Genomic DNA, 113,681 nt, shown 5'->3' with positions numbered 1-113,681 from the left:
TTTTCCACTAAATGGTCAATTGAAATGGTATTCAGCCCAATCCATGGAATAGATCAAGCATCAGACCTTGCAGAACTTTTTTCAAGGCCCCTTCACCGCCACGATCTTTTAAATACCAAACAACTCACAAGCACTTAATCATTCTTATGGAACTAACACTTTGGACATATGAAGGCCCACCTCATATAGGTGCAATGAGAATTGCCTCTTCAATGAAAGGAGTTCATTATGTTTTGCATGCACCTCAAGGGGACACATACGCAGACCTTCTTTTCACAATGATTGAAAGGCGTGGCCAAAGGCCGCCGGTGACTTACACAACTTTTCAAGCAAGAGATCTTGGTGGCGATACTGCCGAATTAGTAAAAGGTCATATTAGAGAAGCTGTTGATAGATTCAAGCCAGAGGCCCTTCTAGTAGGTGAAAGTTGTACTGCAGAATTAATTCAAGACCAACCAGGGTCTCTTGCCAAAGGGATGGGATATGAAATACCTATAATTAGCCTTGAGCTACCTGCTTATAGCAAAAAGGAAAATTGGGGAGCAGCTGAAACTTTCTACCAATTAGTTCGTGGTTTACTCAAGGATTCTCCTAAGAGTGAATCAGAACATAATCCAAGTAAATGGAAAACCGAAGGAAGAAGACCAAGAGTTAATTTATTAGGTCCTTCTTTACTAGGCTTTAGATGTCGTGATGACGTTTTAGAAGTCCAAAAAATACTTGCCCATCATGGAATTGATATCAATGTGGTTGCACCGCTTGGTGCTGCTCCTGCTGATATAATTAGAATCAATGAAGCAGACGCTAACATCTGCTTATATCCTGAGATAGCTGAATCTACATGCATTTGGCTGGAAAGAAATTTTGGTCATCCATACACAAAAACAATACCTATTGGGGTTGGTGCAACAAATGATTTTCTAAACGAAATTCATCAACTCTTGGGGATGGAGCTTCCCAAACAAGAAGAAGAAGATGGAAGTCAATCAAGACTTACATGGTACTCAAAGTCTGTTGATTCTAATTACCTAACAGGAAAAAGAGTTTTTATTTTTGGTGATGGCACTCATGTTCTTGCCGCTTCAAGGATTGCTCACAAAGAGCTTGGATTCGAAGTGGTTGGCCTTGGAACATATAGTCGTGAAATGGCTAGGAAAGTTCGAGATGCTGCGAAAGAGCTTGGCCTAGAGGCACTAATAACAAATGATTATTTAGCCGTAGAAGAGGCAATTAAAGAATCTGCACCAGAACTAGTGCTTGGCACACAAATGGAAAGGCATAGCGCAAAACGTCTAGGAATCCCTTGCGCTGTCATAAGTACACCTATGCATGTTCAAGATGTGCCTGCACGATATAGCCCTCAAATGGGCTGGGAAGGGGCAAATGTAATTTTTGACGACTGGGTTCACCCTCTAATGATGGGTCTGGAGGAACATCTGATTGGAATGTTTAGGCATGATTTTGAATTTACTGATGGACACCAAAGTCATCTAGGACATCTTGGAGGCCACTCAACAGAAAAAGAAACAAAAGCACCTTCCTTTTATCAAGAAAAAGTTCAATCCTCTCGACCAGAACATTTTCCCCACTGGACCCCTGAAGGCGAATCAGAACTTGCAAAGATTCCCTTCTTTGTGAGAGGGAAAGTTAGGAAGAATACAGAGAAATACGCCAATCAAATAGGCTGCAAAGAAATTGATGGAGAAACCTTATTAGATGCCAAGGCTCATTTTAATGCGTAAATTATCGCTAGATATGGAATGCAATGGCTGAGTATTTAGACTTATCTTTATTATTCTCTTTAAAGTATTAGGCTTCTTAAACTTTAAAGATTCAGAGACATGTATCGAATTACTCAAACATTTACCAACGGCTCATCTTCCTGCTTGAATATAGATATATAACTCTTTTCGGAAGAGAAAATTAATGACTACAACTCTAGCCAGCCGTCCAGATGGCGAAGGAAGCGTACAAGTAAAGCTAGACCCTAAAGTCAATATAGAAGAGGGGGCACTAGTAATTGCTGTTTATGGCAAAGGTGGAATTGGTAAATCAACCACATCATCCAATCTCTCTGCCGCATTCTCAAAACTAGGGAAGAAAGTCCTTCAAATTGGTTGCGATCCAAAACATGACAGTACTTTTACTCTTACTCATAAAATGGTCCCCACGGTAATTGACATTCTTGAAGAAGTCGATTTCCACAGCGAAGAGCTCCGCCCAGAAGACTTTATGTTCAAAGGATTTAATGGAGTGCAGTGTGTAGAAAGTGGGGGGCCTCCAGCAGGCACTGGTTGCGGAGGCTATGTAACTGGACAAACAGTAAAACTACTAAAGGAACACCATCTACTTGAAGACACTGATGTTGTTATTTTTGATGTACTTGGAGATGTGGTTTGCGGAGGTTTTGCCGCTCCTTTACAACATGCGAACTATTGCTTGATAGTTACTGCAAATGATTTTGACTCAATCTTCGCAATGAATCGCATAGTTGCAGCAATAAATGCCAAAGCTAAAAATTATAAAGTTCGCCTTGGTGGAGTGATCGCAAATCGTTCTGCAGATTTAGATCAGATAGAAAAGTTCAATGAAAGAACAGGTCTCAAAACTATGGCTCATTTTAGAAATGTAGACGCAATACGCCGTTCAAGACTTAAAAAATGCACAATTTTCGAGATGGATCCAGAAGAAGAAGGTGTAAAAGAAGTCCAAAACGAATATCTTTCTCTTGCGAAAAAAATGATCGATAATGTCGAACCATTAGAAGTAGAACCCTTAAAGGATCGCGAAATATTTGACTTACTAGGCTTTGATTAAAAGATTTAGGAACTTAATCCAACAAGTCTCATGGATAAATCCCAAACATTCTGAGATGTTTTGGGGTCAGTAATTCGATCAGATAATTGCTGGGAGAATTGTTGCCGATTTTTCCGTTGCCTATTTCCCCAACTCCAATGAACACCTGAAACGCCAAATTCAGGGTCAGAAACTACTTGAGCGACTCTTTTTCCAGCTAAATCCTCACTAACAAACCCCCCTGTAATCAACTTCTGGAACCAGGGGAAAAGCCATTGGAATATCTTGGGTGTGCTTCTAAAAAGCTTTGTATTAGCAACGCAGCCTGGATAGAGCGAACTAAAAAGGATAGGAGAGTCTTTATAGCGTCTATGTAATTCTTGAATAGTAACCATATTGCAAAGCTTGCTGTCTTTATATGCTTTGCCAGGCTTAAAACGTTTTCCACTTGCCATGCTTATAGGATCTCTAAATCCTTGCTCAAATCCAGATAAATCTCCTAAATCTGCTGGAGCGGGTATAGGAATTTTACCGCCTAATTCTTTATAATTTGCCGTAACCGTGCCCAACATTACCAATCTTGGGGCTTCAAACCCCCAAGATCTACCTTGCCAAACAGGTCTTTTGGATCCACTTAAATGTTCCAATAAAAGTTGTATGAGCAAAAAATGTCCGAAATGATTAGTTGCCATAGAAAGTTCATATCCTTGAGCAGATCTTTTGGGTTTAGCAAGTCGGGGCATATAAACAGCTGCATTACAAACCAAAGCATCTAAAGGTTTTTCAAGCGTGTTCAAAAGGTTTTCGACACCATTTCGAACACTATCTAAGTCACCAAGATCCATATAAATATGCTGAAGCTGGCGGGGGCTCCCAAATGGCAAACCTAGCTTGACAGCTGCCGCTTCAGATCTCAAAGGGGATCTATTAGCGGTAACAACTCGCCAACCAAGTTCCAACAAGGCCTTGGTTGCATATAGACCAACGCCAGAAGTAGTACCTGTAATCAAAACAGTCCCTGGAGCAGCTTGAGATGAAGCCATATCTCAAAAATTCCTTATTTATATAGTCAATATGAAGATCAGCTAAAACCCAAGAAATGTTAGGAATACTTTTCAACGCCAAATTACTCTGATGCTATTAGGCATAATCCACTGACCTTGCTCCTCTATAAAACGATTTCTTCCACCAATTGTGAATAAGCTATCAAATCTTAAGTGCAATTTCTTATATTTAAGGGTTTCTGATCTAACAAGGCTAGTAAGCTCCATATTGCGCCTGATCCTTTGATGTGATGCGAATCCCAAGTTCAATAAACTTGCTATTCCTATAGACAATAGTCCAAGTTTCATTAAAGCTGCTATCAGGCTATAAATGAACTCTCTACTTTCTTCTTCAAGCTGAAGTGAAGAAGCCAAAGTTGCATAATCTACCCTTTGAGTCTTCAGTTTTTTAGACACTCTCCCAGTTCTCCTTGAAGAGGATTTATTTCTTCTTGAAGGTGTTGGGTTTTGGTTAGGAAGAGGTTGAGCCAAAAATTAAACTCATCTATCTGCTTCTATCGCAAATAGCTCAACAATGCCAATTTTTTAAGGTCAATCAAGCTTTAGAAAGACTTATCCCTAACCTCAAAGCCAATATTCCAGCATGCATCACAACCACTAAACAGAGGCCTGCTAGATCAATAGTTGATGAGGGAGCCATCGAAAAAACCTTTTAACTTTCCTATATTCTCATCGTAAATCGTGATAAATGTGCAAATTTAAAAAAGCTGTCATGCATTAATGCACTTCTATGCCAGCTCGATCATTGAAATACATTTTGAGTTATACCTCATGAAAAAAGTATTTACTTATCACTAATGCTAAAAGGACTTGTTCTTAACCCAGTTTCGTTAAGCGGGCCTGCTCAAATGGCCGCAGATGTAATGATGCTTGAAAAGTTAACATCAGACCCGGAATTATGTCTAATAAGCCGTTTTTATTCATGGGATGGGCCCTGGCTATCTCTTGGTCATAATCAAAAAAAGATTCCTCAAAGATGGATAGAGCTAGCCAAACAAAAAAGGCTAAATATTGTGCGAAGACCTAGCGGAGGAAAAGCTGTATTACATTCCAGCGGAATTACTTATGCACTTGCGTGGAAATCACCCCCAAAAAAGAAGCACCAAGCTTATATAGAGGCAAGTCAATGGATAATTAATTGCTTTTGTCAATTTGGCATGCAATTAAAATTTGGTCTTCAAACTCCTAAAAACCTTTCACAAAATTGTTTTGCAACTTCAACCAATGCAGACCTACTTGATGCAAATGGCTTCAAGCGTATAGGTAGTGCACAATTATGGCGCCAAGGAAATTTACTTCAACATGGCGAAGTACTCCTAAACCCTTGCGAAAGACTTTGGGAAGATGTTTTTGAAACACCTCCTCCAAAAACTAGTCTCCCTTCAATAAGCAAAAATGATTTAGAAAGTTTACTAACAAAATCATTGATTTCATATTGGTCAAACTTGGATTGGGAAGCAAGAGACCTAAGGAATGCTGAATTTAGATATATAGAAAAAGCTTCAAAAAATTACTTCATCGACTCATTGCTATTAGGTTCTTGAACTAATCCAGTGATAATCATTTCTTCGACTACTTGAACCAATGAGATGCCCAATGGATAAATGTTATTCTGCCTTGCCGTTTCGAGAAATGACTTTGGTAGTTTAAGTCCAAGTCTACTTAGGACTGCATTCCCAATATCTACTTTATCTAAAGTTCCAGAAGGCAAGCCTGCCGAATTAAAGACCAACAGTCTTGATGCCTTAAGCTTTTCTAAGGTTAGTACCGCGTGCCAAAGAGGTTCTTTGTCGCTTATCGAAGGCAACTCACTTAGTGGTTGACTATATTCCGATACCAAATATTTATCCCAATCCTGAACTGGAACATCCTTCAAAACTTTATCTGTTAAATAGCCAACCCATCTTCCTGCATTGCACAAAAGCACCCATTCAGATATCCGTTGATTTTCAGCCGAGCCCAAGTTCAACTCACTAATACTTTTTAGAGACTGATCCACTTCAAGGACTCTAAAATTTCTTCTCGAGGCTTGGCTAACATTCAATGTGCATAAAATTTCTTGTAATGAGAAAATCTGATTCTGAGATCGCGAAGAAGCAAGGCCAAACCAGCCAAGAATTATCAACCATATACCTCCGAAACCTCCACCTCTTAACCAAATGAAAGTCCCAAGAAAAACCGCAAAAACCGATAATAGTCGTCCTGAATAGTTTGCAACCTTTAATCCTTTACGCTGACTCCCAGAAAAGTGCCAAACAATTGACTTTAGTATTACACCTCCATCTAAAGGTAAACCTGGTAATAAGTTAAAGAAAGCCAATAACAAATTAATAGTTCCAAGCTGAGAGAATAAATTCGAGGCAATTAAACTTGTGTTAGATGCAACTTGAACAAAGGCCAAAAGCAAACCTGCTAAAGAAAGACTTACTAAAGGGCCCGCTATAGCAACTCTTAAACAAGACATTGCTGTCACACATTCTTTATCAATTCGCGCCACCCCACCCAACAAAAACAAAGTAATGCTTCTCACTTTTATGCCCTCGTGCATTGCCATAAAAGAGTGACCAAGTTCATGCAAAACAACTGATGCAAAAACAAGCAAAGAAGTTAGAAAACCGATCCCCCAACTCAATAGGACAGGCAATTCAGAATCAAACAGGTTCGATATCTGACCTTGAGAGGCACATGTAAAAACAAAAAGGATTAGAAACCAACTGGGATGGACCCTAATAGGTATTCCACGTATCCTCATGAACTCTAAATACTCCAATTGTCTCCTCCATATAACCTAAAAATGGTCTAAAGCTTTCTCAAACTTATAAAGATCATCTTCTATCTTCCATAACAATGAGGCATCAACCAACTGTAGCTGTAAAAATCTGTGGCATCACAAAAATCAATCAAGCTTTAGAGATAGCTTCTTTAGGAGTAAATGCTATTGGCATCGTAGGAGTTAAAGCTTCTCAACGTTATATCCCAAACAAACAAAGGCGAGAATTGTTTAGGGCTCTAGAAGAGAATTATCCGAAGACAGAAAGAGTTTGGGTTGTCGCAGATCCAAGCGAAAAAGAGATTTCAGAAGTTTTAAGTGGAGATGGTCGTCCATCAATTATTCAGCTTCACGGCAAAGAATCCATGGAAGTCTGTAGACAGCTAAAGAATAAATATCCTTTTTTTCAGTGGTGGAAGGCTTTAAGAATTCGCCAACAAGAAGATCTTCTTATTGCCCAGAAATATCAAGATCACGCTGATTCAATACTTCTTGATACATGGAGCAGCAAGGTTCTTGGAGGCACAGGGGATAGATTGCCACTTGAATGGCTAACAAAAATCAATTACCAGAAACCATGCTGGATCGCTGGAGGAGTTTCCGCTGAATGGATACCAGAACTTCTTTCAAAAGTTCAACCTTTTGGATTGGATGCGTCTAGCAAGTTGGAAGATTCACCAGGAATAAAAGATATTAAAAAAGTGAAATCTCTTTTACAAGCTATAAAAGGACAAACAATGAATTAGATATCTATAAATTGCAATCTATTTTGACTTTAAATTTCAAAGAACCCCAGCTGATGGCATTAATGTTATGTCTTCAATTATCTGAGTAGAAGGTTGCTCAGATAGATGTAAAAGTTCAGCAGCTACTTGATCAACCTTAAGCATGGACTCCCTGTCAAAATCACTTTGAACAGTCTCGGAATCCCAAAGAGTTGTATTAACCGCTCCAAGAGTAAGAGTACATGCTCGTATCCCATGTATTCTCTCTTCCTCTGCAAGACATTTTGTGAAACTAGCTAATGCAGCCTTACTTACGCAATAAGCGCCCCATTGAGGGAAAGCATTTCTTGAAGCATGGCTACTGACATTAATAATTAAGCCACCTTTTGCCCTCATTGAAGGCACTATTGCTGAACAGACCTGAAAAACACTTGTAAGGTTTACTTGCAACAACCAATCCCATTCTTGTAGGGGCATAGTGATCAATTCCCCCGTCCATGCTGCCCCAGCATTATTAATTAATACAGATGGAACAAGACCATTCTCTAGCAATTTAGAAATACCAGGAACTACATCAGCAGGATTAGATAAGTCCAAGGCTTCGAAAAATGTTTTTGAGCCTCCTAAAGACAATTCCTCAGACAAAGACTGAAGAGTGCTTTCACTTCGAGCAACCAAAAGGAGGTCCCAGCCTGCTTTTGCAAACAACCTTGCGGTTGACTCACCAATTCCTTTGGAAGCCCCTGTAATAAGAACTGTTGGCAATTAATTTTTCGATAAATATCAAAGACTCTACGTAATCAACTCTTCATCTAAAGAACTTGGCTCTAAGAAACGACCCATTTGCCTAAATTTCTCATATCTCTTATCTCTTAATTGCCTGATTGACAATGAATCAAGTTCACGAAGATTTCTAATCAATGATTCTTTCAGCACCTCGCCTGCCTTAAGAGGAGCCCAGTTATTGCCCCCAGAAGGCTCGCTTAGCACTTCATCCACTATACCAAGTGCCATTAAGTCTGAACCGGTAATCTTTAGAGCTGCAGCGGCATCTGGAGCCTTCCCTGCATCACGCCAAAGAATCGACGCACAAGCCTCAGGACTCGCCACTGTATAAACACTATGTTCAAACATAAGCAATCGATCTGCTACACCAATACCCAACGCCCCACCAGAGCCCCCTTCTCCTATAACAGTTGATATTATCGGCACTCTTAATCGAAACATTTCACGAAGATTAACTGCTATAGCTTCTCCTTGGCCCTGTTCTTCAGCAAGAAGTCCTGCATAAGCACCCGGTGTATCTATAAACGAAATAATTGGAAGCTTAAATCGATCAGCGTGATTCATTAATCGAAGGGCTTTTCGATATCCTCCGGGCTTAGCCATTCCAAAATTCCTTGCAACATTTTCCTTAGTATCACGTCCTTTTTGCTGACCTATTACAAGAACAGATTTCTCTTCTATCCGAGCTATACCTCCTATTAAAGCCTTGTCATCACTACAGTTTCTATCTCCATGTAATTCAACCCAATCATCACAAAACATCTGAATAAAGTCTAATGTGCTTGGCCTCTGGGGATGCCGAGCAACCTGTATTTTTTGGGCAGGTGTTAGAGCATTGAAAATCTCCTCTCTTCTTCGCGCAGCAAGAGTTTCAAGCTGAAGTAATTGCTGACTGACATCCACCTCAGAATCACGAGCAAGCTCCCTTATTTGCTCTATCTGCTTTTCAAGTTCAACTAATGGCTTCTCAAATTCCAGCAAATAGCGACGTGCCATAAGAGAAAATACAAATAAAGAAATCAGGCAATAGCTGCCTGGAGTTTAGGGTTTAGACCGATCACAGAAAAACCATGTTTCTCTGATGCCTGTCCAATGAAATCCATCTTCTCGAGAGTAATGTTATTCCTTCCCCAACTGAAATTGGTATGACATCCTTCAAACTCCAAAAGCATTGCCTCAGCAAAGCATGCGAACATTTCTCTTCTAGGTTTTTCCATTGCAGCAAGTTCCATCATTGACCATCCGATATCTGTAAAAAACTCAACTATTCCACCCTTTAAAACATGAACACCTGATCCATTGAACTTCTCATCAAGATTCTTTGGATAGCCACCGTCAATCATCAAGCAAGGCTTACGAAGTTTTGCTTTATCAATCTCTAAAGTTTTAGGTAAACTTGCAACCCAAATTACTACATCAGCTTCAGGCAGAGCGTCTTCTAAGCCAAGTATTTTCCCTCCTCCCAAACTTTTCTGAAGTTCTATTAAGGGCTGTTGTTGCCTTGCAACTAGTAAAAGTTCTTGAACACCAGTTCGCTCACTAAGCCAGCGACAAACAGCACTTCCAATATCTCCTGTTGCCCCAACAACTGCTACACGAGCTTTCTTAAGATCTATTCCTAAAAGAGGAGCATTAAGTTCTAATTGTCTACAGATAACCCATGCAGTATGTGTATTCCCAGTTGTAAAGCGTTCCCACTCAAGGGTTGTATTCCTTACTTGCTTGTTTTGCAGAAGATTGAAGTTTTCAAAAATTATGGACGTAAAGCCTCCTAAAGCAGTGATATTTATTCCTTTTTTCTGAGCAAGTTCCATTGCATTTAGAACTTTTCTCCTGGCAGTCTTAAAGCGACCAAGCATTTCTGGAACAAAGCAAGAATCTATATATGCACCTTCAATATTTTTACCAATGGCACTAACAATATTTACATGCTCAACGAGTTGAGGAGGGGCACTACACCATACGTCCAAGTCCCCTTGTGCAATATGGTCATATCCCAAGTCCATTGCCTTCTTTTTGGCATCATCAAAACTTGTAGAGTGTCCGATCAGTCCAAACATTGCCTAACAAAAATCGACTGGGAATTAATCCACTAGTAAAGGTAGGGACATTAACCCATCGTTGACCAAATTAAAGTAGCCTTTAGAAATTAATTAATTAATTAAAGCTTATATAAATGCTAAAAGGAACATCTCCTAAGAGATGAAAGAAAATTTCAAGCAATAGCCGCTAGTGCCATTCTTGCTATTTCTCTAGCATCTAAACCAATTTCCATAAGAGAATCCTGATAAGCAATCATGAATTCCTCCATCAACTCTTCTTTCTCCATATAAAGAACCTGAGCATCATTGGCAACCTGATCAAGCATGGAATTGATGAGAGGCAGATTTTCCTTATTTGCGGCAATCAATTCGTCCTTGCATGTAGCAAGATTGGCCTTAAGCCATTCTTGTCCATAATTCAAATGCAAGTATTCATCTTTTACGACACCTTCAGTAATTTTCTTAGCGAATGGATCTGCCACACGAATATAAACGTGGTAAGCAGATATAGCGAAAGCCTCTATTAGGATCGCCTGGATAAGGAAGCAAGTTGTAATCTTCCCATTTTCTAAAGCCTTCTGGAAGTTTCCATGCAAAGGTGCAAAAAACCTCTGGGCGAATTCCATATCAGCTACCACCCCAAGATTTTTGCCACATGCAGTAAAACCTTTCATATGGCGCAATTCCATAATTGCGAGTTTCTTTAATTCATCTGCCTTCTCAGGAATAACGGTCCCTATAGCAACATAGTTATCGTGGGCTTCCTTCTCCCCTTCAATAACAATTGCATTGATCCTGCTATAGGCATCTTTATATTGCTCTGTAGTGAAATCAGGAAGGGAGCCGTCTCTACCCTCTAAATCACTAATTACTGCAACCTCAGAAGATTCAAGGGTTGGCATAATTTCTACTAATGAATTTGTCAATATGAGGAACTTTACATAACTAATCAAAAAATGGGCAGCATATTTTCAGTCCTTATTGGTATTTGAATTTTTTTAGGCACCTAGCGAAGGCCAATTACTATTCATCAAGTTGATAAAAAGACTAGTCCAGTGCTCCACTAAAGCATTTTTCAATCTATCTCCAAGGTCAGGATTAGCCCCTCTACTATCCCCTATTACTCCTGTAATACTTAGATCTTTTGTCAGCCAGGCACATGGTGCAGCACCTTCCAAGCTCCATCCCTCTGGAATAGAAATATTATTTTTGGGAAAATTTTCATCCCCATCAAAAGGTCTTTGAATCCCAACCAATTCTGGCTTTATAGAAAGCATGAGACTTGTTTCAGCTAAAGCAGCATGAAGGCCCTCTTCAACTTCTCTATGAGGGATTAAATCTTTCAAAGATTCAATGCCACTCCACAAAAAGCATGGCAAAACAGCCATAGAAGGGCATTCAGCCCTTAATTGCCTGGCGACTGCCTGCAATAGTCCTATCTGTCCACCATGCGCATTAAACAAAACTAGTCTTTTAATCCCTAAATCTGCCAACTGCCTACCTATCTCACTAACAAGTTGAAGCATCAAATCAGCTGAAATAGATAAAGTTCCAGGAAACCCTAGATGCTCAGGTGAAAATCCAATTTTTTGGACTGGGAGCATCCAAATAGGAGTTTCCTTAGGCATTTGATCTAACACTTCAGTCAAAATTTCTTCAGCAAACAGTGCATCTGTAACAAGCGGCAAATGCGGTCCATGTTGCTCACATGCACCAAATGGCCAAACCAAAGTAGAGCCGTCCTTTGCGGCCGCTTCAGAAGCCTCCGGAGAGCTTAAATAATCAAAATGTCGGGAATCAGAATTAATTGAAATCACCTCAATGCGAAGAAATAACTTAACGTTGCCTGCAAGAATGACTAATTGACAACCCCCCCAGGGTCCTATGGCTGGATCAGAAAGCACTCAACCCAATAGACCCAACCCATTCGGGAAGGCAAGCGATCTGCCGCGCAAGCCACTGCAGGTAATGCATATCAGCCGTAAAAAAGAGCAAGAGCGTCTACGTAAAGAAGAAAAAAATGCTCTTAAAGAAAAAAAGTCAGCCGACCAAAAAAACGATGCAAAAGAAAGCATAGAGAATGCTTACCCCCCAAGTAGACCACCAAAATCTGATAACAAAACTTATACAAATGACTTAAACCTTGATGTTCAAGAGGGGGTCTCCATGGAAGACCTTCTAAAAGAAGAAACAATTAAATCGCCAGGTTTTAATCAAGCAGATTCGATGGAAAGAATCCTTGACGATTTTGATTTTGATGAAGAAGCATTCCTAGAAGCGCTTAACGAAAACGAACCTATCGGATCTACCGGAGAAATAGCCAAGGGATGCGTAATAGGTATTGAAAGTGATGGGGTTTATGTCGATATAGGCGGCAAAGCTCCAGGCTTTATGCCAAAAAATGAATGTGGTCTAGGCGTTATTACTAATCTTAAAGAGCGCTTCCCTAAAGGCCTTGAAGTAGAAGTACTTGTTACTAGAGAACAAAATGCTGATGGCATGGTAACGATCAGCTGTAGAGCCCTCGTATTGAGGAAAAGTTGGGAAACAGTAATGCAATTAGAGAAGGATGGAAAAACAGTAGAAGTAACAATAAATGGTTTCAATAGAGGCGGGGTCACATGTGATCTAGAGGGCCTACGAGGCTTTATTCCCCGTTCTCAACTTGAACAAACTGAAAATCACGAGTCACTTGTTGGTAAAAAACTTTGCGTAGCATTTATAGAGGTAAACCCAGACAGTCGAAAACTAATTTTGTCAGAAAAAAAAGCAGCTACTGCTGCAAGGTTTGCGGAGTTAGAGATAGGTCAAATAGTTGCAGGTGAAATTCTAGCCATTAAGCCTTATGGCTTTTTTGTCGATTTGGGTGGGGTCAGTGGTCTTTTACATCAATCAATGATTACAAATGGAAGCATTAGATCACTAAGAGAAGTTTTTAGCCAAGGAGAATCAATAAAAGCTTTGATTACTGATCTTGATCCTAAAAGAGGAAGAATTGGACTAAATACAGCTCTTCTCGAAGGTCCCCCAGGAGAAATACTCGTAGAGAAAGCAAAAGTTTTATTAGAAGCAGAAGACCGTGCCAAAAAAGTTAGAGGAATACTTAAGAAGAAAGAAGAGAGTACTGAAGAATGACCGTCAAAAATGCTGAACAAACCAATCAAGCCGATTGGGAGCTTGATTTTTACTCTCGCCCTGTAATTGAGGCAGATGGAAAAAAAAGATGGGAGTTATTAATATCCAGCACTGAAAATCTTTCAGGAAAAGAACCATTTCGCTGGGAGAAAAAATGTCCCGCGAATGAAGTCAATTCGATTTGGCTTTCAAAAGCATTAAAAGAGGCTTTGAAAGATGCTCAATCCCAAGGCTGGGGAAAACCCAAAATTGTTCGCTGCTGGCGCGCACCTATGAAAACCATGATTAAAAAAGCAGCAGAAAGTTTAGGGCTAGAAGTAAAAGAAAGCAGACGAACATACTCACTTTTAGATTGGTTAGCCCACAGAGAAAAAGAAGTTTATCCACTTCAATCCGGCTACCTAAATGGTCCTATTGCTCCTCCCCCAGCACGAATACTGAATCAACCAACTCCATTGCCTGAAGCAATAAGAGGAGATGCTTTAAGCTTTGCCTCTCTTGAAGTTCGTAGCTTGAGAGAAGCAAGAGAATGGCCAATTGAATTTCAAGGACTTTTACCCATAGCGCCCTCTATTGAAGAAAATATTTCGATACCAGGCCTAAGACTATTTAGCAAAAACAGAGCATTCGCTCTTTCTGCTTGGCTTAGCGGGCTTGAACCAGTAAAACTTATTGTAGAAAAAAACCAACTAATCCTAGAAGCAGGCCAGGAAGACAGATGGCTTGTTACGGACATGCCACAAGCTTCTGCAGATAATGCAAAAAAAGAGCTTTCAAATTCCAGAGAGAATGCTAATGGATTGCAATTTATTTCTATTCAAACCTCACCTAATGAGCAAAAATTTTCAGGCTTCTGGATGCTGAGAGATTTGGGCGAGAATTAAAGCTAGCATTTATATAACTTTTTAAAACCAATTCTTGAAAATCAAAGAAGAAGCAAGCTATTCAAAAGATTGGATTCAGGTATATATAAATAATGGAAGTTTAATACAAGCTAGCCTACTAAATAATTATGGCTTTCAACATGGTTTTTTTACAAAGGAATCTAAAGATTGTACCCCTAATTCGTTATCCAAGTTCATAAATAAATCCTCTAGTGTGCACTTTATCAAGCAAGTTCATGGAAACAAAGTTATAAGTGCATCAGAAACATCGAAATCTAACATTGTATTTGCTGACAGCATTATCAGCGATTCTCAAAATCAAGCTTTATGGGTATCTACAGCAGATTGTATCCCATTACTTTTTGCTGATATAAAGACAGGTCATGTAGCAGCAACACATGCAGGATGGAAAGGTCTCTCTAAAAACATTATCAAAAATACTGTCTTAAAGTTAGAGTCTGTAGGATGCACTCCTGAGAGATTATTAGCTGCATTAGGACCAGCAATATCAGGAATCAATTATCAAGTTGACTTAAAAGTAATAAGACTAATTATTGAAAGCTTTAAAAAAATCAATAAAGGCTATACTATTGATATAGGGAAAATGCATTCACTAGGGATTATTAAACCTGATGTTTTAACCAATAAATTCTTTCTGGATATTCGCTTACTAGCCAAGCACCAACTGCTACTATCTGGCTTAATAGAAAATCATATCAGCCTAAATAAAAACTGTACATTCTCTGAGCCTAATCTATTCAACTCTTGGAGAAGAGATAATCTAAGATCAAACCAATGGAGCTCAATTTCATCTTAGGAAAGAAGCCAATAGAACAATTACTAACTTATCGGTAAAAGTTATTTAGGACATCTAACTTTTGCAATTCCTTCATCTTGCATTAAAGTTCCTATATCATTATTAGAATTTAATTTTATAACTTTAGCTAATAAAGAACCATCTTTATAACCCATTGGTTTCAGATTAACTCTTGAATGTCTTGGGAGTTGTGATTTCAACCAACTTACAGCCAAATCTTCATTTTCACGATCAACATCTAAACATGCGATCTCTACCTTATAAATACGATTCTGATCTCCTATTTGAAGCGTGGAAGAGTTGCTAATCTGGAATACTTCTGCTGATACCCCCTGCAAAGAAAAACCAAAAAATATTAACAAGGTTGAACTTATAAATGCAACAAAGCTTTTGTTTAAATTGAAGAACCACATTCAGGGCAAAATTTGTTTTTACTCGATGAGGTAAAACCACAAGATGGACATTTTCGATTTGGATTAATAGCTAACTCTGGATGGGCAGGCAACCCTACCATCTGAGCATTGCTTTTCCCTGGAGGGACCATAGGATAACAATTCTCATCTCGACGAACATTTACATCTATGAGTATTGGACCAGGTTCTAATAAGGCCTCTTTAAGCTGGTCAACAAATTCATTTCTATTTTTAATAAGGATTCCCTTGATCCCAAAAGCATTTGCCAGTCCAACAAAATCTGGCTCGCCATTGAGCATATTCGTTGCAGAATAACGCTCTTCATAAAAACTTTGCTGCCATTGCCTAACCATTCCTTGCCAATGATTATTAATAATGATGATTTTCGTATTGAGCTTGTATTGAGAGATAGTTCCCAATTCCTGAATATTCATGAGTATGCTTGCATCCCCAGCTATGCAAACAACTTTTTCATTTGGCAGAGCTGTCTGCACTCCAACAGCAGCAGGCACCCCAAAACCCATAGTGCCCAAACCAGCACTACTAATCCATTGACGAGGTCCATTTCTTAAATACTGTGCTGCCCACATTTGATGCTGGCCAACATCAGTTGTTATATAAGCCTCGGGAACTATATCTCTTACTGCTAGTAAAACTTCTTGAGGGTATATCATTCCCTCAGCAGGAGGGACAACAAGAGGGTATTGCTTCTTCCATTTATCTATTAAACCAAGCCATTGGGAGGTATTCGGCTGTACTTTCTTTCGCAAACTAAGCTCTAATAACTGCTTAAGACTTATCCCAAGATCTCCTATTAGAGCAACATCTGCAGTCCTATTTTTATTAACTTCTGCAGGGTCAACTTCAAAGTGAATTATTTTTGCTCTTGGCGCAAAAGTATCAAGCTTTCCAGTCACTCTGTCATCAAAACGTGCTCCTATCGCTATTAACAAATCACATTCGGTTACTGCAAAATTTGCATATGCCGTACCATGCATTCCAAGCATCCCTACCGAAAGAGAGTCACGCTCATCAAAGGCACCTTTTCCCATTAACGTTGTAGTAACAGGTAAATGGTGTCGCTTGGCTAATTCAGACAAACTATTATGGGCCCCTGCAGAGATAACCCCTCCCCCTGCATAAACAAGAGGGCGCTGAGAGTCTTCAATTAGTTTTAAAGCTTTCGCAATAGACAATGAATCAGGTTCCTTGGGAAGTTGGAAACCTGGTGGGATGAGAGAACCAGGCTGAACAGGTTGATAATTAAAAAGCTCTTGCCCAACATCTTTGGGAATATCTATAAGAACAGGTCCTGGCCTTCCTGAAGCAGCAATAAAAAAAGCCTGCGCTACAACCGATGCAATCTCTGAAGGATCTCTAACAACCCAAGAATGTTTAACAATTGGAAGGGTAATCCCGAAAATATCTGTCTCTTGAAAAGCATCAGTTCCTATAGCAGGTCTTGGGACTTGACCAGTAATCACAACTATTGGAACGGAGTCCATCTGTGCAGTAGCTATACCAGTAACTAAATTGGTCGCGCCTGGTCCAGAAGTCCCGAAACAAACCCCAACACTGCCTGTTGAACGCGCATAGCCATCAGCCGCATGTGCTGCACCTTGTTCATGCCTAACAAGAATATGTTTTAACCAACCTTGCTTCTCAGCCTTGTACACGGAGTCATATATAGGAAGTATCGCCCCACCTGGATACCCAAAAATAGTACTTACTCCATGAAGGCGAAGAGAGTCCATAAGGGCATCGGCCCCTAAAATCTGAGAATTTTCCTGATTTTCTGAATCACCCAGATTGACAGGTGAAGAAGTCAGGGTCACGGTAAATGCTAGTTATTTAGATAAATGTTATACGGCTAATGCATTCTTTGCCTAGTGCCTAGAGAGTATAAAGATAAAATGCAAAACCCAACGCTTATATCAGTTTGCTCTTTATGTTCAGGCATTAATAATATTCAATAAAAAAAGACCCCTTGCTAGAGCAAGCCTAGATAGTGGAGTGGACCATTACCAATAACTAATTCCAACAAACATATAATAAAAACAAACATTGCGACTCTGCCATTCCATACTTCAGCACTATTATTCCAACCCCATTGCCATTTTTCTTGTGGATATAGCTTTACTCGATCAGGTAATTTAGAGGCTTCATCAAGACTTATTTCTGGGCCTTCCAAACACGAAGTAACCAAATCAGCGAGTCCCTTAATAAACATTGGGTAAGTATCTAATGCACGAACCCTCCGGAAATTATCTATACCATGTTCCTTAGCAATCTCTTTGTACTCAATATCAATTTCCTGCAAAGTCTCAATATGTTCACTAACAAAGCTTATTGGAACTACTACTAATTCCTTAGTTCCAGACTCCCCAAGTTCTGCTAAGACATCCTCCGTATAAGGCTGTAGCCATTCTTCTGGACCAACTCGACTCTGATAAGAAAGCGTATAAGGGTTGATATAGCCTAAAGCTTTTTCTAATTGATCGATTATTAAAATTGAACAATCCTCAATTTCATCTTTATAGGGATCTCCTGCCTCTTCTACATAACTCTTGGGGACTCCATGAGCTGTGAAAAATATATGTGCATTCTCTGGGTCATTACATAACAAAATCTCATCTTCGATTAACTTCGCCATAGAAGCTATATAACCTTCATTGTTAAACCAACTACGAATACACCTAATAGGTAATTTCCTGAACTGAGGGTCTGCTTCTCTTAATCGGCGAAGCTCTCTAAAGCTTGAGCCACTTGTACTTATAGAGAACTGAGGGTAAAGAGGAAGTACTACAACTTGATTTATTCCATCTGCCTTTATATCTGATACTGCTGATTCAGTAAAAGGGTGCCAATACCTCATAGCCACATAGCTTGTAGCATTGACACCTCTTTGCCTTAGCTCACTCTGCAATTCTCTTGCTTGCTGTTCGGTAATTCTTCTTAAAGGAGATCCACCTCCAATTGATTGATAGGCCTGTTGAGATCTAGAACTTCTAAGAGTACTTATTAACCAAGCTAAGGGTTTTTGAAAAAAAGGAATTGGGATCCTAATTATCTCAGGATCAGAAAAAAGATTGTACAAAAAAGGGCCGACATCTTTAATGCGCTCAGGTCCACCTAGGTTCATCAAAAGAATGCCTACTCGAGTCATTAAAAAACTTCTAGTAAGGCCTTGAGCCTAGCCCTTTATGACGTCAAGGTAAGTGTAAACAATGAAACTAATGAACTTAAATAAAGATCTAGTCAAAATAAACCAAAACCTAGCCTCTTCGGGGACAAAGCTAAGGATTGAGCAAAGAGGAAGTCGGCTCTCACTTAGAGGCCCCCTACCATGTCAAGAATCTCCAAAAGAATTTAAAGTCCAAAGGATTAGCCTAGGTCTACCATCCAACCAAAAAGGTTTGCAACAAGCCGAGAAGTTACTTCAACTAATTAACTTACAAATAGAACATGAGCAATTTAATTGGGAGAGATGGTCTAAGAAAAGCCCTCGAAAATTCCAACCCAAAAACAAAGTTGCTATAGAAGAAATAATTGAACAGTTTAAATTAGAATTCTTTGATATCAATGAAACTATCGCTTCAAAGGCAAGTAAAAGAAGCAATTGGAATGCAGCTTATAAGCCATACCTGAGAAGGCTCCAAGAAAAAGCTATTAGCAACAATTGCAGTCTAAATAAAGAGCTTTTCCTTGAAACTCTTACAAGTTATTCAGCCAACAGTCGTAGCAGGCAGCAGTGCGGGACAGCACTTAATGCTCTCGCCAATTACTTAAAAATCAAACTCCCAGACAATTGGAGAAAGAAATCATATGGATATGGATTGCATAAAGCACAATTTAGGAAATTACCAAGTGATGCACAAATTGAGGAAGCTTATCAATTAATTCCCAACCCTGAGTGGAAATTAGTTTTTGGGTTAATGGCCACATATGGCCTAAGAAATCATGAAGTGTTTTTTTGTGATATTTCTTGCCTCAAAAATGATGGCGATAAAATATTAAGAGTATTTCCTAATACAAAGACTGGAGAACATCAGGTTTGGCCATTTCCGCCTCAATGGATAAACCTATTTGATTTAAATCAACTAGGAGAAAATTCAAATACTCTTCCCAAAATTGAAACAGACCTCTCCCAAACAACCCTACAACAAGTAGGGAAAAGAGTCTCTGAACAATTTCGCAGATATAACCTCCCTCTTACTCCATATGATTTAAGACATGCCTGGGCAATTCGCACAATACATCTTGGTCTTCCTGACACAGTTTCAGCCAGAATGATGGGACATTCAGTAGCAATTCATACGCGTACTTATCATCATTGGATTACTCGAAGAGACCAACAAAAGGCTGTAGATGCTGCACTGGCAAGCATAACTAATTAAATATATATAGAGAAACTCAAATTCAAACCTTCTAGACTGAAATAATCTAATCTAGTCGCAATTCATCTTTTTATGATTAGCAATCAAAATAACAAAGAAAATATACTGAAGGATCTTGATAAAAAGTCCATTGAGATAGGTATGGGAGGTTTTCTTGAGCCCGATATTAAAGAAGATCTATACAAGAATAAAATGAAGAAGCGAAAAGAAGTACAAGGCAAAAGAGTTCAGAAAAGGAGTTTAGAAAAAGGTTTGGTTATTGTTTTTACAGGTCATGGGAAAGGAAAGACCACTGCTGCTTTAGGGATGGCGATCAGAACACTAGGTCATAATGAGCGAGTAGCTATTGTTCAATTCATCAAAGGTGGTTGGGAACCTGGAGAAGCAAAAGCATTAAGAATTTTTGGAGACTTATTAAAATGGCATGCTCTTGGGGAAGGTTTCACCTGGGAGACTCAAGATAGAAGTAGAGATAAAGAACTTGTCTCAAAAGCTTGGGAAACAGCACTAATATATTTAAAGAATAAAGAATATAAACTTGTAATTCTTGATGAAATCAATATCGCAATAAAATTGGGATATATATCTTTGAATAGAGTTTTAGATGGACTAAAAGAAAGGCCATTGTTAACTCACGTTGTTTTGACTGGCAGGAATGCACACCAAGAATTAATTAGCAATGCAGACTTAGTTACCGAGATGAGTCTATTGCATCATCCCTTCAAAGAACAAGGAATTAAAGCTCAGAAAGGCATTGAGTTCTAAACAGAGTCATCAAGAGCAGTTAAATCTTTTTCTAGAAGTTTTATAGAAGCTATCAACACTGACAATCCGCTTACAAGTATTGCCTTGTGAATAGAAGGCTCTTTCCAGCAAGCATGATCCTTAGTACTCCTTTCAATGGCAGAGATAGTAAGTCTTGCCATTATTGTGCTATCACAAGCTGAAGCTTCCAAAACAAAAAATGTTTACCTAATTAAAACGTAGGGTTAAAGATCTGACCAGCAAACCCATACAGAGGTAAAGATGTTCAAGGAACCTTGCTACTGTCATCTATATATTCACCAAGAATGGCTTACTCACGCGCTCTTATAAAAATCAGTGGGGAGGCACTTATGGGTGAAAAACCATATGGAATTGACCCAGAAATAGTTACTTCCATAGCAAAAGACGTCTCCAAAGTAGTTGAAAGTGGAACTCAATTGGCCATTGTTGTAGGAGGAGGGAATATCTTTAGAGGGCTTAAAGGTTCAGCGGCTGGAATGGACAGAGCCACTGCTGATTATGTTGGCATGCTTGCAACAGTTATGAATGCAATAACACTTCAAGATGGTCTAGAGAGAGCGGGAGTAGAAACAAGAGTTCAAACCGCTATTGAAATGCAACAAATAGCCGAACCCTATATTCGTAGGCGAGCTATTAGACACCTTGAGAAAGGAAGAGTAGTCGTTTTTGGTGGTGGTTGTGGTAATCCTTTCTTCACGACAGACACAACAGCCGCATTAAGAGCAGCTGAGATTAATGCTGACGTAATATTTAAGGCCACAAAAGTTGATGGTGTTTATGATCGTGATCCAAAGAAATTCCCAGATGCTATTAAATATAAAGAATTAACTTTCCAAGAAGTTTTAACTCGAGAAATAGCGGTTATGGATAGTACAGCTATTGCACTATGCAAAGACAACAAAATACCTATAGTTGTATTTAATCTTTTTGAAGCAGAAAATATAAACAAAGCAGTCGCTGGCGAAGAAATTGGTTCCCTTATAACAAATTCACGCTAACTTTTTATTGTTTTCTAAGTTACAACTCATAGCTTATCTAAGTTCAATGATTACAAAAGAACTCGAACAGAACATGCGTAAATCGGTAGAAGCCGCACAACGTAATTTCAACACAATCAGAACTGGGAGAGCCAATACCTCTCTACTTGATCGATTAACCGTCGAATATTATGGAGCAGATACTCCATTGAAATCTCTAGCTACAATCTCTACTCCAGATTCGCAAACAATCTCTATTCAGCCATTTGACTTGAGTTCGTTAGTGCTAATTGAAAAGTCAATAGCAATGAGTGATCTTGGATTTACACCAAATAATGATGGAAAAATCATTCGTATAAATATTCCACCTCTTACAGAAGAGAGACGAAAAGAATTTTGTAAATTAGCTTCTAAATATGCTGAAGAGGGGAAAGTAGCTCTTCGCAATATTCGTAGAGATGCAATTGAAAGAATTAAGAAGTCAGAGAAAGAAAGTGAGATCTCAGAAGACCAAAGTAGAGACGAACAAGACAATGTTCAAAAACTAACGGATAGGTTTATAACTGAAATAGAAAAAAATCTTTCTGATAAGGAACAAGAAATCCTCAAGGTTTGACTATAAGAGATGTTGTCATTATTGGATCGGGAGCTGCAGGATCTTCCGCAGCTTTTCACTTGGCTAATGCTAATAAAAAAGTAACTATTGTTGAGAAAGATCTTTTACCTAAATTAAAGCCCTGTGGAGGTGGAATAGCAGCTTCAGTTCAAGAGCTATTTCCATTTAGCCTAGAACCAATTATTGAAGAGGTTATAAAAAAAGTAGAGTTTAGCTGGTGTCTATCAGACAAAGTAATTGCAAACCTGCCTGGCTCAGCTCCTTTTTGGATTGTAAGAAGAGAAAATCTGGATCTTTTTTTAGTTGAGCAAGCTATTAATCAAGGAGCTGAATTATTAAAGCCTTTTGAAGTTTCGAAATTATATAAAGAGGAAGGTTATTGGGTAATTAGTTCAAAAGAGAACAAGAAATTAAAATCTCGAGCGGTAATACTTGCTGATGGATCGCAATCTCCTTGGCCAAAGCTTTTTGGAATAGGGCCTAAGAATCTTCACCATGCTTCTACGACTTCTGTACGTCTTGAGGGGAGAGGATTATTAGAAGAAGGGACTTCTAGGTTTGAATTTGGTTTGGTGCATCATGGATTTGCTTGGGCATTTCCTCTTAAAGGCAACGTAAATGTTGGAGTTGGAACCTTCATTGGGGGAAGCTCAATTAACATCGAAGAAATTCTTGAAAAGTTACTTCCAAGTCTTGGATTTGACCCCAAAGAAGGCATTAGACAAAACTCTTCCTTAAGAGTTTGGAATGGTCATTGCAATCTCCATAAAGATGGGATTGTCGCAGTTGGAGACGCAGCTTCGCTTTGCGATCCTTTTCTAGCGGAAGGTCTACGTCCAGCATTAATTAGTGGATACAAAGCAGCATTTTCTTTAAATCTTTGGCTAGAAGGAAATGTTAAAGACTTAAGTGATTACACAAACTCAATGAAAGTTACTTGGGGAAATTCAATGGCCTGGGGGAGGAGGATTTCACAAATCTTTTATAGATTTCCAAAAGTTGGTTATCAGTTAGGAATTAAAAGACCTACTGCGCCAGAAAGAATTGCCCAAATACTCTCTGGGAAAATGAGTTATGGAGATATTGCACAACGTGTAATCAAAAGATTACTTTTTAAGAAGTAGTCTAACAATAGATGAATCTATAATTACTTGTCGATTTGAAAGATAGTTCTATTTTATATTAAGCTAATAGGAAATGTGTTGGTATTTTTTTATCTTTAAGAGAGAAGATGGCTATAGTTCATTTCTTTGATTGCTTTATTCCCAAAAAGAAAAACTATGTTCTTTATTGATTAATCTGTTAAGAACTTATAGCGTTGCCACTCAAGGCAAAAGACTTACCTTCTTCAAGGATGGCAATCCTTTCAAGCAGCCTAATCTCCAAGTCATCAATTGCCTTGCTGAATTTTTTAATCCCTTCATCTAACTTCTCAAATGCCATAGAATCAGAATTCATCATTGACTCGAATTTTTCATGGTCAATGTCAATCTTTTGCCCAACAGGCTTAGGATTCAAAGAGTCAAGCTTCTTTTCAAGTGGAACATTTGTATTGCTTAACTGATCAAGCAATTTTGGTGAAATTGTAAGCAAATCGCATCCAGCCAATTCAACAATCTCTTCAATATTTCTAAAGCTGGCACCCATAACTTCAGTTTTATAATTATTAGATTTGAAATAATTAAATATCTTAGTAACCGAAATTACTCCTGGATCTTCAGGGCCTGGATAATTGGCTATCCCCGTATTTGCTTTATACCAATCGAGTATGCGTCCTACGAATGGAGAGATAAGGGTAACTCCTGCTTCTGCGCATGCAGCCGCTTGACAGAAATTAAATAGCAAAGTGAGGTTACAGTGAATTCCTTCACGTTCCAGGACCTCAGCAGCCTTAATACCCTCCCAAGTAGAGGCAATCTTTATCAAAACCCTGTCATTTTTTATTCCAGCTTTGTTATAAAGCCTGATTAGTTTACGAGCTTTTTCAACTGTTGCTTGAGTATCAAAGCTAAGACGAGCATCAACCTCAGTTGAGACCCTACCTGGAATATTTTTAAGTATTTCTTTGCCAAAAACAACACAAATCTGGTCCAGCGCTTCTTTAACTACTTCTTGAAAAGAGCCTCTAATTCCGATCTCTTCTCTAGAAGATTTAAGTGCCTCATCAATTAACTTTTGATAGCCAGGAACTTGAGCGGCTGCAAGAATTAGTGAGGGATTAGTAGTCGCATCTCTGGGCTTAAAAGTCCTTATAGCCTCTAAATCACCAGTGTCTGCAACAACGATCGTCATTGAAGAAAGCTGTTCAAGTAGCGATGACATGATGCTTACCAGCCCTTTGAAAATCTATACATATCAAGCTAGCTATGTTCCTCGGTTATTTCACCCTTATATTTGGTCTATAAAACCATTCTTCTTCTAAAAACTAATCTATCGAAGAAATTATATTCTTAGAAGTGTTTGGTGGGATTTTCTCAAGAACAATTAAACTCTCGATAATTTTCTTTGCCACTGGCATGGCCACAGTTGAACCATATGCATAAGGCTTTTTAGGCCCATCAATCGCAACAACTACAACAAATCGAGGGTTCTCTATAGGCAAGATTGCTACAAAGCTACAGATTTTAGAGTTATAAATTCCATCTTTTGCTTGATCAGCAGTACCTGTCTTACCACCTATCCGATAGTTATCTGTTTTAACACTATTTTTTCCATAACTATTTACAGCTGACTCCATCCAGCGAAGAACTATCTCAGTAACTTCAGGGCGTAACAATTGATGGTTAGATTTTTCAGATATTTTTTTTGTTAATGGAAGCACGGATCCATTAAAACCTTTTGTGATGTGGGGAGTTACTAGTCGACCTCCATTAGCAATAAGGGCATGCAATTGAGCTAATTTTAATGGGGTTATCGAAAACCCTTGTCCAAAAGAGGCCACTGCTTGGTGAATAGGTTGATCAACAAATAATTCTTTGCTCTTCAATTGACCACCAATTGCGCCTAACAAATCAGTGGCTGGTCTTTGGTCTACTCCTAATTTTTGAAGCCATTCCCAATGAGTCGATCGATTAAGTTTTTGCATGATCTTAACCATTCCAACATTACTTGAAACCTGAAGGACCTTGGCATAGTTAATCACTCCATTCGGCTTATTATTCCAATTACCTAAAGACCAACCCCCAACATTTACACTTCCAGAGTCATAAACAATTCCATCAGGGTTAATTACACCTTCTTGAAGAGCTAACGCAAGGTTGATCGGTTTAAAGGTAGACCCAGGCTCAAACAACTCTTGAACAGACCACTCCTTATACAAAGCCGAAGAATATTCCCAATACTTATTAGGATTATATGTAGGAGCTGATGCCAGTGCTATAAGCTCTCCATTGTCGACATTCATAACAATAGCAACAGCTTTCTCAGCTCTCCATTCATCTAATTGATCTTTAATAGCATTCAGAGCGACCTCCTGGAGTCTGGCATCAATGGTAAGTTCTAAGCGTAAATCATCTTCAAAAAATACACCCGGTTCTATATCATTGGGGAGAGGGGTGCCATCTCTACCATATCGAAGTTTACGTGTTTTTTCCCTACGAGACAGTCTCTTGTTTAAACTTAATTCTAATCCAGCCTGAGGATTTCGATCGTAATCTAAGAAGCCTACTACATTTGCAAATAGGTCATTTTGGGGATAAACACGCTGTAGATAAGGCTCAAGATCTAAGCCATTAATGCGAAGTCGCCTAATTTCCGAAGCAGTCTCAGTAGATATATTCTCAGCAAGCTTAACGCCCGACCTCTCATTACCTAAGATATCTACCAATTGATAAGTAGATAAAGATAGAGGGGCAGAAAGTTTTTTTGCAACCTCAAATGGTGTTCGAGAAACTCCTTGTAGATCTCCAGAAAACTTAAATTGCCTAGGATGGGCATATAATCTGAATCTCTTTTCATCAAGAGCAATTAATCGGCCCTTCCTATCAACTATTGAACGTCTTCCGCCTAAAGGTTCCACTTTCCTAGTCTGGAAATCTCGAGCTCGAGCCTCTAAGTAAGGCCCTTCAAATAATTGAAGCCAAGCCAACCTCCCTATTAAACCCAAAAGAGCTAAGCAAAGAATAGTGAATGTCAACTTCAGCCTATAAGCAGGTATCGGAGACAATGAGGAGATACGCAACTTCTTACGCCTTATACCTCTTTGAAGTCTGTTGTTAGGCACTAATCTCAATAGCCATGAGTAATTGGATAATGGGAAAGGTTATAGTAATTATCGCTTGTTGAGATATTAGTATTAGAACGACTATCGGCACGAGGAGCATCTAGGTAAATAAGATCAGCTGACGTAGTCTTAACCATGATTTTTGGCAAGACAATACTATGTAAAAGATAACGCTCTAAATTGGCAATTGACTCCTCTAATTTATAAGTTAATTCGCGAGTATGTTCTAATCTAGAAAAGGAGATTGTCCAAAGGTATTGAGAGTGTAATGCTAATGCAGACATTAAGGCTGTGCAAAGTAATACTCCTACAAGGCCTCCATCAATTCCTCTATGAAAACCAGCAAGTATTGGATATCTTCGTGAAATTTTATGAGGAGAGAACGGACCTTTCATAAGGATCAAGCCCTTTTTGAGGGTTTTACTGAAGCAATTGATTTTGACTTTAGATAAGGGTTTGCCTAATCTCTACAACCACGTAAAATCAACAACTAGCATAGTCAACCATCCCCTGGCAGTCCCTGCAAGGTCCAATATAAAGAACCAGTCCAAGAAGCTACCCGCCTAATAGTAATAGGCTTGCGAAGGTAACTCCATTCCATAAAGAATGCATAATCACACAGGGGAAAAGTCGCCCTGTACTTATCCTTAGGAGAGCAAGACCAATCCCTAGAACAAGCAATGGAGGCAACTCTCCAATACTGAGGTGAGCTAATGCAAAAACCAAAGCGCTTAGAATCACTCCAAATGCTCGTCCTTGACTTTTAACTAAAACTGGTAAAAGCGCTCCTCTAAAAATAAATTCCTCAAACAAGGGTGCTAATACAACAGTAGTAAGAAAGAGAATTGACAATGCCCAATAGTTCTTACTACTTAAAACCATCTCAAGTAAAGGATTACTTCCTCCAGGGTCCTCTAGAAAGAAGCCAACCAGCCAACTTGTCAACAGTACAAATGGCATCACCATTAACCATCCCTGTAATGCCTGCATTACACCCTTATTAACCGGCTTGATGCCCCACTGCATCCACCCCCTTATAGGAGGTTCCATCCCTTTGAGCATTCTTAGTTGCTGTCTAAAAATAACTAATGATGGGAGAGTCATTGCACTATATCCAACAAAAACAGTCAATGATTCTTTTGTTGGACTATGGATGCTTTCTGTAAGTAGTTGACTAGCAGGTATAGCAAATAAAGGAGTAATAACTTCCCCAAGAACAACAAAACCACCTGCTACCAGAAGCACCATATCGATTGCAGATAATGGCAAAGAAAAATTTTCAGGCCATGATGAGCTCTCCCTACGGTAAAACAACCAACCTTGACGAAGACACAGCCCAATACCAAAAAAAGTTGCCAAGGAAGGTAATAATTGACTGGCTACTAATCTGAAAGCCATTCTTTGAGAAACCGTTTCCTCAACACAGACTTCTCGACTACTAGCAATCGCCAAGCAAGACAGCCTATACATCAGAGGGTCTTCCTTTAAGAATTCAAGTTCATTAGTGATTGCCTTAATATTTCTATTTTTATTGCGACTCTCTAGCAAAATCTCTTTAGCTAAATTCCAATTACTCTCCGTGAAAGCAATTTCATTAAGCGAGTTACTTTTCTCATCTGATTGGTCCACTAAAGTAAGCAGCAGGTTTTCACGTTCCTTCCTATTTTCAGGAGGAATCTCACGAATGATTTCCTCAAGTTCTTTTTCTGGGTTAGAGCCCACGAATATTGGTCTTAACGGCTTTGGCATAGCAGGAGATGCCAAAAGAGCCATCTCATGTTGCTTAAGAGAAAGCATTGGTGCAACAGAGGGCCTATCAAAACTTTCCTCAAGGCCTTTTTGCCAAATAAAAGCTGTTAACAAGACTGAGAAAACAGCCAATAAAACTTTCCATTGAGGGGTGCCTTGTTGTCGCATAGAGTCTTTACTCACTGGAAACAAAATGAGGAAAAACCAATTCTCATTCCTCAATCAAGATTAGGCTGGCAGAGTATTCATAAGATGAGTTCGTAAAGAACCTCTGCCAATGACTTTGCGCCTGCTGCTGATTAGACATGGATTAAGTAGTTTTAACCTACAAAATCGAATACAAGGTCGCAATGATCTTTCAACACTTACAGATCAAGGAGTTGCCCAAGCTCAAAGAGCGGGACAGGCACTCTCTGCAATACCAATCCAAACTGTATATAGTTCTCCACTGAAAAGAGCTGCTGAAACAACAAAAGAATTACTTAGATACAACAGCAAAAAAATCAAACCAATCTACGACCAAGACCTATTAGAAGTGGACTTGGCCTCATGGAGTGGACTAACAAATGAGGAAGTACAATCTCAATTTCCAGATGAATATTTTACTTGGAAAAAAAGTCCTAATAAACTTGTTCTTAAACGCGAAAACGGTTCTGAATACAATCCTATAGAAGAATTAATGCATCAAGCAGATAAGTTTCTAGGGAGATTATTAGCGCATCATAGTTTAGATAGTGACGAGAACATCTTGATCGTTGCTCATAATGCAATCCTTAGATGCATCGTACTGAGTTTATTAAATAAGCCTCAAAATGGTTTCCGGCGAATCAGGTTAGACAATGCTTCTATATCGGTTATCAAGTTAAATTCTTGCTCAAATCAAACGAAAGAAGTTCAAATAGAAAGCCTCAATAGTACGGCTCATTTAGATCCCCCATTACCTAAGAAATCCTCTGGGGCTCGACTTATCCTTGTAAGACATGGTGAAACCAATTGGAATAAAGAAGGTAGGTTTCAAGGACAAATCGATATTCCATTAAATGAAAATGGTAAAGAGCAAGCAATGGCTGCAAGCAATTTCCTACGCAAAGTTTCTTTCAACAAAGCCTTTAGTAGTTCAATGTCTAGGCCCTTTGAAACAGCAAAGATCATCCTAAATAATCACCCAAACTTACGAATAGAGTGCCTCAGAGGGCTAGTAGAGATAGGACATGGTCAATGGGAAGGGAAACTCGAAACCGAAATAAGAGAAACTTGGGGGAAATTGCTTGATAAATGGAAAACTTCTCCTGAAACTGTTCAGATGCCAAATGGAGAAAACATTCAAGAAGTGTGGACTCGTGCGACAAATTGTTGGGAACAAATAAGTGAAACCCTCAGTCAAAATGAAACAGCACTAGTTGTAGCTCATGATGCAGTTAACAAAACTATTCTCTGCCACTTGTTAGGCTTAACGCCCAAGAACATCTGGATGATTAAACAAGGCAATGGTGGCATTACAGTAGTAGATATTCCTACCGATCCTAGTCAACTCCCGGTAGTCACATGCCTCAATATTACCTCTCATCTAGGAGGGGTGATTGACGATACAGCTCAAGGAGCACTCTAATAACATGACAAACACTTACTTATTAGATCCAGTCAAAATCCTATCAAAGGAGCAAGAGAGGCTATCTGAGGGTGCCGTTCTCGTAATCGACAAGAGAATAAAAGCCTTTGGAGAGAATGCCCGTGATATAGCAAGAAAGCATGGATTTAAACAAGTCCAGGCCCGAAATAAAATTTTTGCGCCATGCCTCGTAGACCCACATTCTATTCTTCAAGATCCACTCAATGGATTCAGTGAAACATTAGTCAGCCTGAGACATAAAGCATCATTGGCTGGCTATGGGCAAATAGCCATTCTTCCAAGAGGTCTTTCATGGAGGGATCGGCCTGAACGACTACAAGGTTTTTCTAATCCCAATGAAAATGTATTAATACATTTATGGGGAAGTTTTAGCTTGGAAGGGTATGGCAAAGACCTCTCACCACATAAAGATCTTATTGATTTTGGGGCCATTGGCTTAGCTGAAGATGACTCAATACTTTCAAGCGAAATAATGCAAAAAGGTTTTTTGCTTGGTCAAATGGGTCATGCTCCTGTTCTATTTGCACCAAGAGATAAAGGTATTCAAGGGAATGGCATTTTAAGAGAAGGTGTAGAAACGTTGAGAGCAGGGTTTGTTCCAGATCCATTTGCAAGTGAAACAATCCCTATCAAGGTGTTACTTGAATTGCAAGAGCAACACCCAGAGATAAATCTAAGGCTAATGAATTTATCAACAGCCAAAGGAGTATCAATACTTTCCAACAGTCCTATAAAGCCCATGGCAAGCGTATCTTGGTGGCACCTTCTAGCAGACACATCACAAATTGAACTTTCAGGACAAGGTCTTCGAATATGTCCCTCACTTGGGGGAGCAAAAGATCGAAATAAACTCATTGAGGGACTGCAGAAACGCATCATTACTGGCGTAGCCGTTCATGCAATTCCTTTAGAGCAGGCAGAAATTAAAAAGCCTACAGACCAAAGATCGCCTGGCATATGTGGCCATGATCTAGTACTTCCCTCTCTATGGAAAGAACTAGTAGAAAAGCGTAATTGGACAGTTGAGCAATTATGGGAAGCACTAAGTTTTGGCCCTTCAAAAATACTGAACTTTCCACCAGAAGAACTAAAGTTGGAGAGTAATCGATGGCTGCTTTTTGATCCTAAAAAGCGCTGGATAAAAACTTTCCCAAAAGAAGAAATTCCTTATCCATCTAATCAACCTTGGGAAGGGAAAGAAATTATTGGCGCAGTTGAGGATTGCGGCTTGATTAGCGAAGACCTCCTATTCGATTAATTGGCCAGAATCTCCAGGTAGCTCTACCTATGATTTCTTTATGTGGTAAAAATTGACTGCCAGGCCAGAATCTTCCGTCCCAACTATTTCTACGATTGTCTCCTAAGACAAAAACATGACCTTCAGGAACTTTAGCTCTTAAAGATTTGCAATTACCAAGATTGTTCGCTGATAGTGTGCAGAACCTTTCTACATAAGGTTCATTAACTAACTGACTATTAACAAAGAGTTCGCCTTGGAATCCGACAAAAACTTCATCACCAGCAACTGCCACGACCCTTTTGATATAAGCATCACATGCTGGATCTCCAAGACCAGGAATTAAATTTATTAAAGGCAAGCTTAGTAAAGTGCACTTAAGGGTTGAAGGAAGTTGCGTAGATCGTTCTGATATTAATTTTTGATCAAAAGAAAAAGGGGAATTGAAAACCACTATTTCACCTCTCTTAGGAGGTCTTCTTCGAAAAGTTAGCTTTTCTATCACAAGACGGTCATTAATCTCCAGAGTTGGAAGCATTGATCCTGAAGGGATATACCTAGCTTCAGCAAGGTAATTACGAATACCCAAGTAAAGAGTGAAGGTAATAATTACCGGCCCCCAAAAATCCCAAAACGCAAAGAAGCGTTGAGCCATAGCCTGATTAAGGACATGACTAATCTGCTGAGGGTTAGACGCTTTCTTTTTTAACAATTCAACTCCATAGCATTTGGATGAATTTAATAACCCAATATAGTCACTTCCTATATACTAATAACTTGGAATGAAGATTAAGTAATTATGATTCGACCTCGTTGGCAAGATGCTAAAGAAAGGTCTAACCAAAGATTTTTGAATAGATGGAATAAAGCAATAGCAATACTAGCAATGGCAAATATTTCTTGGGTAATTTTTGATATTAACTATATCCCATTAAGAAGTTTCTTAATTCAGCCAAAACTAATCGTGCTTAAATCAAATTTAATAAAAGTTCCTAATAATAAGTTTATAAATCCAATAAAAATTTACGACAGAGCGAAAGGGATAAAACCACATGCTAATAGTCAAGAGTATATCGAAAGCTTCAATCAGCTAAGTGAGTTAATATCAAGACTAGGTATTAATAACACCAAAACAATGTCAGCCTTAGGGAAACACAGTTTATTAAGTGTTGAGTTTCTAAAAGAAATGGAAGTTAATTCGATACCCCATAACCGTAAAAACCTCCTTGCAATTAATAACCGACTCAGACAGAAGTCTTCTGAGATTAACAGAATAAATGCTATCAACAAGTTATTTTCAGTTACATATCTCGAGAAAGTTAACTGGGAAAATGAAAAACTATTTTGGGAAGGCCAAATAATAAATAGATTAAGAAGCAATTATTCATATAGATTTGATAGCAATGGGAACCAGATAAGTAATTCTTGGAAAATAGATCTGCCTTTTCAACTAATATTCCTAATAGACGTGATATTCAAGACATATAACTTAAAAAGAAAGTTTAAAGGTATTACGTTAAGAGATGCATTTCTGAAAAGTTGGTTAGATATACCACTATTTCTACCTGTATTCCGCATACTGCGAATAGTGCCTGTTACTGCAAAACTTTCTAATGCAAAGTTAATTCAACTAGAACCTATAAGAGCAGTAATAAGTCAATGGATAGTAGCTCTTCTGGCTATAGAGATTTTCGAGGTACTAACACTAAGAATTATAGATTCTTTTCAAGTTATAATCAAGTCACCTAATTTAGCTTCAAAAGTTAGAGGTTTACGTAGTCATCAATCCATAAATAAAGATAAAGCTAACAATTTATCGGATTTTTTAAGACTTTGGATACCTTTATTACTTCAGAAGGTAGGTCCTAATCTAAGGCCTCAAATCATTGCTTTATTGAATCATTCTCTACAAAAAAGTATGAAAAGCTCTTCTTTACCTATTGCATTTAAAGGAAGTCCTTTAATAGGAAAAGCAGAGTCTGCGATAAGCCTCCAATTAGCATTAGGAATGACAGATGCAATCCTAGATTTATCAAAGAATACGGCTAATAAAATATCCGAGAAAGATCTAACGCTTAATAAATTAAGCGTGGATGTTGTCGATCGATTTTGGGAGGAGCTGGCCTATCTATTAGAGAATGAAGTAATTAGAAGACAAAGCCAAGAGTTGATAACTTCTTTCCTTGAAGAGTTAAAAATCTCCAGCTTCCGTCAATTCAAAAATCAATTAGAAGTCAATGAAATAATTAAGGAGTTAGATTTACTAAACTTCAATTCTGAAAGAAATCCTTCCAACTAGGTTCTTTAAAGCCAACTAAAACTCTTCCTTTATTATCAACTAGAAAAGGTCTTTTTATTAGTTTCCCATCAAGAGCAAGTAGATCTATCACCTCTTCATCTGTTTTTGATCTAATCGTTTCTCCACCTAGCTCTCTATAACTCTTACCACTGGTGTTAAGTAAGAATTTCCTACTTCCTAGCTGTTCTAAGGCACTAATAATCAGTTTTCTAGAAGGTGGGTTTATTGTTATATCAATTAACTCATAATCAATATTGTTTAAATCAAGCCATTTCAGGGCTTTCTTACATGTTCCACATGCTGAATAGCTATAGATCTTGACACGCATAGTAATTAATTTTCCTTAATTATATCCTAGAAAATTTAATTAAGAACTAATTATTAGATTCTGCGTTATTCTTAGCTTCTATACAAGTTTGAAGTAAGTCATCTACTGCATCAAAATCCCTCCAACCATCTATCAAAACAACTCTACCCTCCAAGCTCTTATATGTTCTAAAAAATTCAGCAACATCTTCAAGTTGGTTGGGAGCAATTTGTCGAATACTATTAATATCTTTCTGACGAGGATCTGCCGTTGGAATGCACAATAGTTTTCCATCATATGCACCTGAATCATGCATATCAAGTACTCCAATAGGTCTTGCCTGAATTAAACATCCTGCAAATGTAGGTTCTTCCATAATGACCATTGCATCTAATGGAGCACCATCCTCTGCAAGTGTGTTGGGAATAAATCCATAATCAAAGGGGTACCGTACCGATGAATGCAAAACCCTATCCAGAGCCATTACACCAGCTTCTGAAAAGTACTCATATTTATTCCTACTTCCAGCAGGTATTTCAACTACCAGGTTTACTAAACCTTTTGATGGAGAAGGAGGGATAGGGCTTAGATCCATAAGGCTCTAAAGCAGTTGGGATGGTTTCATCATTTGCAGAAGGTTGATCAATTACTACTACTGAAAGTGGAACTCCAATCGAAACTATTGCAATCGCCAAGCCGAATAAAGCATTTGAAGTTCCATTCCAACTATAGGGGTCATCATCATCTACCTCAGTAAGATCTCCTGCATTTGCAAGGGGTGAAGATTCCGTCTGATAGGAGTGTCTGACTGAAGTTGATTCTGAATCCATTCAGATTGATTCAACAATAAATGAATTAAAAGAGATCAAAAACTAAATCTCTCAAGAATTGAAAGAAAACCTTTTTTTGATTTTCTGCATTGTATGTATTTTCTCACACTTTTTTCACATTAGGCGGCTGGCCAGTCCTTTCTCTCTCGATTAGTTAAAAACTCCTCAGAAGCAGGTGAGGTTCCCTCCAGTTGAATTCTTATTAGACGCAACTCTTCCAGAATAGAAGCCAAAACATTCTGAGTCTCTGTAGAAGGTGAATTTAATACTTCAACAGTAACTTCTTTAATCCTAAGTATGTCTTTAGCAAATCTAGCCACCTCATTAGGATGAAAAAGAAGGGGATCTTTTTGATCACTTCGGTATTCAGGGTTTAGTTTCCTTGGGTTAAAAGGAGGGTTTAAATTTCTAGTGTCAGTATTTGTGTACCTATAAACAGAGGCCCTTGAGCGATTAAGTGCCTTCTGTACTTCATCTATACCGATAAGTGAGTCTGAATTGGTCATGCCAGTCTTGTAATCCTTGAGATCAGCTGTTATGTCTAACGGTTGAGAATCATTTGAAGCCACATCACCATTAAACATGATCTATTTACATGTCAGAAAAAACTTTGCAGAAGTTAGCAGATAAATACTTCAAAGATCTATCTAGATTGATACATCCATGACACTTTAGTGGTTAGTCACACTGTTTCCCTTCAAGGGGATAGGATCGGTATTCAGTCATAAAGGAAAAAGTTTATGCGCGTCTCCCGCCTAATGCTGGTGACGCTGCGGGATGCTCCCGCCGACGCCGAAATAATCTCCCACCAATTACTCATCAGAGGGGGCTTTATAAAACGAATCACATCAGGGATATACGCTTATTTGCCTTTGATGTGGAGAGTTATTCAAAAAATCAATTGCATTATTCGAGAAGAGTTAAATGCAAAAGGATGCTTGGAAGCTCTATTACCACAGCTGCATCCATCAGATTTATGGAAAAAGACTGGCAGATGGGAAGGATATACGGCAGGAGAGGGAATAATGTTTAATTTAAAAGACAGGCAAGGTAGAGAACTAGGACTTGGGCCTACACATGAAGAGATTATCACCCAAATTGCTGGAGAAAGTCTCCATTCTTATAAGCAACTTCCAGTAAATCTTTATCAGATTCAGACTAAGTTTAGAGATGAGATACGGCCAAGGTTTGGTTTAATGCGAAGCAGAGAATTTATTATGAAAGATGCATATTCTTTTCATGCTAATGAAGAAGATCTAAAGACTTCTTATGCATCAATGGATGATGCATACCGAAAAATTTTTGAAAGGTGTGGGATAAAAACAGTTGCAGTCGAAGCAGATAGTGGTGCAATAGGGGGTGCTGCATCTCAAGAATTTATGGTGACAGCAGATGCTGGAGAGGATTTAATACTTATTTCTAAAGATGGAAAATACGCTGCAAATCAAGAGAAGGCTATTTCTATACCTAAGGCCGCTATCCCTCTAGAAAAAAATGCTCCAATATTAATAGAAACAAAAAATCAAAACTCTATAAATGAACTTTGCTTAAATCAAAATTTCCAAGCGGATCAAATAATAAAAGTGATTGTCATGCTAGCCATACTAGAGAATGGGAGAGAGCAGCCAGTTCTAATAAGCATAAGAGGAGATCAAGAGCTTAATGAAACAAAGCTTTCGAATGAAATAAGTAAGTTTCTAAATAAAAATTTAATTGCACTAAAGTCAATTACAGAGGATGATTTAGATAGACAGGGCTTGATCAATATACCTTTTGGATCAATAGGTCCTGACTTAGAAGATGTAATGTTATCAAATGCATCTAGCTGGAATAAAAAATTTGTTAGATTTGCAGACAAGACTGCAGCAGAGTTAGAATTATTTGTATGTGGTGCTAATAAAACTGAACAACATAGAGCATTCTCAAGTTGGTCTGATGTTGGTGGTTTACCGAAAGTAGTTGACATTAGAAAAGCAAAACCTGGTGATCAATGCTTTTATGATAATAAGCAATTTTTAATAGAAAAAAGAGGAATTGAAGTAGGTCATATCTTTCAATTAGGAAGGAAGTATTCCTCATCTCTTGAAGCCAATTTTACTAATGAGAAAGGTAGCTCTGAGCCTTTCTGGATGGGTTGTTATGGGATAGGAGTTTCTAGAATTGCACAAGCTGCAGTTGAGCAAAGTCATGATCAATCAGGAATAATTTGGCCATTATCTATCTCTCCCTTTGAGGTAATTATTGTCATCGCCAACATAAAGGACGAAGTTCAAAATAGGCTTGGCGAGGATATATATAAGCAACTAAGGCATAAAGGTATTGATGTACTACTGGATGACAGGGATGAAAGAGCCGGTGTGAAGTTTAAAGATGCTGATCTAATAGGAATCCCTTGGAGAGTTGTAGTTGGTCGCGATTCGTCCTCAGGCAAGGTAGAACTGCTCAAAAGGTCTGATAGAAGTGTAAAGCTAATTGAATCTGAAATTGTTGTAAAAGAGCTAATAGCAGAGATATCTAGAAAGAAATCATCAATCTCCTATTAATTCTTCTAAAGTTGGAGCAATTGCATATATCAAATGTTTTCTAACTTTCATCAGCTTAAAGAAAGGTTGATGAGAGCTGCTTGGGCAATTTGCTTAGGCCTCTTACTACTGGTTTTACCTTTTGGACAAACTGCTCAAGCAGCAAAATCTTCCATGTCAGGAGATTTTGTAGAAGATACAGTCTCAGTGGCTCAAACTCTCAAAGAAACCATTGCTATTCCAGATGATTCAGAGAATCGATCCGAAGCCAAAGACGAGGCTTTAGAACTTATTACACAGTACATTTCCAGATATCGTAATAGACCTCAATTTAATGGGACAAATTCCTTTACGACCATGCAAACGGCCTTAAATGCTATGGCTGGTCACTACAAGACCTTTGCTAATCGGCCTTTGCCTGAAAAGCTGAAAGAACGTCTTAAAAAAGAACTTTCGAGGGCAGAAAAAATTGTCGTCAAAGAAATCTAAAAGATAATCTTTAAACATTTTTTGACTTAAAGAGGAAAATCTGAGATCCTAAGCAACTGTGCAGTTAGGCGGTTTCGTACCGCAATTTCATTGGCAAATGTTGTAGTCATAGGTGCTCAATGGGGTGACGAGGGGAAAGGGAAGATCACAGATTTACTAAGTAGATCTGCAGATGTTGTAGTGCGTTACCAAGGTGGTGTTAATGCGGGCCACACAATAGTTGTAGAAGACAAGGTACTTAAGCTTCATCTAATTCCTTCTGGCATTTTGTATCCAGAAACGATTTGCCTAATTGGATCAGGAACAGTAGTCGATCCCAAGGTAATGCTTAAGGAGATCGAAATGCTGATTGAAAACGATATTGATATTTCAGGTCTTCAACTTGCTTCCACGGCCCACGTAACAATGCCATATCACCGATTAATAGATCAAGCAATGGAAAAGCGAAGAGGTGAGCAGAAGATAGGGACAACAGGCCGAGGGATTGGTCCTACTTATGCAGACAAAGCTCAAAGGAATGGGATTCGAGTTATTGACTTGTTAGATGAACAAAAGTTAAGGGAAAGGCTAAGGATCCCTCTTGCAGAAAAAAACAATGTACTTCAGAAAATTTATAAAGAGCTCCCTCTAGACCAAGAAAAGGTCATTGAAGAGTATTTAGAGTATGGAGATCGCCTAAGGCCGCATGTAGTCGATTGTTCTAGGGCAATCCACCAAGCTGCCCGTAATCGAAAAAATATTCTTTTTGAAGGAGCTCAAGGAACTCTCCTAGATCTTGACCACGGAACATATCCATTCGTAACATCTTCCAATCCTGTCTCAGGAGGCGCTTGTATTGGAGCAGGAGTTGGACCAACATTAATAGACAGAGTCATTGGGGTAGCAAAGGCCTATACAACTAGAGTTGGAGAAGGTCCTTTCCCTACTGAGCTAGAAGGCAGTTTAAATGACCAACTTTGTGACAGGGGTGGAGAATATGGAACAACTACAGGGCGTCGAAGAAGGTGTGGTTGGTTTGACGGAGTAATTGGCAAATATGCTGTGGAAGTAAATGGGTTGGACTGTATCGCCATCACCAAACTTGACGTACTTGACGAGCTTGAGGAAATTAAAGTGTGCGTGGCTTACCAATTAGACGGACAAAAAATCGAATATTTCCCAAGTAGTGCGGAAGATTTTAGTAGATGCAAACCAATCTTTAAATCATTACCTGGCTGGAAATCCTCAACAGCAGAGTGCAAACGCCTAGAGGATCTACCACCATCTGCCATGGCCTATCTGAGATTCCTAGCAGAGCTTATGGAAGTCCCAATTGCAATAGTCTCACTAGGAGCAAGTAGAGACCAAACTATTGTTGTAGAAGATCCAATCCATGGACCCAAACGTGCTTTATTAAATATATAACTAAAAAAAATTACTTTAATTGGAACAAAAAGGAATCAACAATCATGAAAAAGAGATAGACGTTGTAGCGATAGGGAATGCAATAGTAGATGTTTTGGTATACGAAAGTGATTCATTTCTTGAGAAAAATTCATTAACAAAAGGGAGTATGGCTCTCATCGATGAAGATGAAGCTAATAAGTTATACAAGAGCTGTGGCCCTGGTCTAGAGACCTCTGGAGGTTCAGCAGCCAATACTATGGCAGGCTTATCACAATTAGGTGGCAAGGCAGGATTTATTGGACGAGTAAAAAAAGACCAACTTGGAGAAATTTTTACCCATGATATTTGCTCTACAGGAGCCATCTATACAACTCCAGCGATAGTAAAAGGTCCATCTACTGCAAGATGTTTTATTTTTGTCACCCCTGATGCTCAGCGAACAATGTGTACTTTTCTTGGTGCATCAGTTTTTCTAAACCCAGCAGATTTAGATCTTTCATTAGTTAGAAAAACAAAAGTCCTCTATCTTGAGGGCTATCTATGGGACCATGATGAAGCAAAGAATGCATTCATCACTTCAGCAAAAGAGTGTAAATTAGCTGGAGGTAAAGTAGCTTTATCTTTATCAGATTCTTTTTGCATAGACCGTCACAGAGAAAGCTTTCAAAACTTAGTCGAGAATCATGTAGATATACTTTTCGCAAATGAATCCGAGATAATCTCATTATATGAGAGTAATGATTTCGAATCAGCAAAAAACATTATAAAAGGAAAGTGTGAAGTCTCAGTTCTTACAAGAGGTAAAGACGGATCATTAATCCTTCATAGAAGTAAAGAATATATAGTTAGGCCTTATAAGTTAGGAGAACTATTAGATACAACTGGTGCAGGCGATATATATGCAGCTGGCTTTCTTTATGGCTATACAAACAATAAAGACCTCTACACATGTGGGAAAATCGGTTCTTTCTGTGCAGGTCACATTGTCACTCAATTAGGGCCTCGTTCTCGCGAATCTCTTGTAAAGCTTTTAGACGAGCAGTTACATCTAAAAGATGTTAATAATCCAAAAGAGATTGATTAAGCCAATTAGCATATTCCTTATCGCAAGAAGCACTCCAAGAGATAATTTCAGGTAAGTCATAAGAGTGCAAAGATTTAACCTCCTTTAAAAGAAGATTAAACTTATCCTTAGAAGTTTTAATTTGAAGCTGGACTTCATTACTTTCTTCTAAAGAGTTTTCCCACCAATAAATAGATCTGACCTCTTTGAAACTTATACAAGCTGCAAATTTCTTATTTAATAAGCTCCTTGCCATAGACTTTGCTTTTGCAATGTCCTTCTCGGTTGTAACCACTAAAATGAACTGATTACTTTGCAAAGGTTCGGGCATAAATAAGCAAGAAAAATTAATGAGGTATAAATATATTAAATCTCCAGGCATTTAAATAAAGCTTCTAAAGTATTTGCAATCTCTATCCCTGAAGGAGAAGAAGGTCGAGCAATCATCCATAAGTCTATTTTTTCTTTTGAGCAAATTGATTGCCAAATTTCTTGTGTCAACCCGCCAGATTGCCTACATAAGACTCCATCTATAGACCATTTCCTGCAAAGAGCCTTTTCTAATAAGCCTAACTTAACGCCATCACTTGGCTGAACAACCGCCAAGTGATCTTCTGGCAACTGAGAAGATAAAGATTTTGTCAGGCTAGCAACTCTAGGCAATACCCTTGCAAAAGGTATTGCACCAGCATTGCGAACAACAATTACAGCCTGAGACAAATATTTAGATCCAATAGCCAACAAAAGTTTTTGTCCTGCCAAGTTGAAGCCAGACAAATCTTCAACACTTTTTATCTATTTTTGCTTCAGACAAATTTCCAACAAAAACGTTCATAACGAATAAGCCGAAGGCCATGGATTGAAGACGCTATTTTGAGATTTGCGCTTATTACACCTGCGAAGGGATGCGTTGCATCAATGATGCAATCAAAACCCTTACTAGCTTTATCCGCATTCTTTAAAACAGCAGAAATACCTTCAACCCCTTCTAGTTTGCCAACCCACAAAGATTCAAGACCCAATCCAAAATATGACAAAGAAGCTTCGTAAGAGACAACACTGACACTTACTTGCCACCCTTTACCAATAAAGGCTTTCGCAAGAGACGGTCCCTCTCCAGTTCCGGTTAACAACCAAAGACGACGCTGGCAATTTTTTCGACTGTGCATCAAGATGAATCTCAGTGCTTGAAATTGAAATGAATCACTGCTTACTAGAAGTTGTTGTAAAGCAAGCCCCGACAATCCGATATACCCAAGACAATAAAACTCCCATAGCAGAAATGGAAGTTGGTTTTGAGGGCCTACGTGCAGACGCTCCGCAAGGGTTTATAAAAGTTCTTGGGTGGGGGAACCTGGCACAAGAACTTCAAAATAATATCCAAGTTGGGCAAAAGCTTATTCTGGAAGGGCGATTAAGGATGAATACAGTTCCACGTCAAGACGGGACTAAGGAAAAAAAAGCAGAGTTCACCCTTAGCAGGTTTCATAATGTGTCCCAAAACATTAATAATTCGAATGCAGGGACAAAATCGAATACTCCAAATCCTGAACAACACAATCAAAGAACTCAGTCCTCTGCCTCACCTGGTAATAACCCAGAGCTAGCTAATTGGGACAGCTCCCCACTAGTCCCAGATACAGACGAGATCCCATTCTAAGTTTTCTATGCATCAGATTGAAGCCTCTCAGCAGCGAGGCTTAAAAGCCTACTCAAGTCTCTTTCCAAGGCCGCCAATTCATGTCTAAGATCGGGCCAATCACCTTGATCCAGCTTTGCCAAGATAAAGGCCCTGTCTTCATTCAAATGATTTATTAATTCATGCAGATCATCTGATTTTTTTTTAAATGAGCCCATAGGTCTTTCCTCTCAATGAAATCTTTGAACAACTAATGCCAAAATAATTAATATGAATAAAAATTTTTCTCCAGCAACTATCATTTCCATTGTAGGGGGGGTGCTTGCTGTAATTGGCCTTATTTCGTACTTCAGTAATGCTGCCAATTTAAGTGTGCCTACTTTTTTTTATGGCGTTCCGATACTCCTTATAGGACTTGCTTTAAAGAGTTCAGAACTTTCTCCAGCTAAATGCAAAAACTCATCTTCAGAATTTAAGGCCCTCAAAGAAAAACTTCCAAAAGAGATACAAGACCTTGTTAATGATGTAACAAGATTTCGCTATGGACAAAGAGTTCACCTTGAATCATCTCTACAGGTTTTAAAGCTCTGGAATGAAGCCAAGCCTCCTCAACTTCAAGAGATAGAGCTTTTAGAAAGAGGAAATGGCTATGGAATTCAGATGAAGTTTAAATTTAATGGGGTGCCAATAACAAAGTGGGAAGATAAAAAAGATCGTCTAGGAAGGTTCTTTGCCAAAAACTTGAATGCGAATATAACTTCCGATACTTCAGGAGAAATTGAACTCACACTTCTTCCCAAAGAAACTCTCACAGAAAACTCTAGTCAAGCCTCTATTCAATAATTTCAACTACTCGTGGATCAATCATTTTCCAGCCATCAATTTGAACATAATCATTCTGAGAAAGATTCAACAAGAGTCTCAGTACTCAGTGAAGCCCTTCCATACATACAAAAATTCGTAGGGCGGCGAATTGTTATCAAATATGGTGGGGCAGCAATGTCAAGCGAAACTCTTAAAAAGGCAGTTTTTAGAGACATTGCATTGCTTACAAGTGTTGGAGCCCAACCAGTCATAGTTCATGGTGGAGGTCCTCAAATCAACCAATGGCTGGAGCGATTTGGCATCAAAAGTAAGTTTCGTGATGGCTTACGGGTAACTGATGAGCAAACCATGGATATTGTCGAAATGGTTCTTGCAGGAAGAGTTAATAAGCAGATTATTAAAGGACTAAATCAGCTGGGGGCCAAATCCGTTGGATTATCTGGAATTGATGGAGGTTTAATTGAAGGCCGCCAACTAGACAATGGCAGTCATGGCCTAGTCGGTGAAGTAGCCAAAGTCCATACAGAAGTAATTGAACCTCTTCTATCCAAAGGCTATATCCCCGTCATTTCCAGTGTTGCAGCTTCAAAGCAGGGGGACTCCTTAAATATCAATGCAGATACAGTTGCAGGAGAAATTGCTGCAGCTCTTGGTGCAGAAAAACTAATCCTACTCACAGATATCCTAGGTATTCTACGGGATAAGTCTGACCAAACTTCACTTATACGGCATATACGTCTACAGGAAGCAAGAGAACTCATTGAGAAAGGAATAGTTAATGGTGGAATGATGCCTAAAATCGGCTGCTGCATTCGAGCACTAGCTCAAGGAGTTGCTGCCGCCCATATTATTGATGGCCGCATACCACACGCCTTACTACTAGAAATATTTACCGATGCCGGCATTGGAACAATGATTACAGGTAGAGGTTAATTTGGAGGCGTCCGAGCGCCTAATAGTTGCCGAAGCTGCCCTTGAAAGCGGTGATTATGGGCAGTGCATTTCTTTGTTAGAAAAAGTCTTAAAAGGTGAAGGCTTGTCAACTGAATATGAGGGACAAGTTCAACTCCTAATGATTACGGCATATATGGGGCAAGGGAAAGATCAGGAGGCAATCTCTATTTGCAAGAGTCTTTTAAAAAATACAGAAAGTTCACTTCGACAGGAAGCGAAGCAGCTACTTTCTATTTTGCAAGCTCCAGAGCTAGAAAGGCCAAAAAGCTGGTCTGTAAAAATCCCAAACCTGAAAGATGCCCTCATAGAGGAATCGTCTTATAGCTACAAAAAAGCCTTTGAACCTAAGCAACCCAAAGAGCCTCCAACTGGTCCAACAAAGGGGTTAGAGCTTGGTTTCACAGGATTGGTATTAGCTATATTTTTAGGGTTGACAATTCTTCTAAGTGGTTGTGTACAGTTCACTACTGAAGTACAGCTAATAGGTCCAGACAGATTAAAGCTAGCATTTGATATAAACAGTAATTCAAATCAGCTACTACCTTGGCAAAAGCAATTTGAAGCCTCTCTAAAAGAATTAAACCCTAATATCACAATTCATAGTTCAAGCAACGGTAGCCAAGTCATCGAAAGTCCTTCTATTAACTCGCAAGAAGCAAATTCTTTTATAAAATCAACTATTGCATTAGCCACAGAAGCTGCTGGCATTGAAATCGTCTCTCCTCAGATCACTTTAAAAGAAAAGAATTGGCTAGTTGGATTAGAGCAGCGATTAAAAGTAATTGTTGACTTAAAAGACCTTATAGAAATTCCAGGCTTAAATGTCTCAATGAGTGTAAGTCCTGTCTCACATAAAACAAAACTTAAAGGAAGTCCACGACCAGCAATTGAGAAAGAATCAAATATCTACTGGGAGCTTGAAAGAGGTGTTTTAAATGAAATAGAAATTCAGGAATGGCGATGGAATAGGCTTGGACTAGGAATAGTTTTTGTTCTCTTTATTTTAGGGATAGTCATTATTATGCAAAGCCTGAAAGTTAGAATGGGCTATGGGTTCCCAGAGCTTCCGCCCTGACATTTAATTAAAGATTAATTGGATCTGGGTCTATAGATAAATTGACACCTTTTGATAGACATGACCACAATTGTCCTCCCGAAGGGATGGGTAAAGGACTTGACTGTGGACCATGTAATAAAAGTTGCCAACGACTTTTTCCTGCAACCCTTTCAACCATTGCTGGAGCTGGGCCCACTATGGTCCACCCATTAGATTTGCAAAAGGGTTTTAGATATTCTGCTAATGCAGTAGCGGAAGTAGCTGTAACTGAAGCAGTTTCTCCTGAGACACGAAGTAAGCAAGCGCGACTATATGGGACCAACCCAGCTTCACTGCGTAATTTTGCCTCCTTCTTAAGAAAACTCTCATAACACCCATCAACCAAATGTTTAATTACTGGATGCTCTGGAGAATAGGTCTGGACAAAAACTTTTCCTTTCTTTTCACCCCGTCCAGCTCTACCAGCTAACTGCATAAAAAGCTGCAAGGACTGTTCTCCTGCAAACAAATCTGGTCGATGCAATAAACCGTCAGCAGCAAGCACCACCGCTAAAGTGACACTAGGTATATCCATGCCCTTGGCTAGCATTTGCGTACCTACAAGGACGTCTGCTTTACCAGCAGCAAATTTTTCTAACAAGCGACGATGACCATCTCGACCACCAGTAGAGTCCCGGTCGAAACGTAATAATTTTAATTCCTTTAACTCCGTAGCAAGATGCTCTAAGACTCGTTGCGTACCTGCTCCAAAAGGCTTGAAAGCCTTTGAGCCACATTGATTGCAGTTAAAGCCAATATTGGCTCGATGATCACACCAATGACATCTCAACCATTGAGATCCTTGACGTCCTTGATGAACAGTTAATGAGACATCACAGTTTGGACATTGAACAACCTCCCCACAACTTCGACAACTCAAAAAAGTACTGTAACCACGCCTAGGGACCAAAATAACTGCCTGTTCGCCTAAGGCTGGCAGTGCTGAAAGTCGATCCATTAGTGGTTTGCTAATTAATCGTCTATTGCCATAGGCCAGCTCCTGCCTCATATCAACAACATGTACAAGAGGCAACGGCTTATTAGCTATGCGACGAGTCAAGCGCTTGAAAGAAATAGGGCCTCTAGGAGACAAATCCTTCCACGTAGCAAGTGATGGTGTGGCACTGCCTAACAAAACCTTTGCTCCAACTCTTTGAGCACGATCTACAGCCAAATCTCTGGCGTGATAACAAGGCATAGGAGATTCTTGTTTATAAGAACTATCGTGTTCCTCATCAAGAACAATAAGACCCAAAGGTGTCAAAGGAAGGAAAACAGCCGAGCGAGTTCCAACAACAACAAGTGCTTGAGAGGTAGTTAATGCTTCCCTCCAAGCCTTAACTCGTTCATTTTGTGTACAGCCACTGTGATACTCCAAAACGCGAGGACCAAAACGCTTCACCAAGCGATCTACAAGTTGAGGAATCAATCCAATTTCAGGCGCAAGTATTAGACAATGCCTACCTTCAGACAACTCCTTTGCCACTATTTGAAGATAAACCTCTGTTTTCCCAGAACCAGTTACACCCCATAACAAAAAGGTTGATCCTGGTGGCTGCTCAAAGAAAGCCTCCATCGCTATTTTCTGTTCGTCAGTCAAGTGTCGAGGACTTTCTTGATTTGCTTTGTCGAGGAAAGGTTTTATAGCCGTACTTTGTCTACTAATAAGGAAGTTTCGTTTTTCACGGGAAACAACACCTCTCGCCAAGCAGCTCTTTAACACACTTAATGAGATCCCTTCGATTACAAAATCCTTCTGCCATGATCCTCCTCCTCGGGATTGAAGAAAATTGACAACTTTTTGCTGTTTGAAAGAAAGTTCTGTGTCGATGTCATGAGGAGTTATCAAAGAAATCCACCAATATTTTTTCTGTTCAGAACTCTTGAGATTTCTAGAACCCAGCCAACCTGGAGGGAGAGCAGCTTTTAGCATCCTGAATAAACCTGTATGACATTTATTCGCTGATGCTTCCACCCACTCACGCCACTCTGGTTCAACTGCTGCTTTCTGAACAATTGATTCAATATCAGTCAGAGAAAAGTTCTTTTTTTTAAGACTTAGTTGCTCTGCTTCTGAGTTCAATTGCCGAACTCTTTTCCCTACAACAAGACCATGCATACGCCTACCCCTCAAGCCAACCAGAACAATGTCCCCTAAATCAATGCCTAATTGCTTACTATCTCCATAAGAAAAAGTACGCCCCTCCCTCCCCACTTCAAGCCATACATCTATCTCCAAAAGTCTCATAAAAAGAATAGTTGCTAACTTCGAAAAATTTTCTTAGCATTGGAACGTGGGCTGCATAAATGCGCTCACTTAAATCATACAGAGTTTCGTTCAGAGGGAAGGCGCGAAGTCATTGCTAATCAGGATTCTCCTGTCAGCTTGACCCTCCTAAGAAAGCCCCTAACAACGCTGTAATGATGATAAATACCTTTATTCAATTTCAACAAAAGCACTAAAGTAGGTTTTTAAACTCACAGACTCAATTCAGTATTAGTTCCAAACTATTACTAATGCTTCCTTGTCTAATCTTAAAAATCTAAGAATTCAATTTGTTGTAATTGAAGCTCAAGGTCGTTTCCTATAAATAATCTCTTCTCTTCATTATTTCGCCATTCTTTGAGTTTCAAGCAATGAGTCCTGTCGCCTCCAAAAAAACAGTTGCAAAGGCTAAAACCAAAGCAACAAAAAAGTCCAGCACAAAGGCTGGTGAGAGTAAAACATTGAAAAAAGGGAAATCAATCTCCGTTACAAAAAAATCAAAGCCTAGCTCTACGAAGAAAGCTTCCTCATCGCAAGACAAAGACTTAGATCTCGCAGCGGACCAATTACTTGCAGAAGCTAATAACAATGAAATCAATCCAGAAACAGAAATAACCTTGAATATGAATTCTCTGGATGATTCAAATGACCAAGAGGCTAGTGACAAAACTCTTGCAAGTATAAAAATTGGACCAAAGGGAGTTTATACAGAAGACTCAATCAGAGTGTATTTACAAGAAATTGGCCGCATTAGATTACTTAGGCCTGATGAAGAAATTGAACTCGCAAGGAAGATTGCAGATCTTCTAAATTTAGAAGAAATCGCTATCCAGTTTGAAAGCGAAAATGGACATTACCCCTCCAAAAAAGAGTGGGCTGCGTTGGTTGAAATGCCAGTCATAAGGTTTCGCCGGAGACTAATGCTTGGAAGGCGTGCGAAAGAAAAAATGGTTCAATCAAACCTTCGCTTAGTTGTTTCAATAGCTAAAAAATATATGAATAGAGGACTTTCATTCCAAGATCTGATTCAAGAAGGAAGTCTGGGGCTTATTCGTGCAGCAGAGAAATTCGACCATGAAAAAGGCTATAAGTTCTCCACTTATGCAACTTGGTGGATTCGTCAAGCAATTACAAGAGCGATTGCAGATCAAAGTAGAACAATTAGGCTTCCTGTCCACCTTTACGAAACAATTTCAAGAATCAAAAAAACAACCAAAGTTCTAAGTCAAGAATTTGGGAGAAAACCTTCAGAAGAAGAAATTGCAGAGAGTATGGAGATGACTATTGAAAAGCTTCGCTTTATTGCGAAGAGTGCTCAGTTACCGATTTCTTTAGAAACTCCTATAGGTAAAGAAGAAGACTCACGTCTTGGTGATTTCATTGAATCAGACTCAGAGAACCCTGAATTAGATGTTGCCAAAACACTACTTCGCGAGGACCTAGAAGGAGTTCTCGCAACTCTGAGCCCAAGAGAACGAGATGTCCTAAGACTTCGTTATGGACTTGATGATGGTCGTATGAAGACCCTTGAAGAAATTGGGCAAATATTTGATGTAACCCGCGAGCGTATCCGTCAAATTGAAGCAAAAGCTCTACGCAAACTTCGTCATCCAAATCGCAATGGAGTGCTTAAAGAATACATTAAATAAACTCAACCAATCAAGAGGAAAAGAAGATTGACTTTAAGAAGAAACTCATACCCATCCCATTAAGACTTATAGGAATAAAGATCTATATATAAACATCAGACTAATAACGTATTGCAATATCAAGTAAATAGAGTTCCCTCAAGTGGGTAAGGTAAAAAAAAGATAAGTACCGCTAATGGTTCTAGACCAATTGCGCATAGCCACGCGCAGAAGCAAGCTAGCAATGGTTCAGACTCACTGGGTAAAGGAACAGCTTGAGAAAGCCCATCCAGGCATAAATATTTCTATAGAAGCAATGGCTACTCAGGGAGACAAGATTCTAGATGTAGCACTTGCCAAAATTGGGGACAAAGGCCTTTTTACAAAAGAGCTTGAAGCCCAAATGCTTATTGGTAGAGCCGACATCGCTGTTCACTCACTCAAAGATCTTCCTACGAATCTCCCAGAAGGATTAATGCTTGGCTGCGTCACTGAAAGAGAAGACCCCGCAGATGCGTTAGTAGTAAACAAATCTCTTAAAGACAAGCAATTACATGAGCTTCCACCTGGAACAATCCTTGGTACAAGCTCTCTTCGCCGTCTAGCGCAGCTCCGTCATCATTACCCGCATTTAATCTTTAAAGATGTTCGAGGAAACTTAATTACTCGGCTTGAGAAACTGGATGCCGGAGCCTATGACTGCTTGATTCTCGCTGCAGCTGGCTTAACTCGGCTAGGTTTTGGAGATAGGGTCCATCAATTAATTCCATGCGAAATTTCTCTACATGCTGTAGGACAAGGGGCCCTTGGGATTGAATGTGTGGAGAATAAACCAGAGGTTCTAGAAATAATTAAAAGTCTGGAGCATGAAGAAACTTCACAAAGATGCCTTTCAGAGCGATCATTCTTAAGAGAGTTAGAGGGAGGGTGCCAAGTACCTATAGGCGTCAATAGCCAAATTTCTGGACAAGACTTAATTCTTACCGGTATGGTCGCGAGCTTAGATGGTAAAAAACTGATTAAAGATTCAAAAAGAGGCGATAAAAGCAATCCAGAGCTAATTGGCAAAGAACTTGCCAATGAACTTAAATCCCAAGGAGCAATGGAGATCCTTCAAGAAATTTTTGATTCTGTAAGAAAGGATTGATGAGTTAATTAATCAACCAAGGTTGGATCAATTTGAGATAAATAACGAGTCTCACAAGATTTAATAATTTCGATTGCTTTTTCGACGCCAAAGAACCCATTAACTCTGCATGTACCAGGCTTTTTAAGATCTTTATAATGCTCCCAATAATACTTTGTCTCCTTGAGCCAATGTTCACCTAACTGCTCAAAACTTTTTATATGGTCTAAGCGCTTATCATCTGCAATGACTGCAATAACTTTGTCATCAACTTCTCCTCCATCATCAAAAGTCATTATTCCGATGATTCGAGCCTCAACAATCGAACCTGGTATCAATGGTTCAGTAACTTGAACTATTTCTATATCTAAAGGATCTCCATCCTCATCCCAAGTTCTAGGGATACAACCATATGCAAATGGGTAAGACAATGAAGAATATCCAACTCGATCAAGCTTTAAATGTCCTGTCTCTGTAATTAGCTCATATTTATTAATTGTGTTGGAGTTAAGTTCAACAATTGTGTTAAGCCTTAACTCCTTCTCATTAGCGAATGCAGGCAACACGTGCAATAGATTCGGCATTAGCCTTTTTGGTGCCTGATCGAGATTGGCCATATTCAAAAATATTTTCGTGTCGCATCCTACGGGGTGCTGGTCATTTGCTCTAGCTTATTTTCTAAATAAGTTAAGAATGCTCTGCTAGAAAGAGGCTTTTTCGTAACTTTTTCAACTAGTTGTTCAGCATTTAGTTGGCGTCCGTAATGATGGACTTCTCTTCTTAACCAAGATAGAAGCTTAGATTCAGAAGCATTCGTAATACATTCACCAATGGGATCTTCTCCTTGAACCCCATCATTAGCAAGCCCTTCAATCATTGCTTCTGAGAGTTGAGCACTGATTAAATGACCAATCAAATAAGAAGGAAAGTAACCAAATGAGCCTTCGCTCCAGTGAACATCCTGAAGACATCCTTCTGAGTCATTGCTAGGAACAACTCCAAGCAATTCTTTGTATTTTTTGTTCCATTCAGAAGGAATATCATTAACTTCCAATCCCTCTTCAAGAAAAGCAATTTCCAATTCAGTCCGAATTAGGATATGAAGTCCATAACTAAGTTCATCAGCCTCAACTCTATTCAGGCCAGGAGTCAATGGATTCATTGCTCTCCACAAGTCATGACCACAAGTCAACGGAGCCCCTGCTTCAGCAAAATACTTCCAAAAACGATATGAAAATGCTCGACTTCGAGCTACTCGATTTTCCCAAAAAAGTGACTGGCTTTCATGTACAGCCATAGAAGTTGCTTGACCTAAAGGCCATGCAAACCACTGATGAGACTGAGAAGGTAATCCTTGCTCATAAAGAGAGTGTCCCCATTCATGTGCTGTTGCAAGGAAGCACGAAAGAGGTTGACCTCGTACAACACGAGTAGTCAGACGAAAGTCTTGAGGTCCAAGAGTAATTGAAAATGGATGAGGAGATCTTGCTATAGACGTAACTTGGGGATTCCTACCCCATTCTTGAAGTAATCGCTCACAAAGATCTTGTTGTGATTTTTCCTCAAGGTCCCATTTTTGTTGATTAATATCTTTGGCAAGACAGTATTTAGATATTAATTCTGGCAATCGCTTCCTCAAAGGAGTAAACAATTCATTGAGGCGTTGAATTGTTAAATCGGGTTCAAATGGCTGTGCAAGTGTTTCCCAGCAACTTCGGGGCTCATCAAGCTGTTTTGCCTGTTCCTGCCTTAGTGAAATCAGATAGCGAAGAGCAGGAGCAAAACATTGAAAATCATTCTCCCGCCTTGCTTGTTGCCACAGTGAATACCCATTGGTTTGGGCAGTTGCAAGCTGAGTAATTAAGTCTGGATCAAGCCTCTTTTGACGATGAAGCTCCTGGGTTAATAATTCCAAATTCCTTTTCTTCTCATTAAATTCTTTGGAAACTAAGGGTTTCAGACCATAATTTCGTTGAAATTCATCCTTAGCTTCATGAAGCAGTTCCTCAAAACGTTCGCTGCTTTGCCTTGCATGCAGCGATCTGGCCAAAAAACTTAATTGGTCGCCTCTCCACTTAGCACCATTAATAGGCATCGAAGTGTTTTGATCCCAGTAAAGAGTGCTATGAATTGAGCCCAGAACCTGGGTTTCTTGAAGGTAGTCCCCAAGTTTCTGCCAAGCGATATCAGGCAATGTTCTGTAGAAAGTATTTGCTAAGCCTAATCTGAAGATAAGGCCTATAGTCTTAAATATCCGCCTTTATGTTTATCTCTAATTGACTTTCCCTCAAAAAGCAAAGAATCTTATGTCTTAATAGACGACAAAATATGAGCATCAACTCGTAAAACTACTTTCTTTAGACATTTGAGATTAATAATCCTAAATACATATTTTAGAAAGTTTCTTACGCATCTATTAAGAGGAGTTTAGGATTTCAAATCATAATTTCTCTTTATAGATAGACTGGTCACGTAAATTAGATATATTTACTATAGAGTTTAATAAAAGTAATTAGCTGTTAGGCAAAGTCTTTTATTAAAGATAAGTCTTTTATTATTATTTTCTGTGGAGCAAATTCTATCTGAGCTTTTAGTTACAACAAAAGGAGAGGGTTTTACAAACATAACTCCTAAAATAAATCAATGGATCAAAGAATCAGAGATAAGTCAAGGAATTATTGTAATATCGACAAAGCACACAAGTTGTAGCCTTATAATCAACGAAAATGCAGACCCTAATGTCTTAAAAGATCTCTCGTCTTATATGAAGGCTTTAGTTCCTGAAGAAGAGTTCACATCAATTAATGCGAAGTCTCAAAGCTATAAATACCTTCACGATCAAGAAGGTGTCGACGATATGCCCGCTCATATAAGAACAACACTTACTTCAACATGTCTAAGTCTAAGCATTAATGAGTCAAAACTTCTTCTTGGCACCTGGCAGGCAGTTTATTTATGGGAGCATAGATATTCAGAAAATTTGAGGAAATTAAACTTGCATGTAGTAGGCGAAGTAAAGAACAACGAATCTAACAAAAAAAAAGATAGTCTGAGCTCAATTTTATCAAGGACCAATCCAGAAAAAATAAACAGCTTTTTAAACAAGAAACACACACCAAGTATTACTACCTCTGAAGATCAAGCCGAAACAAGTTTAGACTTACTTATTGACCGCATACATGAATTAAGTAGTCAGTCAGATTAATTTGATTTCTATCATCATGCAAAGAGAGCTCCTAAACAAAAAAGAGATCGATGAACTTCTCCTATCACTTCCAAGATGGGAAGTAAAGGATAATAAGCTCCAGAGAGACTTCCGTTTCCAAAACTTCGTTGAAGCCTTTGGCTTTATGACACAAGTAGGGCTAATTGCAGAATCATTAAACCATCATCCTGAATGGAGTAATGTTTATTCCGAAGTAACCATTAAACTAACAACACATGACTTAGGAGGACTCAGTACTCTTGATATTAAGCTCGCGAAGTTAATCAATAAACTTGTTAAAGATTAAATCTTTTGAGCACAAAAACTACTACTGTTTTGAACTTCTCTACTCAAAAATTACTAGAAGGAAGAGTCCTATTAAATGTAATTGCAATACTTCTCAGTTTTTTCATACTTTGGCCTCTTTTCGGTCTTCTATATGAAGGAATTAATGGAGTTACTAAAGGAGTAGTTCATTTAGGGGCTAATGGAATAAGTCAAATAAAGGGAACTTTTGTATTAGTTCTTTTCACCTCAATACTTGGGGGGATTCTTGGAACAACCAATGGATGGCTGCTAGCAAACTGTCGGTTTAAAGGAAGAAAAACATTAAGACTTGCCCAGCTTTTGCCATTAGCGACTCCTGCATACCTACTTTCAGCGACCTTAATAGACCTTGGAAGTATTTTTTCAATAAGAATTCATGGGATGCAATGGGGTGTATTAGTTATGGCATTAACCACATACCCTTACGTCTTCCTTTTGAGTACAGAAAGCTTCTCAAAAGCTGGTAACTCTCAACTCGAGGCATGCAGAAGTCTTGGTATTGGGCCATGGAAAAGCTTTGCCAAAGTATCTCTTCCAATAGCAATGCCTGCTATAGGTACAGGGCTTGCTCTTGCAGGAATGGAGGTAATCAATGAACTAGGAGCTGTAGAACTATTAAATATCCCAAGTATCTCTGCAGGAATTGTCGAGAGTTGGATCTCAGAGGGCAACCCTGCTGGTGCTATTGCTCTTGCTTTGATTGCATTAATTATTGTTTTAGTTCTTGTTGCCTATGAAAAAGCTCTCAGGAGGAAAAGTCGTAGATGGTCAGAAGGTATATCTGGAGCTGAATCGCCTGCTTGGGAGCTAAAAGGAATAAAAATTGTTTTAGCCCAAATAATTACACTTTTTCCTCCTTTATTTACTCTTGGGATTCCCTTAGTTTGGGCAATTGTCAATATCGATCAAATCCATCATGGTTTAAGTATTGAACTTTTTGCATTAACCGCTAGAAGTCTTGGCTTAGGTATAATTGCATCCAGCTTGGCAATGGTGATTGCAGTATTGCTTGGAATTGCTAAAAGATGGAATCCATCTACTTGGATGAAAAGCATTTCGTTTCTATCTGGAATTGGCTATGCAATCCCAGGTGCAGTTTTAGCTTTAGCTCTTCTATCTTTTCGTGGGGAACCCTGGAATATTGCTCCATTTTTTCTATTGTTATGGGGATATTCGAATAGATTTCTAGCTGTTGGAAAGGGTGGGATAGATTCAGCTTTCGAAAGAATTAACCCCAATATTGACGAGGCAGCTTCTAGCCTTGGGTCACGATGGAGAGAAATTTTAAGAAAGATACATTTGCCCTTACTCAAAGGCCCTATTACTGTTGGTTTCTTATTAGTTTTTGTAGATACCTTAAAAGAGCTTCCATTAACTTTTGTCTTAAGGCCATTTAACTTTGATACTCTTTCAGTAAGAATCTTCCAATACGCTGGGGATGAGAGAATGGGAGAATCGATTATACCTTCACTAATAATACTTTCACTAGGTCTAATAGCTTCAATTTCCCTAATTCCAAGTTTAGATTATAATGATAATTAGTATGAATTAATTTAATTAGTAGATAGAAGTCTAATCTGATTCTTTGGTATAAAGATAGCCGCAAAAAGATCAGCCAAACTTACAATAAGTCTATAACACAACAATGCAGAGATAAGAAGAGGCTCGGAGACTCCATCACCAATTACAAATAGAATGAATGCCTCAAACACTCCTACGCCGCCTGGTGCTGAAGGAACAATGAGTCCAACCATCCAAGAAAGGGAAAAGGCAGAAAGCCACTTTGTAAAATAAAGACTATGGTCTATTGAAAAAGCTTTAAGGCAAAACCAAAACCCCGTAAAACGCAAAGCCACAAAAAATATCTCTGCTAATACAGCTTCGTAAGGATAGTTAGAAGAAGTTATTGGGATTAAATTTGAAGATTCATTTAGTGATGATATTGAGTAATGTTTACGGAAATCAGAAATCTTCAATCGTTTAATAGCCAACGCAAAGGGTGTTATAAATCGATTGGATAAGAAAAACAATGGAGAGAAGCATAAAATAAAAACTATAAGGTTAAAATCACCAAAAGGAACCCAAAATAATGCAGCGAATATCATAAAGAAAGGCTCTAATAAAACGCAATAAAAAGCTTTATCTGATGGCATCTTCTTTCTAAGCAGCCTAAATCTTTCCAAAAAATGCCAAACACCTCCTGGCATATATTTTAAAAGATTTGTACTTAAAAATATAGGTATAATTTTAATCTCGTTAGAGTTATAACCTAACCAAGAAATAATCTTTTTCCATGCGATTGCATTAATTATCAAGCTAAGCCAGCTTACAAGAAAGCCACTAAAAATAAATAGCAAGGATAATCTTGAGAAAGATTGTTGTGATAGTTGGCCAAAATTATTAAATATTGAATAACCTATAAACGAAAAGCAACAAAAGGTTACCCAAAGCTTTAAACCTCCTGGTAAGTTGATTTTGTTTTTAAATTTACTTACAAAGTAATAGAAATTAGTTAGAAAGTTCATCATTCAGACCACTCTTCAGTTGGAGAAAATGAACTGGACTCACTAATAACTTTTGTACGAATCTCATCGAAAGACAATCCTGTTTCCAAACTTATTCTAGTCAGATCGTCATGCTCAATTTTCATACTAATATTTCCATCAGGTCGCCTTACTTGTTTTACCCTTATCTTACCAAAAATAGTTAAGCAAGTACCTGATCTTCGAGGCAAAAGCCATCGCCCATCTAGACTTTCTCGGAACCCAATAGTTGTTCCATGTAAAAACCATATTGATCTAAATTTGCCGACATCTTTTGGTCTAAGAAGTGCTTTAATACATTGTCCATTACGGCCTTTCTTCATCTGAATAGAATGACTAGTAACATCAAGAGCTCCAGCTTCTCTTAATCGATGAATTAGGATCGATATATCTTCAGGGCTAGCATCATCTACCCAAGCCTCTTGCGTAACAATTTGCTCCCAGTAAAAATCTTCTTTAATAGATGCCAGAGTGTTGCTTTCTGAAGAATCTAATAAACATGCTCTTAATACATTAGGTCGATCTAAAGTTCTACTTCCACAACCAACTCCAATCGATTCAAGACAAAGAGATTGTGGTCTAGTAAATTCATCTGCCAAAACAATCATCAATGCTAGCCCCGTTGGTGTAGTCAACTCTCCTGAAGGCTGATTAATTTCTGACAAAAGCTTTATTTGATGTTTTTTTGCTAACTCCAATACTGCTGGAACTGGAACAGGTAAAGCACCATGAGCGGTTTCTATAAAACCTTTTCCTCCTGGAGGGGCTGCACAATAAACCCTCTCTAGATCTAAATGATCTATTGCCGAACAAACACCTACTACATCTACTAATGTATCGATCGATCCAATTTCATGAAATTCAACTTGATCAATATTAATTCCGTGAACTGAAGCTTCTGCTTCAGCCAAAATTTCAAAAACCATTAGAACCTTTTCTTGAAGATTACTTTCCATAGTGGCTTCTAAAATTGAATTTCTTATCTCAGCCCAACGGCGATGCTTTGGTTGAGCTTCTAGCGCTTTTATAAAGACTCTTTTACCTCGCAATCCATAAGTTTTGGTTTCTTTTACATCTAAAGAGTATTTTTCCCCCAGTCCCATTTGAGCTAAGGGTCTGGTGATTACATTTTGAGGAGTGCCTAAGTCAAACAAAGCTCCAAGTAACATGTCACCTGAAAGACCTGTTGGGCAATCAATAAATAGTTCTTTCATCTTTTAATAAGATTGAGAAAGAAAAAGACATTCTATTAAAACAGGCAAGAGCAATAAATTATCTTACTTATAGAAAAGAAAAGATAGTAGTTGCAATCATCTTATGCAGAGTAAGTGCAAATTCAAACCATAAGCCTGATTAACATAATAAACTATTTGTTTTTGTTTAAAGATAACCCTTTGCTCTTGTGCTTACCACCTCTAGTTGGAACTGGAGCAATCACTTCGTGATTTTCCAGATGAAGCAATTGGCCTTTTCTACGAACATCCAAGCTTACAAAAGTTCTTAAAGATTCCAAAGGAATAGTACCTTTTAACCGAAGCTTAAAAGGAAAAGGTCTATCACCATTCGATTTGATCTTTTGTCTCACTTTAATAACTAAATCATTACTTTCTGGCTTTGTATAAATCAACTCACCTCTAATAGAGAAATAATTATCTCCTTCCTCAACTTTATCAAGTGGAATGGCAATGCCATTATTAGAAACCATTGAATTAGGTTTATCTTTTGTAGAAGATCTCAAGGTACTGGGCTCCCAAATCCCACTAATTTGAAGGTGCAAATGGTCTGAATCCCTACAGCGTGGATAAACGACCCAAAGGTGGGGAGATTCCATCAAAAGATAACGTTTCATAAGATTCATCATCCTTCCAAGAACAACCGCTTCTATTACTTCACCTTGCTCATCCACTAAGCAACCTTTAGTAAAGCATTTTGAATCTTCTGGTTTATATATTCCTCTAACAATACCTATTGCCCGATATTGCAAGGGTTCTGTAACTGGTGGGATTGGATGATCTCTCATAACTAATATTTACCTGACCAAGCTAAAAATCTAGCGAGATGATGAGTCTTCACAAAGAAGATCAATTTAAAGGTAAAGCCGTATCCTCCTTATCTGCGTTTTCAAAAGCTTGTATCGCCTCATCCAGAGCATCTGAAGGACTAGTCGCTCCATCCATAGCAGTAGCTCTTCTTAGAACATTCATTAATTCTAAAGGGCCTGAAGGCATGCCAGGCTTATTGGAATCCTCAAAGCTTTTTTCTACCTTTCCTCTTTCTTCATCAAGGCGATCAAATTCCGCCAAAGAAAAAATTTTATATTGAGGGAATATATCTCTAGATCCTGCAACAAGAAGTATCGGAAAACCAATACAAAAAAATCTATAAATATTTACCAAGAAGACTTTCATTAGAGCAGCCATCAAACCCAGAAAATATAGCTAGATTATACCAATATATATAACGTTATTAGATTGTGCTTATAGCTACTTGGAATGTAAATTCAATTCGAACAAGAATAAGTCAAGTTGAAGCATTCCTTTCCGAAGTCAACCCAGACTTACTTTGCCTACAAGAAACAAAAGTTGAAGATGCATCTTTTCCCACAAAGATCTTTGAAGATAAGGATTATCATCTAAGTTTCTTTGGTCAAAAAGCTTATAATGGTGTAGCTCTGATAAGTAAGTCACCACTTAAGGATGTTCGTTTTGGAATGAGTGGAGAATTATCAAATAACCCAGAAGCACAATATCTAGATGAACAAAAAAGAGTTATAAGTACTTTATTAAATGGTGTGAGGATTATAAATGTATATGTTCCTAACGGTTCTTCATTAACTTCAGACAAATATGAATATAAGCTTCAATGGCTAAATTGCTTAAAAAACTATCTGGATTGTCAGTCAGAAAGAGATGAGCCAATATGTCTTTTAGGTGATTTTAATATTGCACTAGAAGATAAAGATATACACAACCCTAATCGTTTATCAGGAGGAATCATGGCTAGCGAGCCCGAGAGAAAAGCACTAAGAAAGCTTTTAGGGGAAAGGCTTGAAGATATTTTTAGAATCTTCGAGCAGGGTACAAATCATTGGAGTTGGTGGGACTATCGAAGCGGCGCTTGGGATCGGGATAGAGGCTGGCGGATCGATCACATATATCTCTCAAAAGAACTTATTAATCATTCTAAAAGTTGTGTAATTCATAAAAAATCAAGAGGAAATATTAAGCCAAGTGATCACGCTCCAGTCCTTGTCGAAATCGATTGGCCGTCGCAAGAGAGTAATGAAGAACCTGATTTTTTTCTATAGAGGCACCTTCACAAACAAATCTTTCTTTCTTTCTTTCTTCATAGGGTCAATAAAATAGATTTCTGGAGGCTTATGAGGATCTATTCTCAAATCATCACACTATTTGATACATCCAACTTAATGTTTGTTTTCATACCATAAAAAATTCATCATATCTCTATGAATGCAGTGATTCCAATGCTTCTTATGCTAAAGAGATGTATCGTTTTTCGTTCAAAAATAGACAAATTTACCCATGGGATTTAGAACAAAAAAACAATTACGAGACGAATCGGACTGTTTTAGGCCATTATGGCCAACTGTGTTAGCAGCCCATTTGATTAGTTGCCGTGACAAACGCGTTTAACACAAATCTCTCTCAAGCAGTTTTTAATGCTGCACAGGATCTAATGCCTGGTGGAGTGAGTTCTCCAGTTCGAGCTTTCAAATCGGTCAATGGAGATCCAATTGTATTTGACCGAGTTAAAGGACCATATGCATGGGATCTTGATGGCAATCGATTTATTGACTATGTAGGGAGCTGGGGGCCGGCCATATGCGGCCATTCTCATCCAGAAGTAATTGCTGCACTTCAAGAAGCCCTTGAGAAAGGAACAAGCTTTGGTGCCCCTTGCGAATTAGAAAACAAACTTGCAGGGATGGTCATAGAGGCTGTACCAAGCGTGGAGATGGTCCGTTTTGTTAATAGCGGTACAGAAGCTTGCATGGCAGTCTTAAGGCTAATGAGGGCCTTTACAGGCAGGGACAAGTTAATAAAGTTCGAAGGTTGTTATCACGGACACGCAGATATGTTCTTAGTAAAGGCAGGGTCTGGAGTCGCCACACTTGGTCTACCTGACTCACCTGGTGTTCCAAGAAGCACAACTTCAAACACTCTTACAGCTCCATACAACGACTTAGAAGCTGTTAAAGCATTATTTGCAGAAAATCCTGATGCAATTTCTGGAGTAATCCTTGAGCCAATAGTTGGGAACGCTGGATTTATACCCCCAGAACCAGGTTTCTTGGAGGGGCTGAGAGAACTTACCAAAGAGAATGGGTCTCTCCTTGTTTTTGATGAGGTGATGACAGGCTTCAGAATTAGCTACGGTGGCGCCCAAGAAAGATTTGGGGTAACACCAGATCTAACCACAATGGGCAAAGTTATTGGCGGAGGTCTACCTGTAGGTGCATATGGTGGTCGCAAAGAAATTATGTCAATGGTTGCTCCGGCAGGGCCTATGTATCAGGCTGGCACTCTAAGCGGGAACCCCCTTGCAATGACTGCAGGAATAAAAACGCTAGAACTCCTTAAGCAAGAAGGCACCTATGAAAGATTAGAGAGCCTTTCTCAACGATTAATCAATGGAATTTGTGAATCTGCCAAGAAAGCAGGTATCCCTATTACAGGAAGCTTTATTAGTGGAATGTTTGGTTTTTACCTATGCGAAGGCCCTGTGAGAAATTTCCAAGAAGCTAAGCAGACAAATGCAGAGCTATTTGGCAAACTTCACAGGGCCATGCTTGAGAAAGGAATTTATTTAGCTCCAAGCGCCTTTGAGGCTGGGTTCACATCATTAGCCCACTCTAATGATGATATTGAAACAACCATAAAAGCTTTTGAAGCTAGCTTTTCAGAAATTGTCTGACGAATTAAATTAATTACCTTTTGCCACCAACAATTACTGGTGGGGTTCCAGCCTTACTACCTGGAAGTGCAGGTACTACTTGTGTTTTACCGTCCCACTTATCCAAGAATAATTTAAATAAGACCTGATCATCTAAACTCCTAGTAAGAGTTTCATATCTCAAAGCTTCCTGTTCAGCAATTTTGACTTCTGTTTGAGCCTTAAGAAGTTGTTGTTCTGCTATCTGTTTTTGCTCAATAGCCGCTTTATATTCATCAGCAATTTTTAAATTTGTTAAATCAAGAGCCTGAACATCGACATAATCAAATTTGCTTAATTCTTCTGAAACAGTTTTTTCTACCAACTCTGAAATATCACTCCACTGGCTTGCAATAGTTACCAGCTCGTATTGAGAAAAGACAGATTTTAGTGCTTTAAGCAAAGAGGGTTTAATTATTTTTGAGTAAACCTCCCTATCGCTATAAGTAATAGTTCTAAAGACTCGGCCAGCTTCACTTGGTTTCAAAGCATATTTAACAGTCGCATTAGCATCAATCACCTGTAAATCCTTAGTTAGGGAGCTAAATTTCTCATCTTGAACTTGAGTCCTAACATCAAATGGGTATACAGACTGGACAAAAGGAATCTTGAAATTCAGTCCAGGTCTTCGAGAGCCTCCGCTCACTTTTCCTAGAGTCGTTACCACACCAACTTGACCAGCTGGAACTATAAATAAAGCCTGAGTCAGTAGGAGAATCCCTGTAAAAGAAAGGATCAGCATTAAAGTTGCTGCTCCGCCTGATCCCCCAGGGGTTACGTTTCGAATAGGATTAGTCATGAGATCTTTTGAATTCTTAAAGGATATCTTTATCTGACTGTTTGTGTGATTTTTTTCAACCTAAGTAAGCAATCCAAGGAAATTAAAATCAAAGTTGTCCTTTAACCCTCTCTAGCACTTTGAGATAAAGGCTCTCGTCAATTTCTCTAATATCATATTCTGAAGGTTTAGCACCATTGCAATATTCATGCACAACAACCCAACATGTTCTCTCTATTTCATTCCTAGATTTACCAATGATCTCTAAGGCATTAATAGTTAGTTGATTGATTATCTGATCTGTAGTCAAATTAGTTTTAAAAGTAGTTCTATAAGATTAGAGGAAATTTATACGCTAAAAAAATCAAGAAATAATTCTTAAAAATTCTTTTTAACAAAAGAAACTTACCTATAATTTTCAAATTGAAGAGGAATATCTAGCTCTTCCTCTTTCTTCCTAAAGATTTCTATCGCAGACTGCAAATCATCTTTACTTTTTCCTGTAACTCTCAAGCTATCACCCTGAATAGAAACTGTTACTTTCTTTAATTGGTCTCTAACAGCTTTACTCAGTTTCTTCGCCATATCTTGAGAAAGTCCCTTACGCAGATTCACAATTTGCCTGACTCTGTTACCAGAGGATGTTTCAGATGGTTGAAAATCAAATATTTTTAAAGATAATTTTCTTTTAGTTGCTTTCTGAAGAAGCACCCCTTCGATTGCTTGCAAAGTCATGTCACTAGAAGTAGTTATAATTATTTTTTCTTCTTCTAGTTCAACTTCACTGTTGGATTCTTTTAGATCATACCTTTGGCTGATCTCCCTCTTTAATTGATCAATTGCATTAACCAATTCTTGATGGTCAAAATCAGAAACGACATCAAAAGAATAAGTGCTTGCCATAAAAAATAAATTATTCCTCTAAGACTACAAAAAAGAGCGAGATAATCCCAATAAAATCATTCTCAAGAGAGCTATTCTTTTAAATTAATTTATTTTTCCTGCAATATGCAAGATTCAATCAAAAAACAATAAGCTAACAATTTTCCCCATATCTTCAGCGCTATGGCAACTACTTAATAGAGTCTCGCTGTCATGAAATGCAAAGCAAATCAACTGGTCACATCGAGTAATTATTTCCTGATTACAGAGGCTGCTTGCCATTGGCAAAGAGAGATAATCATTATCAGCCTTTTCAATCAAATGCAAAACTTGCCCTAGCAAATCGCGTATTTCTGGAGTTTGGCGGTCGAGACTCTGAGGAAGCAGAACGGTTAGCAAAGAAGAGTCGACTTCTAAAACAGCTCGAATAACAGCAGCATTTACACCTTGAGAGCCAGAGGTGATTAATGAATGTCCCTCTTGCGCTAAAGACCTAGCCATCAACTCCACTAAGTGAATAGCCACAACAGGTACATGTCTACTTCCAAGAAAAGCTATTCTTCTTTTTCCCTTATCTTGCAATAAGGCTAATTCCTGGGCCAAAGTGTCAATTCGGCCAAGTGGGGGGATATCAAGGGAGCGACTCAAGGGCATCCCAATAAAGGTGATTTGAAATTAGCAGTAATCATGAGCTTAAAAAGAAATTCCCAAAGTTTCTAGAAGGCGATCCAAATCACAATGTTCCTGAACCAATCGAAAAGCATATTTAGCTTTAACAGTTTCATGAAGTCTTACATGGCCAAATGCCTGTTCAATAACTTCAACGGTGGAAAGGGTATCAGTATCAACTTTCAACAAAGGAACATCCAACTCTTCAGACCTATTTATCAATTGAGGTAAAGGCTCCCCAGCACCTGTGAGTATTAAACACTGAGTGGAGGCCTCTAATGCTGCAAGTTGTATATCAGTTCTATCAGCACCAGTTACCACAGCCATATTGCGCCTCTTACGGAAGAATTCCATAGCAGAATTAACATTCATAGCTCCAATACTTAGGTTTTCAACCATCAACTCAATTTTATCTTCACAACAAATTACCCTTGCTTTAAGTCTCCTTACCAACTCTTCCACAGTTACACTTCTAAGCAAAGGAGAGCGAGGCATAACACCAAAAACATCAAACCCCAAAGCTTCCAAAGCTGGAACCACTTCTCCCTTCAGAGTATTTAAATCATCTGGCGTTACAGCATTTAGAACAACTCCAGCTAAATTTTCTCCCAACTGCGCTTTTGCAGCCAATAAAGGTTCTACACTTCGACTATCTTCCCAAAGATGAACTAATAAGACCTTTGCATTTAAGTTTTTAGCAACTTGAACAAGACTTAAGCCATATAAGAGGCCTTCATGAAGACTACCAGCAGCTTCAAGGATGTTTAAGCCCTCAAAGTTTGAATTAAGAGTCTTTTTTATTACTTCAAACTCTTGAGCTGATTCCAATCTGGATGCTGCCAGTCGTTTATCCGCAGTTTCTGCAGACAACAAGTGTAATGAAGGTATTAACTGATCTTCAGACAAATCAAGAAATGACCCTACAAAACGAACATCATCATCAACTAAAGGAATTAATTTTGATTCATTTGTGACCTCATGCTCAAAGCTTGTAGCAAGAGGCTTCCCAAAGCGTACTGACTTGCCTAAATTCTTTAAATACCTTCCAATGCCGAGAACCAGTGCCGACTTACCACTAAACGGTTCACATGATCCGATCATTAAGGTCTTGCCCATGACCGAGTTGCCTACCTACTCAAAATATATAATTATCAATCTTAGTCGACAATCAACTTTTTAAAAAAGCAATAGGGAAAATGCTTTGGTATCAAGAATTAGTTCTATGGAATAATCTGGCTAAGAATATTTATTACTATTAGAGATTCAGAGTTTTCTCTAATGAAGATAAGCATCTTTATTTCAAAATGATTAATGAATCTCAAGACTCCTCCTCCAATAAAACCCATCCAATTAATCCATGGGCTAATCGCCGAATAGGAATCACTGGAGCAAGAGGAAGTCTTGGAATTGCCTTAACAAAAAAATTTAGATCGCAAGGGGCTTTTGTTATAGGACTAAGTCACAGATCTATATCACATCAAAAGAATTCAATTACCTCTCCCAATGAATGGGTTCAATGGGAATGTGGACAGGAAGTAAAGCTTGACAAAGTGCTGGCAAGTCTAGACATTCTTATTCTGAACCATGGAATAAACCCTGGTGGAAGTTGTGAGTCAAAAGATATCAATGAATCACTTGAAATCAATGCACTTAGTTCATGGAGACTATTTCAGCGCTTTGAAAATATCTGTCTGAATAACAATCATTCGTCTAAGAAAAACGAAATTTGGATCAATACTTCTGAAGCAGAGATTCAGCCTGCACTAAGTCCTGTATATGAAATTACCAAGCGATTAATTGGCCAACTTGTTAGTTTAAAGGGGAGTTCAATAACTAAAACGCAAAGATCTAATTTAAGAATTCGCAAACTTATCCTTGGCCCTTTTCGTTCCGAATTAAATCCTTTAGGTTTAATGAGTCCAGACTGGGTGGCAGGCCAGATAATCAACCAAGCAAGTCTTAGTTTGAATCTAATTATTGTTACGCCAAACCCTGTAACTTATTTTTTGGTACCTCTAAACGAATTCTTTAGAGCAATGTATTTTAATTTATTTAAGAATAAAGGCGATATTAATTAAATAGTGCAGGGATAATCAATGACTACTTTGTTCTATCAGTTAAAATTTCACATCCATCATCTGTAACTAGAATTGTATGTTCCCATTGAGCAGACCAACTATTATCTTTTGTAACTACTGTCCATCCATCTTTTAGTGTTCTGCAGGCTTTACTACCTGCATTTAATATAGGTTCGACGGCTAATGTCATCCCCGAGCGTAATTGAATATTGGGTAATTCAGTTGTCCTGAAATTAAATACAGATGGTTCTTCATGTAGATTCCTGCCAACCCCATGGCCTGTGTAATCTTCAACAACACTAAATCCGTGTGCTTTGACATGGTCTTCAATAGCACCTGCTATATCTAAAAGAGTATTTTGTGGTTTTATCTGAGCAAGCCCTGCCATCAAAGATTCTTGAGCTACTCTACTTAGTTGTTTTGCTTCATCCGATACATCTCCAACACAAATAGTGATACAGCTATCTCCATGATAGCCATCAAAATAAGCTCCAGTATCTACTTTCAAAAGATCCCCACGCTTGATAATCTTCTTAGAACTTGGGATCCCATGAACAACCTCATTATTAATACTTGAACAAATACTTGCGGGGAATCCGTGATACCCCTTAAAGCTCGGCACAGCTCCCATTTCTCTTATCCTAGTCTCTGCATATTTATCAAGATCCTTAGTGGATTGACCAGGTTCAACCATTTCATTGATCTCTCGAAGAACTGTTGCCACTATTTGACTAGCCTTACGCATAATTGCCACTTCTCTAGAGGATTTTATTTCCACACCTCGTCTTTGCTGAATACGCGGCCCTTGATTGATCTGCTTGCCTAAAGCACCAGATGAAAGCAAATCTGCAAAAAGTTTTGACATTCCGATAAAAGGCAAAGATTTCTAATAAGCCAAGTCTCCCAAAAAGGAGTTTCCTTAAAGCTGATTTCAAGATATCAATAGTTAATCTATACGTCCTGGTAAATAAGAAAGAAAAAGGGCTTCAATGAGAAGCAGGTTTTCTCTTACCTAGTACTGTTGGAGTTAAATGGGCCCTAAAAGCTGGAGGTAAATCGGTTTTTTAAAATCTAAAACTTAAGAAAAAAGAGCAAATGCCTGAGGAGAATGATTTGTGAAGAGTTACAATAGTTTTTCGGCAAATAAATTAAAAGGTTCGGATGACTGCTGATTTACAAAATACCTCTTCAACAGAGGAATCAAGCAGTGGTGGACTAACAAGTCCACCAGAGAGTGATTCACCCAAAGAAAAGAAACCAAGCTCTTCTTCTGGTTTAAAAACTCATAACCAAAAGGGTGAAACTAAAGATCTAATTAAAGAGTTTGAGCTTTCACAACAGAAAGACAAAGTTCCAGAAGTTTACGTAGGCGATACCGTCAAAGTAGGAGTTCGCATAAGTGAAGGGAACAAAGAACGCGTTCAGCCTTATGAGGGTGTGGTTATTGCAAAACGTCACGGGGGCATAAACCAAACCATTACTGTTAGGCGAATCTTTCAAGGTGTAGGGGTTGAAAGAGTTTTTATGGTACATAGCCCTCAGGTCGCCTCAATAAAAGTCGAGCGTCGCGGTAAAGTTAGAAGAGCGAAGCTTTTCTATCTGCGCGAACGTGTTGGCAAAGCCACTCGCGTCAAGCAGCGCTTCGATCGCTGAGGTCTCGACCTCGTTCAATCCAAATACCATTGTCGCAACTTTGGTACTAGGGCATCTAAAATGCGCCGTTAGTTCAGTTGGTAGAACGCAGGTCTCCAAAACCTGATGTCGGGGGTTCAAGTCCTCCACGGCGCGTTCGATCACCCTTACAGCAGTTTCTTAGTTCTGAGAATGGAGTTAGATCTTCAACCTGGTGATGTCGTAAAAGTTCTTGAGTCAGCTGCTCTCGGCTGGGTCAGAGCCCGTGTTATTCGAGTCAAATCCGGCGGCAGAGTTGTTGTCCAAAGTGATCAAGGCAGAGAATTCACTGCTCGCGGCAACCAAGTCAGACTGATTGAACCTGCAGGGTTTCGTCCCTGATTCAGAAGGAATTGTCATACTTAAATTCCTTAAGATGACAATTTCTAAAACCCTAGAAGCCTTTTATTCATACCTTTTGTCCAATTTGACGGGAGGCATGTTATACATTGATACTTCTTTGGTCATTCCTAAGACATATAGGCTAGTCCTATAAAACTTGGGACCGTAGTTCAACCGGTTAGAGCACCGCCCTGTCACGGCGGAAGTTGCGGGTTCGAATCCCGTCGGTCCCGTATCCAGATCTGAAAAAAGCCTTGGCAATAAAAGTAAGACTTGCTCCTAGCCCAACTGGGAAGTTACATATAGGCACAGCAAGAACAGCTTTATTCAATTGGTTGTTTGCCCGAAAAAATAATGGCAGCTTTCTTATTCGCATAGAAGATACTGATAAAGAAAGGTCGCAAGAGGAGTACAAAGAAAATATTCTTGAAGGTCTTGATTGGCTTGGCCTTACTTGGGACGCAGAACCAATAATTCAAAGCAATCGTATTGAGCAGCATCGCGAAGCAATTAAATACTTACTTGAAAAAGGCCTTGCGTATAGGTGCTTCACAACCGAAGAAGAGCTTGCTGCAATGAGAGAAGAGCAAAAGTCAAGAAATAAGCCCCCAAGGTATGACAACAGGCACCGGTCATTAAGTACAGAAGAAGAGTCAAACTTTTTATCTGAAGGCAGAACTGCTGTTATTCGTTTTCGTATTGATGATAATGAATCCATCCAATGGAATGACCTTGTTCGGGGACCAATGAATTGGACAGGGAAAGATCTTGGTGGAGACATGGTGATTGCCAGAAGAGCTCCAGCCAATGAGATTGGAGACCCTCTATATAACTTAGTTGTAGTGATAGATGATGGATATATGGGCATTACGCATGTCATTAGAGGAGAAGACCATATTGCCAATACAGCGAAACAAATACTTCTTTATAAGGCACTTGGACTAACACTCCCAAAGTTTGCCCATACCCCATTAATTCTTAATGCTGAAGGCAAAAAATTATCTAAGCGCGATGGCGTAACTTCCATAAGTGATTTCAAGGAGATGGGATATACCTCTAAAGCAATGTCCAACTACATGACTCTCCTCGGTTGGTCTATACCGGATGGCATGGATGAAAAATTTACTATTGAAGAATCTTCAAAAGTATTTGATTTTGATCGTGTAAATAAAGCGGGTGCAAAATTTGATTGGGAAAAACTCAAATGGCTCAACTCTCAAACAATTCATGACTCATCCTCTGAAGAAATTCTTAAAGCTGTTGAGCCTCTCTTTAATAAAGAAGGTTGGGATCTACCTAATTTGGAATGGTCTCTAAAGCTTATTGAACTTATAAAACCTTCAATGACTCTATTGACTGACAGCGTTGAACAAAGTCGTTTCTTTTTTGAAGACCCATTATTAAATCAAGATGCTATTAATCAATTAGAGATAGAAGGTGCTAAAGACTCTCTAAAAATTCTTTTAAAGCAAATAGATACCTCAAAAATAAATAAATTAACTGTTGAGCATGCAAAAAAACTAATTAATGATGCAGCAGTTTTTGGTGGGTTTAAGAAAGGGTTAATAATGAAAAGCCTCAGAGCAGCACTTCTAGGATGCTTGCAAGGCCCTGATGTAATTAATTCATGGATACTTCTTTCAGAAATCAACCAAGACAAATCAAGAATAGAAAGATGTTTATAGTTCTTTTTAAGGAGTTTGCTCTTGTTTTGCCAACAAACCCAATCCTTTAGCCAATGGCTTAGCTGTAAGACCTTGAATGCCAACGGTCATCAAAATCGTTAAGAAAACTAATCCCTGAAGACGTCCTGCCCCCAAAACTCCTGCTTGTTCTAATCGAATAGAGAAAAGGGAAGCCACTGCTGCAGTGACAATCCCTCTAGGAGCTAACCAACCCAAAAACAATCTTTGCCTAAAATCCAAGGGCAGTCCAATAGTTGCAAGGCTTACCGCTGCAGGTCGAATAATTAACATTAAGACCAAAACACAGCTGATTCCACCCCAGCCCAAAGGACTTAGTTCTCTCCATGACACATCTGCAGCAAGTAATGGGAATAACATTGTGATTGCTAATTGGGCTAACTCTCTAATTAATTGATCTAACTGATCTACTTCAATAGATTGCCTTCTACCAACTATGAAACCTGCTGCGACTGAAGCAGGCAAGCCTGACTCAGGTAATAACCATTCACAAAAACCATAAAGTAAAAAAACTATGCCCAGAGTCAATTGCAACCTTATGCCTAAAGAAGCATCCGTTTTAATTCTTTGAAGAGCTTCGGCAAGAATCCACCCTGCAAACAAGCCCATAATCACGCCTCCTCCTAACCTTGCTAACAAACCGAAAGCGACTTCCCTAAGACCATGTAAATCGCCCACAAGGAGTTCAAGGAGAAGCAAAGCTAAAACAGCCCCTATGGGTTCAAGCACCAAACCTTCTGCTTCAAGGACATCACCCAGAGGAGAGGCAAGACGAATCTGCTGAACAAGTGGAGTTACAACTGTTGGCCCAGTTGCAAGAACAATTGCGCTATATACGGACGATACTGACCAAGACAAACCGGCTAATAGATGAGCAGTTACCAGCACAGCCGCAAAAGATATAAAAATCCTTATAAGTGAGATACGCAAAACAGTTGCCTTAATAGTCCCCCCGGGCAAACGAAGATTCAGCCCCCCATCAAAAAGGACAAGGCTGACCAACAAACCAACAATTGTCTCAAGACCTTGGCCTAAATCGAGTGGCTCAACTAGTCCAAGCCCTGATCTTCCAATCAACAAGCCAGACAAAAGCAATAGCACAACACCTGGCAATCCAGATATCACAGACAAAACCCTTGCCCCAGCACCAGCAAAAACTGTGATACCCCAAAGTAGACCTAGCCTCTCAGGAGTCATCGCACTCACAAAAATGCATGTTGCGACTCATTTCATCAATTTCATTGAAAAAGTCATGTGCATTGATATAAAGCCTGTACGGACAGTTCTCTAAAAGACCTCTCAATTAAAACAAACAACATATTTACTTATATAACCCCTCCAATAATTAAATGGTAGTACTAATTAGCTCCTTTTTTCTTTATAGAAATAATTAAAGGTTTTTATCAAATCTCAAATGCTTTTAAAAGTTTGCGTTTAGACGAATAAAGAGGATGCATTGGGTGACCTCCCTTAGTTACTCCTATTGCTAATGGCCCTAAAGAATTTGGGAAGTTATCAAAACGAATATGTGAATATTCTGCCAATAATTCAAGCACTTTTAGATTTCTTTGTTTAAAAACGCCATTAGCACCCCACCCAAGCCATAAATCCCAGTCTGAATTATTTGCCCATAACGAAGCTCTATATTTAAGCTCAGAATTATTTTCAAATCCAACTGGATCAGCACAAAACTTGAGTATTGATGGAGACTTTCCGATTCTTGCAAATAAATTCACAACAATAAGACTTCCATATTTCCACGATCTACAAAAACCTATAAGCCTTTTAAGAGTTGGATCATCTCTTACAGAATTTGCATTGGAAGGATTTAAACCAATAAAAAGCAATTTTCTTTGCTCACAACCAATCTTTCTTGTGAGCCACCATCTATATGAGCCACAAACACTAAAGGCTTCTCTGCTGTCTTCTAAACTTAAATTTAAATTTTTCAAAAGGAATTTCGATATTTTCAAGCTAGAAAAAGAAATTTACTAGAACTAAAGTACCTACTCCCAAAATAAGTCCAATAGTTGCCATCCTTCCATTCCAAATCTCAGCTTGAGGAGTAAACCCTCGTTTCCATGAATTCAACTCTTGCTTACTGACAGGCTCAGCAGAGTTTGCAATACTTGGCTTTTTTCGAGAATTCATATCAATATTCTAGCGATCCAAAAAAATTCGAAAGAAAGTGTCAAAAAGGAGGCTGGTCGTCATACAAACGAGAAGCCTCTTCAAGGCCTAAACGAGCACAAACACCCAATTCCATAGAACTAGGACTACCGCCAGAAATCAAGCGAAGCAATGCTGCAGTACCAATCATTGCTGCATTGTCTGTGCAAAAAGATTTTGATGCCAAATAAACTTTCAGAGAAATATCCTTCGAACTGGTCATCATTAGCTCTCTCAATCGATGATTTGCAGCCACACCTCCCACCATTACTAAAGAGTCGATACCTTGCTCTTCGGCACACTTCAGACTTCTTTCAACAAGCACTTCTGCCACTACCTGCTCAAAACTTGCAGCAAGATCACTCAAGGGAAGATCGATATCCGATTTTTTAAGCTTCTCGACCTGACGCAATACAGCTGTTTTAAGACCACTAAAAGAGAAATCATATGGGTAATAGCCTCCTCCTGGGTTGGAGACCCTTCCCTTAGGGAAAGAAAATCTTCTAGGGTCACCTCCTTTAGCAATTTTTTCAATTGAAGGTCCACCTGGATAACTCAGGCCCAATAATCTTGCCACCTTGTCAAAAGCCTCCCCCGCTGCATCATCATGACTTCGCCCAAGACGTTGATAATCAAAATTTTTGTTTACTCTTATAAGTTCTGTATGACCACCACTAACCAATAGAACCAAAAAAGGAGGGGTTGGGACTTCATCAGAAAGCAAAACAGAAGCAAGGTGTCCTTCCAAATGATGCACACCAAAGAAAGGAATCCCGTGAAGAGCAGCAAGACTTCTTGCCGTTAAGGATCCAATCAACAAAGCCCCTGTAAGCCCTGGAGCCACAGTCGCTCCTATTAAATCAATACTTTCAAAGCCTGTTTTCGCCTCAATCAATGCTTCTTTAATTAAAAAAGGCATTAATTCCAGATGTCGTCTAGAGGCTATTTCGGGAACTACTCCCCCCCATTTTGAATGCTCATCAGCCTGAGAGGCAATGCAATTAGCAATTACACGGAATTTTCCACCTTCGAATTGGACTAATGCAACGGCAGTCTCGTCACAACTTGTTTCGAGGGCAAGTACAGTTTGCATCATTTGGTCGTATCTCATTTAACTTAGGTAATGTGAAATCCTGCTTCTAAAAAGTCAGGTTAAAAAAGGCTTCGAACTAATGCGTCGTCTCTTCTCAATTCTGCTATCCGCTTTCCTTCTTCTAGGTTTAGCACCTGTAGTAAATGCAGCTGGTGAAGCTGTTAACGCTGACAGGGGTAGCACTGAATTTACTGCCAATGGTCTTACCCTATGCGCAGACAATGCTCGTTTCCAAGAACGAGCAAGTAGTGCATCAACCGCCAAAGATATAGCTAGGTTTGAACGCTATAGCAAAGCATCATGCGGAGATGATGGACTTCCTCACTTGATTATTGCTGCAACCATTGAACCTTTTGGCGCTTTGGCCAACCGTCACCATGAAGGTGACGTACTAATTCCAGCCCACATCTTTATCTATATAGCTGGGATCATTGGCTGGTCAGGTAGGGAGTACCTAAGAGCTTCAAAACTTACAAAAAACCCAGCAGAAAACGAAATAATCATTGACTTTGCTTTGGCAAGGGAGTGCCTCCGTAAGGGTGCAGCATGGCCATTAGAAGCCAATAAGCAGGGCAGAAGTGGTGAGCTAAGAGAAAAAGACGAAAACATCACACTAAATGGCCCTCGTTAAGTTCAATATCTTTTCAGATCCACACTCCTAATTAAAATTTACTAACCCACATCTAATGTTCAAACTATTCTCAACAAAATGGTTCAGATCTGCCCCAGTAGTAGCAACCATTTGGATTGTTCTTACTGCAGGTATACTTGTTGAATGGAATCGTTTCGTTCCAGACCTTCTGTTCCATCCAGGGTTATAAGAACTTTTCAAGAATTAAGAAGCTTTAACAAGTCTTTCTATTTCTAATAGAGCCAATTCAATGTGGTCATTTATAACCACGGCATCAAATTCCTTTATTGCATTTATTTCTTCTTTTGCCCTAGCCAAGCGCCGTTTAATAGCGTTCTCAGAATCAGTTCCCCTACCTCTAATTCTTTGCTCAAGTTCCTCAAAGCTAGGAGGAGCTATGAATATTTGGAATGATTTATCACAATTTTTTCTAACTTGGCGAGCTCCTTCGAGTTCGATTTCAAGCAAGACTTTTTTACCTTGGGAAATCTTTTCATCAATTTGTTTTTTAGGCGTTCCATAGAAATTTCCTGCAAATTCTGCCCATTCAAGAAAGCCACCTTGTTCTTTCACCTCGCTAAACCTTTTAGGTTCTAAAAAGAAATAGTTTTTACCCTCAACTTCCCCTTCCCTTGGGGAGCGAGTAGTTGCAGATATAGAAAGCCAAAGTGAACTATTTCTTTCAAGTAACTTTTCTACTAAAGTTCCTTTACCAACTCCACTTGGACCTGTAATTACAATAAGAGAGCTCATTGAAGTCATAACATTATCTATGAATTAATCGCAAAGCCAAAAATTCCCTGCGATTACTGTCCAAGCTAATTCAATGGACAATTCACTGCTACAAATAATGGACCTGACCAGTCTCAAGGCTGTAATGGTTGATATGCGTACAAAAATAATTCCAAGTCGTTTCGAGAAAGCTCAACAAGTAGAAGCAAATACATTGCAATTATCTTTCCGCACAGTAACAAGCGTTGTCTGGGTTGAACTCAGCTGGGATGCATCCTCGGCAAGGTTAGTAGAAATAAACTCTCCTCCCAGATCCTTTGGAGAAAGCACACTAGCAAAGCAAATTAATCATGGACTTCGACAAATGGCATTGATCGAACTAAAGCAAGAAGGGTTTGAACGAATAATAGAATTTGGCTTTGCATTAAGACCAAATCAAAAATTACAAAGATTTTTAATCCTCGAATTAATGGGAAGGCACAGTAATTTCTTTATGCTTAATAAAGAACGCAAGACAATAACTCTTGGTAGGCAAATCCGTAATCACCAATCTCGATTAAGACCCATTAGCACGGGTGATCCATATATCCAGCCACCCCAGCCAAGAGGAGTAAAACCAGATAAAAATGAATCATTTCTCCACTGGAAGGAAAGACTTTGCCTAGTACCTATCAAACTAAAGGATGCTTTTTTGCAAAATTTTCAAGGGGTTAGCCCTTCTTTACTACTTCAATTGGCTAGTGAAGAAAAAGAATTAGCCAAAGAGATTATAAATCTTTCAGTTAAGGAAATTTCCGAGGAAACATGGCACCTTCTCTACAAAAGATGGCTGATTTGGTTAGATCATATAGAAAAAGAAACTTACTCTATATTCTTTGAAGGGCCAACGGCTTATAAAGTATGGAACTACAATAATGATGCCTCATCAGAATTAAAAGAAGTCAGTCTTGCTCTTGGCTATTACTATCGTACGAAATTAGAATTAAAAAGATTTAAGGAGTTGTCCAGTGGGCTTAATAAGAAGCTTCTAAAAATAAAGGAATCTGAAGAGACTCAGATGAAAAAACAAAAATATCTACTTGAAAATATTCCTAAAAATGATCTTATAAAAAGACAAGCAGATAAAATCCTTTGTTCTCAAAAACCAAGCAAAGATCAAGTCAAGGAAGCCCAGGACCTTTATCAGAAGGCGAAGAAAATGAGGCGTTCTGAGTCTGTCCTAATCGAGAGAATCAATCACCACACAAAAAAACTTAATCTTATTAATGAAAGCGAACTTTTTCTTAACGAAATCACTTCAAGCCAATGTGAAAATAATTCAGAAAAAATAAAAGCAATAAGCGAATTAAAAGATGAGCTTGAAAAGCACTTATTCAGATCTCAAATTAAAGCTTCTTCTACAAATTCAATAGTTCAACCATCTCTAATACTTGAATTAATTAGCCCTAGTGGCTTGTCAATACAAATTGGAAGAAATCACCGGCAGAATGAGCTTATTAGCCTCAAAGAATCTCGAAAGGGGGATATATGGTTTCATGCACAAGAATGTCCAGGCAGCCATGTAGTCATGAAAGCATCAAATGGAATCTATGAAGAAAATGATTTGCAAATGGGTGCTGATCTCGCTGCTTTTTTTAGTCGAGCAAAGCTAAATAAAAAAGTTCCTATAATTATGGCTCAAACAAACCAGCTTAAAAAACTAAAAGGCGCAATCCCTGGAACGGTAAAGCATAAAGGCGGAAAAATTCTTTGGGGGAATCCATTAAACGGCGAAGATCATTTCAAAAGAGCTACAGCAAACGCCCAAAATGCTCTATCATCAGCACCCAGTTAGTACGAGTGAAATGTTTGAATTTCTACTTGGCACGCATGAATTTCTTGGCAATCATACTTTCCCAGAATTCTTAGTTGGCTACATCTTCGCAGCTGCGCTAATTATTGGTGCCCCAACCGTTTTCCTTCTCTTAGCTTTCATTAGTGCATTGATGAAAACAAATGGGAAAATGGGGGGTTATAGAGAGTACGAACTATATGGCGAATCGTCCCTAAATGAATGTCCACCATTTTTACTCCCCGACCCAACAAATCCTTCAAGGAATATCAAAAAAAGATAGTAGCTAGGTTCAAAGAGAAAAAGATTGCCTTATATAGATAAATCTAAACTCAAAAAAAATTTCGATTGTTTAGAGATAAATGACAAAGAACAGATTTTAAGTTGATGGCTCTATTTTCCCAAATCACTTAGCATCTCTTAAGATCAACTTGGAGTTTCTTAGGATTCTCTGAAACAACCTGAAAAAACTAAGAGTCAAATCTGGCCAATCTCTATGGCAACTCCATTGAAAAGCAAAGCCATAGAAAGTGAAGTTGATAATGACTTAAAAATGCCTTTTGTTGATCATCTAGAAGAATTACGGCAAAGAATTCTTAAAAGTATAATTTCGATAGTTGCTTCTGCAGTATTAAGCCTGATATTTGTAAAGCCCCTAGTTCGTTTACTAGAAGCTCCTGCAGGCTCTATTCGATTTTTACAACTTGCACCAGGAGAATTTCTTTTTGTATCCGTAAAAGTTGCTGGATACTCAGGTCTTACTATTGCTCTCCCTTATTTAATTTTCCAACTTCTTGGATTTATTTTACCTGGACTAACAAAACCAGAAAAGAAATTAATTGCTCCTGCTGTTGCTGGGTCAGCAATTTTATTCATAGCAGGAATATTTTTTGCTTGGTGGGCTTTAATTCCTGCAGCATTAAAGTTCTTAGTTAGCTATGGAGCAGACGTAGTTGAACCACTTTGGTCAATTGAACGTTATTTGGATTTTGTTCTATTACTAATGGTTGGGACAGGGCTAGCATTTCAACTACCAATACTTCAACTGCTCTTAGGAATATTTGGTCTTATCAACTGGAAGCAAATGATTGGCGCATGGAGGTGGGTATTAATGGGATCCGCAGTTGCCGGTGCAGTCTTAACTCCCTCAACTGATCCAATAACAATGTTATTACTTGCAGGCTCTATAACAGCGTTGTTTTTTGTAGGTGTTCTTCTTGTACTCCTGAGTACGCAATTCAGAGAACGAATTCCTTCAAAACCTCCTTTTCCCCCTTCAGCTTCAAACTAATAGCTTTACCAAGCCTAGGCTTTGAAGAACAATTCAATAACCAGTTTCTAACCACTGAAGCCTGACCTAATCGATTAACCACATCAATAACATAAGCAAGTGATTGCAAGTATTCTTCCTCTGTAAGGCCGAAAGACTTTTGTTCAAGATATGCCCACATGATATGCAAATAAATACCATTACCTCTTATGACAAGCCTGAGGTCGTAACTGACTCCCCAATGACCTCTTATAAGTGTCAGCACCTCTCTGACACTCAAAGATTTCAAGGAATTTTCTGGGGGCCCAAAGCTCATTTAAAAAATCAAATCATTGAGATCCCTGTATTTAAAAAGCACTACTGGACCATGGCAGTACATAATAGTTATCAATAAGGACTGTTAGAACATCAGGCATGACACAAATGACTCCTAGCGATGTGCCCTCAATGGGTCGCAGGCAGTTCATGAATCTACTTACATTTGGGACTGCAACTGGCGTCGCATTAGGCGCACTTTATCCAGTAGCCAATTACTTCATGCCTTTACGAGCTGGTGGAGGTGGAGGTGGAACTTCTGCAAAAGACGAACTTGGCAACCCAATAACTGCAAGTGGCTGGCTTTCTAATCATCCTGCAGGAGATAGAAGTCTTGTCCAAGGTCTCAAAGGTGATCCAACATATTTAATTGTTGAAGGATCAGAAGCAATTGGGAACTTTGGAATAAATGCAATCTGCACTCATTTAGGGTGTGTTGTCCCTTGGAACAGTGGAGCGAATAAATATATTTGTCCATGTCATGGTAGTCAATACGATGCTAATGGAAAGGTTGTAAGAGGTCCTGCACCACTATCATTAGCTTTAGCCCATATCGATGTAGAAGATGACAAAGTTTTTGTTAGTCAATGGGCAGAAACTGACTTCCGAACCGGGGAAAAACCCTGGTGGACATAAAACTTCTATAAATTTCGCTCCATTTAGCTTCTACAATCTGATCATGCGTCGAATTTTCACACTCTTTCTAAGCTCTCTTCTTATAGGCTTTTCTTTAATTCTTATGCCATCTTCAAGTTGGGCATATCCCTTCTGGGCACAAGAGAATTATGAAAACCCTCGAGAAGCTACAGGGAAGTTGGTCTGTGCAAACTGCCACCTAGCTCAGATGCCCACTCAAGTTGAACTTCCTCAATCGGTAGCTGCAGACAGTGTTTTCACAGCCTCAGTAAAAATCCCGTACAAAAAAGGGACTCAAGAGATTGGAGTAGATGGCAGCAAAGTACCTCTTCAAGTTGGTGCATTGGTTATGCTTCCAGATGGTTTCAAACTTGCGCCCCAAGATCGCTGGAATGATCAAATAAAGAAAGAAACTAGTGGTGTTTACTACACTCAATACAGCGAAGACAAAGAAAATATTATCGTTGTAGGTCCCTTACCGGGTGATCAAAACAAAGAAATCGTATTCCCTATACTTTCACCCAATCCTGCTACCAATAAAGATATTCACTTTGGCAAATATTCGATTCATGTCGGAGGCAATAGAGGTAGGGGACAGGTTTATCCAACGGGAGAAAAAAGTAACAACTCAATTTTCACATCTTCAAAAGCGGGAACAATCTCATCTATAGATCTTAACGATGATGGGTCTTCAAATATAACAATTCAAACCAAAGAAGGAGAATTGGTTAGTGAGTCAATTCCTGTAGGCCCTACAGTAATTGTGAAGGAAGGCGATGAAATAGAGCAAGGTGAAGTTCTTACAAATGATCCTAATGCAGGTGGTTTTGGACAACTAGATGCAGAGGTTGTTCTTCAAAGTCCAGGAAGGGTTTTAGGTTTAATAGTTTTCTTCTGCGGTGTTGCTTTAACTCAGATATTACTTGTTCTCAAGAAGAAGCAAGTTGAGAAAGTTCAGGCTGCAGAGGGCATTTAATTAGATTATTTTAATAATCAATCAAAGAAATGGAAGCCTATTTTGCGACCTTTAGGTCCCCAGGTCCAGAACTATTAAAGGTTGGTTTCTTTACTCTAAGGTGGTATGGCTTATTAATTGCTTTTGCCGTTTTAATAGGTCTAAATCTATCAAATAAGCTTGCTTCAATAAAAGGGTTATCAAAAAATCTAATAAACGATTTACTTCCAATACTTGTTATTTCTTCAATTATTGGAGCAAGAGCATATTATGTAATTTTTGAATGGAGAAACTATAGTGGGTCTAATTTCTGGAGCTCTATACAAGCTTTTGGATTAACCATATCAATACCTACCTTTATTAAAGTTTGGCAAGGTGGTATTGCTATTCATGGTGCTTTACTTGCAGGAACAATTGCTATCTTAATTTTCTGCAGATTAAAGCAAGAAGATTTCTGGGATGTTCTTGATGTACTTATTCCATCAGTTGCATTAGGTCAAGCTATTGGTCGATGGGGTAATTTTTTTAACAACGAAGCCTTTGGATTACCAACTGATCTTCCATGGAAATTATTTATTCCTTACCCTTATAGACCTGAATTCTTTTTAGACAACAATTATTTTCACCCTACATTTCTATACGAGTCTATTTGGAATATTCTGCTTTTTCTTTGTTTGATTTCTTTAATCAGGCTCAGCATCAAAGGGAAACTTAAACTGCCTTCTGGGTCATTGAGTTGTGTATATGCCATTATCTACAGCCTAGGGAGAGTTTGGATAGAAGGGCTTCGGACAGATCCACTTTGTCTTGGAGGTGTTCCACCTTTTTGCATAGGAGGAATTCGTATAGCTCAATTAATTAGCACAATACTTTTTGGCCTTGGGTTACTAGGTCTTTTTTGGATATATCAAAGGAAAAAGAAGCTTCCTAGTTTAGGCATTATAGGGAGAAAGCATCAATGAATCTGCTCTCAATAGTTGGTGCAGGGCCTGGAGCACCAGATCTACTTACGGTTCGTGCATTAGATCGAATACAAAAAGCAGAAATTTTAATATGGACCGATTCTTTAATCTCTCCTCAAATAGCAGCACTTGCACCAAAAAACTGCCAGAAGATAAAAACTAGTTCTTTAACCCTGGAAGAAATTATTCCTTTACTTATAAAAGAAACCAAAAAAGGGAAAAAAGTTGTCCGCCTACATGATGGTGATCCAAACCTTTTTGGTGCTATTTCAGAGCAGATATGTTCCCTTGCTGAAGCCGGAATAGAAGTCGAAGTAATCCCAGGGATAAGTGCTTATCAAGCAACAGCCTGTGCATTACAAAAAGAACTTACAATCCCTGGAGTTGTGCAAACAATTGTTCTTAGTAGAACAGAAGGTAGAACAGCTATACCTGAGAATGAAAAACTAGAGAATTTAGCATCCCTAAAAGCTACGCTTTGCCTTTATCTGAGTGCTAGACATGTAGATAAAGTTCAAGCAACATTATTAAAGTACTATTCAGATGATACCCCTGTAGCAATTGGCTATAGGGTTAGCTGGCAAGACGAATGGCTAACAATAGTTCCTCTAAGAAAAATGGCATCCGTCTCAAAAAAGAAAGGGCTTTTCAGAACTACTCTTTATATAATTAGCCCAGCATTAAACCCCAATAAAAGACGTTCAAGGTTATATAGCCCTGATCACAAACATCTTTTTCGCCAAACTTAATTCTCTGCGCTAGATTTAGAAAAAAGTTTCTTCATATAGTGAAAAATATTGAAGATCAGAACAGTAATCAAAAAATAGATCTATCTATTAAGCCATCTCTTGAAAGGGTTGGTAAGCTTTTAAAAGAAGCTAGACAGAGTAAAAATATATCCTCAAAGGAATTATCAGAAATTCTTAGGATGGGAGAAGAACAAATTATCGCAATAGAGAATGGGCAAGAAGACCTCTTACCCGAAAAAGTTTTTATAAAAGGAATGATTCGAAGAATCTCTGAGAAGCTTGGAGTGGAGAAAAAAATTGAAAAAGAAGGGGTTTTAGAAGACACTTTATTAAAGTCTCCACCTCAACATTCAAATGATTCCAAAAAAGAAATCCAACATCTGTTAACTATCCCAAAACTATTAACTCTTTCCGGAATATCCCTAATAACTTTATTGATAGTAGTTTCAATGCCAAAATTAATAACTAAATATCGCTACAGAATAATCCCTTACGATGGCAGTGTAATTTCACCCTCTAGCAAAGAAACTTCAAAAAATTAATCCAATAAAATCTTTAATTCTACTCCCGTTAAACTCTTTACTAATGGGATGCAATTGCTTAAGCTCCACTGTTCTAAACTTAAGCTTTGAGTTGATTGTTCTGGAATAAGTTTAATAGTAACTTTATTCTCTTCGGAAGCAACATCTATAGAAGCAACTACTGGTTGAGGGCGTCTATCTACAGCAACTGACAAACGAAGTAAAAGTGCCATTTCAGAAACAATCTTCCGTTGTTCTTTGCTACCCAAGGCTTGCCAAGCATCATGACGTTTTTTAGGGAGACTCTTTCGATGATATCGAGCTATAGCTGCGATCATTAAATGCTCAGAATGTGAATAGCCCAGTAATTCTCCATGACGTATTAGGTACCAAGAGTGTTTGTGATAAGCACTTAGATTTATATGTTGACCACAAGCATGAAGCATTGCTGCAGCCCAAAGCAAATCTCTACCTTCACCTTTGTCCCGATGCAAAACACCACGAGAATCGTCATATAGAGCTAGAGCATGGCTGGAAACTCTCTGAGCCCGCGAACTATTAACCGCAAATCTCTGAGCTTGATGGAGCACAGTACGCTGCCGAATGCTTCCTTGCAAACTAAAACGATCTTCTAACAATCCTTTCCTAAACATCCAATCAACTACCAAACCTTCTCGCAATGCCCTTTCGCTGAGAACAACCTCCTCCACTTTCATCATCTCCATTATTGTCTGAAGAATCAAAGCCCCTGGAACAATTATTTCAGCACGCCGATCACTTATTGAAGGTAACTTTTTCCTTTCCTCAGGATTTAGTACTAAGAGTCTTGAAATGATTTTATCCAAAGAATCCTTGGTCAATTTAAATCCATGTAATTTCAATACAGAAGGATTGGCATCTTCAGAAGCTATTGCTCCAATAGCCATTGCAGTACCACTTGTCGCAACCATTACAGGAGTCTCCCCATACTTCATTCTTCTTGCGATTTTGGTTGCAGCTGGCTCCAAAGAACCCTGAATAAAAGTCTGCAAAAACTCTTTTCTTTCAGGTGGTATGGGTTCATTATTAATAAAGTCTCTTTGAAGACGAACTGCTCCAACACGAGTGCTAGTAAGTGCCTTGGCATCTCGTCCATCTGCGAGAACCATTTCTGTTGACCCACCTCCAATATCAACCAAGAGATGAGGGCGGTCTCCAAATGGCATTCCAGAGAGAACACCTAAATAAATTAACCTTGCTTCTTCTGCACCACTAACCAACTCAACATTTAGGTCAAGCTCATTTTGAAGTCGATTTACAAATTCTCTTCCATTAGGAGCCTCTCTCACAGCACTAGTGGCAACAATAATTAAATCTTCGACTTGATGGCTAAAGGCAAGATCCTTAAATCTCTTCAAAGCATCAAAAACCCTTTCCATAGCAACAGCCGTCAAATTGCCAGAATCAGGGTCCCTCTCTCCCAGCCTTGTGGATGATTTTTCCGCAAGGTCAATGCTAAAAGTATGCAAATCAGTTGCCACTGATGCCACTAACAAATGCGTTGAATTTGTCCCGATATCAATTGCCCCAATGCAACGCGTTTTTTCATTGCCAAGATTAGTTTTTACCGACTCATAGAGAGTCTTGTCTCCTGGCATATGACCAGAACCTAGGGCATAGACACTTTGGCATTTAAAAACCTAACTTGGTTAAAAATCCTCTAAATTTTTCTCAAAAAAAATTATCTGTGAAAAGCCTTCACTATAAAACTGAACTCAAAAATTGGATCCATCTTTTACGTTGGAATAAGCCAAGCGGAAGGTTGATTCTATTAATTCCAGCTGGATGGTCTCTGTGGCTAACACCATCAGCCCCACCTCAAAAGTTGCTCATTGCTTTAATTATCACAGGTGGCATATTCACAAGTGCTGCAGGCTGTATAGCTAATGATCTTTGGGATATCAATCTTGATAGTAAAGTTAAGCGTACAAAAAATCGTCCATTAGCCAGTGGCAAGATTAAAACCTCAACCGCTTGGGGACTATTAGTCACAGCATTAACACTTAGTCTTCTCATAGTTTTGCTACTACCTGGCTCTAGCAGAGTTCTGTGCTTACAACTTGCTTCTGCTTCATTGATCCCGATTCTTATATATCCGTCTTCAAAACGATGGTTTAAATATCCGCAAGCTCTTTTGGCACTTTGCTGGGGATTCTCTGTACTAATCCCATGGGCAGCAAGCGAGTCCTCTTTAAGTGGTGGCTGGCCTCTTATCTCATGCTGGCTTGCAACCATGACATGGACTTTTGGATTTGACACTGTTTATGCAATGGCAGATAAGAATGATGACAAAAACTTAGGGCTCCATAGTAGTGTTTTAAGTCTTGGAGGAAACGCAAAAATAACTGTTTCTATCTGCTATTTCATAACCAGTGTCCTCCTTGGATTTGGAGCGTTTAAGGCAGATACAAGTTTAGTTTTTTGGCCAATTTGGTTAATAGCGAGTATAGGGATGCAAAGGGAAATACATTTAATAAATCTAAATGCTATTAGCACCTCTATGATTAGTAGACATTTTAGTAACCAAGTACTGCTTGGAAGCCTATTTTTATTAGGCTTAATTCTCAGTAAAGTTAATTAGATATGCTCGCTATTAAGTCAGAAACCATTCCAAAACCTCTCAAAAGCGGGGACGAAGTCATAACAATTGCTGCTAGCTCAGCTGTTAAAGATCAAGATTCTCTTATTGCAGGGTTAAAAGTTTTTGAAGGGTGGGGACTACATTGTCGAGAGCACAGTGTCGTAGGGCGTCATTGGGGCTATCTCGCTGGAAGCGACAAAACAAGATTAAATGAACTTCATCCCAAGAAATCTGCAGCTCTCAAGGCATTTGCTAGAGGTGGATGGGGAGCAGCAAGGCTATTAGAACATCATCAACCCTGGGAAAGAGGATGGCTTCTTGGGTTCTCAGACGTCAGCTCTATTCTCCTCTCTAGGCTCTCTGCAGGATTTAGCGGAGGCATACATGGTCCTTTGATCACTTCTTTGGCATATGAGCCTGCATGGAGCAAAGAAAGACTAAAATCTATTCTTTTTGGAGAATTAATACCAGACCTATATGGAGAGCCCTGGATTGGCGGCTTAGCAAAAGGGCCCTTAGTTGCATGCAATTTAACTGTGGCATCTCATCTACTTGGTAGTAGCCATATCCCCGATCTAAAAGGCGCAATTTTAATCATTGAAGACATTGGAGAAGAGCCTTATCGGGTGGACCGAATGTTGACCCAATGGAGATTAGCAGGGTTACTCCAAGGGCTTGCAGGACTTGGATTTGGCAATTTTGTTAATTGCGTAGATCCACAAAGTATTGAAGTAGGTGAAGGATTTAGAATTGATGAAGTTTTAAAAGAAAGATCTAAGGGCCTCAATATCCCAGTAGTTGGGAATCTACCTATTGGTCACCTTTGCGGAAATGCAGCACTTCCTATTGGAAGCCAAGCATTACTTGATGGAGAGCGAGGAATACTTAGGATTGTCTCTTCATAGCAATTATTGACTGGGCAATTGACAAATCAAATGGAGTTGTGACCTTTATATTTGATGGAGAAGATTCGAGAATCCTTACTGGCCAGGCTAGTTTTTCGAAAAGTGAAGCATCATCTGTGACATTCCAATTTTTAGCAATAGCTGTCGCATGACCTTCCTTGAGTTGTTCAACTGAAAATCCCTGGGGCGTTTGAGCGGCCCACAATTTAGATCTATCTGGAGTACCTGATATATAACCATTACTATCAACTGTCTTTATTGTGTCGACAACTGGCGTGGCAGCAATGATGGCAACACCCTTCAAAACCATCTGTGCACACTGATCAAACAACTCAGGCTCTACTAAACATCTAGCTCCATCGTGTATTAATACATGTATTGCTTCATCAGGCAAAGCAGCTAATCCTTTTTGAACTGACTCTTGACGCGTTTTACCCCCATTTATCCATTGGACAGGTTTAGAAAAATCCTGAACAATCTGCATAATTGCATGTTTATCGCAAGGCTGGCCAATAATGCCAATCCATTTAATTGAACTAGCCAAAGCAACTGACTCTAAAGTCCATTTTAAGATGGGTTCTCCCTCTATTTGCAACAACAACTTGTTGCAATCTGCACCCATTCGGCTGCCACTACCTGCTGCTGCAATTAGCAAATGCAAAACAAATTCCTCTCAATAGAAAAGTTCAAGACTTTTGATCAATCATCACTCAATTTCTTTACTTTTTACTTGAGTCGAAACTAGTTTTCTTCTTACGATTACAAACAATCAAAAAAAAAACAATGACTAATCAAAATCTTTGTGAAGGGCAAACTGTTTTAGTAACTGGAGCCAGTAGAGGTATTGGGCGAGCAATTGCTTTAAATCTTGCTACAACAGGCGCAGAAATTGTTGTGAACTATGCGAATTCTGCCGAAAGCGCCAAGGATGTCGTCCAGGCAATCACCGCTTCAGGAGGCAAAGCATATTCACTTCAAGCCAATGTCGCAGATGAAGAATCTGTAAATGATCTAATAAAAAAAGTCTTAGAAAGAAGTGGCCGAATAGATGCCCTAATCAATAATGCAGGCATAACTAAAGACGGATTATTAATGAGGATGAGAACAGAAGATTGGCAGTCAGTTATTAATCTCAACTTGACCGGGGTCTTCCTTTGTACAAGGGCGGTAGCAAGACCCATGCTTAAGCAGAAAACAGGTCGGATTGTAAATATCACTTCCGTCGTAGGTCTAATGGGTAATGCTGGACAAGCAAATTATGCTGCAGCAAAAGCTGGAGTAGTGGGTCTAACAAAAAGCACAGCCAAAGAGTTTGCCAGTAGAGGCATAACAGTTAATGCAGTAGCACCTGGGTTTATTGAGACAGATATGACAAAAGACCTTGATTCAGAACAAATCCTCTCTGCAATTCCACTAGGTGAATTTGGAAGTCCAGAGCATATTGCTGGAACAGTGCGATTTCTTGCCACAGACCCAGCAGCAGCTTATATAACTGGACAAGTTTTACAAGTAGATGGAGGTATGTTAATGAGTTAAAAGCCCTACTTTTTAAGACTATGTATTCGAGTTACAAGGATGAACTGAAGGGGAAAAGGAATAGGCGAAAATCTTGCTTTTAACTTCTTCCAAGCCATGAAGGAGCACCAGTAAACCAATCACCTAAATCATCTTGATCAGGATTAAAACTTGATTCTGGATCTGAAGATCCTAGATCGAGCTCATTAATCAATTTATCAATTGGATTATTAGCTTCAAAATTTTGTTGAATCCTAATAGCTCTTTTCAACCAATTTGAAACGGTTTGATCTCTACTTGCAAATTTATTTATATAGACCCTTTCTTGAAGTGTAACCAACTCTCCATTTGAAAGCCTTGTAAGGATCTTCTGTATCCGAAGTCGAGTAGCTGTTGAGAGCATTGACTTAGTGTCGAGCTTATACTTTTATAAATCGAACTCGAAATGATGCAATAGTTTCTCGAAATGTACATCTTATTACGTCACAAAAAAGTGAATCAAAAGAAACTAAGCGGACTAGGCTCTATTCTAAAAATGCCGTTTCATATAGACATGTTCTACTGCTAAGTAAACAAGGAATCTAAAAAACCACATAACTAAGATATGAAAAGTTTCTTAACCACAGGCAGATCTAAATGGATATTTGCAATTGGGTTGATTGCTATCGGAGCAGGATTTACCGCTAAGCATGTGACTTCCTACCCTCATGAGTGCTTACCCAGTAAGTCTCTTGAAATAAGCATATTACCTCAATCACTGCCATGACTTTTACGGATAACTTAGGAAGATTATTTGTTGTGATTAGTTTTGTTCATAACAACTAGTACGAAACTTTTAATTTTTATCGTTAGTTAATACTCTCTACTTCTTTCAGCTCTCAAGCGGCTGACCCAATTCATCTCTTAACTTACGAATACGCTGTAAAAGCTTTAATCTTCTACTTCTGGCAGTTGCTGTAAGAAATAAACGCACTGGGAAGTATATCAACGTCATTGTGCCTGCCAGCCCTGCCATCAGCACAAAAAACAAAGCTCCTGGATCATTCATATTTGGACCATACCTACCTTTCAGGATTGTTGAAACTAAAAATGTCCAAAGCATTCGGCTTTCCCCACTTATTAACACATCCCATTTCGTAAGAGTGTTATTCAAACTGATGCCAGTAACAAACAAAAATGGCCAAACTCCTTAGTTCTTCAGATGAATCTAGAGGCGCCCTTGAGAAAGGGGTAGATGCACTTGCCAACGCAGTAAAGGTAACCATTGGTCCCAAAGGCAGAAATGTAGTACTAGAAAAGAAGTTTGGAGCTCCAGATATAGTTAACGATGGGGTCTCCATAGCCAAAGACATAGAACTAGAAGACCCCTTTGAAAACTTAGGTGCAAAGCTTATTGAGCAGGTTGCTTCTAAAACGAAAGATAAAGCTGGTGATGGCACAACAACAGCCACTGTTTTAGCTCAAGTAATGGTTCATGAGGGACTAAAAAATACTGCCGCAGGGGCAAGCCCTATCGAGCTTCGTCGTGGCATGGAAAAAGCAGTTTCATTCATAGTTGAAAAATTGCAACAAAAAAGTAAAGGCATAAGTGGCAATGAAATTCTTCAAGTAGCAACGGTTAGTTCGGGTGGTGATGAAGAGATCGGGGAAATGGTGGCTGAGGCCATGGAGAAAGTCAGTGTAGATGGTGTAATTACAGTCGAAGAATCAAAGTCCTTAAACACTGAGCTGGAAATAACCGAAGGGATGGCTTTTGATAGAGGTTATAGTTCGCCTTACTTTGTTACTGATGCTGACCGTCAAATTTGCGAGTTTGAAAACCCTTTACTCTTAATAACCGATAGAAAAATTAGCTCCATAGGTGACCTAGTCCCTGTTTTAGAAGCAGTCCAAAAAAGTGGCTCTCCTTTAGTGATTCTTTCTGAAGAAGTTGAAGGAGAAGCATTGGCAACTTTAGTAGTAAATAAAAATCGTGGAGTTTTACAAGTAGCAGCTGTTCGCGCCCCATCATTTGGGGAAAGGCGTAAAGCAGCTCTTGCAGATATTAGTGTTCTAACTGGAGGGACATTAATAAGCGAAGATAAAGCAATGTCATTAGAAAAAGTTTCTCTCTCAGATTTAGGTAAAGCCAGAAAAATAACCATTACAAAAGACTCGACAACTATCGTTGCTAATGATGACCATCGCAAAGCTGTGGAGTCACGAGTAGCTTCTATTAAAAGAGAATTAGATAGCACTGATTCTGATTACGACCGAGAGAAGTTGAATGAGCGAATAGCAAAACTTGCTGGGGGAGTAGCTGTAATTAAAGTAGGGGCGCCAACTGAAACAGAGTTAAAGAATCGAAAACTTAGGATTGAAGACGCTTTAAATGCAACTCGTGCTGCAGTAGAAGAAGGAATTGTTGCAGGAGGTGGGAGCACTCTTCTTCAATTAAGTAATGAGCTCAATAGTCTTTCAAAAGAGTTAAGTGGTGATAAGAAAACTGGAGTTGACATAATTAAAAAAGCCTTATCAGCTCCAGCCAGGCAAATAGCTGTAAATGCAGGAGAGAATGGAGATGTTGTTGTATCTCAAATTGAACAACTGGGGAAAGGCTTTAATGCTGCCACAGGACAATATGAGGACCTTCTTTCCACTGGCATAATCGATGCAGTGAAAGTAATACGACTAGCACTTCAAGATGCAGTTTCAATCGCTTCACTAATCATCACTACAGAAGTAGTAATTGCCGACAAGCCTGAACCACCAGCAGCTCCAGGGGCAGAAGGGGCTGGAGACCCAATGGGTGGTATGGGTGGTATGGGTGGTATGGGTGGTATGGGTGGTATGATGGGTGGCATGGGTGGCATGGGTATGCCTGGAATGATGTAATCCTTATCAATTCAAAATTATCGAAACCACATCATATATTTGAGAAAAAAGATGGAACACTGTACTAAGAAGCCTTAATAGAATTATCTTCAAAAGAAGGTAGCCATCTACGTAAATGGCTAATTTCAGGAGATGGTGGTGCAGGTGCTATAACAGGCGATGAATCACTTAATGTGTTCTCAATTTCTTCCGCTTCATTCGTAATGACAGCCTGAGCATATTGAGTTTTGCTCAAAGGTTCGCAAGAAGTTTGATCTATCTCTAATTCTCCCAGCAAGTCTTTCTCACACCTGGCAATAGGCTTTAAACAGTCTTCAACAGAAGTATCAAACTTTGAGGTGTTGCCAAAAGATTCAATCGGATCATTCTCAAGTGTTGCTATATCATTAATATCTTGAATAGATGCAAAAGGTTCTCTAACTAACAATGTTGAGTCTTGAACCTCAGGCTCAAGCAAAGTTTCCAACCCATAGCGATGAACCCATTGTGCTTTCAAGGCACAAAGCTGCTTGTCATCGTTCAATGCCATAGCTTCAGTGATTTGATTCTGAAGAGATGCTTTTCTGAAAGAAATGAATTCCGTTTGTTTTGTTGAAGTCACAGGCTCAAACAAGTTTGCGGTTAAGGAGTGGACGAATGGCTAGATACAGTCCAATTGTTAGAACCGTAAGAAGAGCTAAGCATCCATATCCTGTTACGTCTCCATATGGAGCATGAATAAGGACTGTGCTTAGTTCAATTGAACCGCTATAAGCAATTCGTATAGGTTCTATTGCAAAGGTAAGGGGATTAATCGCTGCTAGCCAGCCTAACCAAGCAGGCATGAAAGAAATTGGAACCAAAGCAGTGCTTGCAAAAAGCAAAGGAAGGTTGACTACAAATATGACTGCAATAAGTTCAATATGTCCTGGCAAAATGAATGCCAAGCCTAAACTCAATGCCGTAACACCAAAGACCAATATCAAGAGGGTTAGCAGTACCAACAGAATCCCTTCCGAGTTTGGCCAGCCATAGCCAATAAAAAAAGACATCCCCATAATTGCAAGGCATTGCAAGATAGTAATAGACGTTATGTAAATCACAGAAGCAGCAACTATTGAACTTCTACTTTGGAGAGGAGCAACTAACAAGCGATTTAAGAATCCGAACTCACGATCAAACATCACTGGTAAGCCTGCATTAAGGGCTCCACTGAAAGCAGTAAATACAATGATCCCTGCACCTAAGAACCGTCCATAATCCATCTCTCCTGGCAATATGCTCTCTGGCGCATTAGAGAACAATGCTCCAAATAAAACCAACCAAATTAATGGCTGTAAAATACCAGCAATCAAAGTTGATGGACGACGTATTAATTGGAGAAATAATCTCTTGGTTAAGGCCATGGTTTCTTGGCTAAACTCCGAGAGCTTTGACTCTTGCCCCCGGATATTAGAAGAAATTAAAGTAGGCGTTTTCATTAATTGATTTAGCAGGTTTTAAAAAGAAGGTTTAAGTTGTAGCAAATACAACGCAACTTTTGCTATCACCTCATTGACTTCTTTGCCTCGCCCTTAATATCCCGCTTGCCAGCTACCTCCAATTCTACATCTGCAATTGTTCGGCCAGTTGCCTGCAAGTAAACATCATCCAAGCTTGGTCGACTTTCAGATAAAGCGAATACATCGAATCCTGACTCAGTTAACTTTGCCCTCAACTTTTGCAAAACATCTTGATCATCAACGACAAGGTTTAATGAGAATCCCTGTGCTCTATTCACAACAACTTTTCCCACTCCCTCAATTTCTTTTACCAATTGTTTTATTTTCTCTGATTCTCTTTCATCACTAAATTCCCTCACTTTAAGTGTTATGCGATTACCTCCTAATTTATCTTTAAGCTCTTGAGGTGATCCATACCCAATGACTTGTCCTTTGTCAATAATCGCCATCTGGTCAGCGAGTGCATCAACCTCCTCAAGGTAATGACTACTAAGAAGAATTGTTGTTCCTTTTTCTCGAAGATCTCTTAATAAGTTCCAGATCGTTGACCTACTCTCTATGTCCAAGCCAACGGTTGGTTCATCCAAAATCAATAACTTGGGCTGATGCAGTAAACCAGAAGCAAGGTCAAGCCTTCTTTTCATACCGCCTGAATAAGAACCTAAGCGTCGATCAACCCATTCACCCATCTCAAGTTGACGAACCAACTCTTCTATACGTAGATCCCGATCATTTCTACTCAAATGATAAAGATCGCCATGTAATTGGAGAAGTTCTCTTCCAGAAAGGATTTTATCAATTGCAATTTCCTGAGCTACATAACCAATGTTTTGCCTTATATAGCGAGGGTTCTTTAAAACATCTACGCCTGCCACTATCGCATTACCTGAATCCGGTGCTAACAAAGTACAAAGGATTCTCAAAGTAGTACTCTTACCGGAACCATTCGGACCAAGAAGACCAAAAAGAGAGCCCTCCGGAACTCTTAAGCTCAATTTATTCAAAGCCTTTACTGAGCCATAAGACTTCACGAGATCATGCAGTTCAACCAGTGACATTAAAAAAGGTGATCCTTTAAGTGAATATTAGAAATATAGAAAGTAAATTCAATTGCATTAAAAACTCTAGATCTTTTTATTTAAGCAATAGAAAGAGTATTAGCAATGTTTGTGAATAAAACAATGCCCTGACTATGAAATTGACTCGCCAATGGGAAACGACTAATTACAAGTAAAAGACAAATGCCAAACATATAAAGGATAGACCAACGGAAAAGTCCTTTTGCATTTGTTAAATCATCTGGATCGGAAGCTAGTCTATGAACCATCTGAAGCAATCTTCCATTAAAAGGTATTAATAAAAGCCCATACAAAAGACCACCGTCAGGCAAGGCAAAAACACCGAATGTGCTCAAAAAAACCGTTGCCCAGCCATAACGAGATATGGCCCTCGCCGTAAAGACAGAGCCTTTTACTACTGGAAGCATTGGTATGCCAACAGACCTATAGTCATCCTTCAGAAGAATTGCCAAGGCCCAAAAATGAGCTGGAGTCCATACCATCACTAACGCAAATAACCACCATCCACTCAGTCCTACATGCCCAGTAGCGGCAGCAGCTCCAACCAAAGGAGGAATTGCTCCTGCCACTCCCCCAAAAACAATGTTTTGAGATGTACGTGGCTTAAGCAATGCTGTATATAGCAAGACATAACAACATATACCTAACAACGACAAACCAGCGGCAAGACAGTTGACTCCACTTACTAAAAGGGTGGCAGCGGCCAAAGTACAAGAGATAGCACCTGCAAAAACAGTAGAAGGTGATAAACGTCCAGAAGGCAATGCTCTTGAACTTGTCCTTTCCATACGACCATCAAGATCCTGCTCCCAAAGGCAATTCAATGCACCTGCAGCAGCAGCGGCAAGGGCTCCACCACCTAGCGTGCATGCAAGCCTAGGAGAGGGTAACGGCCAACCCTCACTTAAAGCCATCCCTCCTAATGTGGTAGCCAGCAACAAAGGAATCAATCTTGGCTTTGCGACTTCCAACCAAGCAGGAAGCTTTACCAACTTTCTAGAAGGTACAAATTTATTACGGCTAGAGGGATTCTCAAGAATCTGTGAGGTTGAACTAACCATGACAGGCCTCAAAAGCTGAATCTACAAAGTTCCTCGAGCAAGTCAAAGGAATTAAGTTAGGCCTACGAAAACTTAAAGCAGCGGTAAACGCAACTAATAAAGTAGCCACCAACTGATGAAAAACTGTCACCAAAGGTTCATTCAGATTCAAATGAACAGAAAAGACACCAAGCATAATTTGCAAAATCAATAAACCAGAAATAGCTGCCAAGAAAGGCCATTGTTCTCTAAACCAGCCACCTTTGTATAAAGAAAAGGCAACAAAAGAGATGATGCATAAGGCAACAGGAAACGCTGTAAAGCGATGTAGGTCTAACCATTGGCAATCAACAGTCTGAGCGATACACCTTCGGGCTGACCATGTAGTAGCCACCCTTCCTCCAACAAGGCTCTGCACAATGACTGCTAAAAGGGAGCATCCACTTGATAACTTCCACCAAACAGGGGGCTCTGTACCTTCATTCTGAAGAAGTCTCTGAACTAATCCACTCATAAGAGCAACTAAGCTCAAAGCTATTAGCAAATGAGAGATCACCACAATTGATGATAGAAGCTCAAAAACTGTCAAAGCACCTAAAGCACCCTGCAAAAGAATCAAAAAAAGTACTACTCCATTTATCCATGGAAACCATTTTGGCAAAAGAGATTTATAGGTTAGGGAAAAAAAGAATTGAACTAAGATAGATACCCCAACAAAAAACGCATCCAGGCGATGAAACCACTCAAGGAAGACCTGTATGTTCATTTGTCCTTTTGGGAAAAAGGACCCATAGCAAAGAGGCCAATCAGGGCAAGCCAAGCCAGCCTCCATTACCCGAGTGGCTCCGCCCACAACAACTAATGCAACAAGAGCCACCACAATATGAGCAGACAATTGTCCCAGACGATGCCGAGCGGTCGATGGAGATAAGCTTAAATTCAGATACTGAAAAATGGATTGTCATTGAGCAAGGTAGCTATTTACAGCCTTACAGCACGCTATTTACAGGAGTACAACATCTAAATAATCAATTAAGTCTCCCATTCCTGACAAAAGCAAGGAAAATAATGATTATTTCTCATGGAAACTTTGTACAAAAGAAAGAAAATCTATCGAATGTCCTTTGCAAGATAATTACTGAATGCGCAAATGGTTATTTATTAATAACCTAGGTATATATCTTGGGAGTTTGATATTGCCGTCCTTAACGGCCATCTATACGATTCTGATTAGTTTAGGTCTAATCATTGGAGGGATTTGGGTAGGCAGCAACGTGAATCTACTTCCTGTTGTTGCTAGTTCTAATGCTCCAATATATGACGAGCTATTCAAGGTTCTCTTCATTATCGGAACCCTTTTATTCTTTGGGATGTTAGGCCTAGTAGTTTATAGTCTTATTCAATTTCGAAGGAAACCAGGACAAACAGGTGATGGCCTTGCAATAGAAGACAACCTTCCACTAGAAATTTTCTGGACAGCAGTTCCTGCAATAGTAATATTATTTGTTGGGCTTTATAGCTATGACATATATGAGCGAATGGGTGGGATGGAATCACTAGGGGCTAATAATCAACACCACCATCAAATGGCTTCTAAACAAAGAATTTGGGGTGGCATTGGCTCTAAAGACAAGTCTATGCAAGGAGCTAATGGAACATTAATTCCAGTTGAAGTAACTGCAATGCAGTTTGCTTTTCTTTTTCATTATCCAGATGGTGACATTATTTCAGGAGAGCTTCATGTGCCGATTGGACAACCAGTGACTATGAAGATGGAGTCAAAAGATGTTATACATGCTTTCTGGGTTCCCGAGTTTCGTCTCAAGCAAGACGTGATCCCTGGTCAACCAACAATATTAAATTTCACACCGACTAGAGTAGGTAAATACCCAATTATTTGCGCAGAGTTGTGTGGCCCATACCATGGAGGCATGCGCTCAACAGTGGTTGTTGAAGAGCTTGAAGACTACCAAAACTGGTTCGCAAAGAATGCCAAAAAGCCTGACCTAGAAGTATGACAATTTCAATTCCTCCAACAACGCCTAATAATTCAAAAAGCCTTCAACCACAAGGCTGGTTGCGTTATTTTAGCTTTAGCCTAGATCACAAAGTAATAGGGCTTCAATATTTAGTTTGTGGGTTTGTTTTTTATCTTATAGGTGGTGCACTCGCTAGTGCAATAAGAATTGAGTTAACAAGCCCAGTCTCAGACTTTATGCCTAGGGATGTATACAACCAAATATTGACTCTGCATGGAACAATCATGATTTTTCTTTGGATTGTTCCAGTAGTCAATGGAGCCTTTGGCAACTACTTGATCCCTTTCTTTGTAGGGGCTAGAGACATGGCTTTCCCTCGACTAAACGCTGTCGCCTTCTGGTTAATACCCCCTGCAGGGTTAATGCTCATAACAAGCTACTTTATAAATGGTGCTGCGCAGTCAGGTTGGACTGCATATCCACCCCTGAGTATCACCACGCCTGCTGCAGGCCAAATCATCTGGATTATAAGTGTCTTGCTATTAGGAGGAAGTTCGATTTTTGGCGGTATCAATTTTATAGCAACTATTCTCAAGCTTCGACGACCAGGACTCAAGTTAATGCAATTGCCAATGTATTGCTGGGCAATGCTAGGAACAAGTTTTTTAGTTGTCCTCTCCACACCTGTTTTAGCAGGAACCCTAATTCTCTTAAGCTTCGATATTGTTGCTCATACAGGCTTTTTCAACCCAGTTCTTGGTGGGAATGTAATCGTCTATCAACATCTTTTTTGGTTTTATTCCCATCCAGCTGTTTACATTATGGTACTTCCGGCATTTGGTTTGGTAAGCGAAATACTACCCGTACATAGCAGAAAGCCTTTATTTGGCTACAACACTATGGTTTATTCAATAATGGCAATCGTTTTTTTAGGGTTAATCGTCTGGGCTCATCATATGTTTACCAGTGGTACCCCCCCCTGGATGAGGCTCTTCTTTACAATTGCGACAGCATTTATAGCAGTACCAACAGGTATAAAATTTTTTAACTGGGTAGCTACTCTTTGGGGAGGTCGTATATCTGTTAACACAGCAATTCTTTTTTCATGCGGTTTTATTGTTAATTTTGTTTTAGGTGGAATAACTGGAGTTGCCTTGGCTCAAGTTCCTTTCGATATCCACGTTCATGATACCTACTTCGTAGTAGCCCACTTCCACTATATAGTTTATGGAGGGTCAGTTTTTGTAATCTTTTCATCTATTTACCACTGGTATCCAAAATTCACTGGAAGAATGCTCAATGAGAATATTGGCCGGCTTCACTTCATAATTACTTTTATTGGATTCAATCTATGCTTTGCTCCTCAACATTGGCTAGGTCTTAATGGAATGCCAAGGCGTGTAGCTGAATATGATCCTCAATTTGCTTTTGTAAATCAATTAAGTAGCGCAGGGGCTCTCTTAATGGCAGTAAGTACTATTCCTTTCTTATGGAATATTATATATAGCGCTTTTAAAGGCCCAATCGCTGGTGACAATCCTTGGCAAGCATTAACCCCAGAATGGCTTACTAGCTCACCGCCTCCCGTAGAGAATTGGCCAGGAGAAGCCCCTCTAGTCACCAAGCCTTATGGTTATGGTCAGAAGCCACAAAAAGAAAAGAATCCTTCTATTGGAAATGCCAAGGAGACTTAATTAATGACAACTATTACACCACTTGATGATAATCCTCAAGAATCAATACCTAATTCAAAGGAAAAGGAATCTCAACATGAGCACGAAGACCATAGATTATTTGGGCTTATAGCTTTTCTCGTTGCTGACGGGATGACCTTTGCTGGATTTTTTGCAGCTTACTTGACCTTTAAAGCAGTCAACCCATTACTCCCTGATGCAATATACGAGCTCGAACTACCTCTACCAACTCTAAACACTATTTTGCTTCTTGTAAGTAGCGCAACATTTCACCGTGCTGGTAAAGCATTACAACGTAGTGAAGCAAGAATCTGCCAAAAATGGCTTCTTTTTACCGCAGGTCTTGGAATTGCTTTCCTTGCAAGTCAAATGGTGGAATACTTCACTTTGCCTTTTGGCCTTACCGACAATTTATACGCGAGTACTTTCTACGCTCTTACTGGTTTCCATGGACTTCATGTAACACTTGGGACTCTGATGATTTTGATTGTTTGGTGGCAAGCCCGTTATCCCGATGGACGAATAACAAACAAAAACACATTTCCTCTAGAGGCAGCTGAACTCTATTGGCACTTCGTAGATGGAATCTGGGTAATTTTGTTCATCATCCTCTATCTACTTTGAAAAGAAAATTTGATACCTAGAGAGAAAATTTAAAAATACTTCTTGCCACAATTGCAATTTGTCGTCAGAATTAATAAAGATTAAAACTCATAGATGCTAGTAGGCAAGGAACTCCTCGACAAAGCCAGATCTTTAAGCAATCATCCAGAGGATGAAATTGCAAGAGGTTGTGGTTATGTAGGCCCTAGTGGGAGGGTCCTTCGTAAGAGTTTCTATAGAGCATTAGTTCAAGCAAAGGGATATAAATTACGCTCAAATGGTCCTGGTAGGCCTGGCAACAGATCACCAAGAGGACGGCAAGCTGAATTTCGTACTAAGGTTCATGGGAATGGAAACCTTCTAATAGGTCATGCATATACAAAAAAACTTGGTCTCGTCCCAGGCCAAGAATTCAGAATTGATGTGAAAAAAGATTCTGGTGCAATAAGTTTGCTTCCTATGGAAAAGAAAAGCTAATTCTCTAAAAAATTTTGTCAGACTTGAACTACAGCCAATTTAGTTAATGCAAATACTTTATTGCCAGCCCTGATTCACCAACCAATCAGTGGAGATATCAGGTTGGTTATTACTAAGTTTTTGATTATTGGAGGGAAATCTTTCTAATAATAGTTTTTCGGCATATTTAGCCATAAGATCCGCCTCAAGGTTCACCAAGTCACCTATGCGCAGATATTGCAAAGAGGTATTGATCCAAGTATGAGGAATTACAGCTATTGAGAAGACCTTCCCTTCTTTTTTCTGTCCGGAGACAGTAAGGCTTATGCCATTTAAGCAAATGCTTGCTTTATCACATATATATTTTGCAAAGCTACTATTTTGCCAATTAATTTCTAAATTCCATGAATTAGGTAAGTTATCTAGAGAGCTTACGGTCCCTAGTCCATCAACATGTCCACTTACCAAGTGTCCGCCTAACCGATCAGAGAGACAAAGTGCTGGTTCAAGGTTCACAAAGCCCTTCTCTGCAGCTTTCTTACCAAGAGTTGTTCGTTGTAAAGTTTCTTCACTTATATTTGCCAAAAAACCATTTCCACGAAAAGCTGCGATTGTTAAACAAACCCCATCAACTGAAACACTGTCACCAATATTGATTGAAAAAGGCAGCTCATTCCCCTCTACAAATAGGTTATTACCTTGGTATTGAACCTTAGCTACTGCTTGAATAAGACCTGTAAACATTATTTTAAGAAGCTATAAAGAAAGATATTAGCCATAGTCATAGCAACAAAATTTAGAGGATCGATTGAACTCTAAGTGCTCCTGGGGAACCAAGCTCAACCCACTTTTCTGGGAAAGTCTTAGAAATCAAACGCATACTGCTTACCTTCAACAATACCCAAACTAACAACATTATTACTACTAAAACAACTCAATCATTTCATAAAACACCTTTTACTAATGCATTAGTAATTTCAAGATAGAAATTCCTATTACAATGAAAAATCTTCTTTTAAAAAAGCTAAAACGAAACCATCTGAACCTTATAGAAAATGAGCTTAAAGCAAAGCTCAATTCAATCAAATTAGTCAATTCAGGAATGCCAAGAAGAAATTCCTCAAAAACTTTTAGAAAGCAATGAAAATTGTTCGAAGACCTTTTGGAAAAGAAGTGGAAGTCAGCCTGTTCACATTAGGGACCATGAGAGCCCTTGAGTCTTCTGAAGCAATGTATGCGGTAGTTAAAGAGGCTTGCTTGGCTGGGATCAATCACATAGAAACTTCTCCTTCATATGGACCTGCTCAAAAGTTCCTAGGCGAATCTTTACAAAAACTTAGATTTCATAAAATCAATCCTCAGAATGGCTGGGTAGTCACAAGCAAGATCCTTCCAGGCATTACCTTCTCAGAAGGCCAAAGGCAACTACAGCAAACTTTAGTAGACATTGGGATTCCAAAGATTGACAATCTTGCAGTTCATGGTCTTAATCTTCCTGAACATTTAACATGGGCCCTACATGGAGACGGGATTAAACTGATTCAGTGGGCTAAAGAAAAAAATCTTATTGCCCAGTTCGGGTTTACCTCTCATGGTGATCAATCCCTTATAGAGAAAGCTATAAAAAGTCGCCAATTTAATTTTTGTAGTCTACATTTACATCTTCTCGACCAAGGTAGGCTCCATCTTAGCAAACTTGCTTTGAATCAAGACATGGGGGTAATGGCTATTTCACCAGCAGACAAAGGTGGTCACTTGCATACTCCAAGTCAAACCTTAATTAAAGATTGCTCTCCAATATCTCCTATCGAATTGGCATATAGATTTCTATTAGCTCAAGGGGTCAGTACATTAACACTAGGAGCCAATAAGCCAGAAGAGCTCTCTATAGCTAAAAAGCTAGTAGCAGCAAATGGGCAATTAACCAAAGCAGAGGAAGCCTCTATGAATCGTCTATATCAAGAGGGGAAGCGTCGGCTAGGGGATACTTTATGTGGGCAATGTCGAGAATGTATCCCATGTCCAAACAATGTTCCAATACCTGAGATATTGCGATTGCGAAACTTATCTATCGGACATGATCTAACTTCCTTCTCAAAAGAAAGATATAACCTCATAGGGAAAGCAGGGCATTGGTGGGAAGAGGTTGATGCTAGTGCTTGCAAGAAGTGTGGGGATTGTCTACCACGTTGTCCAAATCATCTAAAAATACCGGACTTACTTGAACAAACACATCATCACTTATTAGATAGACCTAAAAGAAGATTATGGGGTTGACTTAAGCCAACGGTCTTCAAGAATTTTTTGATCCCATTCATCTAATGGAGATAAAGACCAAAAACGATCAAAAACTTCTTCTGAAGAGAATATAATTGACTGATGTTCTTTTGGAAGAAAATTAATTGCCTTGAGAGTTTCCGAATAAGAAAGGGGAGGGAGCCAACCCTTAGAAATAAGCCGACCCATTAAAGGTAATTCCCATGCCTCTTTGATCCACGAATAAGGCAAAGGCTCTTGTGACATTTTAGGTCTAGTTAAGATAGTCCAATTCAGAGGTGCTCCTTGATTTGGTATTACTACTCTCAGTCTAGGGTCTTTTGAAAGTGCTCCCATGCAATGCTGTAGAGGCAATACGGCCACCTTTGCCCTCCCAGATATAATCCAATTCAAGGCATTCTGATCATCAAAAGTTATGGCCTGGCCTCTTAAACGTCTTAGCTCATCTTGATACCCCATACGATCAGCTAAAGACATGACAAGTCTTGGACTGCTGGGTAGAACTATCTTGCCTTCAAAGTCGGGCTCAAGTAGTACTTCCCACGTTTCTTTAGCCTTAGGTAGCCAAGTCCCTCCTCCACGAAAAAGCATTGCCCAAGGAGAGAATCCAACTGGAAACAATTTGCTCGCAATATCAGGACCAAAGCTACTTAAGAAAATAATTGCTTGTCTATTAAGACGACCTTGAAGTTTAGCTTCACCAATAGGTTGAACAGTTTTAAAGTCTAAGGTTCTCAGCCACCCATCTCCAATCGCAATTAAATCTATCTCCTTTGCAAAATAAGTTTTATATGGATCAGTTGAAATATTTGAGTCTAGTAATTTGAAGCGCCACTCTGATGGTAAAGATTTTAATAGCTCCTTAGGTAAAATGCCATGAAAAGAACCCAATGTTGCCTTCTTACTGATACCGCAACTAGACAAACCCAAAACACCAGCCACGATGCCTAATCGAAGAAAATCTCTTCTTCCTAGAAGTAAATCGTTCATGATTTAAACCTAAGCATGAAATGGCGCACCTAACCAATATTATTCAATTGATCAACTGCGATTTCACATTCTTCAAGCAATGTTTGACAACTAATCCCATTAATTTGTGCCAAAAGAGCTAGTGCCCCAGCACCAACTCCTTCTTTTATAAATCCCAATTCATAATCTCGTAAAACTTTCTTCGAACTATTGTGAAAACGCAATCCACTGGATAATCCTAGAAGATCCACATTAAAAAAGTCAGCAAAAGTCTTTATTAAACTAGTGAAAGAGCTTTGCTTTTGAGGCTGAACAATTACCTCCTCTGCAAGCCATGCTGTTGTTCCAATGGCAATCTCTCTTACAAAATCAGATCTATGTGTCGAATCAATAGTTGACAAAGCAATACCCAAAACAGCAACCATTTGACTGCCTCCTCCTAACAAAACAGGAACTCCTGCCTCTCTGGCTCCTAGAAGTAATCCTGCACCTACGGCTTGAAATGGATCACCTACAGCAGCTAATAATTTTTTAGGGTGTGATTTTGGTCCAATATCTGAACTTGCCAACCCTTTTGCAACCAAATTATTCTTTAACCTCATAGGAGGTACACGATTACTACCACTAACCAAATCTCCTACAGACATCCCTAACCCTGTTAACACAGCAAGAGCAGTAGTCGTTCCACCAGGCACACATTCCGCAAGCAAAAGAGGATGGCACAACCTACGCCCCATTACGATCCCTTTCTCCCATAAGTCTTCTACACGATTAAGATCCATTGCCTTACCAGTGCTCAAGCATTTAGCAGGGCCATAAGAAAGCGAATCTATCGCTATATGAGGAAGGCAAGGAGTTTCTAGCAAGCCTGCAGTAAGAACCCTAGGCTTTAGCGCTAGTAATTTAGAAGCGACATGGCTGATGAGTGCAGGAGAAACACCTGCTGGTAAAGGGGGCAAAGGCCACGTCCTTGAACAAGAAGGCCCTTTAATTAAAAGCTCGGCATCTGCTACTGCCGTATACCTTCTGGAGTCTATAGTCGCACCAGCTGCAGAAATTCCCTCCACCTCAGCAGTAAGAGAGCCTGCTAAAACTAAAAGAAAGTCAATATCCCTAATAGAACAATTCCAACTCTTTAACCAATTGTCGACTTTCATAGGTGTTATTCCAACACCAAATGCCTTGCATCCAAATGGAAGGCTAGAGTAAGAAAAACTTTTGACCAAATTAATACATTCTAAGTTGGCTCCCAACCGATTAGACCATTCAATAAACGAGGGGGATGAGGTATTGAAGCGCTAAGTCTAGGAAACACCCAAAAAGCTACTGCATGCAATGTAAGGACAAAAATCAATTCTTGAATAACCACTAAGGATAAAGCTGCCAACTGTATAAGCGCCATATCAGGGATCAAAGGAAGATTAAAAATATCAATAATCCTTTCTAATAGAGCCGAGGCGGCACGAGTAATTACAACCCAAAGGTTCTCGCCCACCAAAATTGACAAAAACAATACTCTTATAAGAAATCCTATAGTTCCTAAAAAAGCTCCAACACTCCAACTCAACCACCAACTCAACTTTCTACACCAACTCCAACCCAGCCAAAGTGAAAGGAATCCATAGGGGAACAGAACCAAAGGGCCTCTAATAGGTCCCATTAAAACAATCAATAACATTATCAGTAGTGACACTCCTTCCAATCCAGCCTGATGACCTCTCCTGACCTGTAAAAGGGCTAAAGGAAGAGGTAAAGCAAGCCTAAAGAAAGCACCACCTACTGGTAGGTAATAAAGAGCTATCCATATCAAAGCTGTTGCTGCAGCCAAATAAGCAGTTTCAACCAATCTGATTGATTGTTCACGTGCTACTGAAGTAGACAAAGTTGATGTGTTGTCTTTTATCAGTTTTTTCAATTTATTTACCTCTTATCAGATCTGGGATCAAGTAAAGATTTTTCTTCAAAGCGTTCGATCTTCTCAACCTCAAAGATAATTCCGGCATCTCTTAATGCACTAGTCACAGTTTCGGCGGGTGCAGAGGGATTAGCACCAGATAATTTAATTATGATCCGATAAGGTGCCGGCTTGAAAGGAGCAAGAATGTTTTTCTTTTGTGTTTTTTTTGCCCTAACAGAATTAAATATAATTTTATTGGTCTGCACAATTTCTTTTTCTTTTGGATTATATCCTTGCAAACCTTCTTTTTTTTGAACTTCTTTAGCTTTTCCACTAACCAAACTAGGTTCATTCCCTTTAGGTTTTAATTGAGGAGTAGAAGTAACATTTGGAGCAACAGGAGTGTCAAAACTGTTCGAAAGCTTTTTCTCTAGCTCAGAGCTTGAGCAAGACTGCATCAAAAGCAATACTACCCAAAGGAAAATATTTTTGAATGAGTAATTTCCTAACAATGATTTGAAACCAATCATTAATTACCAGACTTAATAACTCTTACCGCACTTGCTCTTAATCGTCCTGACTTAGTAGTAGATGGAGCTTTAGGAGTCGCTTTATTGGACTTTGCTTTGCTTTTTGTAGAGCTTTTGGGTTTAGCTACTTTTTTCTTTTTAGTTTTTTTACTTGTAAGTTTAGCTTCGAGCAATTCAACTGCTTCTTCGATGGTAATTTCTTCAGCACTTTTACCTTTTGGCAAAGAAGCATTGACTTTCCCTTGTTTTACGTAAAGTCCATAGGGGCCGTTATAAACCTCAACCTTATCTTTCTGTCCCTTAGGTATGCCAAGGTCTTTCAATGCAGTCCTACCACCTCTACCTCTCTTTGGCATAGCCAATAACTCAAGTGCTCTTTCAATCTTTACTTCAAGAACATCATCAGCTCCTTTTAGTGATCGATAATCTTTTTCTCCTTTTCCTTTATTCCAAACAATATAAGGACCAAAGCGCCCAAGACCTGCAGCAATCTTACCCCCATCAGGATGCTCCCCAAGAGCACGTGGCAATTTAAGCAACCCAAGGGCTTCCTCTATAGTCAGATCTTCTGGTTTAACTGCTTTTGGCACTGAAGCTCTTTTTGGTTTCGGCACCTCATCAGTTACTTGCCCTCTCTGAACATAAGGGCCATATTGACCAAAGAGCAAATAAATCTCTTCACCTGTTTCAGGATCCGTCCCCAAAGGATCAGGTTGATCTGATTTTTGCTTCAGAATTAACTCTGCTTTCTCTTCATCCAGATCTGCTGGGGTCGTTTCTTGAGGGAGTGTGGCTTTAATCAACTCTTCTTCGCCATTATCTCCTAGACGTCTCGATTCAAGATAGGCTCCAAAGCGTCCAATCCTGACAACACATTTTAGGCCTTCTAAAGCAATAGTTCTAGATAAACCTGGGTCTATGTCTCCTTCTTTTTTCTCGACTTGATTTTCAAGGCCATCCTCTCCTTTATAAAAGCCTGATAAATATGGTAACCACTCCACTTTACCTGTAGAGATTTCATCTAAAGTCAATTCCATTCTAGCAGTAAACCTAGTATCAACTAGATCTGGGAAATGTTCTTCTAATAAAGCCGTTACTGCAAATGCTGTAAAGCTAGGTATTAAAGAATTATTGTGGATAGAGGAATAACCTCTATCCACAATGGTTCCAATAATACTTGAATACGTAGAAGGTCTTCCAATACCTTCCTTCTCAAGCATTTTTACCAAGGAAGCTTCACTATAGCGGGCAGGTGGTTGTGTTTGATGAGCTAACGGCTCTATCTTTTCGACAATAGGTGTATCTCCCACCTCCAAACTTGGAAGAAGGACTTCTTGACCTTCTAAGGCTGCATCTGGATCATCATTTCCTTCCACATAAGCTCGGAAGAAACCAGGAAAGTCAATTCTCTTACCAGAAGAACGAAACACAGCATCACCAACTGTTATTTCAACTCCAATCATTGTCAAGCGAGCTTCTTGCATTTGACTCGCAACCGTTCTTTTCCATATCAATTCATAAAGCGCCAGATCTCTACCTTCAAGCCCTGTTTGATCTGGCATCTTAAAAGTTGCTCCCGCAGGCCGAATGGCTTCATGTGCTTCTTGAGCATTTCTAGACTTATTGCTAAATTGACGGACTTTATTACTTAAGTAATCAGCTCCATATCTAGACTCAATACATTTTCTAGAAGCTTTAATTGCCTGCTCTGAGAGATGAACTGAATCAGTTCGCATATAAGTTATAAAACCTCTCTCATATAGACCCTGTGCACATCTCATCGTTTCTCTAGTCGAGAGCCTAAGCTTGCGGTTTGACTCCTGTTGAAGAGTACTTGTAGTAAATGGGGGTACTGGTCTCCTAACTGTAGGCTTTTCTTCAATCGAACTAACTTTCCATTCATTCAATTGGAGTGTTTTTGCAAGATCTTTTGCTTCTTTTTCACTGACCAAGCGAGCATTATTTCCATCCTTCATCAAGCCAGTGGAATCATCAAAATCAATCCCGCTAGCTATTTTCTGGCCGCCCAGAGTTGCCAGTTTTGCCTCAAATGAGTTCCCTTGATTTTGTAAAGTAGTTTTCAAATCCCAATAATTCGCGCTTCTAAAAGCTCTACGGGCACGTTCACGGAGAACTAGGAGTCGGACAGCAACAGATTGAACTCTTCCAGCAGAAAGTCCCCATGCAACCTTTTTCCAAAGAAGAGGTGAAAGGGTGTATCCCACTAATCGGTCAAGAATACGCCTGGTCTCTTGAGCATGGACCAATTCCATATCAAGATCTCTTGTCTGAGTCAGAGCATGAGATATTGCGTCCTTTGTAATCTCATGAAAAACCATTCTCTTGGCAGGAACCTTTGGGTTCAGAAGCTGCAATAAGTGCCAGCTAATGCTTTCGCCTTCTCGATCTTCATCAGTTGCAAGCAAAAGCTGGTCAGCGCCTTTTAAAGCAGTTTTAAGCTCCCTAACAATCTTTTTTTTATCTTTTGGTACAACATACAAAGGTTCAAAGTCCGCCGTCGTATTCACCCCTAAAGTTGCCCATTTTTCGCCTTTTTGAGCAGCAGGGATCTCACTTGCACTATTGGGAAGATCCCTGACATGCCCCATGGAAGCGACCACTTCAAAGTCTTTCGGCAAGAAGCTTTTTATAGTTCGTGCCTTTGTTGGACTTTCAACGATTACTAGAGCTTGCGCCACAAGCAAACATATAACTGTTCTTCATCTTTATCGCATCATCAGCCAAACTGCATAGACCATGCTGATATCTAAGGCATAATTCATAACATCGCTAGAGTTTGAAAACCTGGTCTTTTTTTTGCAAAAACCATGCCCGAGATGGGTGCAATCTTTATCACTGCACAGTCCATGACTGCCCCAGGAGAGCTTCTCAATCTTTCTCTAAATGCAATGGCAGTTGCTCCAGAAGGATTTGTCCTTCTAGCATTGATTGGAACTTTGTTAGTTGACCTTGCAGGAGAAGAAACTGCTGCAAAATGGTCTCCACCTATCTGCTATCTAGGATTAGGTGCTGCACTGTTATTTCTTGCACTTCAATGGAATGGAGAGCTAGAGCCTTCCTTCCTGGGAGCTTTTCTTGCTGACAATCTTGCAATTGCATTTAGAGGAGTTGTAGCACTTTCAACCCTTATCTCATTACTAATAAGCTGGAGATATGCAGAAAAGAGTGGTAGCCCAGTTGGAGAATACGCAGCAATACTTCTAGCAGCGACCCTAGGGGGGATGCTCCTCTGTGGTTCAACAGATCTCATAAGCATTTTCGTCTCTCTAGAAACTCTTTCCGTAGCTAGTTATCTTTTATCTGGATATATGAAACGAGACGCTAGAAGTTCTGAAGCAGCACTGAAATATCTCCTGGTGGGATCAGCAGCAGCAGCAATTTTCTTATATGGAGCGTCTCTTCTATATGGGTTAAGCGGTTCTACCAACCTTCATGAAATTAGCATTGCCCTTATAGACAGTCCTACCCCTTTGGCTGCCTTGGCTTTGGTTTTCATTCTTGCAACTGTTGCTTTCAAAATAGCTGCTGTTCCTTTTCACCAATGGACACCTGATGTGTATGAAGGGTCTCCCACTCCTGTTGTTGCCTTCTTGTCCGTAGGTTCAAAAGCAGCTGGCTTTGCCCTAGCCATCAGACTATTAGTAGGTTGTTTCTATGCTTTTGACAGTCAATGGAAGCTACTTTTTACTGTTTTAGGAGTTTTAAGCATGAGTTTGGGCAACATTGTTGCTCTGGCTCAAACATCAATGAAGAGAATGCTTGCATATAGCTCAATTGGACAAGCAGGCTTTGTAATGATTGGCCTAGTGTGTGGGACAGAAGACGGATATGCAGCAATGGTCCTTTACATGGCGGCATATCTATTCATGAATCTTGGAGCTTTTGCATGCATTATTCTCTTCTCACTTAGAACAGGCAGCGATCGTATAGCTGATTATGCGGGGCTTTACCAAAAAGATCCTCTGATTACCTTAGGTTTGAGCCTTTGCCTTCTTTCTCTTGGAGGGATACCTCCTATGTTGGGCTTTTTTGGAAAAATCTACCTTTTCTTTGCAGGATGGGCAAATGGACAATATCTGTTGGTAATAGTTGGTCTGGTAACTTCCGTAATATCAATTTATTACTACATCTCTGTTATAAAAATGATGGTAGTCAAAGAGCCTCAAGAAGCCTCAGAATTAGTGAAAAGCTATCCTTCAATTCACTGGCAAACATTGGGACTGCCACCCCTAAGATTTGCATTACTTACATGTGTATTAGTCACCGCAATAGGAGGAATAATATCTAACCCACTTTTTCAATGGGCTAACAATGCAGTAACAGGGACACCAATCCTGCAAGAAACATTAACCCTTGCTGGGAAAGGAACCATTGGGTAATCAACAAACCATCAAGAATCCAGTAGTTAAATTAGAAAATGTCTCTAAGTTTTATGGGCAAGGGAACCTTCTCGTAAAGGCTCTTGACAAAATTAATTTAGAAGTAAATAAAGGGGATTATCTAGCTGTAATGGGAGCTAGTGGTTCGGGCAAGAGTACTGCTATGAATATTTTGGGCTGTTTAGATAGACCAACCCATGGCAGTTACTTACTAAATGGTCTACAAGTTGAAGAACTCAATGATGATGCACTAGCAGACTTGCGGAACCAAGAACTAGGTTTCGTTTTCCAGCAATTCCATCTTCTTCAAGATGCCACTGCATTAGAGAATGTATTACTTCCAATGATCTATGCAGGCATCCCTCAATCAGCTAGGGAAGAACTTGCCAAACAAGCATTAGAAAAAGTTGGGCTTATGGAAAGAATGCAAAATTATCCCAATCAACTTTCTGGAGGACAGCAGCAACGAGTAGCAATAGCAAGAGCAATCATCAATCAACCTTCATTGCTATTGGCTGATGAACCAACAGGTGCACTTGACTCAAGCACTACTGAAGATGTTCTAAACTTATTTGATGAATTACATAAGCAAGGTATAACTTTGGTGCTAGTTACTCATGAAGACGAAGTTGCGAAAAGAGCGCAAAAGGTTGCCAAATTTAAAGATGGGAAAATAATCGAAATTTCTTAAATATTTCATTCCCAACGATAAAAATCTTTTGTTCTAGACCCTTTAATAACTCTAAGAGATCCATTCAAATTAAATCCGTCAATTTTCCAGATTTCTCCTGTTGAAGGATCTGTAACTTGATCAGACCAAAGTAAGCTCTCAGCCATTTGACAAAGTTGTTCTTGATTTTCTAAAAGCATAATTGCATTCTCTAATGCCATCAAAACTTCTGCAGACCATAGATCAATCCGGCAATTACCTTGACAAAGGATTTCTGACAAAGATATTGCGCCTTTTGGAACTCTATTAAAAACGTTAAGTCCTATACCTATTCTTGCAAATTTTAAATGCCTTCCTTTAATGATTACCCTTGGTAAGAAACCAGCTAATTTTCTGTTATAAACGAGCAGGTCATTTGGCCACTTAATTTGAACAGGGACAGAACTGTTCAACAGCCTATTTGAAAGCGCAACGGCAACTGCCAAGCCAAATAAGCCTGTTGATTCTTTAGGACATGTAAAAGGTATCGCAGCGCTAAGCCATACCCCCCCTTGAGGAGAATGCCATGAACGACCATATTGGCCTCTACCATGTGACTGTCGTCCTGCTAAGAATGCCCGAGGATATTTAGAGTTAAATGGTTTTTCATTAAGCCATTGGGATAGATCCGTCTCAGTACTTCCAGAAACAGGCTTCCACCTCAAGAGCCATGACTTTCTCGAGGAATTAATTTTCAACCAAGAGGCAACTGAAGAAGCACCTTTGCATCTCAAGTATCGGGCCATTACATTCAATAGATAATTTTTTTATTCATTTCTCAGGAAAAACTAGTTTTCTAAAGATGAGTTAATTCTCCTCAATTTCTCTCTTGCTTTCTTTAAATTCTTCTGTTGCATCATCATTATCCAAAGATTCAATTTCTACTTCTGAGATAGATATAGATTCAAGGGAAGATTGATCACTTGAACCAATCAAAGTAGGAGCATTAGTTCCTTGATGAAGATTATTTCGCAATTTACTCAACTCTTCATCAATATCATCACTTCCTTCGATTGAAGCAAACTTACTCTCCAAGTCTGAACCTGCAAGCTCCTCTGCTATTAACCCAGATGCTTCAAGTTCTTCAACCTTATCTTCCATTCTTTCAAAAGCAGATATTGCTGAATTACTTCCCAATGCACCTACTGCACTGCCAAGTTGTTGTTGTGCTTGAGCTGCCTGCGCCCTTGCCTTGAGCATGTCCTTTTTTGTTCTCGCCTGAGCTATCTTCCCTTCCAGGGAAATAAGACTCCTTTTCAGCATCTCCACTTGACCATCTTGTCCGACTAGCTGATTAGATAAAGAAGAATAAGTTTCTTGAAATGTCTTTCGTCTAATTAGTGCTTCCTTGGCAAGAGCCTCTTCTCCTTTTTGAATAGCCTGTTCAGCTCGTTGATACCAAATTGTCGCCTGATCCTGAGCCTGCTCTGCTTGCCTAGCAAGTCTTTTTTGGCTAGCCATAGCAGCTGCTACTGCCTGGCGAAGCTTTTCTAAGTCTGCTTGCATATCAATTACAGACTGATCAAGAATCTTGGCTGGATCCTCAGCATTACTTACCAAATGATTGAGATTGGCACGTAACAATCTGCCCAACCTGTCAAAAAATCCCATGGAGTCATGCAATAAGGCCTTCAAAAGACTAGCTAGCCTTGTCATATCTCGACGTAAAGTGAAGATATGAATTCAGCCAATGATCGCCCATTAAGTAGCTCCAGCCAAGAAAAGTTACTGAAAGAAGGTATTCCAAACACTCCTTCTTCCCTAATTCAGTGCCTTGAAGATGTAAAACAACAATTACATAAGAACCAAAAAATAGCTGCTTTGTGGCAAGACTGGCCAAAAATTGCAGGTAAAGATCTAGCCGAGCACTGCACTCCTCTAACAATTAATAGGGGGGTACTAATTATTGGAGCAAGTCACCCTCAATGGATACAAGCTCTAATTTTTAATAGAAATCAACTATTAGCGGCGCTAAAAGCAAAAGGTCATCAAGTCAAAGCTTTAAAAGTACAAAGCCACTATCCCGTCAAGCATGAATCAAAAGAGGCAGAGCAACTTGTATGGGGCAAGCATCCAAGCAGAGTTGATATTCATGGAGTAGCTAATTGCAGCTTCTGTAATGGTCCTGCACCAGCAGGAGAGATCTCTCTATGGGGAAAATGTGGCCTTTGCAGAAGAAAGGATCTTTTCGAAAAAAAGAACCCTTGATTTTCTCCTCATGCCTGCAGCAACAAAGCTCCCATCTGAGCACCTGCGATGAGCCTATAACTAGCCTTCTTAAACCCAACGCTAATTGCCATATCCTTCTGAAGTGAGCCTGTTGGAAACGATTTTAAACTCTCTTCCAAATAAGAGTATTCTTCACGAAGACCCATTGTGGATGCCAAGGGAACTACAAATTTACGCAGATAGCATTTCTGGAAAACAGAGCTTAAAGAACCTTCTCTTGTGTGATTGAAGTCCAACACTCCAGCCCTCCCACCTGGCTTCAAAAGCCTTTGCATATGATGCAAGCCTGATGCTGGATCGGAAAGATTTCTAAGTCCATAGGCCATAACTACTCCATCGAATGAACTTGATTGGAGTTGATTATCTAAAACATCTGCTTCAAGCCAGGATACAGATTGTATTGAAGCTTTAAAAGCTCTCTTCTTAGCCAAAGCTATTTGACTAGATGAAAAGTCTATGCCTAATACACTTCCATTGGGGCCAAGTAATTTAGCTAAAGAAATACTCAAATCGCCTGTTCCACAACAAAGATCTGCCCAATTTTCTCCATAAGTTGGATTCAACCATCGTAAAAACTGTCGCTTCCAAAGCCGATGCAAGCCAAAACTAAATAAATCATTTAAAAAGTCATAAGTAGGCGAAACAGTATCAAACAATTCCTTTATTGGGAGTGAATCTTTAGGTCGCATTGAAGATAACTTTATGAGTTAAATAATAGAATTTTTTATACAAAGAATATTAATACTTCGTCAAGAAGTAATTTTCCAAGTCAATGCATATTTCAGATTTATACAAATAATTTTTTACATATCAAGAACAGGTCTTATTAACAATTGATTTTTTAGCAAATAATCTTTTATTTGCTCAATCGTTAATTCTCCATCATGAAGAAGAGATGCCAAAAGGGCCGCAGAAGCTTTGCCTTCAGTAAAAGCTTCAAGAATATGTTCCAAGGAGCCAGCTCCACCAGAAGCGATTACAGGTATTTGCAGAGCATCGGCAATAGTTCTGGTCAATTTTAGGTCATAACCATTTTGGGTCCCATCACCATCCATGGAGGTAAGAAGTATTTCTCCTGCGCCTAAACCGGCTACTTTCTTTGCCCATTCCAAAGCATCTAATTTGGTGTTTTTCCTTCCCCCATTAACAAAAACATCCCATTCTGATGTGCAATTTTCCCTACGTTTTGCATCTATAGCAACAACAATGCATTGTGATCCAAACTGATTTGCCCCCTGAGCAATTAGCTCTGGATCCCTAACAGCAGAAGAGTTCAAACTGACTTTATCAGCCCCTGCACGTAAAAGTTCTTTTATGCCTTCAATTGAGCTAATGCCTCCTCCAACAGTAAAAGGAATAGTTACAGATTCTGCAGTCCTCCGAACAATTTCTATCAAAGTTGCTCTTCCTTCATGACTTGCAGCTATATCCAAAAAAACCAACTCATCAGCTCCAGACTTGCTGTACCTATAGGCAAGTTCAACAGGATCTCCTGCATCACGAAGTCCTACAAAATTGACGCCCTTTACAACTCGACCATTAGCAACATCAAGGCAAGGGATTAATCGAAGGGCAACCATGGTTAATTAAATTACGGTGACTGTTAGTGTGTTGCCCACACACCCAAATCGTGCAGGTCATGCCCCAATCAGTAAACCTTACAAGAATCGGCTCCCGGATCAAGGTTGATCTTGATCAAGTTCGCGATCGTATACCAGGGAAATTGATTAAAAAGCTTACTAAAGACCCCAGTGGTACTGTTTTGGATTACAAAATGACTGATGGTGGTGGTGTTGGTGTAATAGTGAAATTGAATGATGGCTCAAAGAGATGGTTCTTTGAGGATGAATTTAGACGTGGTTGAGGATTCTAAAAGTGAGTGATGCACGCCAACTGCTTGGAATAAAAGGAGCAGCTGAAACAAAAAATTCCTGGAAACTGCGATTGCAGCTCATGAAGCCAATCACCTGGATCCCATTGCTATGGGGGGTAATTTGCGGAGCAGCTGCCAGCGGTAATTACCATTGGTCCTTGAGCAATGTCATAGCATCTATTGCCTGCATGGTGATGAGTGGCCCCTTACTAGCTGGGTATACACAAACTATCAATGATTACTATGACCGAGATATAGATGCGATCAATGAACCAAATCGTCCCATCCCTTCTGGAGCAATATCACTTTTGCAAGTGAAGTTGCAAATATGGGTTCTTTTAGGACTAGGACTTTTATTTGCCTATGGGTTGGACTTATGGGCTGGGCACTCAACACCATCAGTATTATTACTTGCCTTAGGAGGCTCATTTGTCAGTTATATCTACTCAGCACCCCCACTTAAGCTCAAGCAAAATGGCTGGATTGGTAACTATGCTCTTGGTGCAAGCTATATAGCTCTTCCATGGTGGGCAGGGCAAGCACTATTTGGTCATCTCACTTGGACTACAGCCATACTTACACTTGCTTATAGCTTGGCTGGGCTAGGCATAGCAGTAATAAATGATTTCAAAAGTGTTGAAGGAGACAAAGCATTAGGGCTCCAATCTTTGCCGGTAGTTTTTGGAATTAAAAATGCGAGTTTTATAAGTGCTGGGATGATAGATATTTTTCAGTTGGCAATGGTTGGAGTCTTAATAGCTATAGGGCAAAATCTAGCATCGGTAATACTTATTTTGCTAATCATTCCTCAGATTACTTTCCAAGATATATGGCTCTTAAATGATCCATTAAAATATGACGTAAAATATCAAGCTAGCGCCCAACCTTTCTTAATTCTAGGAATGCTAGTAACTGCCCTGGCAATAGGGCATAGTCCACTTAGTAATTTTTAGTGGGCCGAAAATTACCGGCATTTCTATTTATAGCCTTCGGCTCATTAACAATTGGTTCATTAATCGCAATTACTGAAAGGTTTGCGACTGATTCAATAGATTCTTTACTCCCTAATCCAAGCAAAATAACTTCATATAGTCGTCCTGGCACTATTACACTACTTGCATCAAACGAAGAAATAATTCAAAAATTAGGGCCTAACACTCGCCACAAGATCAGGCCTGGGGGAATGCCAAGGCTAATCGAACAAGCCTTTGTTGCGGCTGAAGATCGACGATTTTATGAGCATAAAGGTGTTGATTTCTGGGGAATTGGAAGAGCTCTTATAACCAATATCCGTCAACAAAGAGTCGCTGAAGGCGCAAGTACTATTACACAACAATTGGCACGAATAATTTTCTTAACCCAAGAGAGAACTTATACAAGAAAGCTGAAAGAGATTGCTCTCGCATACAAGCTAGAACGTCACTTCAGTAAAAAAACAATCCTCGAGCAATATATAAATAACGTCTACCTTGGTTCTAGTGCTTATGGTGTTGCTGATGCTGCCTGGATATATTTTTCTAAATCCCCTGATCTTTTAACACTTGAAGAGGTTGCACTAATAGCAGGGCTAACGCCTGCTCCCTCATTGTATTCACCCCTAGTTAATAGTGACTTAGCAATCAAACGAAGAGCAATTGTTTTAAAGAAAATGCATCTTCAAGGCTTCATCTCTAATTCTGAGTTAATGACATCCTTAAGATCTCCATTAAGCCTTAAGCCGGCTTACCCCAAATATTCTAAAAGCACTGCTCCATTTTTCACAAGCTGGGTAGAGCAAAAACTGCCATATTTTCTTTCTAAAGAGCAGCTCGAAGTTGGAGGCCTACAAATAAAAACTAGTTTAAACCTTAATTGGCAATCCAAAGCAAAATCAATCCTGCGTAACCAAAGCCCAGGGGAGAGGGAAGGGGCAATAGTCTCTATCGAGCCAAGTACAGGGTTGATAAGAGTATTAGTAGGAGGAAAAGATTTTAGTAGTAATCAATTCAATCGTGCTACTCAGGCATATCGCTCTCCTGGGTCAACTTTTAAAGTATTCCCCTATGCAGTAGCAATAAACG

General features: G+C 39.2%; 126 protein-coding genes and 2 tRNA genes (2 of these 128 running past the window's edge). 64 read left to right on the top strand and 64 right to left on the bottom strand.

The window, feature by feature from the left end; all coding sequences use genetic code 11:
• The 3 genes from P9211_RS02745 to bchL all read left to right on the top strand — a co-directional run.
• Window positions 1-138, top strand: the end of a protein-coding gene (locus P9211_RS02745; RefSeq protein WP_012195101.1) for a ferredoxin:protochlorophyllide reductase (ATP-dependent) subunit N. Its footprint begins 1,119 nt before the window's first position; only the last 138 of its 1,257 coding nucleotides appear in the window; its start codon lies beyond the left edge, outside the window; it ends in the stop codon at window positions 136-138.
• A gap of 8 nt (window positions 139-146) precedes the next feature.
• Window positions 147-1,742 (top strand): ferredoxin:protochlorophyllide reductase (ATP-dependent) subunit B, encoded by a 1,596-nt coding sequence (locus P9211_RS02740; RefSeq protein WP_012195100.1) that lies wholly within the window; start codon window positions 147-149, stop codon window positions 1,740-1,742.
• Between the two features lie 184 nt (window positions 1,743-1,926).
• Window positions 1,927-2,817 carry a ferredoxin:protochlorophyllide reductase (ATP-dependent) iron-sulfur ATP-binding protein gene (gene bchL, locus P9211_RS02735; protein WP_012195099.1) on the top strand — a complete coding sequence of 297 codons (891 nt, stop codon included), beginning with the start codon at window positions 1,927-1,929 and terminating at the stop codon, window positions 2,815-2,817.
• Window positions 2,818-2,822: 5 nt separating this feature from the next.
• Here the strand turns inward: bchL and P9211_RS02730 are convergent, their stop codons facing one another.
• From P9211_RS02730 to psaM, 3 genes are all read right to left on the bottom strand, one after another.
• On the bottom strand, window positions 2,823-3,839 hold the full coding sequence (locus P9211_RS02730) for a protochlorophyllide reductase (protein WP_012195098.1): 1,017 nt from the start codon (window positions 3,837-3,839) through the stop codon (window positions 2,823-2,825).
• 72 nt (window positions 3,840-3,911) lie between these two features.
• Entirely contained in the window at window positions 3,912-4,331 is a 420-nt protein-coding gene (locus P9211_RS02725) for a hypothetical protein (protein WP_159088366.1), read from the bottom strand.
• Window positions 4,332-4,395: 64 nt separating this feature from the next.
• Window positions 4,396-4,500 carry a photosystem I reaction center subunit XII gene (gene psaM, locus P9211_RS02720; protein ID WP_012195096.1) on the bottom strand — a complete coding sequence of 35 codons (105 nt, stop codon included), beginning with the start codon at window positions 4,498-4,500 and terminating at the stop codon, window positions 4,396-4,398.
• Between the two features lie 157 nt (window positions 4,501-4,657).
• On the opposite strand from psaM, the gene P9211_RS02715 reads away from it, so the two are divergent.
• Window positions 4,658-5,404 (top strand): lipoyl protein ligase domain-containing protein, encoded by a 747-nt coding sequence (locus P9211_RS02715; RefSeq protein WP_012195095.1) that lies wholly within the window; start codon window positions 4,658-4,660, stop codon window positions 5,402-5,404.
• Here P9211_RS02715 and P9211_RS02710 read toward each other — a convergent pair.
• Entirely contained in the window at window positions 5,371-6,612 is a 1,242-nt protein-coding gene (locus P9211_RS02710; protein ID WP_012195094.1) for a site-2 protease family protein, read from the bottom strand. The two genes, P9211_RS02715 and P9211_RS02710, sit on opposite strands and share 34 nt — an antisense overlap.
• Window positions 6,613-6,707: 95 nt before the next feature.
• Here P9211_RS02710 and P9211_RS02705 point away from each other — a divergent pair, with 95 nt between their 5' ends.
• Window positions 6,708-7,376, top strand: a complete 669-nt coding sequence (locus P9211_RS02705; RefSeq protein WP_012195093.1) for a phosphoribosylanthranilate isomerase — start codon at window positions 6,708-6,710, stop codon at window positions 7,374-7,376.
• Window positions 7,377-7,412: 36 nt separating this feature from the next.
• Here the strand turns inward: P9211_RS02705 and P9211_RS02700 are convergent, their stop codons facing one another.
• The 5 genes from P9211_RS02700 to P9211_RS02680 form a co-directional block, all read right to left on the bottom strand.
• On the bottom strand, window positions 7,413-8,120 hold the full coding sequence (locus P9211_RS02700; RefSeq protein WP_012195092.1) for an SDR family oxidoreductase: 708 nt from the start codon (window positions 8,118-8,120) through the stop codon (window positions 7,413-7,415).
• A 27-nt stretch (window positions 8,121-8,147) separates the two neighbouring features.
• Complete coding sequence (locus P9211_RS02695) at window positions 8,148-9,137, bottom strand: acetyl-CoA carboxylase carboxyltransferase subunit alpha (RefSeq protein ID WP_012195091.1); 990 nt, start codon at window positions 9,135-9,137, stop codon at window positions 8,148-8,150.
• Window positions 9,138-9,160: 23 nt separating this feature from the next.
• Window positions 9,161-10,201: a long-chain acyl-[acyl-carrier-protein] reductase gene (locus P9211_RS02690; protein WP_012195090.1), complete on the bottom strand. Its 1,041-nt coding sequence runs from the start codon at window positions 10,199-10,201 to the stop codon at window positions 9,161-9,163.
• Between the two features lie 155 nt (window positions 10,202-10,356).
• Window positions 10,357-11,085: an aldehyde oxygenase (deformylating) gene (locus tag P9211_RS02685; protein ID WP_012195089.1), complete on the bottom strand. Its 729-nt coding sequence runs from the start codon at window positions 11,083-11,085 to the stop codon at window positions 10,357-10,359.
• Between the two features lie 96 nt (window positions 11,086-11,181).
• Window positions 11,182-12,006: a creatininase family protein gene (locus P9211_RS02680; RefSeq protein WP_143703368.1), complete on the bottom strand. Its 825-nt coding sequence runs from the start codon at window positions 12,004-12,006 to the stop codon at window positions 11,182-11,184.
• 61 nt (window positions 12,007-12,067) lie between these two features.
• On the opposite strand from P9211_RS02680, the gene P9211_RS02675 reads away from it, so the two are divergent.
• Genes P9211_RS02675 through pgeF form a run of 3 tightly spaced genes read left to right on the top strand, consistent with a single transcriptional unit; the run spans window position 12,068 to window position 15,019 of the window.
• Complete coding sequence (locus P9211_RS02675; protein WP_012195087.1) at window positions 12,068-13,318, top strand: S1 RNA-binding domain-containing protein; 1,251 nt, start codon at window positions 12,068-12,070, stop codon at window positions 13,316-13,318.
• The gene (locus P9211_RS02670; protein ID WP_012195086.1) at window positions 13,315-14,202 is read left to right on the top strand and encodes a Tab2/Atab2 family RNA-binding protein; all 888 of its coding nucleotides are present in this window, start codon (window positions 13,315-13,317) and stop codon (window positions 14,200-14,202) included. Before P9211_RS02675 ends, P9211_RS02670 begins: the two co-directional genes overlap by 4 nt.
• 34 nt (window positions 14,203-14,236) lie before the next feature.
• On the top strand, window positions 14,237-15,019 hold the full coding sequence (pgeF, locus tag P9211_RS02665) for a peptidoglycan editing factor PgeF (RefSeq protein ID WP_012195085.1): 783 nt from the start codon (window positions 14,237-14,239) through the stop codon (window positions 15,017-15,019).
• Between the two features lie 41 nt (window positions 15,020-15,060).
• Here pgeF and P9211_RS02660 read toward each other — a convergent pair whose 3' ends face one another.
• From P9211_RS02660 to hemH, 3 genes are all read right to left on the bottom strand, one after another.
• Window positions 15,061-15,432: a hypothetical protein gene (locus P9211_RS02660; protein WP_012195084.1), complete on the bottom strand. Its 372-nt coding sequence runs from the start codon at window positions 15,430-15,432 to the stop codon at window positions 15,061-15,063.
• A complete protein-coding gene (ilvB, locus tag P9211_RS02655) occupies window positions 15,414-17,267 on the bottom strand; it encodes a biosynthetic-type acetolactate synthase large subunit (RefSeq protein ID WP_012195083.1) in 1,854 nt (617 codons plus the stop codon). Before ilvB ends, P9211_RS02660 begins: the two co-directional genes overlap by 19 nt.
• A gap of 155 nt (window positions 17,268-17,422) precedes the next feature.
• A complete protein-coding gene (hemH, locus tag P9211_RS02650; RefSeq protein ID WP_012195082.1) occupies window positions 17,423-18,598 on the bottom strand; it encodes a ferrochelatase in 1,176 nt (391 codons plus the stop codon).
• A gap of 70 nt (window positions 18,599-18,668) precedes the next feature.
• On the opposite strand from hemH, the gene P9211_RS02645 reads away from it, so the two are divergent.
• Window positions 18,669-19,829, top strand: coding sequence for a site-specific integrase (locus P9211_RS02645; protein ID WP_041391435.1), 1,161 nt, complete (start codon window positions 18,669-18,671; stop codon window positions 19,827-19,829).
• Window positions 19,830-19,901: 72 nt separating this feature from the next.
• Window positions 19,902-20,594 (top strand): cob(I)yrinic acid a,c-diamide adenosyltransferase, encoded by a 693-nt coding sequence (gene cobO, locus P9211_RS02640; protein ID WP_012195080.1) that lies wholly within the window; start codon window positions 19,902-19,904, stop codon window positions 20,592-20,594.
• Here the strand turns inward: cobO and P9211_RS09680 are convergent.
• A complete protein-coding gene (locus tag P9211_RS09680) occupies window positions 20,591-20,755 on the bottom strand; it encodes a hypothetical protein (RefSeq protein WP_012195079.1) in 165 nt (54 codons plus the stop codon). The two genes, cobO and P9211_RS09680, sit on opposite strands and share 4 nt — an antisense overlap.
• A 144-nt stretch (window positions 20,756-20,899) precedes the next feature.
• Between P9211_RS09680 and pyrH the strand changes: the two genes are divergently transcribed.
• The 3 genes from pyrH to P9211_RS02620 are packed head-to-tail and all read left to right on the top strand — an operon-like array spanning window position 20,900 to window position 23,332.
• Window positions 20,900-21,613 carry a UMP kinase gene (gene pyrH, locus P9211_RS02630; protein ID WP_012195078.1) on the top strand — a complete coding sequence of 238 codons (714 nt, stop codon included), beginning with the start codon at window positions 20,900-20,902 and terminating at the stop codon, window positions 21,611-21,613.
• A 46-nt stretch (window positions 21,614-21,659) separates the two neighbouring features.
• Window positions 21,660-22,208 (top strand): ribosome recycling factor, encoded by a 549-nt coding sequence (frr, locus tag P9211_RS02625; RefSeq protein ID WP_012195077.1) that lies wholly within the window; start codon window positions 21,660-21,662, stop codon window positions 22,206-22,208.
• On the top strand, window positions 22,205-23,332 hold the full coding sequence (locus P9211_RS02620) for an NAD(P)/FAD-dependent oxidoreductase (RefSeq protein WP_012195076.1): 1,128 nt from the start codon (window positions 22,205-22,207) through the stop codon (window positions 23,330-23,332). The genes frr and P9211_RS02620 overlap by 4 nt, the downstream gene beginning before the upstream one ends.
• Before the next feature lie 178 nt (window positions 23,333-23,510).
• Here P9211_RS02620 and P9211_RS02615 read toward each other — a convergent pair whose 3' ends face one another.
• The 4 genes from P9211_RS02615 to P9211_RS02600 form a co-directional block, all read right to left on the bottom strand.
• On the bottom strand, window positions 23,511-24,530 hold the full coding sequence (locus tag P9211_RS02615; protein WP_012195075.1) for a transaldolase: 1,020 nt from the start codon (window positions 24,528-24,530) through the stop codon (window positions 23,511-23,513).
• Between the two features lie 103 nt (window positions 24,531-24,633).
• The gene (locus P9211_RS02610) at window positions 24,634-26,430 is read right to left on the bottom strand and encodes a peptidoglycan D,D-transpeptidase FtsI family protein (RefSeq protein WP_012195074.1); all 1,797 of its coding nucleotides are present in this window, start codon (window positions 26,428-26,430) and stop codon (window positions 24,634-24,636) included.
• A gap of 5 nt (window positions 26,431-26,435) precedes the next feature.
• Window positions 26,436-26,825 (bottom strand): hypothetical protein, encoded by a 390-nt coding sequence (locus P9211_RS02605; RefSeq protein ID WP_012195073.1) that lies wholly within the window; start codon window positions 26,823-26,825, stop codon window positions 26,436-26,438.
• A 160-nt stretch (window positions 26,826-26,985) separates the two neighbouring features.
• Complete coding sequence (locus tag P9211_RS02600; RefSeq protein ID WP_225866213.1) at window positions 26,986-28,362, bottom strand: CPBP family intramembrane glutamic endopeptidase; 1,377 nt, start codon at window positions 28,360-28,362, stop codon at window positions 26,986-26,988.
• 94 nt (window positions 28,363-28,456) lie between these two features.
• Here P9211_RS02600 and P9211_RS02595 point away from each other — a divergent pair, with 94 nt between their 5' ends.
• Together P9211_RS02595 and P9211_RS02590 are read left to right on the top strand one after the other, a co-directional pair.
• Window positions 28,457-29,788 carry a histidine phosphatase family protein gene (locus P9211_RS02595; RefSeq protein WP_012195071.1) on the top strand — a complete coding sequence of 444 codons (1,332 nt, stop codon included), beginning with the start codon at window positions 28,457-28,459 and terminating at the stop codon, window positions 29,786-29,788.
• A gap of 4 nt (window positions 29,789-29,792) precedes the next feature.
• A complete protein-coding gene (locus tag P9211_RS02590; protein ID WP_012195070.1) occupies window positions 29,793-31,067 on the top strand; it encodes a dihydroorotase in 1,275 nt (424 codons plus the stop codon).
• On the opposite strand, the gene lepB is transcribed toward P9211_RS02590, so the two are convergent.
• Window positions 31,042-31,701 (bottom strand): signal peptidase I, encoded by a 660-nt coding sequence (lepB, locus tag P9211_RS02585; RefSeq protein ID WP_049750890.1) that lies wholly within the window; start codon window positions 31,699-31,701, stop codon window positions 31,042-31,044. The two genes, P9211_RS02590 and lepB, sit on opposite strands and share 26 nt — an antisense overlap.
• A 144-nt stretch (window positions 31,702-31,845) precedes the next feature.
• On the opposite strand from lepB, the gene P9211_RS02580 reads away from it, so the two are divergent.
• Entirely contained in the window at window positions 31,846-33,345 is a 1,500-nt protein-coding gene (locus P9211_RS02580; RefSeq protein ID WP_012195068.1) for a hypothetical protein, read from the top strand.
• On the opposite strand, the gene P9211_RS02575 is transcribed toward P9211_RS02580, so the two are convergent.
• From P9211_RS02575 to P9211_RS02560, 4 genes are all read right to left on the bottom strand, one after another.
• Window positions 33,317-33,673, bottom strand: a complete 357-nt coding sequence (locus P9211_RS02575) for a Spx/MgsR family RNA polymerase-binding regulatory protein (protein ID WP_012195067.1) — start codon at window positions 33,671-33,673, stop codon at window positions 33,317-33,319. The two genes, P9211_RS02580 and P9211_RS02575, sit on opposite strands and share 29 nt — an antisense overlap.
• 46 nt (window positions 33,674-33,719) lie before the next feature.
• On the bottom strand, window positions 33,720-34,247 hold the full coding sequence (locus tag P9211_RS02570) for an inorganic diphosphatase (protein ID WP_012195066.1): 528 nt from the start codon (window positions 34,245-34,247) through the stop codon (window positions 33,720-33,722).
• Window positions 34,189-34,482, bottom strand: coding sequence for a hypothetical protein (locus tag P9211_RS02565; RefSeq protein ID WP_012195065.1), 294 nt, complete (start codon window positions 34,480-34,482; stop codon window positions 34,189-34,191). Before P9211_RS02565 ends, P9211_RS02570 begins: the two co-directional genes overlap by 59 nt.
• Before the next feature lie 119 nt (window positions 34,483-34,601).
• The gene (locus P9211_RS02560; RefSeq protein WP_012195064.1) at window positions 34,602-35,066 is read right to left on the bottom strand and encodes a resolvase; all 465 of its coding nucleotides are present in this window, start codon (window positions 35,064-35,066) and stop codon (window positions 34,602-34,604) included.
• 156 nt (window positions 35,067-35,222) lie between these two features.
• Between P9211_RS02560 and P9211_RS02555 the strand changes: the two genes are divergently transcribed.
• The 4 genes from P9211_RS02555 (at window position 35,223) to P9211_RS02540 (ending at window position 39,963) form a co-directional block, all read left to right on the top strand.
• The gene (locus P9211_RS02555; RefSeq protein WP_012195063.1) at window positions 35,223-37,025 is read left to right on the top strand and encodes a proline--tRNA ligase; all 1,803 of its coding nucleotides are present in this window, start codon (window positions 35,223-35,225) and stop codon (window positions 37,023-37,025) included.
• A gap of 33 nt (window positions 37,026-37,058) precedes the next feature.
• Entirely contained in the window at window positions 37,059-37,493 is a 435-nt protein-coding gene (psb27, locus tag P9211_RS02550) for a photosystem II protein Psb27 (protein ID WP_012195062.1), read from the top strand.
• Window positions 37,494-37,583: 90 nt separating this feature from the next.
• Window positions 37,584-38,897: an adenylosuccinate synthase gene (locus tag P9211_RS02545; RefSeq protein ID WP_012195061.1), complete on the top strand. Its 1,314-nt coding sequence runs from the start codon at window positions 37,584-37,586 to the stop codon at window positions 38,895-38,897.
• Window positions 38,898-38,916: 19 nt separating this feature from the next.
• Window positions 38,917-39,963 carry an adenosine kinase gene (locus P9211_RS02540; RefSeq protein ID WP_012195060.1) on the top strand — a complete coding sequence of 349 codons (1,047 nt, stop codon included), beginning with the start codon at window positions 38,917-38,919 and terminating at the stop codon, window positions 39,961-39,963.
• Here the strand turns inward: P9211_RS02540 and cutA are convergent.
• The 3 genes from cutA to P9211_RS09930 all read right to left on the bottom strand — a co-directional run bounded on the left by cutA (window position 39,938) and on the right by P9211_RS09930 (window position 41,111).
• Window positions 39,938-40,237, bottom strand: coding sequence for a divalent-cation tolerance protein CutA (gene cutA / locus P9211_RS02535; protein WP_159088365.1), 300 nt, complete (start codon window positions 40,235-40,237; stop codon window positions 39,938-39,940). The genes P9211_RS02540 and cutA overlap by 26 nt on opposite strands.
• Window positions 40,238-40,308: 71 nt before the next feature.
• Entirely contained in the window at window positions 40,309-40,719 is a 411-nt protein-coding gene (locus P9211_RS09935; RefSeq protein ID WP_049750848.1) for a precorrin-6A/cobalt-precorrin-6A reductase, read from the bottom strand.
• Between the two features lie 29 nt (window positions 40,720-40,748).
• Entirely contained in the window at window positions 40,749-41,111 is a 363-nt protein-coding gene (locus P9211_RS09930; protein ID WP_012195057.1) for a precorrin-6A/cobalt-precorrin-6A reductase, read from the bottom strand.
• A 29-nt stretch (window positions 41,112-41,140) separates the two neighbouring features.
• Between P9211_RS09930 and P9211_RS02525 the strand changes: the two genes are divergently transcribed.
• Entirely contained in the window at window positions 41,141-41,602 is a 462-nt protein-coding gene (locus P9211_RS02525; protein ID WP_012195056.1) for a single-stranded DNA-binding protein, read from the top strand.
• Between the two features lie 5 nt (window positions 41,603-41,607).
• On the opposite strand, the gene P9211_RS02520 is transcribed toward P9211_RS02525, so the two are convergent.
• Entirely contained in the window at window positions 41,608-41,799 is a 192-nt protein-coding gene (locus P9211_RS02520; RefSeq protein ID WP_012195055.1) for a hypothetical protein, read from the bottom strand.
• A gap of 52 nt (window positions 41,800-41,851) precedes the next feature.
• On the opposite strand from P9211_RS02520, the gene P9211_RS02515 reads away from it, so the two are divergent.
• The 3 genes from P9211_RS02515 to P9211_RS02505 are packed head-to-tail and all read left to right on the top strand — an operon-like array spanning window position 41,852 to window position 44,435.
• Window positions 41,852-42,424 carry a DUF2854 domain-containing protein gene (locus P9211_RS02515; protein ID WP_012195054.1) on the top strand — a complete coding sequence of 191 codons (573 nt, stop codon included), beginning with the start codon at window positions 41,852-41,854 and terminating at the stop codon, window positions 42,422-42,424.
• A gap of 12 nt (window positions 42,425-42,436) precedes the next feature.
• Window positions 42,437-43,339, top strand: a complete 903-nt coding sequence (gene argB / locus P9211_RS02510) for an acetylglutamate kinase (RefSeq protein WP_012195053.1) — start codon at window positions 42,437-42,439, stop codon at window positions 43,337-43,339.
• A gap of 1 nt (window position 43,340) precedes the next feature.
• Window positions 43,341-44,435 (top strand): DUF3153 domain-containing protein, encoded by a 1,095-nt coding sequence (locus tag P9211_RS02505; RefSeq protein WP_012195052.1) that lies wholly within the window; start codon window positions 43,341-43,343, stop codon window positions 44,433-44,435.
• Between the two features lie 7 nt (window positions 44,436-44,442).
• Here the strand turns inward: P9211_RS02505 and priA are convergent, their stop codons facing one another.
• Entirely contained in the window at window positions 44,443-46,704 is a 2,262-nt protein-coding gene (priA, locus tag P9211_RS02500; RefSeq protein WP_012195051.1) for a replication restart helicase PriA, read from the bottom strand.
• A 389-nt stretch (window positions 46,705-47,093) separates the two neighbouring features.
• On the opposite strand from priA, the gene rpoD reads away from it, so the two are divergent.
• Both rpoD and hemC read left to right on the top strand, forming a co-directional pair.
• Entirely contained in the window at window positions 47,094-48,371 is a 1,278-nt protein-coding gene (gene rpoD, locus P9211_RS02495; protein ID WP_012195050.1) for an RNA polymerase sigma factor RpoD, read from the top strand.
• 175 nt (window positions 48,372-48,546) lie between these two features.
• Window positions 48,547-49,497: a hydroxymethylbilane synthase gene (gene hemC / locus P9211_RS02490; protein ID WP_012195049.1), complete on the top strand. Its 951-nt coding sequence runs from the start codon at window positions 48,547-48,549 to the stop codon at window positions 49,495-49,497.
• Between the two features lie 8 nt (window positions 49,498-49,505).
• On the opposite strand, the gene P9211_RS02485 is transcribed toward hemC, so the two are convergent.
• Together P9211_RS02485 and P9211_RS02480 are read right to left on the bottom strand one after the other, a co-directional pair.
• Window positions 49,506-50,093: an inorganic diphosphatase gene (locus P9211_RS02485; protein ID WP_012195048.1), complete on the bottom strand. Its 588-nt coding sequence runs from the start codon at window positions 50,091-50,093 to the stop codon at window positions 49,506-49,508.
• Window positions 50,094-50,119: 26 nt separating this feature from the next.
• Window positions 50,120-51,670 carry a carboxypeptidase M32 gene (locus P9211_RS02480; protein WP_012195047.1) on the bottom strand — a complete coding sequence of 517 codons (1,551 nt, stop codon included), beginning with the start codon at window positions 51,668-51,670 and terminating at the stop codon, window positions 50,120-50,122.
• Window positions 51,671-52,042: 372 nt separating this feature from the next.
• On the opposite strand from P9211_RS02480, the gene P9211_RS02475 reads away from it, so the two are divergent.
• Genes P9211_RS02475 through P9211_RS02465 form a run of 3 tightly spaced genes read left to right on the top strand, consistent with a single transcriptional unit; the run spans window position 52,043 to window position 54,550 of the window.
• A complete protein-coding gene (locus tag P9211_RS02475) occupies window positions 52,043-52,681 on the top strand; it encodes a secondary thiamine-phosphate synthase enzyme YjbQ (RefSeq protein WP_012195046.1) in 639 nt (212 codons plus the stop codon).
• Between the two features lie 16 nt (window positions 52,682-52,697).
• A complete protein-coding gene (locus tag P9211_RS02470) occupies window positions 52,698-52,988 on the top strand; it encodes a 4a-hydroxytetrahydrobiopterin dehydratase (protein ID WP_012195045.1) in 291 nt (96 codons plus the stop codon).
• A gap of 5 nt (window positions 52,989-52,993) precedes the next feature.
• Window positions 52,994-54,550, top strand: a complete 1,557-nt coding sequence (locus P9211_RS02465) for an ABC transporter permease (protein ID WP_012195044.1) — start codon at window positions 52,994-52,996, stop codon at window positions 54,548-54,550.
• An 11-nt stretch (window positions 54,551-54,561) separates the two neighbouring features.
• Here P9211_RS02465 and P9211_RS02460 read toward each other — a convergent pair whose 3' ends face one another.
• The 4 genes from P9211_RS02460 to P9211_RS02445 form a co-directional block, all read right to left on the bottom strand.
• Window positions 54,562-55,536, bottom strand: a complete 975-nt coding sequence (locus tag P9211_RS02460; RefSeq protein ID WP_012195043.1) for a lysylphosphatidylglycerol synthase domain-containing protein — start codon at window positions 55,534-55,536, stop codon at window positions 54,562-54,564.
• Entirely contained in the window at window positions 55,533-56,765 is a 1,233-nt protein-coding gene (gene larC, locus P9211_RS02455) for a nickel pincer cofactor biosynthesis protein LarC (RefSeq protein WP_012195042.1), read from the bottom strand. Before larC ends, P9211_RS02460 begins: the two co-directional genes overlap by 4 nt.
• Window positions 56,766-56,917: 152 nt before the next feature.
• Window positions 56,918-57,571, bottom strand: coding sequence for a hypothetical protein (locus P9211_RS02450; RefSeq protein WP_012195041.1), 654 nt, complete (start codon window positions 57,569-57,571; stop codon window positions 56,918-56,920).
• Window positions 57,572-57,632: 61 nt separating this feature from the next.
• Entirely contained in the window at window positions 57,633-57,959 is a 327-nt protein-coding gene (locus P9211_RS02445) for a hypothetical protein (RefSeq protein ID WP_143703326.1), read from the bottom strand.
• A 65-nt stretch (window positions 57,960-58,024) separates the two neighbouring features.
• Here P9211_RS02445 and xth point away from each other — a divergent pair, with 65 nt between their 5' ends.
• Complete coding sequence (xth, locus tag P9211_RS02440; protein ID WP_012195039.1) at window positions 58,025-58,858, top strand: exodeoxyribonuclease III; 834 nt, start codon at window positions 58,025-58,027, stop codon at window positions 58,856-58,858.
• Window positions 58,859-59,187: 329 nt separating this feature from the next.
• Window positions 59,188-60,486 (top strand): glutamate-1-semialdehyde 2,1-aminomutase, encoded by a 1,299-nt coding sequence (hemL, locus tag P9211_RS02435; RefSeq protein WP_012195038.1) that lies wholly within the window; start codon window positions 59,188-59,190, stop codon window positions 60,484-60,486.
• 13 nt (window positions 60,487-60,499) lie between these two features.
• Here hemL and P9211_RS02430 read toward each other — a convergent pair whose 3' ends face one another.
• The 5 genes from P9211_RS02430 to P9211_RS02410 all read right to left on the bottom strand — a co-directional run bounded on the left by P9211_RS02430 (window position 60,500) and on the right by P9211_RS02410 (window position 63,949).
• Entirely contained in the window at window positions 60,500-61,303 is an 804-nt protein-coding gene (locus P9211_RS02430; RefSeq protein ID WP_012195037.1) for a prohibitin family protein, read from the bottom strand.
• A gap of 88 nt (window positions 61,304-61,391) precedes the next feature.
• Entirely contained in the window at window positions 61,392-61,592 is a 201-nt protein-coding gene (locus P9211_RS02425) for a hypothetical protein (protein WP_041391039.1), read from the bottom strand.
• A 95-nt stretch (window positions 61,593-61,687) separates the two neighbouring features.
• Window positions 61,688-62,185, bottom strand: coding sequence for a YajQ family cyclic di-GMP-binding protein (locus P9211_RS02420; RefSeq protein WP_012195035.1), 498 nt, complete (start codon window positions 62,183-62,185; stop codon window positions 61,688-61,690).
• Window positions 62,186-62,299: 114 nt separating this feature from the next.
• Complete coding sequence (locus tag P9211_RS02415) at window positions 62,300-62,818, bottom strand: hypothetical protein (protein WP_012195034.1); 519 nt, start codon at window positions 62,816-62,818, stop codon at window positions 62,300-62,302.
• Window positions 62,819-62,857: 39 nt separating this feature from the next.
• On the bottom strand, window positions 62,858-63,949 hold the full coding sequence (locus tag P9211_RS02410; RefSeq protein ID WP_012195033.1) for a phosphotransacetylase family protein: 1,092 nt from the start codon (window positions 63,947-63,949) through the stop codon (window positions 62,858-62,860).
• A gap of 188 nt (window positions 63,950-64,137) precedes the next feature.
• Here P9211_RS02410 and P9211_RS02405 point away from each other — a divergent pair, with 188 nt between their 5' ends.
• A complete protein-coding gene (locus P9211_RS02405) occupies window positions 64,138-64,911 on the top strand; it encodes an SDR family oxidoreductase (RefSeq protein ID WP_012195032.1) in 774 nt (257 codons plus the stop codon).
• Between the two features lie 22 nt (window positions 64,912-64,933).
• Here P9211_RS02405 and map read toward each other — a convergent pair whose 3' ends face one another.
• The gene (gene map / locus P9211_RS02400; protein WP_012195031.1) at window positions 64,934-65,776 is read right to left on the bottom strand and encodes a type I methionyl aminopeptidase; all 843 of its coding nucleotides are present in this window, start codon (window positions 65,774-65,776) and stop codon (window positions 64,934-64,936) included.
• A gap of 296 nt (window positions 65,777-66,072) precedes the next feature.
• Here map and rplS point away from each other — a divergent pair, with 296 nt between their 5' ends.
• The 5 genes from rplS (at window position 66,073) to gltX (ending at window position 68,609) form a co-directional block, all read left to right on the top strand.
• The gene (gene rplS, locus P9211_RS02395) at window positions 66,073-66,564 is read left to right on the top strand and encodes a 50S ribosomal protein L19 (RefSeq protein WP_012195030.1); all 492 of its coding nucleotides are present in this window, start codon (window positions 66,073-66,075) and stop codon (window positions 66,562-66,564) included.
• Between the two features lie 62 nt (window positions 66,565-66,626).
• Window positions 66,627-66,699 (top strand) — tRNA-Trp (locus tag P9211_RS02390).
• 36 nt (window positions 66,700-66,735) lie between these two features.
• The gene (locus P9211_RS02385) at window positions 66,736-66,924 is read left to right on the top strand and encodes a hyperconserved protein Hcp (protein WP_006043540.1); all 189 of its coding nucleotides are present in this window, start codon (window positions 66,736-66,738) and stop codon (window positions 66,922-66,924) included.
• 159 nt (window positions 66,925-67,083) lie between these two features.
• Window positions 67,084-67,157, top strand: a tRNA-Asp gene (locus tag P9211_RS02380).
• Between the two features lie 21 nt (window positions 67,158-67,178).
• Entirely contained in the window at window positions 67,179-68,609 is a 1,431-nt protein-coding gene (gene gltX, locus P9211_RS02375) for a glutamate--tRNA ligase (protein WP_041391422.1), read from the top strand.
• Between the two features lie 6 nt (window positions 68,610-68,615).
• On the opposite strand, the gene P9211_RS02370 is transcribed toward gltX, so the two are convergent.
• The 4 genes from P9211_RS02370 to tsaD form a co-directional block, all read right to left on the bottom strand.
• Entirely contained in the window at window positions 68,616-69,824 is a 1,209-nt protein-coding gene (locus P9211_RS02370; RefSeq protein WP_012195027.1) for a cation:proton antiporter, read from the bottom strand.
• A gap of 206 nt (window positions 69,825-70,030) precedes the next feature.
• On the bottom strand, window positions 70,031-70,579 hold the full coding sequence (locus P9211_RS02365; RefSeq protein WP_143703325.1) for a DUF1643 domain-containing protein: 549 nt from the start codon (window positions 70,577-70,579) through the stop codon (window positions 70,031-70,033).
• Between the two features lie 22 nt (window positions 70,580-70,601).
• Window positions 70,602-70,778: a high light inducible protein gene (locus P9211_RS02360; protein ID WP_012195025.1), complete on the bottom strand. Its 177-nt coding sequence runs from the start codon at window positions 70,776-70,778 to the stop codon at window positions 70,602-70,604.
• A 40-nt stretch (window positions 70,779-70,818) separates the two neighbouring features.
• Entirely contained in the window at window positions 70,819-71,889 is a 1,071-nt protein-coding gene (gene tsaD, locus P9211_RS02355) for a tRNA (adenosine(37)-N6)-threonylcarbamoyltransferase complex transferase subunit TsaD (protein ID WP_041391037.1), read from the bottom strand.
• Between the two features lie 79 nt (window positions 71,890-71,968).
• Here tsaD and P9211_RS02350 point away from each other — a divergent pair, with 79 nt between their 5' ends.
• Both P9211_RS02350 and psaJ read left to right on the top strand, forming a co-directional pair.
• Window positions 71,969-72,520, top strand: coding sequence for a photosystem I PsaF protein (subunit III) (locus P9211_RS02350; RefSeq protein WP_012195023.1), 552 nt, complete (start codon window positions 71,969-71,971; stop codon window positions 72,518-72,520).
• 55 nt (window positions 72,521-72,575) lie between these two features.
• The gene (gene psaJ, locus P9211_RS02345; protein WP_012195022.1) at window positions 72,576-72,710 is read left to right on the top strand and encodes a photosystem I reaction center subunit IX; all 135 of its coding nucleotides are present in this window, start codon (window positions 72,576-72,578) and stop codon (window positions 72,708-72,710) included.
• 14 nt (window positions 72,711-72,724) lie between these two features.
• On the opposite strand, the gene gmk is transcribed toward psaJ, so the two are convergent.
• Entirely contained in the window at window positions 72,725-73,282 is a 558-nt protein-coding gene (gene gmk / locus P9211_RS02340) for a guanylate kinase (RefSeq protein WP_012195021.1), read from the bottom strand.
• Between the two features lie 64 nt (window positions 73,283-73,346).
• Here gmk and P9211_RS02335 point away from each other — a divergent pair, with 64 nt between their 5' ends.
• From P9211_RS02335 to tatC, 3 genes are all read left to right on the top strand, one after another.
• Window positions 73,347-75,086 (top strand): Rqc2 family fibronectin-binding protein, encoded by a 1,740-nt coding sequence (locus P9211_RS02335; RefSeq protein ID WP_012195020.1) that lies wholly within the window; start codon window positions 73,347-73,349, stop codon window positions 75,084-75,086.
• 10 nt (window positions 75,087-75,096) lie between these two features.
• On the top strand, window positions 75,097-75,366 hold the full coding sequence (locus tag P9211_RS02330) for a hypothetical protein (protein WP_041391420.1): 270 nt from the start codon (window positions 75,097-75,099) through the stop codon (window positions 75,364-75,366).
• A 213-nt stretch (window positions 75,367-75,579) separates the two neighbouring features.
• Window positions 75,580-76,374 carry a twin-arginine translocase subunit TatC gene (tatC, locus tag P9211_RS02325; RefSeq protein WP_012195018.1) on the top strand — a complete coding sequence of 265 codons (795 nt, stop codon included), beginning with the start codon at window positions 75,580-75,582 and terminating at the stop codon, window positions 76,372-76,374.
• Here the strand turns inward: tatC and P9211_RS02320 are convergent.
• Window positions 76,322-76,669: a DUF3067 family protein gene (locus P9211_RS02320; RefSeq protein WP_041391035.1), complete on the bottom strand. Its 348-nt coding sequence runs from the start codon at window positions 76,667-76,669 to the stop codon at window positions 76,322-76,324. The two genes, tatC and P9211_RS02320, sit on opposite strands and share 53 nt — an antisense overlap.
• A gap of 98 nt (window positions 76,670-76,767) precedes the next feature.
• On the opposite strand from P9211_RS02320, the gene petC reads away from it, so the two are divergent.
• The 5 genes from petC to P9211_RS09065 are packed head-to-tail and all read left to right on the top strand — an operon-like array spanning window position 76,768 to window position 80,512.
• Entirely contained in the window at window positions 76,768-77,304 is a 537-nt protein-coding gene (gene petC / locus P9211_RS02315; RefSeq protein WP_012195017.1) for a cytochrome b6-f complex iron-sulfur subunit, read from the top strand.
• Between the two features lie 43 nt (window positions 77,305-77,347).
• Entirely contained in the window at window positions 77,348-78,280 is a 933-nt protein-coding gene (gene petA / locus P9211_RS02310) for a cytochrome f (RefSeq protein WP_041391033.1), read from the top strand.
• A gap of 29 nt (window positions 78,281-78,309) precedes the next feature.
• Entirely contained in the window at window positions 78,310-79,221 is a 912-nt protein-coding gene (gene lgt / locus P9211_RS02305) for a prolipoprotein diacylglyceryl transferase (RefSeq protein ID WP_012195015.1), read from the top strand.
• The gene (gene cobM / locus P9211_RS02300) at window positions 79,218-79,970 is read left to right on the top strand and encodes a precorrin-4 C(11)-methyltransferase (protein ID WP_012195014.1); all 753 of its coding nucleotides are present in this window, start codon (window positions 79,218-79,220) and stop codon (window positions 79,968-79,970) included. Before lgt ends, cobM begins: the two co-directional genes overlap by 4 nt.
• A gap of 38 nt (window positions 79,971-80,008) precedes the next feature.
• Window positions 80,009-80,512, top strand: a complete 504-nt coding sequence (locus tag P9211_RS09065) for a helix-turn-helix domain-containing protein (RefSeq protein ID WP_012195013.1) — start codon at window positions 80,009-80,011, stop codon at window positions 80,510-80,512.
• Here P9211_RS09065 and P9211_RS02290 read toward each other — a convergent pair.
• Window positions 80,509-82,128, bottom strand: a complete 1,620-nt coding sequence (locus tag P9211_RS02290; protein WP_012195012.1) for a Ppx/GppA phosphatase family protein — start codon at window positions 82,126-82,128, stop codon at window positions 80,509-80,511. The two genes, P9211_RS09065 and P9211_RS02290, sit on opposite strands and share 4 nt — an antisense overlap.
• Before the next feature lie 89 nt (window positions 82,129-82,217).
• On the opposite strand from P9211_RS02290, the gene P9211_RS02285 reads away from it, so the two are divergent.
• The gene (locus P9211_RS02285; protein ID WP_012195011.1) at window positions 82,218-83,111 is read left to right on the top strand and encodes a 4-hydroxybenzoate polyprenyltransferase; all 894 of its coding nucleotides are present in this window, start codon (window positions 82,218-82,220) and stop codon (window positions 83,109-83,111) included.
• A gap of 2 nt (window positions 83,112-83,113) precedes the next feature.
• Complete coding sequence (locus P9211_RS02280; protein ID WP_012195010.1) at window positions 83,114-84,016, top strand: S66 peptidase family protein; 903 nt, start codon at window positions 83,114-83,116, stop codon at window positions 84,014-84,016.
• Here the strand turns inward: P9211_RS02280 and ispD are convergent.
• A complete protein-coding gene (ispD, locus tag P9211_RS02275) occupies window positions 83,997-84,677 on the bottom strand; it encodes a 2-C-methyl-D-erythritol 4-phosphate cytidylyltransferase (RefSeq protein WP_012195009.1) in 681 nt (226 codons plus the stop codon). The genes P9211_RS02280 and ispD overlap by 20 nt on opposite strands.
• 122 nt (window positions 84,678-84,799) lie before the next feature.
• Here ispD and fabG point away from each other — a divergent pair, with 122 nt between their 5' ends.
• A complete protein-coding gene (gene fabG, locus P9211_RS02270; protein ID WP_012195008.1) occupies window positions 84,800-85,552 on the top strand; it encodes a 3-oxoacyl-[acyl-carrier-protein] reductase in 753 nt (250 codons plus the stop codon).
• A 79-nt stretch (window positions 85,553-85,631) separates the two neighbouring features.
• Here fabG and P9211_RS02265 read toward each other — a convergent pair whose 3' ends face one another.
• Window positions 85,632-85,934 (bottom strand): hypothetical protein, encoded by a 303-nt coding sequence (locus P9211_RS02265; protein ID WP_012195007.1) that lies wholly within the window; start codon window positions 85,932-85,934, stop codon window positions 85,632-85,634.
• A 201-nt stretch (window positions 85,935-86,135) separates the two neighbouring features.
• Here P9211_RS02265 and P9211_RS09675 point away from each other — a divergent pair, with 201 nt between their 5' ends.
• Window positions 86,136-86,297, top strand: a complete 162-nt coding sequence (locus tag P9211_RS09675; RefSeq protein WP_012195006.1) for a hypothetical protein — start codon at window positions 86,136-86,138, stop codon at window positions 86,295-86,297.
• A 105-nt stretch (window positions 86,298-86,402) separates the two neighbouring features.
• On the opposite strand, the gene P9211_RS09635 is transcribed toward P9211_RS09675, so the two are convergent.
• The gene (locus P9211_RS09635) at window positions 86,403-86,684 is read right to left on the bottom strand and encodes a hypothetical protein (RefSeq protein WP_162465531.1); all 282 of its coding nucleotides are present in this window, start codon (window positions 86,682-86,684) and stop codon (window positions 86,403-86,405) included.
• 23 nt (window positions 86,685-86,707) lie between these two features.
• Between P9211_RS09635 and groL the strand changes: the two genes are divergently transcribed.
• Window positions 86,708-88,405, top strand: a complete 1,698-nt coding sequence (gene groL, locus P9211_RS02255) for a chaperonin GroEL (protein WP_012195004.1) — start codon at window positions 86,708-86,710, stop codon at window positions 88,403-88,405.
• A gap of 64 nt (window positions 88,406-88,469) precedes the next feature.
• Here the strand turns inward: groL and P9211_RS02250 are convergent, their stop codons facing one another.
• The 5 genes from P9211_RS02250 to P9211_RS02230 all read right to left on the bottom strand — a co-directional run bounded on the left by P9211_RS02250 (window position 88,470) and on the right by P9211_RS02230 (window position 92,885).
• Entirely contained in the window at window positions 88,470-89,006 is a 537-nt protein-coding gene (locus tag P9211_RS02250; protein ID WP_012195003.1) for a hypothetical protein, read from the bottom strand.
• Window positions 89,007-89,010: 4 nt separating this feature from the next.
• Window positions 89,011-89,865 (bottom strand): ABC transporter permease, encoded by an 855-nt coding sequence (locus P9211_RS02245; protein ID WP_012195002.1) that lies wholly within the window; start codon window positions 89,863-89,865, stop codon window positions 89,011-89,013.
• A 65-nt stretch (window positions 89,866-89,930) separates the two neighbouring features.
• On the bottom strand, window positions 89,931-90,944 hold the full coding sequence (locus P9211_RS02240; protein ID WP_012195001.1) for a daunorubicin resistance protein DrrA family ABC transporter ATP-binding protein: 1,014 nt from the start codon (window positions 90,942-90,944) through the stop codon (window positions 89,931-89,933).
• 80 nt (window positions 90,945-91,024) lie between these two features.
• Window positions 91,025-92,026: a heme o synthase gene (locus P9211_RS02235; protein WP_012195000.1), complete on the bottom strand. Its 1,002-nt coding sequence runs from the start codon at window positions 92,024-92,026 to the stop codon at window positions 91,025-91,027.
• Entirely contained in the window at window positions 92,019-92,885 is an 867-nt protein-coding gene (locus tag P9211_RS02230) for a COX15/CtaA family protein (protein ID WP_012194999.1), read from the bottom strand. Before P9211_RS02230 ends, P9211_RS02235 begins: the two co-directional genes overlap by 8 nt.
• Here P9211_RS02230 and P9211_RS02225 point away from each other — a divergent pair.
• The 5 genes from P9211_RS02225 to P9211_RS02205 all read left to right on the top strand — a co-directional run bounded on the left by P9211_RS02225 (window position 92,867) and on the right by P9211_RS02205 (window position 96,758).
• Window positions 92,867-93,178, top strand: a complete 312-nt coding sequence (locus P9211_RS02225) for a hypothetical protein (RefSeq protein WP_143703323.1) — start codon at window positions 92,867-92,869, stop codon at window positions 93,176-93,178. The genes P9211_RS02230 and P9211_RS02225 overlap by 19 nt on opposite strands.
• Complete coding sequence (locus tag P9211_RS02220) at window positions 93,148-94,023, top strand: cytochrome c oxidase subunit II (protein WP_012194997.1); 876 nt, start codon at window positions 93,148-93,150, stop codon at window positions 94,021-94,023. The genes P9211_RS02225 and P9211_RS02220 overlap by 31 nt, the downstream gene beginning before the upstream one ends.
• Window positions 94,020-95,678, top strand: a complete 1,659-nt coding sequence (gene ctaD / locus P9211_RS02215) for a cytochrome c oxidase subunit I (protein WP_012194996.1) — start codon at window positions 94,020-94,022, stop codon at window positions 95,676-95,678. Before P9211_RS02220 ends, ctaD begins: the two co-directional genes overlap by 4 nt.
• Window positions 95,679-95,681: 3 nt before the next feature.
• A complete protein-coding gene (locus P9211_RS02210) occupies window positions 95,682-96,302 on the top strand; it encodes a cytochrome c oxidase subunit 3 (protein ID WP_012194995.1) in 621 nt (206 codons plus the stop codon).
• Between the two features lie 93 nt (window positions 96,303-96,395).
• On the top strand, window positions 96,396-96,758 hold the full coding sequence (locus P9211_RS02205; RefSeq protein WP_012194994.1) for an AbrB family transcriptional regulator: 363 nt from the start codon (window positions 96,396-96,398) through the stop codon (window positions 96,756-96,758).
• A 57-nt stretch (window positions 96,759-96,815) separates the two neighbouring features.
• On the opposite strand, the gene P9211_RS02200 is transcribed toward P9211_RS02205, so the two are convergent.
• The gene (locus tag P9211_RS02200) at window positions 96,816-97,481 is read right to left on the bottom strand and encodes a riboflavin synthase (protein WP_012194993.1); all 666 of its coding nucleotides are present in this window, start codon (window positions 97,479-97,481) and stop codon (window positions 96,816-96,818) included.
• 396 nt (window positions 97,482-97,877) lie between these two features.
• Between P9211_RS02200 and P9211_RS02195 the strand changes: the two genes are divergently transcribed.
• The gene (locus P9211_RS02195) at window positions 97,878-99,014 is read left to right on the top strand and encodes an aldo/keto reductase (RefSeq protein WP_012194992.1); all 1,137 of its coding nucleotides are present in this window, start codon (window positions 97,878-97,880) and stop codon (window positions 99,012-99,014) included.
• Here the strand turns inward: P9211_RS02195 and P9211_RS02190 are convergent.
• Genes P9211_RS02190 through topA form a run of 5 tightly spaced genes read right to left on the bottom strand, consistent with a single transcriptional unit; the run spans window position 99,003 to window position 105,109 of the window.
• A complete protein-coding gene (locus P9211_RS02190) occupies window positions 99,003-100,004 on the bottom strand; it encodes an ABC transporter substrate-binding protein (RefSeq protein WP_012194991.1) in 1,002 nt (333 codons plus the stop codon). The two genes, P9211_RS02195 and P9211_RS02190, sit on opposite strands and share 12 nt — an antisense overlap.
• Window positions 100,005-100,033: 29 nt before the next feature.
• A complete protein-coding gene (gene cobT, locus P9211_RS02185; protein WP_012194990.1) occupies window positions 100,034-101,236 on the bottom strand; it encodes a nicotinate mononucleotide-dependent phosphoribosyltransferase CobT in 1,203 nt (400 codons plus the stop codon).
• Window positions 101,221-101,865 carry a DUF2232 domain-containing protein gene (locus tag P9211_RS02180; RefSeq protein ID WP_041391406.1) on the bottom strand — a complete coding sequence of 215 codons (645 nt, stop codon included), beginning with the start codon at window positions 101,863-101,865 and terminating at the stop codon, window positions 101,221-101,223. Before P9211_RS02180 ends, cobT begins: the two co-directional genes overlap by 16 nt.
• Before the next feature lie 38 nt (window positions 101,866-101,903).
• Complete coding sequence (locus P9211_RS09060) at window positions 101,904-102,410, bottom strand: hypothetical protein (RefSeq protein ID WP_012194988.1); 507 nt, start codon at window positions 102,408-102,410, stop codon at window positions 101,904-101,906.
• The gene (gene topA / locus P9211_RS02170; RefSeq protein ID WP_012194987.1) at window positions 102,410-105,109 is read right to left on the bottom strand and encodes a type I DNA topoisomerase; all 2,700 of its coding nucleotides are present in this window, start codon (window positions 105,107-105,109) and stop codon (window positions 102,410-102,412) included. Before topA ends, P9211_RS09060 begins: the two co-directional genes overlap by 1 nt.
• Window positions 105,110-105,238: 129 nt before the next feature.
• Here topA and P9211_RS02165 point away from each other — a divergent pair, with 129 nt between their 5' ends.
• Window positions 105,239-106,810 (top strand): NAD(P)H-quinone oxidoreductase subunit N, encoded by a 1,572-nt coding sequence (locus tag P9211_RS02165; RefSeq protein ID WP_012194986.1) that lies wholly within the window; start codon window positions 105,239-105,241, stop codon window positions 106,808-106,810.
• Window positions 106,788-107,501 carry an ABC transporter ATP-binding protein gene (locus P9211_RS02160; protein ID WP_430270480.1) on the top strand — a complete coding sequence of 238 codons (714 nt, stop codon included), beginning with the start codon at window positions 106,788-106,790 and terminating at the stop codon, window positions 107,499-107,501. Before P9211_RS02165 ends, P9211_RS02160 begins: the two co-directional genes overlap by 23 nt.
• Window positions 107,502-107,506: 5 nt before the next feature.
• Here P9211_RS02160 and P9211_RS02155 read toward each other — a convergent pair whose 3' ends face one another.
• The gene (locus tag P9211_RS02155) at window positions 107,507-108,265 is read right to left on the bottom strand and encodes a biotin--[acetyl-CoA-carboxylase] ligase (RefSeq protein ID WP_012194984.1); all 759 of its coding nucleotides are present in this window, start codon (window positions 108,263-108,265) and stop codon (window positions 107,507-107,509) included.
• Window positions 108,266-108,326: 61 nt separating this feature from the next.
• On the bottom strand, window positions 108,327-109,130 hold the full coding sequence (locus tag P9211_RS02150) for a PspA/IM30 family protein (RefSeq protein WP_041391399.1): 804 nt from the start codon (window positions 109,128-109,130) through the stop codon (window positions 108,327-108,329).
• A 66-nt stretch (window positions 109,131-109,196) separates the two neighbouring features.
• Here P9211_RS02150 and P9211_RS02145 point away from each other — a divergent pair, with 66 nt between their 5' ends.
• Window positions 109,197-109,727, top strand: a complete 531-nt coding sequence (locus P9211_RS02145) for a DUF721 domain-containing protein (protein ID WP_012194982.1) — start codon at window positions 109,197-109,199, stop codon at window positions 109,725-109,727.
• Between the two features lie 8 nt (window positions 109,728-109,735).
• On the opposite strand, the gene ubiE is transcribed toward P9211_RS02145, so the two are convergent.
• Both ubiE and hisF read right to left on the bottom strand, forming a co-directional pair.
• Window positions 109,736-110,437, bottom strand: a complete 702-nt coding sequence (gene ubiE / locus P9211_RS02140) for a bifunctional demethylmenaquinone methyltransferase/2-methoxy-6-polyprenyl-1,4-benzoquinol methylase UbiE (protein ID WP_012194981.1) — start codon at window positions 110,435-110,437, stop codon at window positions 109,736-109,738.
• 114 nt (window positions 110,438-110,551) lie between these two features.
• Window positions 110,552-111,328 (bottom strand): imidazole glycerol phosphate synthase subunit HisF, encoded by a 777-nt coding sequence (gene hisF / locus P9211_RS02135; protein WP_012194980.1) that lies wholly within the window; start codon window positions 111,326-111,328, stop codon window positions 110,552-110,554.
• 59 nt (window positions 111,329-111,387) lie between these two features.
• Here hisF and petP point away from each other — a divergent pair, with 59 nt between their 5' ends.
• The 3 genes in view from petP to P9211_RS02120 are tightly spaced (at most 11 nt apart) and all read left to right on the top strand, a layout consistent with a single transcriptional unit that may run on beyond the window.
• Complete coding sequence (gene petP / locus P9211_RS02130) at window positions 111,388-111,612, top strand: cytochrome b6f subunit PetP (protein WP_041391025.1); 225 nt, start codon at window positions 111,388-111,390, stop codon at window positions 111,610-111,612.
• Between the two features lie 11 nt (window positions 111,613-111,623).
• The gene (chlG, locus tag P9211_RS02125) at window positions 111,624-112,574 is read left to right on the top strand and encodes a chlorophyll synthase ChlG (RefSeq protein ID WP_012194978.1); all 951 of its coding nucleotides are present in this window, start codon (window positions 111,624-111,626) and stop codon (window positions 112,572-112,574) included.
• A protein-coding gene (locus tag P9211_RS02120; RefSeq protein WP_012194977.1) for a transglycosylase domain-containing protein crosses the window boundary here: on the top strand, window positions 112,574-113,681 show its 5' portion. 701 nt of this gene lie beyond the right edge of the window; only the first 1,108 of its 1,809 coding nucleotides appear in the window; its start codon is at window positions 112,574-112,576; its stop codon lies beyond the right edge, outside the window. The genes chlG and P9211_RS02120 overlap by 1 nt, the downstream gene beginning before the upstream one ends.

Origin of the sequence: Prochlorococcus marinus str. MIT 9211 (assembly GCF_000018585.1) — a bacterium.
GTDB classification, from domain to species: domain Bacteria; phylum Cyanobacteriota; class Cyanobacteriia; order PCC-6307; family Cyanobiaceae; genus Prochlorococcus_D; species Prochlorococcus_D marinus_B.
This window is presented reverse-complemented; position numbering and strand designations above follow the sequence as displayed.

Coding starts and splice junctions, on each gene's coding strand:
- P9211_RS02740 (WP_012195100.1), top strand. CDS start 147: ATGGAACTAACACTTTGGACATATGAAGGCCCACCTCATATAGGTGCA.
- bchL (WP_012195099.1), top strand. CDS start 1,927: ATGACTACAACTCTAGCCAGCCGTCCAGATGGCGAAGGAAGCGTACAA.
- P9211_RS02730 (WP_012195098.1), bottom strand. CDS start 3,839: ATGGCTTCATCTCAAGCTGCTCCAGGGACTGTTTTGATTACAGGTACT.
- psaM (WP_012195096.1), bottom strand. CDS start 4,500: ATGGCTCCCTCATCAACTATTGATCTAGCAGGCCTCTGTTTAGTGGTT.
- P9211_RS02715 (WP_012195095.1), top strand. CDS start 4,658: ATGCTAAAAGGACTTGTTCTTAACCCAGTTTCGTTAAGCGGGCCTGCT.
- P9211_RS02710 (WP_012195094.1), bottom strand. CDS start 6,612: ATGAGGATACGTGGAATACCTATTAGGGTCCATCCCAGTTGGTTTCTA.
- P9211_RS02705 (WP_012195093.1), top strand. CDS start 6,708: ATGAGGCATCAACCAACTGTAGCTGTAAAAATCTGTGGCATCACAAAA.
- P9211_RS02695 (WP_012195091.1), bottom strand. CDS start 9,137: ATGGCACGTCGCTATTTGCTGGAATTTGAGAAGCCATTAGTTGAACTT.
- P9211_RS02690 (WP_012195090.1), bottom strand. CDS start 10,201: ATGTTTGGACTGATCGGACACTCTACAAGTTTTGATGATGCCAAAAAG.
- P9211_RS02685 (WP_012195089.1), bottom strand. CDS start 11,085: ATGCCAACCCTTGAATCTTCTGAGGTTGCAGTAATTAGTGATTTAGAG.
- P9211_RS02675 (WP_012195087.1), top strand. CDS start 12,068: ATGGCTGGATCAGAAAGCACTCAACCCAATAGACCCAACCCATTCGGG.
- P9211_RS02670 (WP_012195086.1), top strand. CDS start 13,315: ATGACCGTCAAAAATGCTGAACAAACCAATCAAGCCGATTGGGAGCTT.
- P9211_RS02660 (WP_012195084.1), bottom strand. CDS start 15,432: ATGTGGTTCTTCAATTTAAACAAAAGCTTTGTTGCATTTATAAGTTCA.
- hemH (WP_012195082.1), bottom strand. CDS start 18,598: ATGACTCGAGTAGGCATTCTTTTGATGAACCTAGGTGGACCTGAGCGC.
- P9211_RS02645 (WP_041391435.1), top strand. CDS start 18,669: ATGAACTTAAATAAAGATCTAGTCAAAATAAACCAAAACCTAGCCTCT.
- cobO (WP_012195080.1), top strand. CDS start 19,902: ATGATTAGCAATCAAAATAACAAAGAAAATATACTGAAGGATCTTGAT.
- P9211_RS09680 (WP_012195079.1), bottom strand. CDS start 20,755: ATGGCAAGACTTACTATCTCTGCCATTGAAAGGAGTACTAAGGATCAT.
- pyrH (WP_012195078.1), top strand. CDS start 20,900: ATGGCTTACTCACGCGCTCTTATAAAAATCAGTGGGGAGGCACTTATG.
- frr (WP_012195077.1), top strand. CDS start 21,660: ATGATTACAAAAGAACTCGAACAGAACATGCGTAAATCGGTAGAAGCC.
- P9211_RS02615 (WP_012195075.1), bottom strand. CDS start 24,530: ATGTCATCGCTACTTGAACAGCTTTCTTCAATGACGATCGTTGTTGCA.
- P9211_RS02605 (WP_012195073.1), bottom strand. CDS start 26,825: ATGAAAGGTCCGTTCTCTCCTCATAAAATTTCACGAAGATATCCAATA.
- P9211_RS02595 (WP_012195071.1), top strand. CDS start 28,457: ATGACTTTGCGCCTGCTGCTGATTAGACATGGATTAAGTAGTTTTAAC.
- P9211_RS02590 (WP_012195070.1), top strand. CDS start 29,793: ATGACAAACACTTACTTATTAGATCCAGTCAAAATCCTATCAAAGGAG.
- lepB (WP_049750890.1), bottom strand. CDS start 31,701: ATGGCTCAACGCTTCTTTGCGTTTTGGGATTTTTGGGGGCCGGTAATT.
- P9211_RS02580 (WP_012195068.1), top strand. CDS start 31,846: ATGATTCGACCTCGTTGGCAAGATGCTAAAGAAAGGTCTAACCAAAGA.
- P9211_RS02575 (WP_012195067.1), bottom strand. CDS start 33,673: ATGCGTGTCAAGATCTATAGCTATTCAGCATGTGGAACATGTAAGAAA.
- P9211_RS02570 (WP_012195066.1), bottom strand. CDS start 34,247: ATGGATCTAAGCCCTATCCCTCCTTCTCCATCAAAAGGTTTAGTAAAC.
- P9211_RS02565 (WP_012195065.1), bottom strand. CDS start 34,482: ATGGATTCAGAATCAACTTCAGTCAGACACTCCTATCAGACGGAATCT.
- P9211_RS02560 (WP_012195064.1), bottom strand. CDS start 35,066: ATGTTTAATGGTGATGTGGCTTCAAATGATTCTCAACCGTTAGACATA.
- P9211_RS02555 (WP_012195063.1), top strand. CDS start 35,223: ATGCGCGTCTCCCGCCTAATGCTGGTGACGCTGCGGGATGCTCCCGCC.
- psb27 (WP_012195062.1), top strand. CDS start 37,059: ATGTTTTCTAACTTTCATCAGCTTAAAGAAAGGTTGATGAGAGCTGCT.
- P9211_RS09930 (WP_012195057.1), bottom strand. CDS start 41,111: ATGCACAGTCGAAAAAATTGCCAGCGTCGTCTTTGGTTGTTAACCGGA.
- P9211_RS02525 (WP_012195056.1), top strand. CDS start 41,141: ATGAATCACTGCTTACTAGAAGTTGTTGTAAAGCAAGCCCCGACAATC.
- P9211_RS02520 (WP_012195055.1), bottom strand. CDS start 41,799: ATGGGCTCATTTAAAAAAAAATCAGATGATCTGCATGAATTAATAAAT.
- P9211_RS02515 (WP_012195054.1), top strand. CDS start 41,852: ATGAATAAAAATTTTTCTCCAGCAACTATCATTTCCATTGTAGGGGGG.
- priA (WP_012195051.1), bottom strand. CDS start 46,704: ATGAGACTTTTGGAGATAGATGTATGGCTTGAAGTGGGGAGGGAGGGG.
- rpoD (WP_012195050.1), top strand. CDS start 47,094: ATGAGTCCTGTCGCCTCCAAAAAAACAGTTGCAAAGGCTAAAACCAAA.
- hemC (WP_012195049.1), top strand. CDS start 48,547: ATGGTTCTAGACCAATTGCGCATAGCCACGCGCAGAAGCAAGCTAGCA.
- P9211_RS02485 (WP_012195048.1), bottom strand. CDS start 50,093: ATGGCCAATCTCGATCAGGCACCAAAAAGGCTAATGCCGAATCTATTG.
- P9211_RS02470 (WP_012195045.1), top strand. CDS start 52,698: ATGCAAAGAGAGCTCCTAAACAAAAAAGAGATCGATGAACTTCTCCTA.
- P9211_RS02460 (WP_012195043.1), bottom strand. CDS start 55,536: ATGATGAACTTTCTAACTAATTTCTATTACTTTGTAAGTAAATTTAAA.
- larC (WP_012195042.1), bottom strand. CDS start 56,765: ATGAAAGAACTATTTATTGATTGCCCAACAGGTCTTTCAGGTGACATG.
- P9211_RS02450 (WP_012195041.1), bottom strand. CDS start 57,571: ATGAGAGATCATCCAATCCCACCAGTTACAGAACCCTTGCAATATCGG.
- P9211_RS02445 (WP_143703326.1), bottom strand. CDS start 57,959: ATGAAAGTCTTCTTGGTAAATATTTATAGATTTTTTTGTATTGGTTTT.
- P9211_RS02430 (WP_012195037.1), bottom strand. CDS start 61,303: ATGACTAATCCTATTCGAAACGTAACCCCTGGGGGATCAGGCGGAGCA.
- P9211_RS02420 (WP_012195035.1), bottom strand. CDS start 62,185: ATGGCAAGCACTTATTCTTTTGATGTCGTTTCTGATTTTGACCATCAA.
- P9211_RS02415 (WP_012195034.1), bottom strand. CDS start 62,818: ATGCCCTTGAGTCGCTCCCTTGATATCCCCCCACTTGGCCGAATTGAC.
- P9211_RS02410 (WP_012195033.1), bottom strand. CDS start 63,949: ATGGGCAAGACCTTAATGATCGGATCATGTGAACCGTTTAGTGGTAAG.
- P9211_RS02405 (WP_012195032.1), top strand. CDS start 64,138: ATGATTAATGAATCTCAAGACTCCTCCTCCAATAAAACCCATCCAATT.
- map (WP_012195031.1), bottom strand. CDS start 65,776: ATGTCAAAACTTTTTGCAGATTTGCTTTCATCTGGTGCTTTAGGCAAG.
- rplS (WP_012195030.1), top strand. CDS start 66,073: ATGACTGCTGATTTACAAAATACCTCTTCAACAGAGGAATCAAGCAGT.
- P9211_RS02385 (WP_006043540.1), top strand. CDS start 66,736: ATGGAGTTAGATCTTCAACCTGGTGATGTCGTAAAAGTTCTTGAGTCA.
- P9211_RS02370 (WP_012195027.1), bottom strand. CDS start 69,824: ATGACTCCTGAGAGGCTAGGTCTACTTTGGGGTATCACAGTTTTTGCT.
- P9211_RS02360 (WP_012195025.1), bottom strand. CDS start 70,778: ATGAATTCTCGAAAAAAGCCAAGTATTGCAAACTCTGCTGAGCCTGTC.
- tsaD (WP_041391037.1), bottom strand. CDS start 71,889: ATGCAAACTGTACTTGCCCTCGAAACAAGTTGTGACGAGACTGCCGTT.
- P9211_RS02350 (WP_012195023.1), top strand. CDS start 71,969: ATGCGTCGTCTCTTCTCAATTCTGCTATCCGCTTTCCTTCTTCTAGGT.
- psaJ (WP_012195022.1), top strand. CDS start 72,576: ATGTTCAAACTATTCTCAACAAAATGGTTCAGATCTGCCCCAGTAGTA.
- gmk (WP_012195021.1), bottom strand. CDS start 73,282: ATGACTTCAATGAGCTCTCTTATTGTAATTACAGGTCCAAGTGGAGTT.
- P9211_RS02335 (WP_012195020.1), top strand. CDS start 73,347: ATGGACAATTCACTGCTACAAATAATGGACCTGACCAGTCTCAAGGCT.
- P9211_RS02330 (WP_041391420.1), top strand. CDS start 75,097: ATGTTTGAATTTCTACTTGGCACGCATGAATTTCTTGGCAATCATACT.
- tatC (WP_012195018.1), top strand. CDS start 75,580: ATGGCAACTCCATTGAAAAGCAAAGCCATAGAAAGTGAAGTTGATAAT.
- P9211_RS02320 (WP_041391035.1), bottom strand. CDS start 76,669: ATGAGCTTTGGGCCCCCAGAAAATTCCTTGAAATCTTTGAGTGTCAGA.
- petC (WP_012195017.1), top strand. CDS start 76,768: ATGACACAAATGACTCCTAGCGATGTGCCCTCAATGGGTCGCAGGCAG.
- petA (WP_041391033.1), top strand. CDS start 77,348: ATGCGTCGAATTTTCACACTCTTTCTAAGCTCTCTTCTTATAGGCTTT.
- lgt (WP_012195015.1), top strand. CDS start 78,310: ATGGAAGCCTATTTTGCGACCTTTAGGTCCCCAGGTCCAGAACTATTA.
- cobM (WP_012195014.1), top strand. CDS start 79,218: ATGAATCTGCTCTCAATAGTTGGTGCAGGGCCTGGAGCACCAGATCTA.
- P9211_RS02290 (WP_012195012.1), bottom strand. CDS start 82,128: ATGCCAGGAGACAAGACTCTCTATGAGTCGGTAAAAACTAATCTTGGC.
- P9211_RS02280 (WP_012195010.1), top strand. CDS start 83,114: ATGCTCGCTATTAAGTCAGAAACCATTCCAAAACCTCTCAAAAGCGGG.
- fabG (WP_012195008.1), top strand. CDS start 84,800: ATGACTAATCAAAATCTTTGTGAAGGGCAAACTGTTTTAGTAACTGGA.
- P9211_RS02265 (WP_012195007.1), bottom strand. CDS start 85,934: ATGCTCTCAACAGCTACTCGACTTCGGATACAGAAGATCCTTACAAGG.
- P9211_RS09675 (WP_012195006.1), top strand. CDS start 86,136: ATGAAAAGTTTCTTAACCACAGGCAGATCTAAATGGATATTTGCAATT.
- groL (WP_012195004.1), top strand. CDS start 86,708: ATGGCCAAACTCCTTAGTTCTTCAGATGAATCTAGAGGCGCCCTTGAG.
- P9211_RS02245 (WP_012195002.1), bottom strand. CDS start 89,865: ATGAAAACGCCTACTTTAATTTCTTCTAATATCCGGGGGCAAGAGTCA.
- P9211_RS02240 (WP_012195001.1), bottom strand. CDS start 90,944: ATGTCACTGGTTGAACTGCATGATCTCGTGAAGTCTTATGGCTCAGTA.
- P9211_RS02235 (WP_012195000.1), bottom strand. CDS start 92,026: ATGGTTAGTTCAACCTCACAGATTCTTGAGAATCCCTCTAGCCGTAAT.
- P9211_RS02225 (WP_143703323.1), top strand. CDS start 92,867: ATGCAACAAGAGCCACCACAATATGAGCAGACAATTGTCCCAGACGAT.
- P9211_RS02220 (WP_012194997.1), top strand. CDS start 93,148: ATGCGCAAATGGTTATTTATTAATAACCTAGGTATATATCTTGGGAGT.
- ctaD (WP_012194996.1), top strand. CDS start 94,020: ATGACAATTTCAATTCCTCCAACAACGCCTAATAATTCAAAAAGCCTT.
- P9211_RS02210 (WP_012194995.1), top strand. CDS start 95,682: ATGACAACTATTACACCACTTGATGATAATCCTCAAGAATCAATACCT.
- P9211_RS02205 (WP_012194994.1), top strand. CDS start 96,396: ATGCTAGTAGGCAAGGAACTCCTCGACAAAGCCAGATCTTTAAGCAAT.
- P9211_RS02200 (WP_012194993.1), bottom strand. CDS start 97,481: ATGTTTACAGGTCTTATTCAAGCAGTAGCTAAGGTTCAATACCAAGGT.
- P9211_RS02195 (WP_012194992.1), top strand. CDS start 97,878: ATGAAAATTGTTCGAAGACCTTTTGGAAAAGAAGTGGAAGTCAGCCTG.
- P9211_RS02190 (WP_012194991.1), bottom strand. CDS start 100,004: ATGAACGATTTACTTCTAGGAAGAAGAGATTTTCTTCGATTAGGCATC.
- P9211_RS09060 (WP_012194988.1), bottom strand. CDS start 102,410: ATGATTGGTTTCAAATCATTGTTAGGAAATTACTCATTCAAAAATATT.
- P9211_RS02165 (WP_012194986.1), top strand. CDS start 105,239: ATGCCCGAGATGGGTGCAATCTTTATCACTGCACAGTCCATGACTGCC.
- P9211_RS02155 (WP_012194984.1), bottom strand. CDS start 108,265: ATGGCCCGATACTTGAGATGCAAAGGTGCTTCTTCAGTTGCCTCTTGG.
- P9211_RS02150 (WP_041391399.1), bottom strand. CDS start 109,130: ATGGGATTTTTTGACAGGTTGGGCAGATTGTTACGTGCCAATCTCAAT.
- P9211_RS02145 (WP_012194982.1), top strand. CDS start 109,197: ATGAATTCAGCCAATGATCGCCCATTAAGTAGCTCCAGCCAAGAAAAG.
- ubiE (WP_012194981.1), bottom strand. CDS start 110,437: ATGCGACCTAAAGATTCACTCCCAATAAAGGAATTGTTTGATACTGTT.
- hisF (WP_012194980.1), bottom strand. CDS start 111,328: ATGGTTGCCCTTCGATTAATCCCTTGCCTTGATGTTGCTAATGGTCGA.
- petP (WP_041391025.1), top strand. CDS start 111,388: ATGCCCCAATCAGTAAACCTTACAAGAATCGGCTCCCGGATCAAGGTT.